Source organism: Vreelandella glaciei (genome assembly GCF_013415125.1).
Classification (GTDB): Bacteria; Pseudomonadota; Gammaproteobacteria; order Pseudomonadales; family Halomonadaceae; genus Vreelandella; species Vreelandella glaciei.
Genome location: NZ_JACCDE010000006.1, coordinates 1 through 112673, shown reverse-complemented (window position 1 = coordinate 112673; position 112673 = coordinate 1). Strand labels below are relative to the sequence as shown.

Here is a 112673-nt window from a genome sequence, read left to right as displayed (position 1 = left end):
ACGCCATGTCGGCCAGTCGCCTTGCGGCAAACGTCGCCATTGATACGTGGTCTTCTTGATTGGCGGAGGTCGGCAGGCTGTCTACTGAGGCGGGGTGGGCCAGGGTTTTGTTCTCGGACGCCAGTGCCGCCGCACTAACTTGGGCAATCATGAAGCCAGAGTTAAGGCCACTGTCGTTGACCAAGAACGCCGGTAGCCCTGAGAGGGCGGGGTCGACGAGTTGGGCGATGCGTCTTTCCGACAGCGCGCCGATTTCTGAGATCACCAGCGCCAGCACATCGGAGGCCATGGCAACCGGCTCAGCATGGAAGTTGCCGCCGGAAAGGACGTCACCGTTGTCAAAGATCAGCGGATTATCAGAAACGGCGTTAGCTTCACGTAGAAATACGCCCGCTGCAAAGCGTAAGTGGTCGAGGCAGGCGCCCATCACCTGGGGCTGGCAGCGCAGCGAGTAGGGATCCTGAACCCGCGGGCAGTCGCGGTGGGATTCGCGCACCCGGCTGCCCGCTAGCAGCTCGCGGTAGAAACCAGCGACATCACACTGACCGGGGTGGCCGCGAACGGCCTGGATGCGCTCGTCAAACGGGGTGTCTGAGCCTTTTAAAGCATCCACTGTCAGGCTACCGGCGAGCACGGCAGCGGTGAATAGTTTTTCGGTGGCGAACAGGCCGCGCAACGCAAGTGCAGTGGAAACTTGTGTTCCGTTGATGAGTGCCAGCCCCTCCTTGGGCGCTAGTGTCAGCGGTGCCAGACCCGCTAGGGCAAGTCCTTCAACGGCTGGTATCTCGCGTCCCTTATGGCGCATGCGGCCTTCGCCGAGCAGGGTGGCGGCTAAATGCGCTAGCGGCGCAAGATCCCCTGAGGCGCCTACTGAGCCTTTAGCGGGAATACAGGGGTAGACCTGGGCGTTGTAAAGCGCCAGCAATGCGTCAATGATCAGCCAGCGTACGCCGGAGTGGCCACGGGCCAGCGAGGCGGCCTTAAGCGCCAGTATCAAACCAACGGTGGCTTCGTCTAAGTTGTCACCAACCCCTGTGCTGTGTGACAGCACTAAGTTTCGCTGGAGCTCTGTGAGTGACGCGCGTGGTATTGAGGTCTGGGCGAGCACGCCAAAGCCGGTGTTAATACCGTAAACGGTGCGGCCACTATCCAAAATGTCGCTAACCGTTGCTTCGGCCCGAGCGACTCTAGCCCTGCTCTCCTCATCGAGCTCGATAGTGGGGCTGTCCTCAAAAAGCGCGCGCAGTGTGGCAAGCGTAAGTTGGCCGGGGGAGAGTCGTTGTACTGATGTCATGGTGACCTCTGAAGTGCTTTACGGGCATCATTTGGGAGCATCTAAACAGTCTTTTTCTCACTCAGCGGGTGTTGAAAATGGTTTTTAGATCTTCCCAGCTGTTGTTGTGAACCTATAGTTGTGAATCTGTGGCTATGAAATCGAGCGTTGCTATTATGTATATACAGGTAGGTGGTATTTATGCAAGTTCTATTGGTTAAGTTTCCTGGCGCTGTTAGATATTATTTTAAAATGATAATTTTTAGTGCATAAATGGTGATTTTTGTGTGATTTTGGTGCGTTTTAGGCGAAATTTTATAGGATTTGTTTTAATAACATGGATAGATAAAAGCATTTTTATATGTATATACTTATTGCTTGTGGCTGTTCTTGTTTATAGCCGCTACCGATAGCCTAAGTGGACTAACACGGGTAAGGATTGGGCTGGCTTTTCGTTGACAGTGGAGACTCAAGTAATGACAACTTCAGCAATGACCATACCGCTGGTTGATATGCAGGGCGTGCGTGAGGGCGACCCTGATAGCCTCGCGCGGGCGGGGGAGGCGATACACAACGCCTGTACCCAGGTGGGGTTCTTTTACATCATCAACCATGGTTTATCACAGGCAGTAATAGACGATGCTATGCAGGCCGCCCAGCGCTTCTTTGCTGAGCCACTGGAGCGCAAGGCGCAGGTGGCGGTTAATAAGCACCACCGTGGTTTTCATCGGCGCGGTGGTGCCACTATGTATCAGGCAACCCGACCTGATGAGAAGGAGTTCTATGGTTTTGGGCTGGACTTGGCCGAGGATGACCCAAGTGTACTGGCAGGCGAGGCACTGCGTGGGCCGAACCAGTGGCCAGACTTTATGCCGGAGTTTCAGCCAGCCATGGATCGCTACTTTGTTGAGGTAGGCCGCTGCGGAGCGGATCTGCTGCGTGCCATTGCCATGAGCCTGGATATTGATCCTGAGTTCTTCGCTGACAAGTACACCAAGCCGTTACAGCGCACTCAGGCGGTCTATTATCCCGTCCAGTCTGATGATCGGCCAGCCGATCAATTTGGCGTTGCCCCGCATACCGATTATGGTTGCGTGACGTTGCTTTACCAAGATGCCGTCGGTGGTTTGCAGGTGCGTGAGCTGGGCAGCGAGCGTTGGATTGACGCGCCTTTCATTGAGGGGTCGCTGGTCGTCAATGTCGGTGATCTGCTGGCGCGGTGGTCTAATGACCGCTTTCGCTCTACCCTGCATCGGGTTATCAACACCAGTGGCCGCGAACGTTATTCCATCGCCACCTTTTATGATCCTACCTATGCTGCGCTGGTTGATCCTGTCGATTTGGGTGTTGCTGCTGACGAGGCGATTTACCCGCCAGTCGCCGCGGGCGACTATATCCTGGGTCGTATTGATGCTTCTATGAGCTATCGCAAATCTGCGGCGCCTTGACGGGCATCTTTATGGGCTCATGGATGACATATCGCTTTGCCGAGCTGGTGCCCGTTGCTTGGCGCAATGGTGGCGGCGTTACCCGTGAAGTGGCCCGCCAAGCCAGCGTTGACTCACCGGGGTGGCGGGTGTCGATGGCGGAGCTGGAAAGGCCGGGGCCATTCTCGGTTATGGCTGGGCTGAAACGTCATTTCACCGTGGTTGGCACGCATCCGGTCACGCTGATACTGCCCGATCAACGCACTAAGTTAGTGCCTCGACAAAGCGTTGTTTTTGATGGTGATACGGCGGTGGAGTGCTTGCTACCTGAAGGGGCGAGTCGGGCGCTGAATTTGATGTACAATCCACTTCAATGGCAGGCCCGTGTGGCTTGGCTAACCCAGGGAGAGCCGCTACAGCGACACCCAGGTGCTGAGACACTGGTAGTGGCTGTGGGTGGGACTGCGTGGATGTCCAGCCGACCAGCGCAGTCGCTCAATGATTGCGACCTGTGGTATTGGCCTGGGCAAGAGCCTCTCTTGGCGCCGGTTAACGCTGCCTGCGAGACGATCAAATTTGAGACGATGCCTGGAACGCACCTGCTTAGCATCGACCTGAGGGCGATGGGTTGATAAGCCGGGCGATAAAAGGGATTTGAGGAGAGCACGTGGGACGCCAACCGCCCCGATATCAACAGATCAAGCACTACCTGCTGGATAACATCCAAACGGGTCACTTTCCCGTCGACCATAAAATCCCGCCTGAAGAGCAGCTGGCGGTCACCTTTGGGGTCAGCAGGATGACAGCTAATAAAGCTATTCGTGATCTGGTGCAGGAGGGTTATCTGGTGCGTCAATCGGGGATCGGCACCTTTGTGACTGATCGCCGCTCTGAATCGCCGTTGGCGGAAGTCAATAATATCGCTGATGAAGTACGCAGCCGTGGCCATGACTACACAAACCGTGTGTTGCGCTGTGAGCCGCTTAATGCCGACGACGAGATCGCCCTGCGTATGGGCGTGCGTATTGGCACTAAGCTATTCCACTCCATTCTGATTCACCTCGAAAATGGCCTGCCCATTCAGCTTGAAGACCGTTACGTTAATCCGCGCTGGGTGCCCGGTTATCTGGATGCAGACTTCTCCAAGCATACTCCGAATGAAGTACTGGTCGCTGCTTGCCCCATTACGGATATGGAGCATATCGTCGAGGCCGTGCTGGTCGATGCTCAAACCGCAGAGTGGCTAGAAGTTGACTCGCCTCTGCCGTGTCTCAGCGTGCACCGCCGTACCTGGTCGGGTGATCGCCTGATTAGCTATGCCCATTTGCTTCACCCAGGCGACCGCTACAAGCTGCGCTCAATGGCGCACTCCCCCCATTAGTCGCTCTCGCTCAACAGCTTAGTCAATCTCTCGAAACAGGCCTGCCAGTGCGGTGCGGTTAACGTCGTCGAGGGCATGGCGTCGCGCCTGAATGACCCAGCGGCCTGCGACCATGACATCGCGTATCTGCTGTTTGGAACCGCCAAATAGCCAGCGCCCCAGACGGGTGTCGTCTGCGCTAGTGGCAAGGTAGGGGTCACTGCCATCCAGTACCACCATGTCGGCGCGCTTGCCGACTTCCAGGGCGCCGATGGGCTGGCCGGAGGCTTGGGCACCGCCAGCCAAGGCGCTGCGGTAAAGCCAGTCAGCCACCGGGCGTATGTCGCTATTGTGCAGGCAGTTGCGCTGTTGGGTGGCAAGGCGCTGGCCGTACTCAAGCAGGCGTAGCTCTTCAACCACATCGAGTGAGACATGGCTATCAGAGCCAATGCCTAAACGCCCGCCCTGGGCGGCATACTCCACTGCGCGGAAGAGTCCGTCACCCAGATTGGCCTCCGTGGTCGGGCAGAGCCCCGCCACCGCGCCGCTAGCAGCAAGGTCACGTACTTCTGAGTCGTCCAGGTGTGTGGCATGGATCAAACACCAGCGCTCATCCACCTCAACGTTATCCAGTAGCCAGCGCACAGGGCGTTTGCCTGAATAGGCGAGGCTGTCTTCCACTTCGCGTTGCTGCTCGGCGACATGAATGTGGCGTGGCCCGACAGGGTTCGTCGCCAGCACCGCCTGGATCTCTTCCAATGTCACCGCGCGCAGGGAATGAAACGCCATGCCTAGTGCCTGTGTGGAGTGGTCGGTAAAGCTTGGCTTCAACGTCTCAAGCAATTTCAAAAAATCTGGTACGGCGTGGATAAAACGTCTTTGCCCATGATTGGGTGGCTGGCCGCCAAAGCCGCTGTGGGCGTAAAGCACCGGTAGCAAGGTAAGCGCAATGCCACTGCGCTCGGCCGCTTGGCTAATCGCCCAGGCCATTTCAGCCGGATCGCTATGGGCCTTGCCCGATAGATCGTGGTGCAAATAATGAAACTCGCTGACCTGGGTATAGCCGCCCTTAAGCATTTCGACATACAGCGATTGGGCAATAGTGCCCACTTGATTCGGTGTCAGGCGGTCCACCAAGCCGTACATGCGGTCTCGCCAGCTCCAGAAGCTGTCTGGCTGGGGGCTACCGATTTCTGCCAGGCCCGCCATGGCGCGCTGAAAAGCGTGTGAATGTAGGTTAGGCATACCGGGTAGCGCTGGCCCGGCTAAGCGCTGGGCGTTGCCGGGCGAGCTGTTGGGCAGTACCGATATCAGCATGCCGGTGGCATCGACTTCGAACAGCACCTGAGAGGCCCATCCAGTCGGCAGTAGGGCATGATCAGCAAAATAGCAATGGGTCATCGGGGCTCCTTTTTGTTAACGAATAACGGCTAATGTATATACATATAGCGAAGTCCGCTTCTTAGGTAAAGAAGAGAGTTGGAATTTCCTCGTAAAGTCCATTTTGGTGCGTAATTTCGCCCTATTGTTGGCGTTTGCACTATGTTGGTGAATATTTAGGACTGAGTTTTTTTTTGCTAAAAAGGGCGATTTAGGTGATTGCGCAGAAGCGTTTGTTGCCATAATGTATATACAAACTTTGACAACAAACAGGAGTTACCATGTCTCTTTCACGCTTTCGCGATACCGAAATTCGGGCACCTCATGGAGTCGAGCTCTCCTGCAAGAGCTGGCTGACTGAAGCACCGCTGCGCATGCTGATGAACAACCTAGATCCAGATGTCGCCGAGAATCCCAAAGAGCTGGTGGTCTATGGCGGGATTGGCCGCGCCGCCCGCAATTGGGAGTGTTTCGATACCATCGTTGAAACGCTCAAACGTTTAGAAGATAACCAGTCACTGCTGATTCAGTCTGGTAAGCCGGTGGGGATATTTGAAACCCATAAAGACGCCCCGAGGGTGCTGATTGCCAATTCCAACCTAGTGCCAGCCTGGGCTAACTGGGAGCATTTCAATGAACTGGATAAGAAAGGCCTGATGATGTACGGCCAGATGACGGCTGGCTCATGGATCTACATCGGCTCTCAGGGCATTGTTCAGGGTACTTACGAAACCTTTGTTGAGGCTGGTCGCCAGCACTACGACGGCAAACTGGCCGGGCGCTGGATTCTGACGGCCGGTCTTGGCGGTATGGGCGGGGCGCAGCCATTGGCGGCAACGCTGGCGGGTGCCTGCAGTCTGAATATTGAGTGTCAGCAGAGCCGCATTGATATGCGTCTGCGTACCCGCTATGTGGATGAGCAGGCGAGCGACCTCGACGATGCTCTGGTGCGCCTGGAGCGCTACACCTCAGAAGGTAAAGCCGTTTCGATTGCGTTGCATGGCAATGCCGCTGAAATACTGCCGGAACTGATTAAGCGTGGCGTCAAACCGGATATGGTGACTGACCAGACTAGCGCTCACGACCCGCTGCACGGTTATCTGCCCGCAGGCTGGTCATGGGATGAGTATTTGGCACGCGGGAAAACCGAACCCGAGGTGGTGGTCAAGGCGGCTAAGCGCTCCATGGCGGTGCATGTGCAGGCCATGCTCGACTTCCAGGCAATGGGTATACCTACCTTCGATTATGGCAATAACATTCGCCAGATGGCTCAGGAGGAGGGCGTTTCTAATGCTTTCGACTTCCCCGGCTTTGTGCCTGCCTACATTCGCCCACTGTTCTGCCAGGGAATTGGCCCATTCCGCTGGGTCGCGCTCTCCGGTGATCCAGAAGATATCTATAAAACCGATCAGAAAGTCAAAGAACTCATCCCAGATGATCCGCATCTGCATAACTGGCTGGATATGGCCAAGGAGCGTATCAGCTTCCAGGGCTTACCGGCGCGCATCTGCTGGGTTGGCTTAAAGGATCGTGCTCGCTTGGGGCAGGCGTTTAACGCCATGGTCGCCAGTGGCGAGCTCAAAGCACCTATTGTGATTGGTCGCGACCACCTGGACTCCGGCTCGGTGGCCAGCCCCAATCGCGAGACTGAATCAATGCAGGATGGCTCGGATGCCGTCTCCGACTGGCCGCTGCTCAATGCGCTGCTCAACACCGCCGGAGGCGCCACCTGGGTCTCCCTTCACCACGGCGGCGGGGTGGGCATGGGTTACTCCCAGCATTCGGGCGTGGTGATCGTCGCCGACGGTACCGATGATGCCCACGCACGACTTGGCCGCGTGCTGCGGAATGATCCGGCTACTGGCGTTATGCGCCACGCTGATGCCAGCTATGAGATCGCCAAGAACTGTGCCCGTGAAAACGACCTTGATCTGCCGATGGTCAAGTGAACGGCCTGACTCCAACAAACAAGAGGACATGACATGAAATATATGCCGAACAGCGAGAAGTGCCCGCTGCCTTACTCACCCTTCAAGAGCTGTACTGTTCCACGCCCGATCGGCTGGCTCTCTTCCATCAGTCCTGATGGGGTAGAGAACCTGGCACCATACAGTCAATGGCAGAACCTGACGTTTGACCCGCCGATGGTAATGTTTGCTGCCAACCAGTACCCCGATGGCAGGCGAAAAGATACTGTCATCAACGCCGAGAAGACCGGCTGGTTCGTCTGGAATATGGTGACCTGGGACCTCAAGGACGCCATGAACACGTCCGCCATGGCAGTGCCGTATGGTGAAAGTGAAATCAGTCTTGCCGGACTGAAAACGGTCAAGGCAGACCTTTCAGATGTGCCGATGGTGGCGGATAGCCCCTGTCATTTCGAGTGCAAGTACATTTCGACGCATCGCCTAAAAGGCAACTCGAACGTGGGCACCATCGATATTGTCTTTGCCGAGGTTGTGAAGATTCACGTCAGGGATGAGTTCATCACCGAAGAGGGCAAGATCGATATCATGAAAGCGCGCCCCATCGCACGAATGGGCTATCACGATTATACGGTGGTAGATAATCGCTTCGAGATGAAGATTCCGAAGGCCTCTGCCAATGAAGCAGACGGTCTTGAAGGTCGCCCTTGATAACTTACTGACGGGGGAGGTCTGCTCCCCGTCATCATCTTAGACTCAGAGGATGTGAGAAATGAAAGATAGCGCCGTTGAAAACAATGCTAAAAGAAAACATACGCTTGCAGAGGTTCTGAGAGTGGCGATCCCGAGCTTCCTTGGGATCATGGTTTTCTTCGTACCAATAACAATAGCTGATAAGAATACTATCCTTCTCGATCATCTGGTTATCTGGTGCGAGAACCTTCTGGGTGAAAACAGCCAGTGGTATGCCTTGCTGCTTATCATAGGTGGCTCGGTGTTACCCATCATGCAAAAGTTTTGGCGACAGGGCTTCGGCATTATCGTGTTCACCCTCTTCAAGTTCATCGGCTTGATACTTGCAGGAATGGTGATCATCAAGGCCGGCCCAGCGGCACTCTATGAACCCTTCATGCTTGAGTTTCTCTGGAAGGCTCTGGTCATTCCAGTCGGTATCCTGGTGCCTATTGGTGCTATCTTCATGCCGCTTTTGGTCAACTATGGCCTGGTGGAGCTGGTCGGTACATTGACCCAGCCCTTCATGCGCCTGGCGTTCAAGGTCCCCGGTCGTTCTGCTGTCGATGCGGTGGCGTCATTCATTACCAGCTTTGCCGTTGGGCTCCTGATTACTAACAAGGCCTATCTTAGAGGGGAGTACTCAGCGAAAGAAGCTGCCATCATTGCTACTGGGTTCTCCACGGTGTCTGTCGCCTTCATGGTGATCGTGGCCAGGACACTTGGACTGATGGATATCTGGGTAGTGTTCTTCCTGGCAACACTGTTCACTACCGTTGTAGTGACAGCTATCAGTGCACGCATCCCTCCCATCTCCAACATGGATGATCACGCTGAGAATCGGGAGGCGACACCGGATAAGGGCAGCCGCGTGGCAACGGCAGTGGCTGAGGCCATTGGGGTTGCCAACAGCCCGAAGAGCTTTCTTAATCTGGTCAAGGATAACCTCAAGGATGGTATTGTAATGACGATGACCATTCTTCCCACTATCCTGTCGGTCGGCACCATCAGTCTGCTGATCGAGAAGTACACGCCAGCTTTTGACTATATCGGTTATATTTTTTACCCCATCACCCTGCTCTTTGGCATGGAAAATGGGCTGGAACTCTCCTCAGCGGTATCGACCAGCTATTCAGAGATGTTCCTTCCAGCATTGATCATGGCAGAGGCTGATGTTGTCTCGAAGCTGGTGGCGGGGATTACGGCCATCTCTTCTATTCTCTTCGTATCTGCCTCAATTCCTTGCATCATGGCGACCAATATCCCGATTTCATTCTATGGACTGACGGTCGTCTGGGTGGTCAGAACAGCCCTGACGATGGTGATAGCCATTCCGCTGTCTATGGGTATTGCTTCATTCATAATGTAGTGTTTATTTCAGATGGAAGAGAAGAAACTCCGCTCTGCTACTGATAACCCGTTAGTGGTTCCAGTTGAAGATGACAACCAGACTGTGACCCAGGCTAATCCTCACGGCGCCTCGGTGGCGATGGCCTGCGATCTGTTGGCCATCGCGGCCTGTGAGTGGAGTTCGATCTCCGAGCGGCGCGCCTACCGTTTAGTGACCCCCCAGGCGAATCAGCTGCCACCTTTCTTGACCACTGAAAGCGGCGTCAAGTCCGGCATGATGATCGCCCACTACTCGGCGGCTTCCCTGGTGGCGGATAACAAACGTCTGGCGCAGCCCGCAGTGACCGACAATTTTATCACCTCAGGCCTCCAGGAAGACCATCTAAGCTTTGGCGAAAGTGCTGCCCTGAAACTGGACAAGACCCTCGACAATGCTTTCTACGTTCTTGCGATCGAATATCTACTGGCCTCTCAGGCCCTTGATTTAATTGGCAGCGATGAGTTTGCCAAGGGCACGTCGCTGGCTTGGAAATCACTGCGAGAAGTGTTGCCTACATACCAGGAAGAGCATGCGCTGCACCTGGATATTGAGGCGGCTTACCAGCGCCTAAAGGAGACTCAAGTGATCGATAAGCTCCTGTCTATTGCCCCGAACTTACTGCCGAATCGGCAGCCTAGCGATTAGGAGGAAGCATGAAACAGCTATGGCACCACTGCCATGCGGTGACCCTGGCGGGTGGCCGCTACGGAATTGTGCGCGATGCGGCGCTGATTATAGACGCGGGACGCATCGCCTGGATTGGCACTGAGGCGCAACTTGACCGCGATGCTGACTTCGATGAAGTGCGTGACTTGGGTGGGCGCTGGCTAACGCCGGGGTTGATCGACTGCCACACGCACCTGGTGTTTGGCGGTGACCGCAGTAATGAGTTTGAGCAGCGCCTGGAGGGCGTGAGCTATAGCGAGATAGCTAAACAGGGCGGTGGGATTGTCAGCAGCGTGCGGGCAACTCGCGAGGCCAGCTTTGACGAATTATTGGCCAGCGCCGAGAAGCGCGCCAAAGTACTGCTGCGCGAAGGCGTCACCACGCTAGAGGTCAAGTCGGGGTATGGGCTTGATCTCGAGAGCGAGCGCAAAATGCTGCAAGTCGCCCGGGCGCTGGGGGAACGGCTACCTGTCGAGGTGCTCACGACGTGCCTTGCGGCCCACGCGCTGCCGCCCGAATACCGCGAACGTAGCGATGAGTATATTGATCTAGTCTGCGAGGAAATTCTGCCGAAGCTGGCGAAGGAAGGCCTTGTCGACGCCGTCGATGGCTTCTGTGAGGGTATCGCCTTCTCTGTGGAACAGATGCGGCGCGTATTTGAAACTGCAAAGCAATTGGGCCTGCCGCTCAAGCTACATGCTGAGCAACTGTCGCACCTTGGTGGTTGCCAACTGGCTGCGGAATTCGGCGCGCTTTCCGCTGACCACGTCGAATACGCCGATAAAACGGATGCGCGTGCGATGGCTCAAAGCAGCACGGCAGCAGTGTTACTTCCGGGGGCTTTTCTTACCCTGCGTGAAACCCAGCTACCGCCGATTGCAGCCTTTCGTGAGCAGGGCGTCACCATGGCGCTGGCCAGCGACCTTAATCCTGGTACGTCGCCGGTGCTGTCGTTACGCTTGATGATGAATCTTGGCTGCACGCTGTTCCGCCTTACCCCTGAAGAAACGCTGGCAGGCGTGACCATCAATGCCGCTAAAGCGCTGGGCATTGATGCCACTCACGGTTCGCTAGAAGTAGGTAAATGGGCAGACGCGGTCGTATGGGATATTACCGGGCCAGCGGAGCTTAGCTACTGGCTGGGCGGGCAATTGCCGGTCAAGGTATTCAAAGCAGGTAAGGAGCTAGAGGCATGATCGAAAGTTACCAACTCACCCAGGGCGATACGCCGCTATTGATTTCAATGCCTCACGCAGGCACCGCGCTAACGCCGGAGGTAGAGGCGGGGCTCAATAAAGCTGCGCTCAGCCTTGCCGACACCGACTGGCATATTCCCAAGCTTTACAACTTCGCCGCCGAGCTTGGGGCGAGCCGACTTGAGGCGCGCTATTCGCGCTACGTGATTGATCTTAATCGGCCGGAGAATGATACGCCCCTCTATGCTGGCGCGACGACCGGGCTGTTCCCGAGTACCGACTTCGACGGTGAGCCGCTATTTGAAGCGGGCCAGGAACCCACTAAGGCACAGCGCGACTGGGCCAAAGCGTATATTTGGCGCCCCTACCACAACGCCCTGGCAGGAGAGTTGGCGCGGATAAAAGAACGCTTTGGCTATGCGCTGCTCTTTGATGCCCACTCTATCCGTTCAAAGATACCGCGGCTTTTCGACGACCAACTGCCTGATATCAACCTGGGTACCTTTGACGAGCAAAGCTGCGATCCTGACCTTAGTCAGACCTTACAGGCGGTGTGTGCTGCTCAATCGCGTTTCACTCACGTGATCAATGGCCGTTTCAAAGGGGGGCATATCACCCGGGGGTATGGGGATCCTGCTAATCATATTCACGCCGTACAGCTCGAACTCTCCCAGCGCACCTATATGAACGAACCAAGCGACGAACAACCGATCTTTGCCTATCGCGAAGACCGTGCCACTGAGGTGCGCCCACTGCTAAGTGGGCTACTTGAGGCCATGCAGCGGTGGGGAGAAGTTAGCTACAATAAGGGTAAATAAATCGATTTTGCTCTACGCTACTCAATATCCAGTCAATACCCCGTCATTTCCAGATATCCCTCGCCAAGCGGCTCGCCGCTGGCGCGGTCGCTGATCTGCACTTCGCCCTCCCAGTACGGCACGCTGGTGGTCATCCAGCGGTTGGCGTAGGGCGCTTCGATGTTGATATCGATACCTGCTGATGGCACTTCCAGCCGCCAGCGGGTGGGGATTTCGCGCCCGGCGACAGCCGACGTTGCCAGCGGGGTCATAATGATGTCGGTATTTGCTAAAGGAGTGGGTTTTCCTTGCGGGGTGATCCAGGTGCCCGAGCGATAATCAGCGCCTTGCTCTTGATCAGTGTCGTCACCACCGCCGCGTAGCTGAAACGCCATCAGCTTGTGACCATCATCGAAATGCAGCGATAGCCAGTCCCAGCCTGACTGACGGGCATCGAGTAGCTGGCTGCTCCATTCGCGATCGAGCCAGCCCCGCCCGCCGACGGCTTGGGTCTCGCCGTTAAGGGTAACGTTGCCGTCTATCTGCCAGAAGGGCTGGCTGTAGTACATAGAGCCCTGGCCATTGGCGGCTTTCTGGCTGAACCCTTTTTTTCCATGCAAAACCAGCGGCCCTTGGGCGGTAAGCGTTAACGAATAGCCAAAGCGCGACTTGCCTTCGCCGCTATAGGCGGTGAGCGTTAGAGGGCTAAAAGCGCCGCTGGCGGCTTCTTCGCTCGCTTTAAGCTGCCAATCATCTAACCAGGCATGGAAGGGGCTGGAGATGACGCCCGCTTGGCTATCCTGGGGGACGCTCAGGTCGGCCTGAGAGTGGCTGCGCCCGAAACGCTCGGCAACTTCGTGCTGTTCGCCTTGGGAGATCGCCATATGGGCCATCCAGAGTTGGTCAGCCGCCCAGGGGGTAGGCGCCGGGCGTTCGCTTGGCGACATTAACGCTTGGCGAAATAGGGTCCACTGCAGGCCAAGTGGCTCGCCAGAGGCGTCTTCAAGATTGGCGGTTAAGTACCACCACTCAATACGGTAATCCGGATGGGCGGCGTGATCCGTTGGGAACGTAAGCAACTGGTTTTGCTCGGCATGTTGAAAGCCATCAGCCTCCTGGCCCAGCCCGGCAAAGCCTGTGTTAGCAGACGACGTGGACTCTTCTGAACTGCAGCCGTAAAGCATCAGCGTCGCGGTGAACGCCAGTAGAAGACGGAAGTTTTGCAGTCGGCTTAAGCTCATTGATTTAGGCTCACTGATTGGCTTCTTCTGCTAGTAACGTGCGCGGTGAGGCTCGCCAAAAGCGCAGCGCAGGCAGTGCTGCAGATAACAGCGCCACGGCAATCGCGGTCGCCAGGGTGACAGCCATTTCCCAAGGGAATAGATAGAGCGGTAGGCGCCAACCAAAGGCGGCCACATTAATGATCGCCACCAAGCCCCAGGTGATCGCGATACCCAGTGGCAGTGCCAGCAGGCCGGTGACCAATGCCGCGCCCCCCAGCTGTACCAAGCTGAGTTGGGCCAGCTGTGCTCTGGGAACTCCTATTGCCCAGAGCGGTGCTAGCTGTTGGCGTCGGCTGCGGGCCTGGGCAAGCAGGCTGGCTAGCAGCGCCAGGGCTGCTACCACTAAGGTCAGTACATTTAGGGCACGGGTAATGGTAAAGGTGCGCTCGAAAATGTCAGTAGCAACACGCTTGATCTCGCGTTGATCGCTTAGTGCATCACTGCCCAGGCCAAAGCGTTCGTTAAGTGCTTCACGCAGGGCATCCACATCGGCGTTGGGATGCAGCACGACGCCCATCGAGCTAGGCGGAGCATCAAAGCGCGCGGCAAGCTGGGGCGATGCCATAAGAATCTGCCCGCTGGGATTGCCGTAATCAGGGTAAGTCGCGGCGATTGTCAGCGTTTCATAGACACCCGGCGCGCGAAGGTTTAGCTGGTCGCCGGGGGAAAGATTCTCTGCGGTGGCGAGTTGTTCGTTAACAAAAGCTGCGCCATGGTCAAAGGCTGCCCAGGCAGCTTCGCGATCTTGTTGGTTAGCCAAGAGCGGCCAATGAGGTATCAAAGATTCGCCGGGCGTAATGCCATAAAGTTCGATAGGGGTGCCTAAAGCGCGACTGACATCGGGCGTGATGATGGACTCAAGAAGGGCCTCGCTTCGCCGAGTGAGCAGGCGTTCTGATACGTCAGGGCGGTCAGCCAGCCAAGCATCAATGTCCGCATATTGCTCGGCAGGAGCATTCAAATAGAGGGGGGCGACCAAGCGCTGATCCAGCCACTCTAAAAAGGTGAGGCGAAAACCACCGACCATACTGCCGACCCCTAGATTGGTCGCCAGGGCGATGAGTAGGGCCATCATGGCAAGCGAGATCTTGGGTAGCTGTAGCTGCATATCCGCCAGTGCCCAGTGAACCAGCGGGCGTCGTCGGGCGAGATGTGTCAGCACTTTCAACGCGAGGGCTAGCAAAGGGGGGAGCCACAGGGCGCTGGCCAGCAGTAATGCGGCAACCAGCGCAAAGCCTGCCACTAAGCCATCACCTGGGGGCTGAAAGCGAAGCCAAACATACAGTGCTACCGCAACGCCCACCGCTAAAGCGCCGCCGGTACTCATCAACATTAACTGCCGACGGTAACCACTGCGCCAGGCCTGCATCTGGCCTAATTCCAGCATGTTTAAGCGCGCAGCGCGCCACAGCACGCCGCCGCCCGCCAGCAGTAGCCCACCAAGGCTAACCGCTAGCCCGCCGACCCAGTAATGCCACGGTAAGTTGAGCTCTCTACCAACGCCTGCGTCATACAGTGAGCCTAGGGTGGCCGCGACATCGGGCAGTAATAGGCGTGCCAGCCATACACCGCTGGCGATGCCAGCAGCGGCACCTATCAGGCCAAGCAGGAGTAGTTCTAGGCTGAGCGCTAGAACCAAACTACGCCCTGAGACCCCGAGTACGCGTAGGGTGCGCAGCATACCCAGGCGTTGCTCTAAGGCCAGGCCTAGCGCTGCCTGCACGATAAATAGCCCTACGACCCAAGCGAGTAGCCCCAACGCCGTAAGATTTAAGTGAAAACTTTCGGTCAGTTGACCGGGGGTAGCGATGCGTGTGGCACGGGTGAGCGTTAATCCGGTGGGAGCTTCGTTTAGCGTTCCCCGTGCAGCCACGAGGCGTGTTATTTCTTCACCGCTTTCAAGCAGTTGCGCTGCGGCGGCGATATCCATGACTAGCGTGTCCGGGGGTAGCGCTGGCGCTAATGCAAGGGGCGGGAGTGATTTGCCGTTCGCCAGGGTCGTGGTGGTCGTTAAGACATCGGGGGCTGCACGTGTTTGCCACGGCGGGGTCAGGAAGTCCGTTAACGATCTTGAGGTGTCTGCTTGGGCCAGCGGGTTATCATTGGCAAGGGTCAGCGGATCAATGCCGATCAATGTTAGCCGGGTGCCATCTTGAGTGACAATTTCACCCTCCAGCATGGGCGAAACGGGCAAGCCAGCTTGGCGTAGGGCATGATACTCCGCGCGGGTGATGGGAGCGCCATCGCGTCGCTCAAGCTGATCTAACTGGGTATCAAACATGGCATCCGCGCGGGCGTAGCTATCGCGAGCTGTGGCGTTGATGGCTTGAATGCCACTCCACAGAGCGCTAGCTACCCACAGGCCGAGCAACAGCATGGCTAATTGACCAGGATGACGTCGATAGTGGGCAAGCAGCGTTGCCACCACCGTGGGCAGCGATTTGATCATATCGCGGTGTTAATCAGTTTGCCGTGGCGCAAGCGCAGGCAGCGATCTAGCGGCGCGGCAACCTTGGGGCTATGGGTGACAACGAGTAGGGCGCACTGGGTTTCATGCACTAGGCTCAGCAGCAGTTCCAGCACTTCACCCGCGGTGGTTTCATCCAAATTGCCCGTGGGCTCATCGGCGAGTAACAGCGAAGGGCGCGGGGCTAGCGCGCGGCCAATGGCTAAACGTTGCTGCTGCCCGCCAGAAAGCTGCTCCGGGTAACGCTTTTCAAGTCCCTCAAGCCCTAGTCGCGCGATTAAGTAGGCTGTCCATTCGGTATCGTCACGGCTAGCCAAGCGCGCCTGTAGGCGGAGGTTATCGATGACCCTTAGACTGGGGACTAAGTGAAATTGTTGAAATACTAAACCCAATTGCTCGCGGCGTAGCTTGGCACGGGCGGGTTCAGCTAACGTCGCTACGTTTTGTCCTGAGAGATTGATACTGCCCTGATCGGGCAGGTCGAGCCCAGCGGCGAGATGAAGTAACGTTGATTTACCGCTTCCCGATTCGCCCATTAATGCAAGACTTTGTCCCGGTGCTAAGCGAAGAGAGACATCATCGAGTACTTTTAGCGCGCCTTGAGGCGTCGTATAGGTTTTATGGACCTGATGAAGTTCCAGCATGGGCTGCTCTTTTTGCTGAGGTAGGTCACTAATCGCAAACGGGCACTAATCGCAAACGCAGCAGACTAGTCATCAATAGGCGTAATCGGTGCGCCGCGCTCACCATACATTGCTATGTCGCCGCGCCTTGCTCGCTTGATGAAAGACATGCATGGCAGTCTGTTGACTATAAAAGGTGCCACACAAAGCTTGTTACCTAGGCAGTCGCGAGCTAAAGCTACCTCCTCCCGTTGCAGTTAGCAGGTCTAAGCGACACGGGTTTGCTCTGCTGCTTTCGATTCCGCCTTGGGGAAGCGTCGCCAGTGGCGGGGGTGAGCGAATAAGCGTTGCCCGCGGCGTAGCGCCAAGTGCTCAAAGTCAGTGTGGCGCACGGTAGCAAGCCAAGGCTGGGCGAGCCAATCAGCCTCTAGCTCCACGCGCACTTCGGCGCCCACCGGCGAGATCGCCGTGATGGTGACCGGTAGATGGCTCTCTGAGGTAGGTTGCTCGGTTAACCGCACTTCATGGGGGCGGAGCAGCAGCTCTGCATGGCCATCGGGTAGATCAACGTGCCAATAGGCGTCGCCGCAGGTGAGTACGCCGTTGGTCACTTTGCCTTCCAAATGGTTCACATCACCTAAAAACTCAAACACAAAGCGATTTTTCGGCGTGCGGTAGAGCTCATCGGGCGTATCAACCTGTTCGATGCGACCGTTGCTCATCACCACTACGCGGTCAGATAACTCCAGCGCTTCTTCCTGGTCGTGGGTGACAAAAACGCTGGTGAAATTGAGTTCATCGTGAAGATGACGCAGCCAGCGACGTAGCTCCTGGCGCACTTTGGCATCCAGTGCGCCAAACGGCTCATCCAGCAGCAATACTTCAGGCTCCACGGCCAGGGCACGGGCTAGCGATACCCGCTGCTGCTGGCCGCCCGAAAGTTGGGCAGGGTAGCGATTGGCAAGGTGCTCCAGCTTGACCATTTCAAGCAGTCTAAACACCCGGGCACGAATTTCTCCACTGCTCGGGCGGCGTTTACGCGACAGTACGGTCAGGCCAAAGGCCACATTGTCGTAGACGCTCATATGGCGAAACAGCGCGTAGTGCTGGAAAACAAAACCAATCCGCCTGTCGCGTACATGCACGTTGGTTACGTCGCGGTCGCCAAACAGGATTTTACCCGGCTGAGCGGTGCGGTCGGCATTTTCCAAGCCGGCGATAATCCGCAGCAGCGTGGTCTTGCCCGAGCCCGAAGGGCCGAGTAAGCCTACCAATTCCCCTTCGTGAATATCCAGGTTGATCGGCTCTAACGCTTGGGTATTGCCGAAGTGCTTAGCGATGTTGTGTAAGTGAATGCTCATGCAAATGCCTCCCGGCGCGCTGCGCGCCATTCCAGCCCAGCCTTGGCGGAGAGCGTCAGTAGGGCAATAAAGGCGAGTAGGGCCGCGCAGGCAAACGCCCCCACGGCGTTATAATCCTGATACAGCTGCTCAAGGTGCAGGGGTAGCGTATTGGTTTTACCGCGAATAGCGCCGGAAACCACCGAGACAGCGCCAAACTCCCCCACTGCGCGGGCGTTAGTCAGGATAACGCCATACAGCAGCGCCCAGCGGATGTTGGGCAGCGTAACGCGACGGAAGGTCGTCCAGCCGGAAGCACCCAGCGTCACGGCCGCCTCCTCTTCACGGGAGCCTTGGGCCTGCATCAACGGGATCAGTTCCCGGGCCACAAAGGGGCAGGTAACGAAAATAGTCACCATGAGGATGCCCGGCCAAGAAAACATCAGCTGAATATCATAGCCGTCCAGCCAAGTACCGATCCAGCCGTTGCGGCCATACAGCAGCAAGTAAATCAGACCCGCCACCACAGGCGATACCGCAAAGGGGATATCGATCAACGTTTGCAAAATACGCCGCCCAGGAAAGCTGAACCGCGTGACCAGCCACGCCAGGGCTACACCAAACACCAAGCACACCGGGATAGTGAGTAGCGCAATCATCAGTGTTAAGCCAATCGCGTGCAGGGTGAAGGTGTTACTAACATTGGCCCAGAAGACCATGACACCCTCAGAAAACGCCTGAGCAAAAATGGCCACCAACGGCAACAGCAAAAACAGCGCTGACAGTACCAGGGCGGCTCCTATCAGCAGGCGCCGGACAACCGGTGCATCACCAATTCGACGCATTACCCCTTACCTCCATGCAGGCGGCGCACAAAGCGGCCCTGCCAAACATTAATCGCCAGTAGCAGCGCCAGTGATACGAACAGTACGACCGAAGCGATCGCCGATGCGCCCGCATAGTCGTACTCTTGCAGCTTGACGAAGATCATCAGCGCGGTGATCTCTGTTTCATAAGGCATATTGCCAGCAATAAAAATGATCGCCCCGAACTCGCCTAACGAGCGCACAAACGCCAGCCCGGTTCCAGTCACCAAGGCAGGCCAGATATGCGGCAAGATCACGCGGCGAAAGGCGACCCCGTCAGTGGCACCCAATGACATAGCGGCTTCATCGACCTCAGCGGGCAAGTCTTCCAGTACCGGCTGCACCGTGCGCACTACAAAAGGAATGCTGGTAAACGCCATGGCCAGGGCTATACCCACCCAGGTGTAAGCGACTTGAAACCCTAGCGGCTCCAATAAACCACCCATCCAGCCACTGCTGGCGTACAGCGTTGCGAGCGTAATGCCCGCCACCGCGGTGGGCAGCGCGAAGGGGAGGTCCATTAAAGCATCGAGTAAGCGCTTGCCAGGGAAGTCATAGCGAACTAGCACCCACGCCAGTAATAAACCAAATATGGCGTTGATAATCGCTGCAACGGCTGCCGCGCCAATGGTGACCATATAGCTGGCGACCACGCGCCCTTCGGTAATGATCGCCCAGTATTCGGCGAGGCTAAGCCCTGCTAACTGGCCAAACAGGCCGGTAATCGGCAGCAGCAGTACCAGCGAGATAAACAGTACGCTGATACCCATAGAAAGGCCAAAACCCGGCAGCACGCGTGTGCTGCCGGTTCGCCAGGTGGCAAGTTGACTCATAGTTCAGGCTGGCTCATGAGTGAATATTAGCGGCGCTGTAGCTGATCAAGAAGGGCGCCACCCTCAAAGTGGGTTTCCATCGCCTCGTCCCAGCTACCAAATACTTCATCTACCTCAAGTAGTTCGGTTTCCGGGAACTGGTCGGCGAACTCTTCAACCACGGTCTCGTTATGCACCCGGTAGTTGAAGCCTGCCAGCAGGCGCTGAGTCTCTTCCGTGTAGAGGTACTCAAGATAGCTTTGGGCCAGATCGCTGTTACCGTTGCGCTCAGCGTTTTCGCCGACTACTGCAACAGGGAACTCAGCCAAGATGCTGACCGGTGGCACAATCACTTCGTAATCGTCGCTGCCGTACTCGCCGCGGATGTTATTAACTTCAGACTCGAAGCTAATCAGCACATCGCCAATTTCACGCTCGATAAAGCTGGTGGTGGCACCACGACCGCCGGTATCAAACACCGCTACATTGGCTAAGAAGGTACGCATGAATTCTTCAATTTGCTCTTCATCGCCATCGAACTCGTTCTCGGCAAAGCCCCAGGCGGCTAAGTAAGTATAGCGCCCGTTACCCGAGGTTTTCGGATTGGGGAAGACCATCTGCACATCTTCTTTGACTAAATCGTCCCAGCTCTCAATACCTTTAGGGTTGCCCTTACGCACTAGGAAAGCAGTGGTGGAGTAGTAGGGCGAGGCATTATTTTCAAAGGCATCTTGCCAATCTTCGGCTACCAGCCCTGCATCGGCGAGTACCTGTACGTCGGTCACCTGATTAAAGGTCACCACATCGGCACGCAGGCCCTGAAGGATGGCACGCGCTTGGGCTGAAGAACCGCCGTGAGACTGGCTAATGGCAATCTCCTCACCATGCTCTTCCTGCCACCAGGCTTGAAACTCTGGGTTGATCGCGGCAAACAGCTCGCGAGCGATATCGTAAGACGAGTTCAGTAGCTCCCGCTCTTGGGCGGCGGCGGTTCCACTCACCGTAACGCCTAATGCAATGGCAATCAGGCTGCGGCGGAAAATTGTTGGCAGTGCCATAGAGAAACTCCTTAAAAACAGTCGGCGCTTAATGTCGCAATATTGGCAAGATTAAATCTATCAATGTGGAATTACAATCATGTTTTATATTCTATTTAAGAATATGTGTGTGATGAGTTGCGCAGACACTGATACGTGGTTCTGCTAAGCGGCTCTGATAAGATAGCGGCCTGACTTTGCTCTCTTGCCTGCATACTCGCGGGTGTGCCGAGTGACTACTCTTCGTCTAATGATTGATAAGCAGGAATGGAATATGACCGCTGTGCAGGATTTCTTGATTGCCCCCTCTATTTTATCGGCTGACTTTGCCCGGCTGGGCGAGGAGGTGGATAACGTGCTGGCTGCAGGCGCGGATGTGGTGCACTTCGACGTCATGGATAATCACTATGTGCCCAACCTAACCATTGGCCCCATGGTGTGCAAAGCACTGCGTAAGCACGGGGTGACCGCGCCCATTGATGTGCATTTGATGGTGAAACCGGTAGACCGCATGATCAGTGAGTTTATTGAAGCGGGCGCCAGCTATATTACCTTTCACCCCGAAGCGTCTGAACACGTTGACCGCTCGCTGCAGTTGATCCGTGATGGTGGCTGTAAAGCCGGCCTGGTATTTAATCCCGCCACACCGCTCTCCTACCTCGACTATGTGATGGATAAAGTCGATATGGTGCTGCTGATGAGCGTTAACCCAGGTTTTGGCGGGCAATCCTTTATTCCCGGCACGCTCAATAAGCTGCGCGAAGCGCGGGCGAGGATTGATGCGTCAGAATTTGATATGCGCCTGGAAATCGACGGTGGGGTGAAAGTGGATAATATCGCCGAGATCGCCGCAGCGGGCGCCGATACCTTCGTGGCGGGTTCCGCCATATTCAGTGCCCACCAGGCCAGCGACCCGCACGGCTATGACACGGTGATCAAGCAGATGCGGGCGGCGCTGGCCAAGTAATAAGCGAGCGTCGTTTAGTGCAGTTTCATGCGCGGCTTTAAATAGCGATTAAGCTTATCGACCAGCCACGCTAGCCCCGTCTTCGGCGCCCCATGGATAGAGAGCTGGTGCATCCGATAGAGCGACGCATAGGCTTGGCGAGCCAGCCAACCCTCTAAAAAAAGGCCGCGGGAGGCGGAGCTGCGCATCAAATTACCTACCGCATCGTAGCGGGCCAGCGATACCAGTGAGCCATGGTCGCGGTAGCGGAAGTCGGCTAGCGGTTTGCCTTCCAGTTGATTGACCAGGTTTTTGGCGAGCAGCTTCGCCTGCTGGTGAGCCGCCTGGGCGCGCGGCGGAACGGTGCTATCTTCCCCCATTGGGCAACTGGCGCAGTCGCCTAGGGCAAAAATTTTCTCATCATCGACGCTTTGTAGGGTGCTTTTTACTTCAATTTGGTTCTTCTTATTCGTTGTCAGGCCTAGCTCCGCCAAAAACGGTGGCGCTTTGATACCCGCTGCCCACACGTTGATGTCGGTCTTAATCACTTCATCGTCACCGGTAATTAACTGATGTGCCTGAGCTTCTTTAATCGCGGTGTCGGTGTGGATGGTGACGCCCATGCTCTCAAGCTCTGTTTTAACCGTTTGGCTAACCCGCTCGGAAAGCCCCGGTAGCAAACGCGGCGCCGCTTCCAGCAGGTGAACGCTGATTTGCTGGTTATCTAATGCCGTCACTCCATAGGCATTGAGCATGCGCGAAGCGTCAAACAATTCGGCCGCAAGCTCTACCCCCGTCGCGCCGCCGCCCACGATGCCAATGGTCAACTGAGTATGCTGGCGTAGATTGGGGTCGGTATAGCGCAGAAAGGTGTTGATCATATCGCGCTGGAACGCTTTGGCCTGCTCGGGCGAATCAATAAAGTGGCAGTGCTCCGCCACGCCGGGCGTGCCGAAATCGTTGGAAACGCTGCCTATGGCCATGACCAGATAGTCGTAGGCAAGCTCGCGGGCGGGTAGCACCTCTTGCCCATCTTCGTCATAGATCGGCGATAATTGCAGCGTCTGCTGCTCACGATCTACGCCGGTGAGCGAGCCACGCTGATAGCGGTAGAAGTGGGCCGATGAGTGTCCGCGAAGATCCACCTCGTCCATGCTGGAATTGAGTACGCCGGTGGCCAGTTCGTGGAGCAGCGGTTTCCATACGTGGGTGGTATTGCGATCCAGCAGCACAATTTCTGCGCGTTTGCGCTTACCCAAGGTACGGCCTAATCGTGTGGCAAGGGCTAAACCGCCAGCACCTGCGCCGACAATCACGATTCTGGGAGTGGGCATATCACTACCTCCTTAACTAAATTAGCCCCAGCATAGAAGGTTCTTACGCTGCTGACTAATGCGAACGTTTGCTCTAAGCAGGTAAGATGGTTTTCTAATCGAGATGAGGCAGAGAGCATTGAAGGTGCATCCAACACACTATTCAGAGTTACACACAATACTACAGGGTAAACGGCTAGTTGCGTTTGACTTGGATGGCACGCTGATTGATTCAGTGCCCGACCTTTCCTCCGCAGTGGGGAAGATGTTAAACGACCTTGACCTGCCAGAGCCGGGCGAAGCAAAAGTCCGAGACTGGGTCGGCAATGGGGCGCCGGTATTAGTGGAAAGGGCGCTGGCCTGGGCGTTGCAGGAAACCCCTGAGCCAACGCCTTGTTCCGAACGACAACAGCGCGCCTATGATGCGTTTATGGCCCACTACGGCGCTGCACCCAATACCCTGACAACGCTCTACCCTGGGGTAAAGCAAGCACTACGGGCGCTGCATCAGCAGGGTATGACGCTGGTGCTGATCACCAATAAGCCAGAGCGCTTTATTGAGCCGCTGCTAAAGCACTTTGAGCTGCGGGACTTTTTTACCCTATGGGTCGGCGGAGATTCGCTAGCCGAAAAGAAGCCCCACCCTTTGCCGCTGCTGCACGCTGCGCAACACTGCCAAATACCGCCAGCGGAGTGTGTGATGGTCGGCGATTCACGTCACGATATTGCTGCCGGTAAGGCGGCGGGCTTTACCACCCTGGCGCTACCTTACGGTTATAATCACGGTGAGCCGATTGAAAACAGTCACCCCGATTTAGTGCTCGGCTCGTTAACCGAATTGTTAATAACCACTCCCAGATAAGCCAGGCGATGGTTGAATCGGCAAGGGCCTGGTTACTCAGCTGTAGCGCCCCCTAGAGCGGTGTGCATGACCTCTGCATTATGGTGCAGCATATCTGCGTAGTTGGCCGCCGGGCCGTCTGCACCGCTCAGCGAGTCGACATATAGCGGGCCTGCCAGGGGAAGCGATGCTTCCCGTGACAGGGCGTCCATATGAATGCTGGGCGTGGTGCTTTCAAAAAACAGCGCTGGAGGGCGAGGGCGATTATTAGCAAGATATTCGCTCATCTTGGCCATGGCCTCGGCGCTGCCTTGGGTTTCGTGATTAACGCCCCACACCCCCTGGGCTTCAAAGGCGTAGGCTCGGGCGAAATAGCCAAAACCTGCTTCGCTGGTCAGTAACGTGCGGTTAGTTTGTGGAATCCCCTCGAGGCGCTCTTTCACCGCTAGATTAAGATTATCCAGCGCCTGGCGTGCCTCTTCAGCCCGGCTATAAAACTCGTCGGCCTGGTCGGGAAGATGCTTGGCCAGGGTCTCGGCAATGACATCAATGTAGGCCGCAGCTCCCTCTGGATCCATCCACATGTGTGGGTCTGGCTCGCCCTGATGCGCGCCAGTCGAGATCATCAGCGGTGTGTAGTCGGCCTTTCTGGCCACTTCCACGAGCGTTAGCTCATCGTCAGACATCGCTTCAATATGGCGTATCCACGGTTCTAGCCCAAGTCCGTTATAAAACACGATATGGGTCTCTTCGAGTGCCAGGACGTTGGGCGGGGTTAGCTCCCAGCGGTGAACATCTTCTCCTCGTGGAACGATGACGTTGACGCTTACCGTATCGCCTGCCAAGCGTTTGACCAATTCCTCCATGACTGAAAAAGAGGCAATAACGCGTAATGTTGTGTTGGCATAGGCTGGCGCAGTGCTTATCAGCGCGACGAATAAGAGCGTACACACCCAGGTAACCCACTTTGACATCCCACGCTCCTAACTGGCTAAAAAAACTATCGAAAAAAGACGGCAGATAATAAAGACTGCGGTGGCCCGTTGCCAGTTCCAATGCAACGACAGGCCGCAGAAGGTATTACCCAAGGGAGGATTACCTACAGGGAAAAGTGCCACTATGCTTAACAGTTTTACACTCCTAAGCATAGCGTGCCTAATGACTGAGCGAACGGTTTCTTCTGTCGCTGTTGGTGAGCCCCTTTTATGGGGCGGTGCGCAAGCTCGCTGGGAGAACTTCTTACCATTCCTACCCGGCGCGGCACTTAACCCCTGCAACGCAGCGCCCGGTTGCGGTATCATCAAGTCATTAGCGGTTTCATCTGTGATCTGAATGACGCAACGGAGTAAGTGGGGCAATGGCGCAAGCTCAGTGGGTGCAGAAGCTGTCAGCGCAGAATCAGCCAGCACGTAAAGTGGTCATGATCGATAATTATGACAGTTTCACGTTCAACATCGTCCAGTACCTGGGTGAGCTGGGCGCGGAAGTGATCACTCACCTCAATGACGACATCACCATTGAGCAAATCGAAGCGCTGGTGCCGACGCATTTGGTGGTATCACCAGGGCCATGCACGCCCAACGAGGCGGGAATCTCCATGGCCGCCATCAAACACTTTGCAGGCAAGCTACCTATTTTAGGTGTCTGCCTGGGCCATCAGGCCATTGGGCAGGTATTTGGTGGCAAAGTCGTGCGCGCCCCACAGGTCATGCACGGCAAAACCTCTGCTGTGCTGCACGCTAACCACGGCGTATTTGAAGGGCTGGATAACCCGGTTGAGGTTACCCGCTATCACTCTCTGGTCGTCGATAAAGCGAGCCTGCCTGACTGTTTGGAAGTCACTGCCTGGACAGGTGATGACGACGTGACTCCCGGTTTAGTCATGGGGTTTCGTCACCGCGAGCTGGATATTGAAGGGGTGCAGTTTCACCCTGAGTCGATTCTTACCCGCCAAGGCCATGAGCTGTTGGCCAACTTTTTAAAACGCGGCTAATGGCCGGTTTCACACGCTTTTAGGGGCCCCTCTGCTCATGCAAATGCGAGATGCGATTAATGCGGTGATGCGCCGCGAAGACCTCTCTTTCGATGCCATGCACGCCTTGATGCGCCAGATCATGACCGGCGATGCTTCTGACGCGCAAATTGGCGGCCTGCTGGTCGGTTTAGCCATGAAGGGCGAAAGTGCCGTTGAAATTAGCGCCGCCGCGCAGGTAATGCGCGAGCTAATGAAGCGCGTTGAACTGAATGCCGAAAACATCGTGGATATCGTCGGCACCGGTGGTGATGGCGCCAACCTGTTTAACGTTTCCACCGCTGCCAGTTTTGTCGCCGCGGCCGCTGGTGCCCATGTCGCTAAACACGGTAATCGTAGCGTTTCGTCGTCGTCGGGCAGCGCGGATCTGTTCGATGTGGCGGGTATCTACCTGGATCTCAAACCTGACCAGGTAGCGCGCTGTATTGAGCAGGTGGGCGTAGGCTTTATGTTTGCACCCAACCACCATCCGGCCATGCGCTATGCCATTGGCCCGCGCCGGGAAATGGGCGTACGCACGCTGTTTAATATTTTGGGCCCGCTGACCAATCCTGCTGGCGCCCCCAATCAAGTACTGGGTGTTTACGCTGCTGAATTAGTGCCGCTGATGGCAGAAGTGCTTAAAACCTTGGGCAGCCGCCACGTGATGGTGGTGCATTCAGATGACGGACTGGATGAAATCTCCCTCGCCAGCCCCACCTTAGTGGCCGAGCTAAAAGACGGTGAAATCACCCAGTACACCATTACGCCTGAGGAGCTGGGTATCGAGCGTCAGAGCCTGGCAACGCTGAAGGCCAATAGTGCGGAAGATAGCCTGCGCTTGGTCAAAGCCGCGCTTTCCGGTGAAGGCGCCGCTGCGGATATGGTTGCGCTTAACGCCGGGGCCGCGCTCTACTGTTCAGGCGTCGCGGATACCTTAAAAGAGGGGGTGATGGTGGCTCAGGATGCGCAAGCCTCCAAACTGCCGCTTGAGAAGCTTAAAGAGCTTTCGCACTTCACCAGCGTTTTTAAGCAGTAGGTTCTTAAACAAGATAAGTTTTAAAAAAAGAGATCACCATGACTCAACAGGCAACGCCAACTATTTTAACGCGCATTCTGGCTCGCAAAGATCAAGAGGTGGCTGAGCGTCGTCAAGCGGTCTCGGAATCCGATCTGCTCGCCCTCGGGGAGCAGCAGAGTGCCCCGCGCGGCTTTATTGAGGCGCTTAATACACGCATCGCGGCGGGTGATCCGGCGATTATCGCCGAGGTCAAAAAAGCCTCGCCCTCAAAAGGGGTGATTCGTGAAGAGTTTCACCCCTCGGATATTGCTAAAAGCTATGCGCAAGGGGGCGCTGCCTGTCTCTCCGTGCTTACCGACGCCGACTTTTTCCAAGGCCACGAAGACTATCTCATTGCCGCTCGGGATGTCTGCACGCTGCCGGTGATTCGCAAAGACTTTATCACCCATGGCTATCAGGTCTCGGAAGCCCGCTCGATAGGGGCGGATTGTATTTTATTGATAGTGGCCGCCCTGGACGACGCACAGCTGCGTGACCTGAATCAGCAAGCCATTGCACTTGGCATGGACGTGCTGGTCGAAGTCCACGATGCCGATGAGCTTGAGCGTGCCCTGGCGCTGGATCTAAAGCTGGTGGGCATCAACAACCGCAACCTGCATACCTTTGAAACCAGCCTGAATACGACCCTGGATCTACTGCCGCGCATTCCTGAAGGCGTCACGGTGATTACCGAATCGGGTATTCATACCCGCGATGACGTTGAGCTGATGCGTGACCACAACGTTAACGGGTTCCTGGTTGGCGAAGCCTTTATGCGCGAAAGTGATCCGGGTTTGGCACTTAAGCGTTTGTTTTTCTAAATCACCCGCCTTTAGCTCGCCGCCCGTTTGGTTTTCCAACTGAGCACGGCAACGGTAAGGGCTGGCAAGAAGGTAACGGTGACCATTGCCGTACCGAGCAGCCCAAATAGCACAATGGCACCGACGCCGCGGTAAAGCTCGGTGCCTTCCCCGGGTAGAAACACCAGCGGCGAAAGCCCGCACAGGGTGGTGAGCGTCGTCATGGCAATCGGCCGTAAGCGACTCTCTACCGCCTGCTGAACGGCTTCCCTCACCCCCATGCTTGCCGTGCGCAGATTCTCCCTCGCCTGATGAACCACCAGTATCGGGTTGTTGACCACCGTCCCCATCAGAATCAAAAAGCCCAGCATGGTGATCATATCAAACGGCTGACTAATGGCATTCAAGCCAATTTTCGGCAGTTGAGCGCCCACCGTATTCATCAGCCATAGCCCCACGATCCCTCCTGCTGCGCCTAACGGAATAGTGGCGAGGATCAGCAGCGGGTAACCCCAGTGGGCAAAAATCGCCACCAGCAGCAGATACACAATCGCCAACGCGATTAACGCATTGCCGGTAAGTGCCCGGCGGGTGGCGTCCAACTGATCGCCCGCGCCGGTCACGCTGACATTAATGTTGGTGGGTATGACGCCCTCATCGCGCAGTGGGTCAATCACCTCATCCTGCATTTGCTCGATACCGGCTTCCAGTGCCACGCTGCGGGATGGAATAACGTCCAGCGTGACGCTGCGGCGACCATCCACCCGCCGCAGCGTAGCCGTTCCCACGGTTTCGCGAATTTCGGCAAGGGTGTTGAGCGGAACGCTCACCCCAGAAGGGGTATAAATAGGCAGGGTGGCAAGGGCATCCAGGTCGATATCGCCGGCCTCGGGGCCATAGCCGTAAAGGTCAATTTTCTCGTCGTCGAGATAAAAGTCATCCAGGTAGGCGCCGTTGGTGAGCACCGCGACGGTAGTGCCCAGGGCGTTGGTATCAAGGCCGACTTCTGCGGCGCGCTCCCAATTGGGGTACACCTCAATCAGCGGCTGGCCAAGATCCAGAGCGGAGGGGCGCGACTGAATGCGCGGGTTGTCGAACACTGTCTGGGCGCGCTGATAAATCGCATTGGCGGTGGTGTAGAGTTCGTTTAGATCGTTGCCGGCAATATCCAACGTGATGCTGCGCGTACCGCCGTCATTGCTGGAGATAATCGAGCCGCGGGCGGCAAAGGAGCGCATGTCCGGGTATTTCTCAAAGCGCCGGGTGAGGGCGTCCATCAAGGCTTCAATATGGGTGGGGTCGATGGTTTCAGCAATGATCCGCAGGCTTTGGGCTTCGGCTTGAATGCCCATGGTGCGAATCGGCGGGATGTCGGTATCGCCGCGTACGAAACGCTCAGGCTCAGCGCCCACATGGGGTTCCAGCTCCTGCTGCAGTGTTTGAGCAATCGCATCCATAGTCGCCAGGTTGTAACTCGCCGGGGCGTTCATGCTGGCGAAAGTCTTGGCCTCTTCGCCTTCGGGCAGGTACTCCGCCGGGGGCGTCAGCCAGACAAAAATACCGATACCACCCACGATGCCCAGGACGATAGCGAGAAAGCGCCTGAAAGTCGTGCGGATCATGCCATCAACCACCCATAGGCAGCCGCGTACCCAGCGCGGCGATGAGGTTGAGGCGCTCTCCTTGCCGCGAAAATCGATATGCGCGCCCAAGGTGGGAATAACGGTAATGGCGACCACCATGGAGACAATAATCGAGGTCGAGATGGCCACCGCAATATCGGAGTAGAGCTGCCCGGCTTCCTGCTGAATAAAGAAGATCGGCACAAAGACTAAAATAGTGGTGAGCGTTGAGGCCAGCACCGCGGGCCATACCTGCTTGACGCCCTCGAGAGCCGCTTCAAAGCGCGCCAGGCCACGGCGGCGCTGGGTCTCAATGCTCTCTAACACGACGATGGTGTTGTCTATCGTCATGCCAATGGCGAAAGCGACACCCGCCAGCGAAATAACGTTGAGCGTGCGGCCTGCCAGCAGCAGGCCTAAAAAGGCGGCGATGGTGCAGATAGGGATGCCGATAACTCCGGCCATGGTGGCGCGGGCAGAGCGCAGGAAGGCGTACATCACCAAGGTGGCAAACAGCGCACCAAGGCCCAGGTTGACCCAAACATTGGCAATCGATGACTCCACGTAGCGCACGTCGTCGCTGGAGAGCGTCATGCGCATGCCCTGCTCGGCTAGTAGACCTTCATTAAGCGCCGCGACTTCGTCGAGCATGGCGCGCTTGATATCAATCACATTGGCGCCCGGTTCCCGTCGCACCTGCACGCTCAGTACCGGCTGACCATCCGAGCTGTAAGCGCGAGAGGTGAGTTCGGCATAGGATTGGCGCACTTCGGCCACATCGCTCAACCGGGTAACCGCGTCACCGTCGCGGATGAGGATCAGCGCTTCAAGGCTCTCCACATCCTCAAAACGGCCCACGGTACGCAGCAGGTAGCGGCGTTTACCGCTCTCGAGGTTACCGCCGGAGACATCCTGGTTGCGGGCCTGAAGGGCGGCCTGAATATCAGCGATACTCAGTTCACGGGCGACCAGCGCTTCGGGGTCGATCAGTAGCTGCATTTGCCGCTCTGCACCACCGGAAACCGTGACTTCCGATACGCCGGCAACGCTCTCCAGGCGCGGGCGGACATTATCTTCCAGGTAGTCGCGCATGGCAGGCATGTCGAGCTGGCGGGGGTTACCCTCACGGGGGCCAACGTTAAAGTACATAAAGGCGTTGGCGGAGAAGGAGTTGGCGACGATGCGCGGCTGGTCGACGTTGTTGGGGTAGGAGGGCACCTGACTTAGCGCGTTGTTAACCCGAATCAAGGTTTCGGTGAGATCGACGCCAAACGGGAACTCCAGCTCGATTTCGGCGCTGCCGCTGCTGGCGGTGGACTCCATGCGCTGCAGGTTGGGCACATTACGCAGGAACTCCTCCTGCTCAATCAAGATATCCTTTTCGATATCCTGCGGCGTCGCTCCAGGCCACTGAGTCTCGATGCCCACCACGCGGGTTTCCAGGTCGGGAATCATCTGTACCGGAATACGCCAGATGGCGGCGATACCCAGAATCAACAGGATCAGCGTAATAACGCTAACCAAGATGCCGTGACGAATAATGGCGGCAAACATACGCGGGTATCGCTCCTTTAGTCGTCGCTCAGGGACACTTCTTGCCCCTCTTCAAGCCGCTCATTACCGACGACGATCACGCGGTCTCCCGCTGATAGGCCCTCATTGACGGCGACCTCTCCCTGGTAGCTACTGCCGATCTCAACCCGCTGCTCGAACGCCTGCCAAGTATCATCACTCTGGCGGGCTAGCCAAACGCTGACGCTGCCATCCGGGCGGCGAATGAGGGCATCCCGCGGCACGCTGGGTCCGCTTTCGCCGTTAAGCTGCAAACGGCCTTCCACCGCCATACCCGGCAGCATTTCAAGGGGTGTTTCAGGTGCCGCTCGCAGCAGAAACTGCCTTGAGCTGGCATCGAGGGGAATACGCGCGAGGGTACGCGCCGGGTGCCATTGATCGCTGCCTTCTAAGCTTACCTCTAATTGAGAGCCCTCAAAGCGCTGGTAGGCAGAGAGCGGCACCGAGAAATCCAAGCGTAGAGACGCTAAATCGACCAAGGTAAGCAGGTTGTCACCGGGGTTGACCCACTCACCGATATTGCTCTCCCGGTGAGTGACCATGCCGTCAAAAGGGGCGCGTATTTGATGACGCTCCAACTGCAACTGGGCCAGCTCGTAGTCGGCTCGGCGCGCTTCAAGGATGGCCTGGGCCGCCGCCAAAGCGCCTTCACGCTGACGGCGCTGGCTGGCGGCAAAATTTTGCGCCGAAAGCTGGTTGGCTTCGCTCACTAGGCGTTGCGCTTCGTCGCGTTCGGCTTCGGCCTGGGCCAGATCCGCGCGGGCACGCTGGCTTTCCAGGCTAATATCGCGGGTATCCAGTGAGAGCAGCGGCTGGCCTTGAGTGACTGTGTCGCCCATCTCAACCGTTAGCTCACTGACCTGACCCGTTTCAGCGCTTGATAGCTGTGAGGTGCGTGGGGCACTGACGCTACCTGTAAGCGGCAGTATCTCAATCCTTGGAGAGTCCGCCACCACCTGCGTCTCAACACGGTTTTCCTGAGCGATAGCGAGGGATGCTAGGCTCAGGGTTAAAACAGCGCCTGCGCCTAGGCGAGTCAGGGAGGGAAGTAGAGACAACAAGGCAGCTCCTGAAAAATAGGAAACCTCTGATTAACTATTGCGCTTGCCCATACGGCGTTAAAAATCACCTCAAAATGCTCATTTACAATTCGTAAACTCCGCTTTTTCGTTGATTTTTGCCTTGTCTGGCCTGCGCTCATTACGTTAATTAGAGGCTCCCTGCAGTCAATGAACAGCGTGACAGCTTTCACACTGCACGCCGTTAGCTCCCTCAACATTATACAAGGTTTAGTATTTGTACAAATTTTAGCTGCGCTTTAAGGCAACGAGTAGTGCCTGTAAAGGGTGTTGCAGCACTTGATTCGAGTAGCGCTTCACCTGGCTGCGGCAGGAGTATCCGGTAGCCAGTAGCTTGCCTGCGTTTTCTTCGGTTTCCACCTGGGGTTGCCACGACTGGGCGTAGATGGTTTCTGACGTAGCGGCATTGCGGGTTTCATGGCCGTAGGTGCCGGACATACCGCAGCAGCCGGTGGTCATCAGCTCAAGCTCTAACCCAAAGGCCGCAAACACCTGCTGCCACGCTTTAGGGCTACCCGGTGCGTTGGTTTTCTCGGTGCAGTGGGAGAGCAGCTTAAAGCCTGGGTCGGTTAGCTTAAGCGGGGTGGGCGCCAGCGTATTGATGCGGGTTGCCAGCCACTCTTGCAGCATCAGCACCTCGGGGACGGCCTCATTGCCTAGCGCTTTGACGTACTCCTGGCGATAGGTGAGGGTCATCGCCGGGTCGATGCCTACCAGGGGGATATCAAAACGGGCCAGGGTGCGTAGCCGTTCGGCCTGCTTGGCGGCGGTGCGCTCGAAGGCGCCCAGAAAGCCCTGCACCTGGAGCGGTTTGCCGTTCGCCGAATAGGGCATCACGAACACGCGTAGATTGAGGCGCGAGAGTAGCTCTACCACGTCCATGACCAGCTTGGCTTCAAAGTGGGTGGTGAAGGCGTCTTGCACAATAATCACGCTGTTGGCGCGCTGCTGCTCGGTTAACAGGGCCAGCGAGAGCGGCGTTGCCTCGGCAACGCCCCAGGCCTTCAACTGCTTTTTTACACTGGCCCGTGAAAGCGCCGGAGAATCGCTCATGCCCAGCGTGCGGCGCATCAGTTGCTCTACCCAACGTTGGCCAATCACGGCGTTATACAGCGGCGCGGCTTTGGCCAGGGTGGGCAGCATAAACTCGGTGCCGCCAATCACGTAGTCACGAATCGGGCGCAGGTAGCGGCCGTGGTAGACCTCTAAAAACTGTGAACGAAACTGGGGGACGTTGACCTTAACCGGGCACTGCCCCGCGCAAGACTTACACGCCAGACACCCCGCCATGGCGTCATACACTTCATGGGAGTAGTCGTGGTGCTGCTTGCGGCTTAGCGTGTTCGCCACCCGCAGCGGAAAGCTTTTAATAAAGCCCCAGCCGCCTTCGGCTTTCTTCTTGCGCGACTCCTCGACGACATCGATCCCCGCCTGGGTCTGCAGGCGCAGCCATTCGCGGATCAGGCTGGCGCGGCCTTTGGGCGAGTGGCGGCGATCCCGCGTTGCCTTCCAGGAAGGGCACATGGGGTCATCAAGGTCGTAGTTGTAGCAGGCGCCGTTACCGTTGCAGTACACCGCAGCGTCGTAGGCCTGCCATGCACGCTCATCGATGGTGCGGTCAAACTGGCCGCGCATGGGCACGCCATCCACCGTCAACAGATCAGGGTCGCTATCCTTGGCGATTAGCTCGGCGCTTTCGGCGGGCGAGGCGATCTTGCCAGGGTTAAGCTGGTTATAGGGGTCAAAAGCCGCTTTTACCCGCTGTAGGCTGGGGTAGAGTTCGCCAAAGAACTTAGGTGAATATTCGGAGCGCACGCCCTTTCCGTGCTCGCCCCACAGCAGGCCGCCATAATGCTGGGTCAGCGCCGCCACTTCATCGGATACCGCGCGAATCAGCTTTTCCTGCTCGGGATCCTTCATATCGATGGCGGGGCGAACGTGCAGTACACCAGCATCTACATGGCCAAACATCCCGTAAGAGAGCCCTCGGGCATCCAGCGCGGCGCGGAACTCGGCGATAAAATTGGCCAGATGCTCCGGCGGCACGGCGGTGTCTTCCACAAACGGAATCGGCCGCTTCTCGCCCTGCACATTGCCGAGCAAACCCACCGAGCGCTTACGCATGGCGTAGACTTTCTGGATCTGCCCGCGCCCTTCGGCCAGAGTGTAGCCCAGGCGTTCGACGGAGGTGTCTTGGCTTAGGTGATCGGTGAAGGCGCGCACCCGCTCGGCGAGGGCGCTCTCATCGTCGTCATTAAATTCGATCAGGTTAATGCCGCGAATCGCCGTGTTAGCGGTTGACGGGAAGAACTCCGCCACGCTGTCCCAGACGAAGTCCTCCATGGCCAATTGCAGCACGGTGTCGTCGATGGTCTCAATCGAGGTAGGTCGCGCGCTGGCAGTCATTAATGCTTTGGCATCCCGCAACGCATCCATGAAGCTGGTGTAGCGCAAATTGACCAGGGTGGAGTGCTTGGGAATCGGCAGCACGTTCAACACCGCTTCGTTCAAAAAGCCCAGCGAGCCTTCCGAGCCGCACAGCAGGCTGTTGAGGTTCAGCTGCCCCTGGCTATCGCGCAGGTGGGCCAAGTCGTAGCCGGTCAAGCAGCGGTTGAGCGGCGGGAACTTGGCTGCAATCAAGTCGCGCTGCTGGTCGATAATATCAGCGGCGGTGGTATGCACGCGGCCCAGAATGCCTTCCTGCTGGCGCTCAGCCTGCTCTTCGTCCGATGTTAAAGCGCGGCTGTGCAGGTGCTTTCCACCGATCAGAATAGTATCGAGTTCCAACACATGGTCGCGGGTTTTACCGTATTCGCAGCTGCCCTGGCCGCTGGCGTCGGTGGAGATCATGCCGCCGATGGTGGCGCGGTTGGAGGTCGAAAGCTCCGGGGCGAAAAACAGTCCATGCGGTTTGAGCGCCGCGTTTAATTGATCCTTCACCACGCCCGCCTGAACGCGCACCCGCCGTGCTTCCACATCGATCTCTAGGATCTGATTCATATGCCGGGAGACATCCACCACGATGCCGTCGGTGAGCGACTGACCGTTGGTGCCGGTGCCGCCGCCTCTGGGTGTTAATACAATGCTGCGGTGAGTGGTTTGGGCGGCCAACCGGGTGAGGCGCTCTAGGTCTTCGGCATGCTTGGGGTAGACCGCCGCCTGGGGCAGGCGCTGGTAAATCGAGTTATCCGTCGCCAGCACCGTGCGGTTGGCATAGTCGGGGGCAATTTCGCCTTCAAAGCCACGTGTTTTAAGGGCTTGAAGAAAACGTACATACGAATTTCCCAAGCGTTCGAACGGGGCGGTACGGGTATCCAAGGATGCAATCATAGTTGAGCAAGCCGTCAGTGCCGGGGGCGCAAAAAAAGAAGACGGCTACTTTACCGCAGCGGCTGCCCGGCTGCATCTTACGGTAGCGCATTGCTCTGTCGCTTGCCCCACACCTGACTCCTCTCCTTAATCCACTCCCAGAGCCTCTTTTACCAATGCAGCAGAGGCGTCCGACATGGGCAGTGTTAGGGCAAGATCGTGGGCGCGGGGCGACATTTTGCGCCAGGTCATTTGCACAATACGCACCATATGGTCGTGCTCGATCTTGCGCGAAAAGTCGGCAAAGTAGTTCTCTAGAAATACCAGGCAGGCGCAATCTTCCAGCGCTTGCACATCGGGGTCTCGGCCCAGGCCTTTCTTGCCAATAATCGCTGCGGCGCGCTCGGCTTCTTTGTCACTGTAGCCTGCGTCGCGCATTAGCTGGGCGGTGGTATCGCCTGCGCGCTTGCCCTGGTCGCGCCGCCAGGTTAAGTAGCCTACGCGCCCTTCGGGGTACTCCTCACGCGGCACTAACCAGCGCTGTAAGTGCTGTGCGCGTACGGCTAAGCGCAGCACGTCATCGGGCGCGTCATGCACGCGGTCTAGCCAGTCGCTCATGCGCTGGGCATAGGCCAGTTCCTGAGGCATGGATGTGCCATCGGCAAGCGTCGTGGAGCGCGGGTCCTCGGCATGCAGGGCATTGATGGCGATGAGCGTTTGATCAAAAGCGGTAGGCATAGCAGCGTTGCTCGGCTAGAAATGATGCTAATAGGTTGCCGAGAAACCGTGCGAATCACAACACTCTACGTACGCATCTGACACCGCCCATGGCCCACCGCCACGCTTTTGCCTACAATAGCTCTTTTTATGCACGCGCATCAGCGCGTTGCTCTTATTGTTTTCAGGCCAAGGGACAGGATTCATGCTCGATCCGAAACTGCTGCGCGGTGATCTTGACACGGTTGCTCAACAACTGGCCCGCCGGGGCTTTGTGCTTGATAAAGCGGGACTACAGGCGCTGGAGTCGCGTCGTCGCGAGCTGCAAACGCAAACCGAGCAGCTGCAAAACGAGCGCAATATGCGCTCCAAGGCGATTGGTAAAGCCAAGGCCAACGGTGAAGATATTCAACCGCTGCTGGATGAAGTCAGCGATTTAGGCGATCGCCTGGATAAAGCCAAGCGCGAGCTGGCCGAGGTGCAGGAAGAGTGGGACGACGCCATTAGCGGTATTCCCAACTTACCCCACGAAAGCGTGCCGGAAGGCAAAAGCGAAGCTGATAACGTTGAGCTGCACCGCTGGGGCACGCCGCGGGCGTTTGATTTCGAGGTGCTGGATCACGTTGATCTAGGTAAAAAGTCGGGTTATCTCGATTTTGAGCTGGCGGCTAAAATCACCGGTGCCCGCTTTGCGGTCATGCGTGGACCGATTGCGCGCCTGCACCGTGCGCTGGCGCAGTTTATGCTGGATACCCAAACCGAGCAGCACGGCTACGAAGAGTGCTACGTGCCGTATATGGTCAACCGTGATTCGCTGATGGGCACCGGCCAGCTGCCGAAGTTTGGCGAAGATCTGTTCAAGCTGGACGATGAGCGCGAATACCACCTGATACCCACTTCGGAAGTGCCGCTGACCAACTTTGTGCGCGATGAAATCGTTGAGTTGTCGGCATTGCCAATGAAGCTTACCGCGCATACGCCGTGTTTCCGCTCTGAAGCGGGCTCACACGGGCGCGATACTCGCGGTATGATCCGTCAGCATCAGTTCGATAAAGTCGAGATGGTGCAGATTGTAGAGCCGGAGAAAAGCTACGCAGCATTGGAAGAGATGCGCGGTCACGCCGAGGCGATTCTGCAGGCGTTGGAGTTGCCTTATCGCGTGGTAACGCTGTGTACCGGGGATATGGGCTTTGGGGCGACTAAAACCTACGATTTAGAAGTGTGGTTACCCAGCCAGGAGACGTACCGGGAGATCTCGTCGGTTTCTAACTGCGAGGATTTCCAGGCCCGGCGTATGCAGGCGCGGTATCGCCATCCAGATGCCAAAAAGCCGCAGTTGCTGCATACGCTGAATGGTTCAGGGCTGGCGGTAGGTCGTTGCCTGCTGGCGGTACTTGAAAACCACCAGCAGGCGGATGGCTCGGTAACTATTCCTGAGCCGCTACGTCGCTATCTGGGCGGCGTGGAGCGTCTGGCCCTTTAAGCGCCCACTCAACGCTAACCCCGGCATCAATACGAATGGTGCCGGGGCTGTAATCACTGGCGGCACCCGATTGGTTGGCAGCAGAATCGCTTTCTGCCCGCATTGTCATCATGCGCGGTTGGAAAATAGGCGATTGGGTCTCTTCAATGCGCTGCACATGGCCCAGCTCGGCATCTAAGCTGTCGGCCATTAGGTTCGCTTTGTGCTGCGCTTTCTCTAGCGCTTTAACCAACGCTTCGTCGGTGGCGGCGTCGCGATCTTGTAGGTCAAACTGCACGCCGTCCAGCGAGTTAACACCTGCGGCAATTAGTGCGTCTAACACTTCGCTTAACTGATTAAGGTCGGTAAGTTCGACGGTGACCGGGCGCTCGAGACGCGTGCGTTGCAGTGTTTCATGTTCGCCGTCCTCGTTGCGCGGTCCTTGAATGTGCTCTGGGTAGACGTTAAGCGATCCAGCGTTGATGGCGTTGCGTTCAAGGCCAGTGGCTTCCATCTCTTCGATTAATTCGCTGGCGCGGGTCTCTAAACGCTCGCGCGCATCGCTAAGTGCGCTACTATCGCTCTCTTCCAAGGTGGAAAGGGCGGGCGTGTTTTCCCATAGCCGCGCATTTAGGGTGGCTTTGTCGGGTTCTACCTCAACCCACGACTGGGCTTGAACATGAAGGCTTGGCTGAGGCGTGTTTGACTCTGAAGCGTGAGCAAAAGGAACGCTAAGGAGTGCCAATAGAGCACCGCCTAGTAGGCCATTGCGTAAACGTTTAGAGCCTGGTGTTTGAAGGTTTTCCGGTATTGCTTTCATAAATGATTTCCTTGGAGAACAGGCAGTCATGCTGCCAAGTTAAATCCTGTTTTTAAAAGCCGTTTCAGGAAGTTAGGGCAGACCCAGCTTTGAAGCAAAGTGAGAGAGAAAGTTCAGTGCGGAAGAGTGGACGCAAAACAGTTACTTATTAATTGCATGGTTTGTGCAATATGCCGAATGCAGCCATTATATATGGATAACAAGCTAGGGATGGACTATGTCGAACTTGTCGGACGAGGATTACCGCAGTATTCCACTCAATGCCACCTTGGCGCTCGCTGCGTTGGTAGTGATTATCGCTGGAATGAAAGCAGGCGCTGATTTATTAGTACCGCTGCTGCTGGCGATATTTGTCGCTGTCGTGTGCACCTCACCAGTGCAGTGGCTGCATCGCTGTGGTTTAAGCATGCGGATGTCGGCATTTCTGACCTTAATGGTGTTGCTGGCGTTTATATCGCTGATTGGCCTGCTGGTCGTTAATAGCTTTAGTACCTTTGTAACAGCGTTGCCGGAGATAGAGTCGCGGCTTTATGAGCAGTATTGGAACTTGCTTAATGCGCTCTCGTCACGGGGACTAGCCATCAACCCCGACCAGATCAACTCGCTGTTCGAAGGGGAGGATGAAGGCTCCTGGATGCCGGCGTTATTGGGTCAGCTCGGCAACCTCTTCATGCAAAGCATTATTGTTGGGCTGCTGGTCATCTTTATGCTGTTTGAAACGCTCAATGTACGCGACAAAGTCTCGCGTGCATTGGAGAATCCGGCACCCAGCCTGAAACGCTTTAGTGAGTTCAGCTTAACGCTGAAGCGCTATCTAGCTGTAAAAACCATGATTAGCCTAGCTACCGGGGCGCTGGTATGGCTCTCTTGCATGATCGTAGGCGTGGATTTTCCGCTATTGTGGGGCGTATTGGCCTTCGCACTCAACTTCATTCCTAATATTGGCTCCGCGTTGGCCGCGATACCTCCCGTGCTGTTACTGCTGGTCGCTCAAGATGGCGGTGCTTTTCAGGCGCTGCTACTTGCCTCCGCTTATTTAGTCATCAACTTTGTGCTCGGCAACCTGATTGAGCCGCGGGTAATGGGGCAGGCGCTGGGACTTTCCACTTTCGTAGCGTTTTTATCGCTGGTGGTTTGGGGGTGGATATTTGGTGCGGCGGGGATGCTGCTTTCGGTGGTGCTGACGATGACGCTGAAGATTGCCCTCGATAGTCATCCACAAACACGTTGGATCGCACGACTGTTAGGGCCTGGAAAGCGTCGCGTTAAAGATGGCCGGGCGAGTGATGCAAGTTTGCCGCCGTGGAAGCGCTGAAGTTAAGGTAAAGAGTAGTGAAAATACTACCGCCGACAGAGTCGGCGGTTATTGCACATACTAAACGGCTGTCATCAGGCGTTTTGTTCGATGAACTGCGTCAGTTGTGATTTTGATTGAGCGCCGACCAGTGAGGCGACTTTGGTGCCAGCTTTAAACAGCATCACGGTAGGTACACCGCGTACGCCTTGCTCGGCAGCAATTTCAGGTGCATCGTCAACATTGACACTAACGACTTTCAGGCTGTCCTGGCGCTCTGCAGCTACTTCATCAACGACCGGGGCCATGACTTTGCATGGGCCACACCAGGGCGCCCAGAATTTCATTAGCACAGGCTGTTCAGCGTTGAGGACTTCTTGCTCAAAATTGGCGTTGGTGACATCAACATTATTAGCCATTTGCTTCTCCCGTTTGCGTTGCTCTTACTGTTTCGTTGCCTCAAATGGAGCAACGGTCATTACGCGATCAATTGGCGCTCGTTCACCGCGCCTCATCTCTATCACGATAAGCGTGGGCAGATGTTAGCGGGCGCGGAGGTTGCTGGCAAATTTCCCGTGTGGTGATTTATCTGAATAGCAGAAATTAATGGATGCTGGAAGGAAGATTTTTTTATAATATAAAAGTATTATTCATTTGTTTTTTATTCTATCTGGTGCTGTAAAGTGCGGCACCAGCGCCGCTTTCCATCAAACGCATCGTAGTAGCTGCGCAAGGATGTGTTTCAGGCGCGTCCTACATAGATCTGTTTAGAGAATAAATAAGGTGAGGATATGAAGCTACAACAGCTACGCTATATCTGGGAAGTCAATCGACATAACCTGAACGTCTCAGCCACAGCGCAAAGTCTATTTACCTCACAGCCGGGGATCTCCAAACAAATTCGGTTATTGGAAGATGAGCTTGGTGTCGAGATTTTTGCCCGCAGCGGCAAGCACCTAACGCGAGTAACGCCGGCTGGCCAATCGATTATTGACCTGGCCGGGCAGGTATTGCGCCTCACCGAAAACATCAAGCAGGTGGCTCAAGAGCATAGCGATGAGCGCCGCGGCAGCTTGGCCATTGCCACGACCCATACCCAGGCTCGTTACGCGCTGCCACCCATTATCAGCGAATTCACCCTGAAATACCCCGATGTTGCTCTGCATATGCAGCAGGGTACGCCCAAGCAGATTGCGCAGATGGTCAGTGAAGGGCAGGCCGATTTCGCCATCGCGACCGAGTCGTTAGAGCTATTTACCGATTTAGTGCTACTGCCGTGCTATCGCTGGAACCGTTGCGTACTGGTGCCTAAGGGTCACCCACTAGCCACTCATGAGGGTCCGTTGACGCTTGAAGCGCTCGGCGAACACCCGCTGGTCACCTACGTGTTTGGGTTTACCGGCCGCTCGCAGTTAGACGATGCCTTCAAAGCGAAAGGTTTGACGCCCAATGTGGTGCTAACCGCCGCCGATGCCGACGTGATCAAGACCTACGTGCGGCTGGGCATGGGGGTAGGCATTGTGGCGCATATGGCCGTGGATGAGGCGCTTGACGATGACTTGGTAGCACTGGATGCAAGCCATCTGTTTGCCAGCTCCACGACCAAGATTGGTATTCGTCGTGGCACTTTTATGCGCGGCTATATGTATGACTTTTTAGAGCGCTTTGCGCCTCACTTAACCCGTGACCGTGTAGATGAAGCGCTAACAGCAGGCCCACGCCATGAACAGTCGCTGTTTGAGGACTTAGACCTGCCCGAGTATTGATTATTGGCGAGTATCAGTGCTGTAAATGCAGTCCGCATTCGCGCTTCTCTTCCACTTTGGTGGGGTCAAAGTAGTCGAAGTTATTGGGTAGGTTATGCGCCTGTAGGTACTGATACATATCTTTAGCGCTCCACTGTAGCAGCGGGGCCACTTTTAACAGGCCGTTGCTGTTGCGGCTAACCGCCTGCATTTTGGCGCGTTCGGGGGTGTCTTCAGCGCGTAGTGCGGTGAACCATACGTCGGGCTGCATTTCACGCAACGCACGCTCGAAGGGTTCGAGTTTAACTTCCTGAGTAAAGGCTGCATGGCGCGGGTCGTCAATGCCCGGCATGGGGCCGTCCAGCGCTTCGCGGTGGGCGCGGGTACGACGGGGCACGAAGCTGACGATATTGAGGTTGAGCTGTTTTATCACCTCGTCGGCGAATTGATAGGTCGCCTCGGTGTTGTAACCGCTGTCCATCCATACGATGGGTATATCCGGGCGTACCTGGCTGACCATGTGCAGAATCACCGCCTCAAAAGGGCGAAAGTTGGTGGTGCAAATAGGCCGTGCGCCTTGCGCCAGCGCCCACTCAATCAAGCCTTGAGGGTTTTTGTTACCGTTGTTTGCAAATTCTTTATTGATCGCTTCAAGCTCTGAGGACATGCTGCCACCTGTTCGAGTGTAGATATGGTGACTAGGTTATCAAACCCGACCCGTGACTCCCCAATACCGTTTAGTTAGGTTTTTATATTCCTTTTTGATATAGAAATTTAATTTCTTATTCCAACGCGCCAATCAGATGGCGAATCTTATCCAGTGTTTCGGTGTGCTCTTCGTCCGCTTGAGAGTCTGCCACTAAGCCTCCGCCTCCCCATACGTGCAATCTTCCCGCCTCGGCGACCACCGTCCGAATAGCGATGGAGGTATCCATACTGCCGCGTACATCGACATAGCCTAAACTGCCGCAATAGACGCTGCGCTGGCAGGGCTCTAATTCATCAATGATCTGCATGGCGCGAATCTTGGGTGCGCCGGTAATTGAGCCGCCGGGAAAAGCTGCCTTAAGCAGTGCCAGTGGTGTGTCGTTATCGGCCAGTTCCCCCTGTACGACGCTAACTAAATGGTGAACGTTGGGATAGCTCTCTAAGTGGCACAACTGCGGCACGCGAATGGAGCCAGGCTGACACACACGACCCAGGTCGTTGCGCATCAGGTCAACAATCATCACATTTTCAGCGCGATCTTTAGTGCTGCTCATTAGCTCTTCAGCCAGCGACTGATCCTCTTCTGGCGTCGCGCCTCGCGGGCGGGTACCTTTAATCGGCCGTGTTTCGACCTCGCCATTGCGGCACTGAATAAACCGCTCGGGCGAAAGTGACAGTACGGCCTTATCGCCCCAGGCCATAAAACCTGAATAGGGCGTGGGGGTCGCTTTGCGTAACTGCAGGTAGGCCTGCCACTCATCCCCCTGGTAATCGGCATAAAAACGCTGAGCCAGATTGATTTGATAGCAGTCACCCGCTCGAATATAGCGCTGCACGGCGTTAAAGCGTGCGACGTATTGGGCGTGGCTAAGTTCTGCTTTAAAGCTATTGGTTAATGTAAACGCACTAGTTGGCCCTGGCGACTGGGTAAGCCAGCTCTCCACCTGCTCCCGGCGCTGCGGGGTGGCGATTAACCACGCCTGTTGGGCCATGTGATCCAGTGTGATACACCAATCGTAAAGCCCTAAGCGGGCTTGCGGTAACGTTACTGGGCTTGCCTGAGCGCTCGGTATCGATAAGGTTTTTCGCCCTAAATCGTAGCCCCAGTAGCCTATTAACCCACCTAAAAAAGGGAGTTCACTGGTTTCATTAGGAATATCCAGTTGATCCAGTAGCCACTGCTGCAGGGCAAACGCATCACTAGCTATGTGCGCCGGTAGGCTAAGCTGATCTGACGCAATACTCGCTTCGCCATGGTGAGCAACTTCCAGCGTAGCAAGCGGGTCGCTGCTGATAATATCAAAGCGACCGGTGGCGATAGGGCGGCCACTATCGAGCAGCACCGCGCCGGGCCTGGCACGTAGGCAGGCGAATATTCCCAATGGATCGGGTGAATAGGGCAGGGCAGTTATCGTCAACGCCTGGTTCATTAAGCAAACGCCTGGCCGGTAAAAGGGCTGCATATGTTAGAGGTCGTTGAAGATCGGCACCAGTGGCACGATTGACGCATTTCTCACGCTCGAAGCGGGATTGTTGACACTTTTTTTGCAGCTAGACTTTTTGTCTACAACGAAAGATGCATAGAGTCGCTTTATAAGCAAGTTGACGGCTGTGGCTCGCGAGGCTAAAGTTTCGCTATGTTCCTAATTGTCGACAATTCGCTATGAGCTTACCCGTTTCTTCTTCTTATTCCGACACCTCGCTGCATGAAATGGCTGTACCCGAAGTACGCACGCTCGCCGAGCGGGTATTTCATCAGTTGCAGGATGCCATCGTACGCGGAGAGCTTGCTCCCGGCAGTAAGATCACCGAGCCGGGACTGTCTAAAACCTACGGTATTTCACGCGGGCCGCTGCGCGAGGCGATGCGCCGCCTGGAAGCACACCGCTTAATCGAGCGGGTTCCCCATGTGGGCGCTCGGGTGGTTAAGCTCTCGATGAAAGAGCTTTTAGAGCTGTTTGACCTGCGTGAAGCCCTGGAAAGTATGGCGGCGCGCTTAGCGGCGGAGCATATGTCGCCGGAAGAGGTCCAGGGCTTGCGGGATGTGCTGGCGCTACATGAAGGCCAGGCCGACCTGAAACGCGGCGAAGCTTACTACCAGCGCGAAGGTGATCTCGATTTTCACTACTGCATCGTTCAGGGCAGTCATAACAAAATGCTAATGAACCTGCTCTGCGACGATCTCTATTACCTTGTGCGTCTTTATCGCACCCAGTTCAGTGCCAGTGGCACGCGACCACAGCGCGCCTTTGTGGAGCACCATCGCATTGTCGATGCCATTGAGGCCGGCGATGCCGAGCTGGCCGAGCTGCTCATGCGCCGCCACGTCAGCGCCTCCCGCGCCAATGTGGCGGATCGCTATGCAGCTACTCTCGAACAGTCAGCATCTAAATCGTAACGCTCTCAATCACACAGCTAAAACATAACTAAAAATTAACAACAGGAGAAGCTCCTCATGTCCCAGATGACTCCCGGCGCCCGCTTTCGGGCCGCGCTAGAAGCGAATCGTCCGCTGCCGATACTCGGCACCATCAATGCCTATACAGCGCTGATGGCAGAAAAAGTCGGTCACCAGGCTATTTACCTTTCCGGTGGCGGTGTCGCCAATGCATCGTTCGGCTTGCCGGATCTGGGCATGACGACCATGAATGATGTGGTGGGAGATGCCCACCGCATTTGCGGCGCCACCGAGCTGCCGCTGCTGGTGGATATCGATACCGGTTGGGGTGGTGCCTTTAATATCGCCCGCACCGTGAAAGAGATGCAGCGGGCTGGCGTCGCCGCGGTGCATATGGAAGACCAAGTCGCGCAAAAACGCTGCGGCCATCGCCCCAATAAGGCAATTGTCTCCCAGCAGGAGATGGTCGACCGTATCAAAGCCGCCGCCGATGCCAAGATTGACCCCGACTTCTATTTGATTGCCCGCACCGATGCATTTCAAAAAGAGGGCCTTGATGCGGCCATTGAGCGGGCCAACGCCTGCGTGGAAGCCGGGGCAGATGCCATCTTCGCCGAAGCCGTTCACACGCTGGATGATTACAAAGCCTTTTGCGAAAGGGTCAACGCGCCCATTTTGGCCAATATTACCGAGTTCGGCGCTACACCGCTATTTACTCAAACGGAGCTTGGCGACGTTGGCTGCCGCATGGTGCTTTACCCGCTCTCGGCCTTCCGCGCTATGAACGCCGCGGCACTGCAGGTCTATCAAAGCATCCTCGACAACGGCCACCAAAAAGACGTTGTACCGCTGATGCAAACCCGCGACGAGCTCTACGACTTCCTGAACTACCACGACTTTGAGCAGAAGCTGGACGCGCTGTTTGCCGAGAAAGGCGATGACCAGTAAACCAAGCGCCAGCTTAATGAACGACCATATTTGAAAAACACAATTTAAAATAAAGCAGAGTTAGGAGACACACCATGGCTGATAAACCCGTAACAGGTGCAGGACTACGTGGCCAGAGCGCCGGATCCACCGCGCTGTGTACGGTAGGCAAAACAGGTTCAGGCCTGACCTACCGTGGCTTCGATATCAAAGAGCTCGCCGAAAAAGCCAAATTCGAAGAGGTCGCTTACCTGCTGTTAAAAGGCAAGCTGCCCAACCAGGGCGAATTAGATCACTACATCAGCAAGCTCAAAAGCCTGCGCGGTTTGCCCGATGCGCTGAAAACGGTGCTTGAGCAGATTCCCAAAGATGCCCATCCGATGGATGTCATGCGCACCGGCACCTCAATGTTGGGCAATCTGGAAACCGAGGAAAATTTTGATCAACAACAAGACGTTGCGGATCGGCTGCTGGCGGTGCTGCCGTCGATTATTTGCTACTGGTACCGCTTTTCCCACGACGGCGTACGCATCGACACCGAAACGGATGATGACTCAGTAGGCGGGCATTTCCTTAATATGCTGCGCGGCGAGCCCGCCTCTGAACTGCATGCGCGGGTTATGAACGTATCGCTGATTCTTTACGCCGAGCATGAGTTCAACGCCTCTACCTTTACCGCAAGGGTGTGTGCCTCCACGCTTTCCGATATGCACTCCTGCGTGACCGGTGCGATTGGGTCGCTGCGCGGCCCACTGCATGGCGGTGCCAACGAAGCGGCCATGGCGATGATCGAGGATTGGCAGTCGCCGGAAGAAGCAGAAAGCAAAATCCTGGGCATGCTGGAGCGTAAGGATAAAATCATGGGCTTTGGGCATGCGATTTATCGCGAGTCCGACCCGCGCAACGCGATTATCAAGCATTGGTCTAAGAAGCTCTCTGACGATGTGGGCGATAAGGTGCTTTACCCGGTTTCTGAACGGGTCGAAGCGGTTATGTGGCGTGAGAAGAAGCTGTTCTGTAACGCAGACTTTTTCCACGCCAGCGCTTATCACTTTATGGATATACCTACCAAGCTGTTTACGCCGATTTTTGTTATGTCACGGCTGACCGGCTGGGCGGCGCACGTATTTGAGCAGCGCGCCAATAACCGCATTATTCGCCCTAGCGCCGATTACACTGGCCCTGAGAAGAGCGAGTGGGTGCCGATAGAAGCGCGAGACTGAACCGCTTGCTGCCCGGTGACTTGGACACCGGGCTTTTTTCAGCCCCTTCTTGTGAGTCTGTCTGCTATGAATACCCAATACCGTAAACCCCTGCCTGGCACAGCGCTTGAGTTTTTTGATGCTCGCGAGGCGGTGGAAGATATCCAGCCCGGTGCCTATGCGAAGCTGCCCTATACCTCGCGTGTGCTGGCTGAGCAGTTGGTGCGCCGCTGCGATCCTGACCTGCTCACTGATGCGCTGAAACAGCTGATCGAGCGCAGGAGCGACCTGGATTTTCCTTGGTACCCGGCACGTGTCGTCTGTCACGATATCCTCGGCCAGACCGCACTGGTTGATTTGGCCGGACTGCGCGACGCTATTGCCGAGAAGGGCGGCGACCCCGCCAAGGTTAATCCTGTCGTGCCCACCCAGCTAATCGTCGATCACTCATTGGCGGTAGAGCACGCAGGATCGGAAGAGGGTGCCTTCGAAAAAAACCGTGCCATTGAAGATCGTCGTAACGATGACCGCTTCCATTTTATCAACTGGACTAAAACGGCCTTTGAGAACGTCGATGTAATCCCCCCCGGCAACGGCATCATGCACCAGATCAATCTGGAGAAGATGTCGCCGGTGGTACAGAACCGCGACGGCATTGCCTACCCGGATACCTGTGTAGGCACCGATAGCCATACGCCCATGGTGGATGCACTCGGCGTGATTTCAGTAGGCGTGGGGGGCCTGGAGGCCGAAAGCGTCATGCTAGGCCGCGCTTCCATGATGCGCCTGCCGGATATCGTCGGCGTGGAGCTGACCGGCAAGCTACAGCCAGGGATTACCGGTACCGATATGGTGCTGGCGATTACCGAGTTCCTGCGTAAAGAGCGGGTAGTGGGCGCTTACCTGGAGTTTTATGGCGAAGGTGCCGACGCGCTCACCGTGGGTGATCGCGCCACTATCTCCAATATGACGCCCGAGTACGGCGCGACTGCGGCGATGTTCTACATCGATGGCCAAACCATCGATTACCTGAAAATTACCGGCCGTGAAGATGAGCAGGTGGCGCTGGTGGAAACCTACGCCAAGCACACCGGCCTGTGGGCAGATAGCTTGACCGAGGTTGAGTATGAGCGAGTACTGACCTTTGACCTCTCATCGGTGACGCGCACCTTGGCCGGGCCTTCCAATCCCCATGCCCATTTGCCTACTTCAGAGCTCGCCCAGCGCGGTATTGCGGTAGGGCTTGAGGCAGCACAGGCGGAAGAGAAAGCAGGTAAAATGCCCGATGGCGCGGTTATCATCGCCGCCATTACCAGCTGCACCAATACCTCTAACCCACGCAATATGGTCGCCGCCGGGCTAATTGCCCGTAACGCTAACCGGCTGGGTTTGCTGCGCAAGCCCTGGGTGAAGTCGTCGCTGGCGCCGGGCTCAAAAACCGTCAAAATGTATCTTGAAGAAGCCGGGTTGATGGGCGAGCTGGAAAACCTCGGCTTCGGTGTCGTCGCCTACGCCTGCACTACCTGTAACGGTATGTCCGGGGCGCTGGATCCAAAAATCCAGCAGGAGATTATTGAGCGCGATCTCTATGCGACCGCCGTGCTTTCCGGCAACCGTAACTTCGACGGTCGTATCCATCCCCACGCCCAGCAGGCCTTTTTGGCGTCACCGCCGTTGGTGGTCGCCTACGCGATTGCGGGCACGATCCGTTTCGATATCGAAAAAGACGTCCTGGGCGTGGATCAGGCGGGGAACCCCGTCACGTTGAAGGATATCTGGCCAGCGGATGAAGAGATCGATGCGATTGTTAAATCGTCGGTGAAGCCGGAGCAGTTCCGCCAGACCTATATTCCCATGTTCGATCTGGACAAGAGTGCCCGCGCTCAGGTCAGCCCGCTATATGACTGGCGGCCGCAAAGTACCTATATCCGTCGCCCGCCTTACTGGGAGGGCAATATGGCCAAGGTGCGCACCCTAAAAGGTATGCGGCCACTGGCGATACTGCCCGACAATATCACCACCGATCACTTGTCGCCCTCCAACGCGATTCAGTTGAACAGTGCGGCGGGTGAGTACCTGGCAAAAATGGGCCTGCCGGAAGAAGACTTCAACTCTTACGCCACCCACCGCGGCGACCACCTTACCGCCCAGCGCGCCACCTTCGCCAACCCGAAGTTGTTCAACGAAATGGTGCGCGACGCTGACGGCAAGGTAAAACAGGGGTCGTTGGCGCGGGTAGAGCCGGAAGGCGAAGTGACCCGCATGTGGGAAGCGATTGAAACCTATATGGCGCGTAAGCAGCCGCTGATCATTATTGCCGGGGCGGATTACGGCCAGGGCTCTTCACGGGACTGGGCGGCCAAAGGGGTGGCACTGGCAGGCGTTGAAGCAATCGCCGCCGAAGGCTTTGAGCGTATTCACCGCACCAACCTGATCGGTATGGGGGTGATGCCGTTGGAGTTTGAACCGGGCACTACGCGCATGACACTCGGTCTGGATGGCACCGAAACCTTTGATGTCGAAGGCGCCGTTTCGCCAGGAGCCATGCTCACGCTGGTAATCCATCGCCAAAGCGGAGACAGCGAGCGCGTCGCGATGAAGTGCCGTTTGGATACCGCCGAGGAAGTATCAATTTACACCGCTGGTGGCGTACTGCAGCGTTTCGCCCAGGACTTCCTCGAATCGTCGGCAGCTTAAACCGTATCTGGCCAAAAGAACCCGGTGTCTTTAGCTTTTCGAACCTAGCTTTTCGAACCTAGCTTTTCGAATCAGGCTTAGAACACCGGGTTATTGTTAGGAGTGGTAACAATGAGCGAGTCAGTTCAAAACAAACATGTGCCGCAGATAAAGATCCCTGCCACCTATATGCGCGGCGGCACCAGTAAGGGCGTATTTTTTAAGCTCAACGATCTACCCGAAGCGGCCCAGCAGCCGGGCGTAGCGCGGGATCAGTTGCTACTGCGTGTCATCGGTAGCCCTGACCCTTACGAAAAGCAGATTGATGGTATGGGGGGCGCCACTTCAAGTACCAGCAAGACGGTGATTCTGTCTGAAAGTGAGTCGGCAGAACACGATGTGGATTACCTGTTCGGTCAGGTCTCCATCGACAAGCCCTATGTGGATTGGAGCGGTAATTGCGGCAACCTCTCCGCGGCGGTCGGCCCTTTCGCAATTACCAATGGTCTGATCCATCCTGAGCGTATCCCTGAAAACGGCGTGGTCGAGGTACGCATTTGGCAGGTAAATATCCATAAAACCATCGTGTCTCGGGTGCCTATCGTCAATGGCGAAGTGCAGGAGACCGGCGACTTTGAGCTGGATGGGGTGACCTTTCCTGCCGCCGAGATTCCGGTGGCCTTTATGGATCCGGCCGATGGTGAGGGGGCCATTTTTCCTACCGGTAATCTTATTGACCAGCTGGATGTGCCCGGCGTGGGGATATTGAAAGCCACTCTGATTAATGCCGGTATTCCCACCGTGTTTATTAACGCTACCGACATTGGCTATACCGGCGCCGAGCTGCAGGACGCCATCAATGGCGACAGCCGGGCGCTTGAGATGTTTGAAACCATTCGTGCCCATGGCGCTGTGCTTATGGGGCTGATCAGTGATGTCAGCGAGGCGGGTAAACGACAGCACACTCCCAAAGTCGCTTTCGTAGCGCCGCCAGCGGATTACGTATCATCGAGCGGTAAAAACGTACAGGCGTCTGATATCGATCTGCTGGTGCGAGCGCTCTCTATGGGCAAATTGCACCACGCCATGATGGGCACCGCCGCCGTCGCCATTGCTGCCGCAGCAGCCATTGAGGGCACAGTAGTGAATCTGGCCGCCGGTGGTAGTAAGCGAAACGAGGTCACCTTCGGGCACCCCTCCGGCAGCCTGCGGGTGGGCGCTGAAGCAAGCTTGGTAGACGGGCGGTGGCATATCGAGCAGGCGGTGATGAGTCGCAGCGCCCGGGTGTTGATGGAAGGATTGGTGAGAATTCCTGGTGACAGCTTTTAGGAAGCCTTCCTTGGGCCATACTAAGTGGGTGATCCAACAGTAGGAGAGAGGGCTATGTCTACCAGACCATCTGACACATCCGAGGCCAACGAGCGGCCCGATTACGATCCCGAGCTGCAGGCTATTGCCGATTATGTCCTGAACTATCAGGTGGAATCTCAAGAGGCACTGGAAACTGCGCGTTATTGCCTGATGGATACACTTGGCTGTGGGCTGCTAGCACTACGCTTTCCGGAGTGTACCAAGCACCTTGGGCCGATAGTAGAAGGCACGGTGGTGCCGTTTGGAGCGCGGGTGCCGGGTACCTCGCTGCGTCTTGATCCAGTCAAAGCGGCGTGGGATATAGGCTGTGTCATCCGCTGGCTGGATTATAACGACACCTGGCTTGCCGCCGAGTGGGGCCACCCCTCCGATAATCTTGGTGGGATACTCGCCGTTGCCGACCATCTTTCCCAGCAACGGGTCGCTCAAGGCGAAGCGCCCCTGGTGATGCGGGATGTGCTCAACGCCATGATTATGGCCCATGAGATTCAGGGCGTGCTGGCGCTGGAGAATAGCTTCAATCGCGTTGGCCTCGATCACGTGGTGCTGGTGAAAGTTGCCTCTACCGCCGTGGCCGCTAAGCTGTTGGGCGCCAATCGCGAGCAGTTGCTTTCGGCGCTCTCCCACGCCTGGGTGGATGGCCAGAGCCTGCGCACCTATCGTCATGCGCCCAATGCGGGTTCCCGGAAAAGCTGGGCCGCGGGGGACGCCACCTCTCGGGGCGTGCGCTTAGCGAATATCGCCCTGCGCGGTGAAATGGGTATTCCCAGCGCGCTGTCGGCGCCCCAATGGGGCTTCTACGATGTGCTGTTTAGCCACGCCAATAAAGATTTGAGCCTGAAGCCAGAAGCAGAGCGCCGCTTGCGCTTTCAGCGTGAGTTTGGCAGCTACGTGATGGAGAACATACTGTTTAAGATCTCCTTCCCGGCTGAATTTCACGCCCAGACCGCCTGCGAAGCCGCCGTGACCCTCCACCCACAGGTGAAGGATCGCTTAGCCGAGATCGATAAGATCGTACTCACCACCCACGATTCGGCTATTCGGATTATTTCCAAAACCGGCGCACTCGCTAATCCTGCCGATCGCGACCACTGCCTGCAATACATGACCGCGGTGCCGCTTATCTTTGGTGCGCTTACCGCTGAGCACTATGAAGATAGCTTTCACGTGGAGCATCCGCTGATAGATGAACTGCGTAATAAGATGGTGGTAGAAGAAAACGCCGAGTATTCGGCGGCGTACCATGATCCTGAGCAGCGCTCCATTGCAAATGCAGTGCAGGTGTTTTTTAGCGATGGAAGTGCGACCGATAAAGTCGTCGTGGAGTATCCGGTAGGCCATCGACGTCGTCGGGAAGAGGGGATGCCACTATTGGTTGAAAAGTTTGAGCGCAATCTGGCAACCCGCTTTCCGACAACTCGTTGCCAAACAATTGCCGAACTATGCAGCCAGCAGTCAACGCTTGAAGCGTTGCCAGTACACAAATTTATGGATATGTGGATGATTTAAAGCCCACTTTCCACAATGCCTGGTGCTTATACACACCGGGCATTGTGGCGGTTACCGAAAGAACTGTTTTCCAATGAGGCTATTCAAAGATCACTTGATCGCGCATGCGGTCAACGGTGGCAGGCCCAATGCCATTGACGCGCTCAAGTTCTTCAGCGCTTTCAAAGGCGCCATTGGTTTCGCGCTCTTCAATGATCGCGTCGGCTCGGCTGGGGCCAATCCCCGGTAGTTCGGCTAGCAGTTCAGCGTCGGCAGTATTGACGTTAATCGGGGCTACTTCTTGGGCCAGTACGCCACCGGAAAATCCTAAGCTAATGCTGAACAGTAGTGCGGCCAATATCCCTTTAAATCTCATGTTCATCTGCAATGATCCTTTTAATAACGTTAGGTTGCTTGGATTGCACAGGCGGTGTTGCGTAGCGGTTTTTACATGTGCCCAAGTTAATAATGAGCAAGATAAACGCCAATGCCTTACTAACTTAGCTTTATTGAAAACGTGTTTCTGTAAGAGATCTATGACAGCAGTTGTAAGTTTTTAACGACGGAGATATGGCAAATGGCTTACATGCAGCTTGCATGCGGGGGGGCGCGAGGAGTAGGGAGAGGCTGATATAATGACCAAAACGTATTTGGAGCAACGTTGTGGCCACCGATTCCCCGATTATTATTGCCCTTGATTACCCGTCGTTAGACGCCGCGCTGTGCATGGCTGATCAGTTGGATCCCGCCCGATGCCGTGTGAAAGTAGGTAAAGAGCTGTTTACCCGCAGCGGCCCGGCGGTACTTGAGGCACTGCATGGGCGTGGGTTTGAAGTATTTCTGGATCTTAAATTTCACGATATTCCCAATACCGTAGCCAGCGCAGTGCAGGCGGCGGCGGAGCAGGGTGTGTGGATGGTCAACGTACATGCCAGCGGCGGGCGCCGGATGATGGAGGCAGCTGTGCAACGTTTGGATCAACACGCGCTAACGACTCACTTAATCGCCGTTACCGTATTGACCAGTATGCAGGCCGAGGACTTGGCAGAGTTAGGTATCAGGGCCCCACTGGCCGAGCACGTAGAGCACTTAGCGCTGCTGGCGAAGCAGAGTGGTTTGCAAGGGGTGGTCTGCTCGGCCCAGGAGTCTGCGCGGATCAAAATGCTTTGCGGTGAGTCGTTCTTAAAAGTGACCCCCGGTATTCGGCCAAGCTTTGCAGTCGCTAATGACCAGCAGCGTACGATGAGCCCCAGCGAGGCGATTGCGGCGGGAAGTAGCCACCTGGTCATCGGTCGCCCTGTTACTCAGGCTGTCGACCCCATGGTAGCGCTTGAGGCGATTGAGGCGGAATTAGAGGCTCGCTGATACCTGTGCTTGGCGAGCACTATTCGCCCTCAACGCCAATGACCGGCTTAATTGTGCCCCAGAAGCGACAACTGGGGCACTGCCACTGTAACGCGTCGCTGGCAAAGCCGCAGCGCTGGCAGCGATGACGCGTGCGGTTAAGCAGCAGCGCATCGGTATGATGTTTTAGTAGCAGTAGGCGCGTATCCGGGGAAGGTTTTCCACTCAGGCGCTGGCTTTCAATATACAGATCAATCAAATAATCCAGCCCGCCTAAACTCGGCACGGCGCGCAATCGCTCGCCAATCAACTCAATTGCTTTGTCGACCCCTTCACGCTGATGCACGAGCTGCCCTAGCGCAATAATCGTACTGGTGTAAGGCGCTTGCTCAAGTAGCCGGTAAAGATGAGCCTCAAAGCCAGCTTCGTCATTATTGCGCAGATAGGCGTGCTTGAGGGCGGGCAGCATGGTGGGGATATGCGCTATCTCTTGCCCTGGGATGTTATCTAATCGCTCAATCGCGCGGTCATAGTGCCCGTTGTCCATCTCTAATTCGGCCAGTAGCAGGGTGGCGCGAACGCAGTTTTCATCCAGTTGCAGGGCTTTTTTGAGGTGCTTTTTCGCCAGTGGTCGACTGGCTTGGCTAATTTCCTCTAACGCCAGCTCGCATAGCCAGTGGGCCGCAGGACGACGCATCTTAGGATACTGTTTAAGCAGCGGCTGAATGACGTCGAGGGCTTGCTGCCACGCTTTTTCGCGCTCTAATAAATCAATGAGCAGCTGTTTCGCCGCATAGCGGTGATCATCATCACCGCTGTGCTCCAGCAGCGTATTGAGTAGCCGCTGTGCGCGGTCATGAACACCAAGCGCCATAAAATCCCGGGCAAGCTCAAGCTGGATTTGTTCGTTGGTGTGCTGGGAAAGGGCGGGGCGTGCTAGCAGGTTTTGGTGAATGCTCACCGCTTTATCAGCCTCGCCGCGGGCGCGAAACAGTTTGCCGAGGGCGATATGGGTGTGAACCGTCTCGCTGTTGACCGCAAGCACGTTAATAAAGGTATTGATCGCTTCGTCGGGCTGCTCGTTAAGCAGGTAGTTAAGCCCGACAAAGTAATCCCGGGAGAGCGCCTGCGACGAGGTCGCGGGCGGTTGGGAACGATGTCGGCGGCGTCCAGCTTGGTGATAACCTAACCCGTAACCAATGGCAATGGCTACCAATAGTACGCTTAGCAGCGCGACATCCAGCATTTATGCCAGTTCCTTAAACTCCCGGGTGCGCAGGTTATCGAGCTCTTTACGCTGTTGCTTATTGTGTCGCTCACTGCGGGCCAGGATTGCCTTTAATCGTACGTAGACGCCTAGCATGGCGAGCATGCCCAGCAAGACACCAAACACCAGTGTTGCCAATAACCAAACAGAGAGTGATACGGCTGGCAGCTCCAGCCAAATAAGGTTCAAGGCAATCGTTTGCTGATTGTTAACGGCAAACAAAATACCTACCAGCACTACAATCAGCAAAATAACGGCCAGAATAAGCCCTTTGATCCAACGCATGTGAGTTTCCTAGTCTGTGACGTTCACGGTAGCGCTATTGTGTACGACTCGAGCGGCGACGTCATCCTGCAGAAGGTCGGATAACGCAATAGCCGCCCTTAATAGCCGAGTGCGCGACTAGCGTCTACCTGCTCGCGTAGCTCCTTGCCAGGCTTGAAGTGCGGCACATACTTGCCTTCCAGATCAACTGCATCGCCTGTTTTTGGATTGCGCCCTACCCGCGGCTCCCGGTAGTGCAGTGAAAAACTGCCGAATCCACGGATCTCAACGCGACCACCGCTAGAAAGAGAATCCGTCATATCGTCCAGGATAATACGCACCGCCGTTTCAACATCTTTGGCGGACAACTCCGGCTGACGCATCGCAATTTGTTCGATTAATTCAGATTTAGTCATCGGTTAGCTCCCTGCGAACATTGAAGGCCGTAACGCGCTTTCGACCTCACTAATATCGAATTCAGCATACTGCTCAATTCAACATAAAACAATTCAGATAAAACAAGGTTCTAGACTCATTAACAGCATAGGCGAAGGTGCGCGCTGGCGCGACCCTGTAGCTTAGGTATACTGGCCTTTCATTTTTGTAATTGGAGCGGCTGACGTTGAACGATGACAATTCCCCTGCAGCCATTTTGCGTAAGCGGCTTTACTGGCACTCCCGGCGCGGTATGTGGGAGCTTGATCTACTGCTAATTCCGTTTCTTGAGCAGCGTTTTGATCAAATTAGTGAAGCAGATCAACTGGCTTACCAGCAGTTAATCGAAGGTGAAGACCAGGATCTGTTTGTCTGGCTGATGCATCGTGAGTGGCCTGAAGAGCCCAGCCAACGGCGTATCGTACAAATGATTGTTGAGCATGCTGAAACCACCGATAATTCTGCCTATCGTACCCTCTAGATTTTGGCTGCTAGCCCAATGTGGGTTGTTTGTCGGGGTAGTGGCGCTAAGCTATTGGGTCGTGGGGACACCCGCAACTGTTGCGATAGTTGTGTTAGGCGGTGGCGTTGTTTGGCGCGGCTATCTTCATCAACCCAAAGGCGTGCTCTCGCTGACCTCGACGGCGTCACAAGTTCAAGGCCGTTGGTTGCGCGAACCACAGTCAACAGAGGCCGCACTCATGCAAGGCGAAGTGCTTGGCGAAGCACATCAGGTGCGCTGTGATTATTTAGGGCCCTGGTTAGTAGGGCTTTATGTGGGTAAGCAGCGGGTTTGGCTCTGTCCTGATAGTGCGCCCCAAGAAAGTCTGCGTGAAGTAAGGCAGTTGTTCCATCGTCCGGGCCACTAACGGTTTTTTTCTAACGCGTCTGTTAAATCGTTTATCGATAGCGCAGAGGCAATGGCTTGAGGTCGTTGGTGGGGCCAGTCGGTGGAGTAATGTAGCCCGCGTGACTCATGGCGCTGCTGAGCGGCGATAACGGTCAATAGTGCTAACTGTAAGGTCTGGTGTAAGCGCTTCCCTTCCGGGGCTTTTAGAGCGCCCTGAATCTCTTCCACGCTATTTAGCAGTGTCTTCAAGTGCTCCAGAGCAGTGCTTAGCCCGGTGGTGCTGCGCACAATGGAGACATGCTGACTCATAGTGGTGCGCATCTGTTGGCGTATATCGCTAAGTACTGCTTTAGGGAAGGTGGCGGCTGCAGCTGGGGTCGGAGGCTGAAATTCGCTACTGCTGGTCGTTAGGCCGTTTTGTTCCGCATCGGCTAACAGCGCCTGTGCACAGCTGCGGGCAAATACCAAACACTCTAATAGCGAGTTGCTGGCCATACGGTTGGCGCCATGCAGGCCCGTGCAGGCCGTTTCGCCAATGGCATATAGGTTGGCAACGTTGGTGGCGCCTTGCAGGTTGGTGGCGACACCGCCGCAGCTATAGTGGGCGGCAGGCACTACGGGAATAGCCTGCTGAGTGATATCAATACCCCGGGAGGCGCAGTGCGCCTGAATAGTGGGGAAGTGATGGTGAATTGCCTTTTCACCTAAATGACGAATATCCAACCATACGTGGCCCAGAGAGCTGCGCTGTATTTCAGCATCAATGGCGCGGGCGACGACATCTCTCGGGGCTAGCTCGGCGCGCTTATCTAGCGCCAGCATAAAACGCTCTCCCGCCTCATTGAGCAAATGTCCGCCTTCACCACGAACCGCCTCACTGATCAAAAACGCCGGGCCTTCAGGGTCAAATAGGCAGGTGGGGTGAAACTGTTGAAACTCTAGATTCATTAACCGAGCACCCAGCTCTGCGGCCATCATCATGCCTTCGCCGCTGCTAGGGGCAGGCGTGGTGGTGTGACGGTAAAGGCCGCTTGCGCCGCCAGTGGCCAATACGGTATGGCGCGCAGTAAGGGAGTGCCACTGTTGGTTAGTATCGTTGCCATAGGCGCCGTGGCAGGTACCGTGGACATCCTGTAGCAAGCCAACCACGGTTAGATCGTTGCGCTGGGTGATGTTGGGGTGCTGGGCAACGCTGTCTAATAGTGTGTCCACTACAGCACGACCGGTGGCGTCATCCGCGTGGATAATTCGCCGTGCGTTATGGCCGCCTTCACGGGTGAGGTGATACGGATAGCGTGCGGCAGGGTCGGTTTCTGGCGTAAAGGGGACGCCCTGATCAATTAACCACTGAATAGCCGCTGGACCGTGGGTGACAGTAAAGCGTACTGCCTCGACATCACAGAGACCGTCGCCAGCTATCAGGGTATCGTTAATATGGGCTTCTAGGTCGTCGTCGGGCGAAAGAACGGCGGCAATGCCCCCTTGCGCCCATCGGCTGGCGCCTTGGTCGTCTTGCGCAGGACGAACCAGCGTCACTGACCGCTGATCAGCCACTTCCAAGGCAAGGGTTAGCCCAGCGACGCCGCCGCCAATGATAAGTACATCGGATGTTGGCGTGCTCATAGCGCCCGCTCCCCCTTGATACTGACCGAAATATTACCAACCCTAAACGTCGCTAGCTTCGCCGAGCGCAAAAAAGTTAGAAGGCAGGCATCATAGCGTGCCACTTGGCGTTTAGCGATGTTTTGAGGTAAGAAATGAGTGGTGTGCGGGCTGTCAATGCGCAATGTTCGGGCACGCAAAAGAGCACAGCAAAGGGCAGCGTAAAGATAACTAATCTAGGAAGTTAAGCGTTTAAAGGGGATGAGGCTGGAGAGGTAGAGAAGCAATAGGTAATGGTGCCCGGAGCCGGACTTGAACCGGCACGGGGTTGCCCCCGAGAGATTTTAAGTCCTTATTGACGTCTTTGAATAACTTTTATGTATCAAGATTAGTTGCTAAATTACAGTGCCTTGCATATCATTAGTCCCTAGGTTGTATGCGTAGCTTTGAGTAAGACTGCTACATATTAGATACATATTTTGCTAGGGGCTTGTCTGAAATGAGTAAGCTAAAGCTAACCAAAACCGTCGTTGAGAAATTGCAGCCCGTTGAAGATAAGCAAGTCGTTTATTGGGATAGCGATATTGTTGGTTTTGGCGTCCGCGTCTCTCCTGGTGGCTCTCGTGCCTTTTTCTACCAAGGGCGTCTGAACGGCAAAATTAAGAAAATCACCATCGGGAAGCTTGGGCGTATTACCGCCGAGGCAGCACGCAAAGATGCCAAGCGCATTCAATCTATGATGGAGCTAGGCCAAGACCCTAGCCCATCAAAAGAAAAGACTCAGGAGTCAGCCACGTTTGGCGACTTAATGAGTGCTTATGTGGAATTGCTAGAGCAGCAAGGGAAAATGTCAGCGCGCAATGTCAAAAACCAGATTGCACGCGATATTGAAAAAGCTTTCCCGAAGCTATGGGGAAAGCCTGCCACCAATATGACGCTAGATGATTGCATGAGCATCGTTGGCCGTCTCAAAGATGAAGATAAACCCCGCCAAGCCGACAAAATACGCTCTTACATACGCACAGCATTTAGTGAAGCAATCAACGCTCGTGGCGATGTCAACATGCCCGCATCTATGCGGAGGCTAAACATTACCTTCAATCCAGCACGCGATATGCGAAAGGTTAAAGGTTCTAGCAACGCCAAAGATAGAGCGCTAACACTCGCAGAGTTCAGAGCTTATTGGCGTCGTGTAAAAGCTTTGCCCGAGCCGCATCGCTCGCTTGCCATGCTGCACGTTTTGACCGGAGGGCAGCGCCAGCAACAGCTAACCCGCGTGACGCTACACGATATAGATCGTGATGCACCTAGTATGCAGATACTGGACTACAAAGGGCGTCGTACTGAACCCCGTATACACGTAATCCCGCTTTTACCCGAGTCATTGAGCGCTATAGATCGCATCACCGGAGGCGGGGAGTACGTCTTCTCCTGCACTGGTGGTGAAAAGCCTATTCATAACGTCTTTTTGAATGACATTGTGAAGCGCATACGCACCGATATGGGAAAGGCGGGGGAGTTAGAAAAGGGGCATTTTACTGCCGGTTCTATACGTGCGACTGTAGAAACGAGGCTGATAGCCAAACCCTATCGAGTAGGTTCGGACGTATTAGGACAGCTATTAAGTCACGGGACTGGCGGGGTTCAGCAACGCCACTATCAACACCACAACTTTTTTGATGAAAAGCTTGATGCCCTCGAGAAACTTCAACGCATGGTAGAGGGGCAGCCGGAGCCTAGCGGTCAGGTGATTGAGTTTAAGAGGGCTAGCGCATGATGACTGATGATCAGGTGCAGGTCATTGATAGAGTTAGGGAATATTTACGCGTACAGCTTTCTGACTTTAGCAAAGAAAAGTCAGAAAAAATGGCTGTTCACTATTTCATTAGGAATGCCGGAACTCGAACTGTATACCCTGATGGTAAAGGTTACTCTGTTAACGAAGTTACAGGGGAGCACGCTGCTCATTTGGTTAAATTAGCAAAGGAAGATCGGTGTGCTTGGGAGGCAGCTAAAAAGCTCGCAGGTATTTTGTTAAAAGAAAACCGTCTCGAATGCCCCGAGTTGCGTTTATTCGCTGCTGATGTGTTGCTTGATAAGTTTCCCAAGCCTACCACAAAGAGCGCATGGGCGAATATTTCGAAAGATTTTCCAATAGCACTTGCTGTTTACATGCTTGAGCGTGATGCGGGCATTCCACCATATAGAAACGATGAGACAGAGCACAGAAATAATGGGCTAGAAATTGTTGCAAGAATGGTTACAGGTTTGGGTTTTTCACTAAATCCTAGAAACTGCAAAGGTATTTGGGAGCGTTGGGGAGATCACATTAAGTATGTGAAAAAGGAAGGCCCCTTTTACTTTTTAAGTGATGATAATGATCTTCATTTTAGAAAAAGCAATGTTCCCAAATAAAGGTAAGAGGTATTTTTGTCCATGCTGATAAGATAAACATGCAATTAAATAGGTATACCTTTTAGCAAATAACAGGTATACCCTAATGAAAGATACTTACTTAGAATCAACTAACTTCAACGGCGGACAACTACCCCCAGAGTCCGCTGTAATACTTCCCCGCTTAATGAACCAGCGCGACCTTGCCGCCTATCTTGGCAAGTCTACAGCGTGGTGTGAGCGCGCTCGCTGGGCTGGTGAAGGCCCCAGATTCATCAAACTAGGCCGTCATGTACGGTATCGCGCTGATGATGTACTTGCTTGGATAGATGAGAGCACTCGCACTTCTACCAGTGGAGGCGCGCGCTCATGATTGATCCAAAGAAAAACCCCGCATCGGCTGCAACCGGCTGCGAGGCTCAAGATAAGTATTCCGAAAACCATAATAGCCGCTGTCCCCTGTTTCCTGCAAATGGAAATTACGCTAATCATTGCCGTGCCGTTTTAGGCTGCCTTCTCCCTGGTAGGAAAGTCGATCAATTCAGTTATCACGCTGAAACCGGCCTACCACTTGTTGACTACCGCACACGCATTTCTAACTTGCGCCTTGAGTATCACTGGCCGATTGATGATGAGTTTCACGATACATTTGATTTCAATGGTGAGCCGCGCCGGGTTAAGCGGTATTGGTTAAATCAAGATGCCATGTCCCTGCTGTTTAAGCGTTACCCAGGCTTTAAAGATCGTTGCGCGATGTTTATGGAGCAGGATAAGCAGGGAGGGCGTAAAGATGGCTGATACGCTTTTGGATGTTGCTATCAACAGGGAGCCTTATGCTCCCTATATTCCAAGTCTTGAAGAATTGCCCCAAGGCGATATTGATGGTGTACCGCTAACATCCCTGCCTATCTGGTGTGCATGGAAGATTAAGCCGCCAAGAAAAGAGGGAGATAAGCCCGGAAAAGTTCCGGTATCACCAAGGGATGGCAGGACTAAAGGTTGGTCTTTGAAAGATGGGGATGGAGTGTCCCGCTGCAACCTAGATTTTTTTGATACTGCCGAACAAGCTATTCAATATGCCAATCAACATCGGTTACAGGGTATAGGCATTGCCACCAATCGGGAGTATGGGATTGCCGGTGGAGATCCAGACCATAGCCGTAACCCCGAAACCGGCGAAATGTCAGAGCGCGCCCGTGAAATTATCTTATCAGCGAATACTTATGCGGAGGTATCACCTGGACAGGCTGGCTATCGGTTTATCTTCATTGGTTCGTTTGGTGGCTTTACAGGCAACCGTGACGATTTAGAATTTTACGAAGATGGGCGCTTTCTCACTATTACAGGCGATCATGTGGAGGGAACGCCGCGCAGAATTATGGAGCGTGATTTAACTGAATTGGGTAAGAAGCACTTTCCATTGGATTCAGCTAAGCCGACAAAGCCTAAAACAGCTCGAACCGATCAGCCTGATTTAACTGAAAAGCCACCATCGAGGGAGAAGGTAGACCTTGATAGCCTAATGCTACCGAAGCATGTGGAAGAGTGGATTAAGTACGGGATAGCAGACCCAAGCTTAGACCGTTCAAATTGTTTGTTTGGTGCGGCAATCGAATTATTGAAAGCTGGTGTTAGTGAAAGCCAAACCGCTGACATTTTGACTGCTCCCGAACATGGGATTCATGTTGTTGCTCTTGAGCATTCCGCTGGCTCACACACAGCCGCGCGACGATGGGTTGAGCGCTACACACTGCCCGAGGCTAGAAAGCGCGCAGAAGAGGCTAATGGTGGCTCACTGCCAGCACCAAAGCGCGCTTATATGGAATTGCTAACTGATGCCCAAAATATGGATGAGTTTACCCCGCCGGATGAGGTGAAAGACTTGGCGAGGGAAGCTGGTTCTATGGAGCGTTTAACGCGCGAGATGGTACTCAGGGCAATCAAAAAATCAACAGGGCTAAATATCAGTGACCTTCGCGCAATAACAAAAGAAGCGAAGCGAACAAGCATGAAGCCCGAAGGTGTAAGCAAAGCAAAGCGCCATATTCGCCCAATGATGATCGACTTTTTCCCCGACATTGTGACGGATGAAGAAGGCGAACCAGTTAGGGCGCTGCAAACCATCCCCAATATTGCGGCGATGCTAGATCATTATGGGATTCAGGTCAGTTATGACGTTATCGCCAAGAAAGTGAAGGTCATCGTGCCAGGTGCCAGCGGTTCACCCGACAATGCTGACAATAGCGCTTTGAGTAGCGTCATTAGCCTAGCCAAGCTGAATGAAATCCCTACAGATCAAGTCCCCGCGTTTATTGCCACCATCGCGGATGAGCGGCAGCATAACCCCGTAGCGGATTGGATCACTGGCGCGACATGGGATGGTCAAGATCGTTTGCCCCAGCTATATCAAACCCTGGTTCTCGCTGATGGCTACCCTGCCTCAATGCGTGACTTATTAGTTAGGCGTTGGCTGATAAGTGCCGTAGCTGCCGCGCTAATGCCGCGAGGCTTTAGAACCCGAGGCGTGTTGACCCTACAAGGGCCGCAATCTATCGGCAAATCAGATTGGCTCAAGTCACTTGTTAGCGATGTGCAGCTAAGAGAAACGGCTATCAAAGTGGATCACCTTTTAGACCCAGCTAATAAAGATTCTGTGCTTGGCGCTATCACGCATTGGCTGGTGGAGCTGGGCGAATTAGATGGCAGTTTCCGCAAGGCTGATGTTGCTCGTATTAAAGGGTTTATCACCGCCGACATGGATAAGGTTCGTCGCCCGTATGACCGATTAGAGTCTGAATATCAGCGCCGAACCGTCTTCTTTGCCAGTGTTAACGATAGCCAATTTTTAGTCGATGAAACTGGCAACACTCGCTTTTGGACAGTAGCGGTTGAGCGTATCAATTCCCTACACGGTATTGATATGCAACAAGTATGGGCGCAAGTCGTGGAGCTATGGCGCTCTGGCGAGAAATGGTGGCTTACTCGTGATGAAGAAACCGAGCTAGAAAAGCTTAACCGTGGTCATCGAGTCGTTAGCAGTATCCGCGAGCTGGTAGAGACAGGGCTGGCTTGGGAGTCTCCTGCTAATTATTGGGAGAGAAGGACAGCCAGCGAGGTGTTAAAAACTATCGGCTTTGATAAACCCACCAATGCGCAGGCGAGGGAGGCTGGTGCCGTGCTACGTGAGCGCGGTTGTAATTCTCGGATGTCTAATGGCGTCACAAAATTTATGGTGCCTAAACCTATGGTAAGCGGCTTTGCCAGCCTAGGTTAGAGTCGCCCTACACGTTGCCCACCACCTTGACACTCACACCCGGCCAGTCGTGCCGGGTTTTTTATTGCGGTTTGAGTAGGGGAGGGTAGGGCATAGGCTCGAATTTAGGGTTGCCCTACAAGCTGCCCTACGTGCCATAAAGTCCGTGGTTGTGAGGTTTCTGGCGAAGTGAGTAGGTCAAAGTAGGTCTAAATAACAACATTAGGGAGAGAAAATAAAAGAAGTAGTTTTTAGTTAATGGGTATATGTTTTTTCCCAGTTGGTCAGTATGGGATTTTGCCCTACCCCACCTACTTTGCCCTACTTGATGCTGTAATTCTCCTCTCCCTCAATTGGTGGAAATTAATTCCATTTTACGGCGAAACATAAAGCCCAATAAAGCACCCGTACCCCTATTATTCATCACTTTGTCAGTTCATGGGGATATATAGTCTCCTTAAAAGCTATTCAAGTTACTGTTATATAGTAATTATTTAATATGCTAGTAAAATATGTAGCAGATAGGAAGCATTTACCCCTAAGTTAGGCCACCGATATGAGCAAGCAAAGCACCGTTCCGAACAGATACCGCGCCGGTTTTATTGACGCACTGGACGCTCGCACGTCGATTGCGCAGGAGATGCGCGCAAGGTATGCCGAGGTCGTTAGCGACTTGGGTGGCGAGGCGTCTATTGGGTACGTCAAGCGCGGGATCATCGAACGGTATTTGTGGGCTGAGTATTGGCTGCGAACGCAGGAGCGGCAGCTAGCAGAGGGTAATGAGATCGACATAGGGAAATACGTGCAAGCGAGCAATAACATCGTCGCTTTGAGTAACAAACTAGGACTGGAGCGCGTTCAGCGGGAGGTGAGTTTGAGCGACTACCTAGCCAAGCGGGAGGGCAGCTAATGAGCGTCACTATCCGCGATGCCATGACAGATCCGGCCTTGTTTGGTGGTCAATTCAGTGGCGATTCATTTAAGGCATGGCGTGCATTACTGGCAGGCTTTTACGGTCTACCGCTAGTTGGTGACGAACATGCGGCATGGCGTCGTATTACCCGCCGCCAAGCGCCCACAACGCCCGCTGAGGAGTTATGGCTGGTAGTTGGTCGTCGTGGTGGTAAGTCGCAAGCAGCGGCCTTGCTGGCAGTGTTTGAGGCAGCCTTTCAAGACTACACCGACCGGCTAAGCCCTGGTGAGGTGGCGACCATTGCAGTGCTAGCTCAAGACAGAAAAGCTGCCCGGTCTGTTTTCCGGTATATCACCGGCCTACTTCACAGTAACCCGATGCTGCAAGCGCTTATCGTGCGTGAAGATCGGGAGAGTATCGAGCTATCGAACCGAACCGCCATTGAAGTGACGACCGCTAGTTTCAGATCCACACGCGGCTACACGTTCGCTTGTGTGATTGCCGACGAAATAGCGTTCTGGCGTTCAGACGATGCCGCAAACCCTGATAAGGCCATTCTGTCAGCCGTTCGCCCAGGCATGGCAACGCTTAACGGCAAATTGATTGCACTGTCATCGCCATACGCCCGCAAGGGTGAGCTTTTCGAGCACCACAAGCGCTACTTCGGGAAAAACGACAGCGGCATCCTTGTGGCGCAAGCGCCTAGCCTTACCATGAATCCAACGTTACCAAAGCGTGTGGTAGAGCGTGCGTATGAGCGGGATGATGCTTCGGCAAAGGCTGAATACGGTGCCGAGTTCCGGTCTGATGTGGAGAGCTTTGTTAGCCTGGAAGCTGTAGAGGGATGCGTTATCCCAGGCCGCATTGAGTTACCGCCCGTATCTGGAATTCAGTACAACGCCTTCACCGACCCTTCCGGCGGATCGGTTGATTCATGGACGCTCGCTATTACCCACCGCGAAGATGACAACGTGGTACTTGATGCGATGCGCAGCCGCAAGCCACCGTTTAGCCCTGCTGGTGTGGTCGCTGAGTTTGCCGACCTGCTGAAATCCTACGGTATTCGCACCGTGACAGGTGACCGATACGGCGGGCAATTTCCAAAAGAATTATTCGACCAGCACGGCATTACCTACGAAGTAGCAGACCGCCCGCGTAGTGACTTATACCGCGACACACTGCCCCTATTAAACAGCGAGCGCGTAGAGCTGCTGGACAGTAAGCAGCTAGTTAAAGAGTTCGTTTCCCTTGAGCGCCGCACGGCTCGCAGTGGCAAAGATTCAATCGACCATCCCCCAGGCCAGCATGACGACCTTTGCAACAGTGTTGCCGGTGCCATCGTGAGTGCCAGCGGCAAAAAAACCAGCGGGCCAGCGATGCTTTTGCCGTCTCGCTACGCCAATAGGATGCGCCGCCATGGATAACCTGCTGAACCTCCCCGCCGATGCGCCTGCACACCAAGCATGGCTAGAGCTATGGCGTCTTGGTTTTAGTATTCCCCACCCGACAGACACCCAACAAACCGCCGCGCAGTGGCTCACTGCGTTGGCACTGACTGACAGCCTTTTGAAAAAGATTTACCTCACTGCAACCGAGGCCCAGGAGGGCCAAACCGTATGAATAAGCAATTTGTAACCAACGTTGTACCCACCGACGACCAGAAAAACGCCGCACTGGAAAAGATGGCATCCGTTGTTGCCGAGGCGCTGCTACCGGAAATTAAGAAGTACGTTGACCAGCGTTTGAACGATGCAGGCGTTAGCGCTGCTGGTGGCGATATGGCTGCCAACCTTTCCCAGTACATGCCGCCGCCCGCTGATGATGACCGCTGGAATACGTTACCCGATGGCGATGCACCGCGAGCAAGTAATGGTCGCAAGATGCCGTCTTCACTCACTGACTTGTATGAGCTACCGGATTAAGGCCACTGCCATGATGATTCCTATTACCAAGGAACAGCGGGACAACGCCGAGCGGGAACAAATGGAGGCGCTGCTGGCGTCTCTATCCGAACGGCTAACTACCCACTTCACGGGCCAGCTTTCCCAGGCAGGCCACAACATTGCGCTACTGGTGGCCCAACTTGACCGCCCAAACGCGACATTACATTGAGGTATGACAACGTGATTGATTTAACCGATTCACCCCAGATTGAACGCGCCAATGAGTTACTAGCCGACCCCACCGCTAGTGTCGATGCCCTACAAGCCGCGCAGCGCGGTATCAGTGACCAGATGCGGGAAGTGCAGGCACAGCCACGCATTGAACCGGCCATGGCTACCAGCGTTGCCGAGCATAAGCGCATGACTGCCGAGCTTGAGCAGCAAGGCGTTTTCTCCGGCATTCTAAGCCGCTTATACGGTCGTCTAAACGATGCCATTCAACGTGCTGTAGCGCGTGATGCTATCGACGGTGCCGACCAGTCGCGTAAAGACCTGGCTAAAGCGCTCGACACCCTGGAAACGGCCCAACGTAAAGCAGATGCTGCACGCGCTGAGGTAATGGCTCACACCAAAAACATGCAGCGCGATAAATCCGCCGCCGGTCTAAACGGCAAAGGCAAAGTAGGTGCCACGGTTGAGCAGGTGGAGCGCATCATTGCCGCCGGTGCATTCGATGCACGGATGGGCGAGCAAACCAGTATTAACGGGCTACGCCTAAAAATTCAGATCGACGGCGGCCAGCCAGCGGTTGAGACACGTTATGTTGATCACGGCGCGAAGGATGCGGGGCCGGTCAATGTCACCCAGGCTGAGCGCGTCTAAACGTGGAGCCGGTAACGCTGGATTGTGATGCGAGCCTAGAGCCGGGGCCAAGCGCCCCGCTCGATATTATGGAGCACGCAATGCGTTGTGGTGACATATGGGCCGCAGCATTAAAGATTTACTTTAATGATGCCAAGTCAGCATGGAAAGGCCATAAACAAGCCGATTGGGAAAGCCTTGATGATTTGCTTGGCGACCAGCGTTTATTAGCTAACTTATGTCGCCCGATTGACGTAGACCCGCAGCTAGTGGCAAGTGCCATGCGAGATGAGCTGTCATTGCTCGAAATAAACAGTAAGGCTAACTATAAGGGGTGGGAGGTAAATATTTGAGATAAGAGATTTCTACAAGCAGAAATGGTGCGGGTGGACGGACTCGAACCGTCACGGCCAATGGCCTCAAGATTTTAAGTCTTGTGTGTCTACCTATTCCACCACACCCGCAAGGTGCTACATAAGAGCTACATATTTTTTATCGGATGTAGCAACTAGATGTTTTAAAAGACTTTATTCTCATTTTGAGAGGATTTTAAGTCTCTTGCGTCTACCGATTTCGCCATCCGGGCAAAACATCGTAATGCTGTTTTAAGAAGAGATCTTTAAAACATCACTACTACACAAAGATGGAGGCTGGAGTCGGAATCGAACCGGCGTACACGGAGTTGCAGTCCGCTGCATAACCACTCTGCCATCCAGCCTCAAGAGTCGTTGGAGCGGGAAAGGAGATCCGACCGGGCTGACGTTCCAGCTCACGACCTTTTCATGCTTTACCACGCTATCCAAGTTGGAGCGGGAAAGGAGATTTGAACTCCCGACCCTCGCCTTGGCAAGGCGATGCTCTACCACTGAGCTATTCCCGCTCGACTCGAGGGCGAATTATACGGATCACCGTCAGCTTGTCAATCAATGAATTGGCGCGTGTTCCTTATTTACTTATCAGCAGCTTACATTGAGCGGCTAAGATGTGGCCAGGCGGCTTTCAAGTACTGGATCATAGACCATAACGTGAGAATAGCAGCGGCATAGAGCACCATAATCCCTAACAGCGCAAATTCGTGCGCTGGTGGAAGCGCCAGCAAGATTAGCAGTGACACCATTTGTAGTGTTGTTTTCAATTTGCCTACCCAAGACACGGCCACCATGCCACGCTTACCCATTTCGGCCATCCATTCACGCAGCGCCGAAATGACAATTTCACGACCAATAATCACCAGTGCAGGGAGCGTGAGTACCAGAGTGTCATAGCGCTCTATTAATAGCGCCAGGGCCACGACGACCATAAGTTTGTCGGCCACCGGATCTAGAAAAGCGCCAAATGGCGTTGACTGATTCCAGCGCCGCGCTAAATAGCCGTCCAGCCAGTCGGTGACGGAGGCTAACGCAAATAGGCCAGCCGCTATAGGCATGCTCCAACTGAAGGGCAGATAAAACAGCACCACTAGCAGCGGAATAAAGGCGATTCTCGCCAGTGTCAGTATGTTGGGTATATTCATCGCAGGGTGCGATCCTTGCCGGAAAATCAGAGGATTCGAAGTGTCTGGCGCTTATTCTATCCCCCTTGGCCGATAGCATCTATGCCAAGAGGCGGTTTATCCATTGAGCGCGCGGTAAATGCACTCAGCTAGCGAGGCATTAATACCTGGAACGCGGGCGAGTTCATCGCGGCTAGCCTTTTGTACACCCTGCAGACCGCCAAAGAAGCGCAGCAGCTCACGCCTGCGCTTGGGGCCGATGCCAGGAATATCCTGAAGTGTCGAGGTGCGTCTCGCTTTATCGCGTTGGGCGCGGTGGCCAGCAATGGCAAAACGGTGTGACTCATCGCGAATGTGTTGGATTAAATGCAGGGCTGGTGAGGCCGGATCCAAATCAAGCGGATTGTCTGCTGTTTCCAAAAACAGGCTTTCAAGCCCCGCTTTACGCGTGGTGCCTTTGGCGACGCCCAAGAGAATAATATTGGTGATCTCAAGCGCTTTAAACACCTCACGTGCCATGTTGAGCTGCCCTTTGCCACCGTCAACGATCAATATGTCGGGGGCCACCGCTTCGCCACTTTTCACCCGCTTAAGGCGCCGTGTGAGCGCTTGCTGCATGGCGGCGTAGTCATCACCTGCGGCCACCCCTTCAATGCGGAAATGGCGGTAGTCGCTTTTACGTGGGCCTTGATGATCAAACACCACGCAAGAAGCAACCGTCGCTTCCCCATGACTGTGACTAATATCAAAACACTCTAGGCGTTGAGGCGTTTCTTCCAAGCCAAGTGCTTTCTGTAGTGCGGTAAAGCGCTGAGTCAGCTGCGTTTGATTGGCAAGCTGCGACGCCAATTGCTGTTCCGCGTTGGTAATCGCAAGCTGTTGCCACTGGGCGCGGTGGCCGCGGACTTGGCTGGTGACGCGGATGCGCTTACCCGCCTGCTGCGTCAACGCTTCGGCAATCAGCTCACTATCGTCGAGTGGGTGGCTGGTAATGACTTCGCTAGGAACGTTATGCGGTTGACCAAAATAATATTGGCTGACGACTTCAGTGAGCAGCGTTTCTAGTGGCAGATCCAGATCGTTTTTTGGCGTATGATGTCGTGCCCCCAGGAGGCGTCCGTCGCGAACGCTGAGAACAGAAACGCCAAGCGCGCCGGGTCGCTGTGCCAGGGCGAAAATATCGGCATCACCACCGCCTGTATCGACAAACTGACGCTGTTGAAGCTGGCGTAGCTGCTGAACTTGATCGCGAAGACGAGCGGCTTCCTCAAAGTTAAGCGCTTGGCTGGCCCTCTCCATTGCCTCCATCAATTCTTGGGTGACATTTTCACTTTTGCCTTCCAAGCACATCACCGCATGTTCAACATCGCGCTGGTAATCCTCGGCGGAAATATAGTCGACGCAAGGAGCACTACAGCGCTGAATTTGATACTGCAAGCAGGGGCGCGAACGGTGCGCAAACACGCTGTCTTCGCAGTTTCGGATATGAAATATTTTTTGCATCAGCGCTAGGCTTTCTCGTACAGCACCACTGCTGGGGTAAGGGCCTAAATAGCGACCGTCGTCGCTACGTTGACGAGCGCGTTTATACTCAAGTGCCGGGTAAGGGTGGCGGTCGGTGACAAAGACAAAGGGGTAGGACTTATCATCGCGCAACAAAATGTTGTAGGGCGGACGCAATTGCTTGATTAGCGTCTGTTCGAGCAACAGGGCTTCAGTTTCAGTTCGCGTCACGGTGACCTGGACGTCGGCGATACGTCCGACCATGGCCTGGGTTTTAGTATTCAGCTGGCCACGAAAATAGCTGGCAAGGCGCGCTTTTAAGCGCTTGGCTTTGCCCACATAGAGCGTGTTGCTTTGTTCATCAAGCATGCGATAAACACCAGGAGAGGTACTTACCGAGCTTAAGAACTGTTTTGCATCAAAGGTCATATCAGCCTGTCGGTACCCGATAACAGCAGAGGAAATTGAGTTATATCTGGGCGACGTCAAACCCCTCGACTAACCCGTGGCGGAGCGCTAAATGAGTGAGCTCAACGTCAGTAGCAATCTTTAGTTTATCAAACAGTCGATAGCGATAGGTATTTACTGTTTTAGGGCTTAAGTGCAGGCGATCTGAGATGTCTTGCACGCGTTGGCAGTTAACAATCATTAGGGCAATCTGTAGCTCACGGTGGGAGAGGTGGCTAAACGGATTATCCTCATTGGTAAAGTGTGAAAGGGCTAAGCGTTGCGCAATTTCCTGGCTGACATAACGCCTACCATGAAATACTTGGCGTATGGCGTCGGTCATCTCTATTGTGTCCGCGCCTTTGCTTAAAAATCCTGAGGCACCGGCTTCCAGCATGCGACGCAGTACGCTGTCTTCCATGTGCGCGGTCAGGATCAATACCTTGACGTCCTTCATCGAGCGGTGAATGCGGCGCGTGGCTTCCAGCCCGCCGATGCCCGGCATGCGGATATCCATTAGCACAATGTCGGGCTTCAAATGGCGACACTGTGTCACTGCACTTTCACCGTCGTCGACCTCGCCCACAATTTTCATGTCACACTCTTCGTTTAGCAGGTGCGCAATGCTGGTTCTTACTAAATGATGATCATCGGCGATAAGTACACTGATCAATGGACAGGCTCCTGCATGGAAACATCGTGGGCTCAGGCGTTGGTCTTGTACACTATTTTATATTGCTGACTGCATATCTTGCTAACTACATGTAGAGTGCCACAGCTGGCGACAAAGGAGAATTAGACAACGCTGATGGTTCAAAACTTGACCGAGGTAAATGTTCATCGTAGTATCCGCCTCGCTGTCGAAAAGAGCAGCATGTGGGGCCTTAGCTCAGCTGGGAGAGCGCAACACTGGCAGTGTTGAGGTCAGCGGTTCGATCCCGCTAGGCTCCACCAAGATTATAGAAAAAGCCTCGTTGATTAAACGAGGCTTTTTTCGTCTTCCGTAAAGATTACTCAGCAACCTTGCCCAGTAGCAAAAATTCGATCAGCGCTTTTTGTGCATGTAGACGGTTACCGGCTTCCTGCCAAACAACGGCGCGGCGGTCATCAAGCAGCGTCTGGCTGATTTCTTCGCCGCGATGTGCTGGTAGGCAGTGCAGGAACAGTACCTCTTGATTCGCCTGATCAAGCATCGCTTCGGTTACCTGGAAACCAGCGAAATCCGCCTCTCGTTTGGCCTGTTCTTCTTCCTGGCCCATGGAGGCCCAGACATCGGTGGTGATCAGGTCGGCATCTTTGACCGCTGCCTGCGGGTCATGCAGCAATGTTATCTGGTCACCAGCGGCCGCCATGATGTCGGCGCGTGGCTCGTAGCCTTTCGGGCAGCATATGCGCAAATGAAAACCGAACTGACGGGCCGCATTGATCCAGGAGTGGCACATGTTATTGCCATCACCAATCCATACTGCCGTGTGGCCCTTTACGCTGCCGCGTAGCTCGGTCCAGGTCATTATGTCGGCGAGCAACTGGCAGGGGTGATAGTCATCACTCAGGGCGTTAATAACCGGCACGCTGCTGGCGTTGGCGTAGGTCTCCAGGCCTGCGTGGGAAAAGGTGCGGATCATTACCGCATCGACCATTTCCGACAGTACGCGAGCGGTATCTTCAATCGGCTCGCCGCGGCCTAGTTGGGTGTCGCGAGGGGAGAGAAATAGCGCGTGACCACCAAACTGTGCCATACCCGTTTCGAATGAAACTCGCGTACGTGTTGACGATTTTTCAAAGATCATCGCCAGGGTGCGGTTGGGTAAGGGTGTATAAACAGGGCCTTGGGCTTTAAGGTTGGTCTTGATGGTAATGGCGCGCTGGATCAAATAATCCAGCTCATCCGGGGTCAAATCCAACAACGTCAGGAAATGGCGTGTCGCCATAAGAGCTTCTCTCCGCGCAAAAACACTATCCTAGCTATGCAGCAGGGGATGCGCAACGCGAACGGCATGCGTAGAATGCCAATGACATGTTAAAGCTGAGCGCTCTACTCAGGTACTATTCTTAAGCACTAGTCTCAAGTACTAATTACCAGGGCTGGTACAAGGGCTAGGTTCAAGAACTAGGTTCTAGGGTCTGGTTCGAGGGTTAAGCCAAGTAGATGAGTGAGAGGGCATCGGTCATCAATAAGCGAGGAAATAGTATGAGCACCACTGCCGAAAACATTCAGCGTCAAATTAGCGAAAACCCGATTCTGATTTACATGAAAGGATCGCCCCAGTTGCCCCAGTGCGGCTTTTCCGCCCAGACCGTTCAAGCGTTGATGAGCTGCGGTGAGCGCTTTGCGTTCGTTAATATCCTGGATAATCCGGATATTCGCGCTGAACTGCCCAAAATTGCTAACTGGCCGACATTCCCTCAAGTATGGGTGGAAGGCGAACTAGTGGGTGGCTGTGACATCGTGATTGAGATGCATCAGAACGGCGAACTGGAAAAACTAGTAAAAGCAGCTGCCGAGCGCGCTGGCGCTGCTGAGGGTGGTGACAACGCTTAAGTGTTGTTGAGCACTCCGCCCTAAGCGGTTGGCGGGCTATGGTGCAACCGCTAGAATGACACATTGTTATGCACCGTGGCACTTACCTTGCGCTGTCTTCAGCGCGAGGTAAGTTAGCCCGCTGAAGGAAGTACAGCTTCATGAGCTATCAGGTTCTGGCCCGCAAGTGGCGACCCCGCACATTCCACGAACTCGTTGGTCAGACCCATGTTCAACGCGCCTTGGTAAATGCCCTTGACCAGGGGCGTTTGCATCATGCGTATCTCTTTACAGGTACCCGTGGGGTGGGTAAAACCACCTTGGCGCGCATACTCGCTAAATGTTTGAATTGCACGGCCAACGGGCGCGGCGATGAGGGCATTACCTCTACCCCCTGTGGGCAGTGCGATAGCTGCCAAGCCATTGATGAAGGACGCTTTGTTGATCTGATTGAGGTCGATGCAGCTTCTAGAACCAAGGTGGAAGATACCCGCGAGCTACTCGATAACGTTCAGTACGCGCCGACCCAAGGGCGCTACAAGGTGTACCTGATTGATGAGGTGCACATGCTCTCCACCAGCAGCTTTAATGCGCTGCTGAAAACGCTGGAAGAGCCGCCTCCTCACGTTAAATTCCTACTAGCGACCACCGATCCGCAAAAGTTGCCGCCGACGGTGCTTTCGCGCTGCCTGCAATTTACCCTCAAGCATATGCCGCCTGAGCGCGTCGTAGAGCATCTCACTTACGTACTAGGGGAAGAGGGTGTTGCATTTGATGAGAGCGCGTTGTGGCTGCTGGGTAAAGCGGCCGAAGGTTCAATGCGCGATGCCATGAGCCTGACCGACCAAGCTATCGCGTTTGGTCAGGGGGCGGTTCGCCATGCGGATGTGGCTGCCATGCTGGGCACCTTGGATCATCGTCATATTCTTGGCCTGGCAGAAGCCCTGGCCGATGTGGATGTGCAGCGCTTACTGGCCGAAGTGGCTGAGTTGGCAGAACAAGGCCCCGACTTTGCTGCGGTGCTGGATGAACTTTCCAGCCTTCTGCACCGCTTAGCGGTGGCGCAAATGGTGCCGGACGCTGTCGATAACAGCCACGGTGACCGCGATGTTATCCTGCAGCTAGCGAGCCGCTTTACCGCTGAGGACATTCAGCTCTATTACCAAATCGGTATTCAGGGCCGTGGGGATATGGTGCACGCGCCGGATCTGCGCAGCGCCTTGGAGATGACGCTGCTGCGCATGCTGGCGTTTCGTCCTCAAGGCGTGCCTAAACCGCCACGTACGCCGCTGCCCCTGCGCCGCGAGCCTACAGGTAAGGCAGCGTCAGAAATGAATGCTCACGTTCCCGCGCCGGCCACGGTTTCATCAGCGCCGGCGCCCACCCCAGAAACGACAACAACGCCTGACGTTCAGTCCATTTCAGAAGAGCAGCCCACGCCAGAAGCGCAGTCAGAACCCCAAGCCGAGCCCCAGACCCCACCTGCCGCTAAAGAGGGGGCGCCGTTGCAAGAGCTCCCTCCTTGGGTTGTCGAGAATGAAACACCATCGTTAGAGGTTAGCGCGCCTCAGCAAGGCCCAGAGCCAGCGGCTATGGTTGAGCCAGTGCCTGTCGCGGAATCAACAGCAGCGCCGGAACCGGTTTCGTCGCCAGCGCCTGAGTTGGCAACTGATCCTGCTCCTGCGCAGGAGGAACCTGCTTCGGTAGCCCCGACTGGTAGGCTGGACAACGCAAAATGGTTGCAATGCTTTGATGCACTCGGGCTGGGTGGTTTGACGCGTAACCTGGCAGGCAACTGTCTAGTGGAGAGTGATGATGGCACGCTGCTGACCCTTCGCCTGGACCCCAGCCAGGAGGCCATGCAGGCGGAGGTGCACCAAACACGTATTGAGCGGGCGCTGAAAGAGCAGGGCATGTCGCGGCGAATAGCGTTTTACGTGGCTGAGTTGTCTAATAGCCTGGAAACACCCCGGCAGCGCGAAGAGCGGCTTAATCAAGAGCGCCATGCCCAGGCGGTTGATCTACTCAATCACGACCCCCATGTACAGAAATTACAGCAGGCGTTTGGGGCAAAGCTGATAGAATCCAGCGTTAAGCCAGCCGATGAAATGCGCTAAGCTGTCTCACATATCATCGCAATACCGACCTATCTTTTAACCACGTTGGAGACTAGACCATGCTTAAAGGTGGAATGGGCAACTTGATGAAACAAGCCCAAGAGATGCAAGAAAAAATGCAGCAAGCCCAGGAAGAAGTCGCCAAAGCCGAAGTGCAGGGCGAGGCGGGTGCCGGTATGGTCAAGGTCACGATGAATGGTCGGCACGACGTATCAAACGTGACCATTGACCCCAGCGTTATGGAAGAAGACAAAGAGCTTTTGGAAGATTTGTTAGCCGCGGCAGTCAACGATGCGGTGCGTAAATTGGAAGTTAGCTCTAAACAGAAAATGGAAGAAGCGACCGCTGGCTTGAGCCTTCCGCCCGGCTTTAAGATGCCGTTCTAAGCAATGCGTTTTTCTCCTCTCGTTGAGCAGTTGATGGATGCTTTTCGCGTACTGCCAGGCGTTGGGCCTAAAACGGCTCAACGCATGGCGATGCACCTGCTTGAGCGTGAACGCCCAGGGGGGCAGCGGCTCGCTGCAGTTATTCAACAAGCCATTGAAGAAGTGGGCTATTGTCAACGTTGCCGCACGCTCACTGAAGCCGACATCTGCATGCTGTGCGAAAGCCTACGCCGCGATGATGCGTTGCTGTGTGTGGTGGAGTCACCTGCCGATCAATTAGCGATTGAAGAGGCCGGAGGCTTTAAAGGCCGCTACTTTGTACTGCACGGTCACCTTTCGCCGTTAGATGGCATTGGCCCAGAATCGATTGGTTTGGATTTGTTAGAAGCACGTGTCGCCGAAGGGCTCGTCGAAGAAGTGGTGTTGGCGACGAACCCTACTATCGAGGGGGAGGCGACAGCTCACTATATTGCCTCACAGTTAGCAGAATATGGCGTCAAACTCTCGCGGCTTGCCTATGGCGTCCCGATGGGCGGTGAGCTGGAGTATGTTGATGGCGGCACCTTGAGTCGCGCGTTTAATGGTCGCCTGCCTTTTGCCAGCGAATAAGCCTATCTAAACGCAAGCGCTTCAGCGCTTGCGCCAACTTGGAAGAATGCTTTTGTCCTCTCTTACTCCCTCTTTTCAATGGCTTGATACTCCAGAGGCGCTTGATGCTGCGTGCGATCAAGTAGCCGATGCTTCTGTGATTGCTCTGGATACCGAGTTTTTCCGAGAGAATACGTTCTTTCCAGTGCCTGCGTTGATTCAGTTCACCGCGGGTGAAGAGGCTTATCTGATTGATCCGGTGGCTGTCCCGTGTACTGATAAATTCCGTGCTCTACTGCAAAACAAGGCGATTAAGTTACTCCACTCCTGTAGCGAGGACCTGGAAGTTTTTCAGCACTGGGCAGGGGTGTTACCGGTACCTTTAATTGATACTCAGGTAGTACAAGGTTTTTTGGGTGAAAATCCAGGAATGGGGTATCAAAAACTGGTCGAATTTTGGGTCGGTGAAACGCTGCCTAAAGAGGAAACACGCTCAAACTGGTTAGTGCGCCCGCTTTCGCCTGCGCAGTGCCATTACGCCGCGCTGGATGTTATCTATTTATTAAAAGTCTGGACGCTACAGGCTGAAAAGCTCACTACGCTAGGTCGTCGCGACTGGGTGGATGCTGAGTGCGCTAGCTTGATTGAGCAGGCCGGCCGTAGCGTTGATAACGATCAACAGTGGTATACCCGTCAACGCCAATTATGGCGCTTACTGCCCCGTCAAATGGAAGCGTATCGGCTGATGACTACGTGGCGCGAAGGCGAAACACGCCGCCGCGATTTGCCGCGCAATTGGCTCATTAGCGATAAGTTACTGTTCGCCATCGCTGAAAAGATGCCCAGCAACCGCTTCGAGCTGGCTGAAGTGGAAGGTGTTAAGCCGGTGCTAATTAAAAAAGTGGGCGACGCACTGCTGGCAATGGTCAAACAGGCCCAGCACTGTGATGAAGAGGCGCTGCCCAAGCGTTGGCCAGACCCCATGCACCCGACGTTCAAATCACGCTTTAAAGCACTCAAGAGAGCGGTAACCGCTAAAGCTAATGACTTGGGTGTGGCACCGGAAATGCTCATGCGCCGCCGCGATATTGAAACACTGGTGATGCAGGACTTGGCAGGAGAACCTCTCACTTGGCCGACCGGTTGGCGTGGCGAGTGTTTGAATGGCGCGTTGGCCCAGGCCCTTGAGGAGCGAGCATAATGAGCGACAAGCTGATTTGCGAGGTTTTTAAAAGCTCGCGTAAAGATGAAATGTATTTGTATGTTGATAAACGTCAAGGGTTTGCAGACATCCCTACGCAATTACTTGAAACCTTCGGCAAGCCTGTACCGGTATTTACCATGCTGTTGACCGCTGATAAAAAATTGTCACGGGTTAATGCGGCAGACGTGGTGGAAGGGATTAAAGACAAAGGGTTCTACCTGCAAATGCCGCCGCCGAAAGAGGCCTATTTGCTCGACGTGCATCGTGCCCATGTGGCCTCGCATTCTAATGCGCGTTCTGAAGATGAGTAGCGTCAGTTTTACATGAACTTTCTTGCCCATGCTTGGCTCGTCAGGGCGGGTAGCGATGATTTTCTCTACGGCAATTTAATTGCCGATGGGGTTAAGGGGCGCAACTTAAGTGATTGGCCCGCGGCCACGGCGCTAGGCATTCGTCATCACCGCCGTGTGGATGCCTGGGTGGATAGTCATCCGAACGTGGTGAATGCGCGGCGACGCGCCCCGCCTGCTCACCGCCGCTATGCGGGCATTGCACTCGACATGGTATGGGACCATTTTCTAGCCCGGGATACGGCGGGACAGGCTGACCAGGAAATAATTGTAAAACGCTGCTATCGACTGCTCTTAGCGCGCTCTGCGCCGAACCGGCTGGCGGATATGGTGCCATCACTTGTCGCGCACGACTGGTTAAGAGGCTACGCTGATTTCGCGTTTACCTGCCGCGCTGTTGCGGGAATCGGCCAGCGATTGTCTGGCCCGAATCAGCTTGCCGCTCTGGTGCCCTGGCTGCACGACGATTACCAAGCGCTAGAGGACGACTTTCAAGCTTTATGGCCAGCGCTGTTGGCAGAATTAAGCCACACTGATACACCACCATAGGACGTGTTTCTGTGTGGTAGTGAAGGAGGAAACGATGGAAACCGCGATGCGCGAGCGTTTTTGGGAGCGCTACACCCTAGAAGAGTTGACGCCCCAGGAGTGGGAAGCGCTATGCGACGGCTGTGGGCAGTGCTGCCTGCTAAAGTTGCACGACGAGGATACCCAGGAACTCGCAGTGCTGAACGTGGCTTGCCGCCTGCTGGATATCCATAGCTGCCAGTGCAGCGATTATGCGAACCGTTTTAAAACGGTTCCCGACTGCACCCAGCTTACTCCTGCCTTAGTAAAAGAATTCACCTGGTTACCACAAAGCTGTGGTTACCGGCGAGTGGCAGAGGGGCGTAAGCTGGCGGGCTGGCATCCGCTGTTAAGCAATGACGCCGAACGGGTACACCGTAAAGGGATCAGTGTGCGTAGTTTTGCTGTTTCTCAAGATGAGGTACCTGAGCAGCAGCTGGAGTCACACATCATTGCCGTGTTACCGATGTAATTCCTGACGCTTTAAGCGCTGGGCTGGCGTTTTGGAGTATCCCAAATAGATAAAAACGCTTCTTTAACCGGTGAAAGTACTTTTTTAGCTGGTGCTTGGTTAGCGGGTTTAACGCTAGTTTTATGAGGAGCGTCCCAAATTGTCGGGAAGTGATCTTGGTATTTCATGGCTTCTATTGCCTCTTAAAGAGCTGTCATAAGCATTGGGCTTATAAAACGAGCTTATAGATCGAGATTAGACGTTAGTGTATGCGACTAAGGTGTAGTATGACGCAGAAGCGTGGACGAGTGAATAGTTTGTGGAAAATATTTTCATAAATAGTCGACCTACGTTCGATACGCTTGGGTACCGCATTGAGGTGTATCAATCGCTGCGCCGGTATTATTGATTCATATACCTTCAGTCAATTTTAGCTCAGGCGAGGTTGCACTAAGGCTGGTGGCGTTCAAAGCAGAATCATGCTCAACGGCCTGTGCATGATTTTTAACCGAATGGCTCTCTGTGCGTACTATATTCAAGTTATTAATAACGACAGAAGGCAGAGTGGGAAGGTTAGGACACTTGAGAAGATCAGCAACCAAAAAACAGCCAACGTTTACGCCCACCACGAATGGCCGGATAGCGTACTCTGCTCCAGTGGGGCAGCTCATCGTCCAGGAGCCGGGTCAGGCGTAACCTCTGGTTGTCCAGAAAGTGTAAGGTTTTACCTAGCGCGCCTGTGGACTGCACTTTCTGGGCCTCGACGCACTTACCGCTAGGTATGGACCCCGCAGATCAACGGGCCCCGTCCGGCGCGGCTGGCTGCATAGCCGAACAAATATGACTTGTTAACCGGCGCTGCTGTAACTACGTGTACGAGGTCGCACTGGCATAGTGGTCGGCTTCTTGGTTGACTTGGATCGTCGTCTCATTAGGTTTTAGAAACTATTGTTTTTTATAATTTTGGAAACCTGGGAGTCGACTGAAGGGGCTAAGGGCTGTTGACATTTTATAGCAGGGATATTGGTATGATAAAAGAGCAAGCCCACAGAGTAGAAGTTCCGAAGCCATCATCCTGCTAGTCTGTAATGCCCCGAGAGATACTCATACTGGTAAATTAGGGGCAACCAGCTGGACGGAAAGAATTTCACCGTTATGCGGATGCCAGTATTGTTTCTCTTCTTCGGGGAGTTGCTCAAAGAGTTTTTCAGAGATGATGTATTCAATACCGTTTAGCTTCGCATCATCAGTATTGCCGTCGTAAAGAGCGCACTGCAAGAAGTCTTCGTTGACCTGATCACAGAAGTGATGGGCCTCAAACTGATGCAGTGGCTCTTTTTTGAGCGGATGAAAACCGACGAGGTAAACATTAAGACGCGATGGGGGAGCGTCTGTTTGCATCATGCTTGCTCCTGCTTCTAATAGCTGAGATTTTGCACTCTCCGCTCTACCAGAAACCTCGGTGGTCGAGTGCGTTTCACCCATGCCGGTGCAACCAGCCAGAGTAAAGATCGATGCGACAAACGTACCGTAATGAAAACCATTAATGTTGAGCATAAAAATACCTACTATTTGGCTATAAGCATATTTCTTTTTTATGTTAGCCCGTTATCGGTGGTTTTCAATTTAGTGTTCCATGTTTGACCTTTGATAAATGGCGCCAACCGCCGCGTGTCTGCTGCATTGCAGGGGAGGGGCCACGGGATATCATTATTTTTTATGAATTGGAAGAGCAGGGGGCGACTAAAGGCTAATAATTTTAGTCTTTTTTTATTTTAATTTAACTACCATACTAGTCATATCAGCTTTGGCCGCTATGCTTCATAGGCTTTCATATTCGGATTTAGGTGTTATGCACACGACCCTACAAACGCTATGGCAGGAAACGCACGAGGGAGAATCGGTTCGCCAACGGCTATTTCACGTACTGAGGCAATCAATTATCCAGATGGTATTGGCGCCGGGGCAGGCGTTATCAGAAAAAGAGATTGCTGACACTTTTTCGGTTAGTCGCCAGCCGGTGCGAGAAGCTTTCATCAGGCTCTCCGAGGCGGGGTTGGTAGAAGTGAAGCCTCAACGCGGCACTTATGTGGTCAAAATATCCCAACAGGCGGTGCTCGAGGCGCGTTTTGTACGTGAAGCGGTTGAGGTCGCCATTGTAAGGCTGGCAGCCGAACAAGGCCTTGAGCCTACAGTGTTAACAGATTTACACGATCTGTTGGCGCGGCAGCATCGCTGTATTGAACCTAATGATAACGATCGGTTTTATCGTCTTGATGAAGCGTTCCATCGCACGCTTTCACTGGGGGTAAAACAGCACGCTGCCTGGAAAGTCATCGAAGAAGTCCGTGCTCAGCTTGACCGGGTACGCTACCTCAGTGTGCCCCATAGCACTCCGCTGGAACGGCTTGTGCAACAGCATGCCAGCATCGTTGCTGCCATTGAGGCACGAGATATTCAGCAAGCTGAAGAAGCGATGTCACTGCATTTGCGTGAAATTTTAGTCTCAATGCCCGATCTGGTTCGTCGTTTCCCCGCCATGTTTGAAGGGCAACTAGCATTTGAAGAACAAGAAAATTCAGCGCTGAAGCAGGAGGCGACTCAATGAAAATCGAGCAGGCATATACCATCGTGACCTCGCCGGGCCGAAATTTTGTGACGTTAAAGATTGTCACCGATCAGGGCGAGTACGGTATTGGTGATGCAACGCTCAATGGCCGAGAAATGGCCGTTGTGGCTTACCTGGAGGAGCACGTTATCCCGATGTTAATCGGCCGTGACCCACAGCGCATCGAAGATATTTGGCACTACCTTTACCGTGGCGCCTACTGGCGGCGCGGTCCCGTTACGATGAGTGCGATTGCTGCTGTCGATATGGCCCTTTGGGACATTAAAGCGAAGCTTGCGGGCATGCCACTTTATCAACTGTTAGGTGGTAAGAGCCGTGACCGAGTGATGGTGTATGGCCATGCAACGGGGCGTGATATTGATGCGTGCTTAGAAGAGGTCGCACGACATGTAGATGAGGGCTATAAAGCGGTGCGCGTTCAGGCGGGTGTGCCAGGCATTGCCACTATTTATGGCGTTGCCAAAAAAGATGGCGAACCTTATGAGCCTGCCGATGCTGATTTGCCTGCCGAGCACGTATGGAGTACCAGTAAATACTTAAACCATGTGCCTAAACTATTTGCTGCCGTGCGTGAGCGCTTTGGTGATGATTTGCACGTGCTACACGATGTGCATCATCGCCTGACGCCCATTGAGGCTGCTCGCTTAGGTAAAGAAGTGGAGCCCTACCATCTCTTTTGGCTTGAAGACTGCGTCCCGGCAGAAAACCAGGAAGCGTTTGGTCTTATCCGCCAGCACACCACAACGCCCCTTGCCGTAGGTGAAGTTTTTAACAGTCTGTATGACGCCAAAGCGCTGATTGAAAATCAGTGGATCGACTATATTCGCGCCACTCTGACGCATGCTGGCGGCATTACCCATATGCGCCGCATTGCTGATTTAGCGGGCCTTTATCATGTGCGCACTGGCTTCCATGGTCCGACAGACCTTTCGCCGGTTTGCCTGGGCGCGGCAATTCACTTTGATACCTGGGTGCCCAACTTCGGTATCCAGGAGTATATGCCGCATACCAGCGCCACTGATGAGGTCTTCCCCCACGACTATCGCTTTGAGGATGGGCATTTCATCGTTGGTGAAAAGCCCGGGCATGGTGTGGATATCGATGAGCAGTTAGCCAAGCAGTACCCCTATAAGCGCGCCAGCCTGCCGGTGAACCGGTTAGAAGACGGCACCTTGTGGCACTGGTAAGGAGTTCATCTAAATGAAAGCATTTCAGGTAAAGGCGCCCCATGACTACCAGGTCGTGGAAGTTGAGCCGCCCAAAGCGGCCGCAGGTGAAGCGCTGGTACGCGTAGCATTTGCCGGTATCTGCGGCTCGGATATGCACATTATCCATGGCGACAACGCCTTTGTGCGTTTTCCGCGCATCACCGGCCATGAGTTCGCCGGGGTAGTGGAAGCGGTAGGAGAGGGCGTGACGGACGTAGCCGTCGGAGCTCGTGTGTGTATTGATCCGGTTATTAGCTGCGGCAACTGCTATCCCTGCCGCATTGGCCGCCCCAATGTGTGTAGTTCACTTGAAGTGATCGGCGTGCATCGCAATGGCGGTTTTGAAGAGTTTGTGGTCGTTCCCGCGGATAACGTACACCACCTTCCCGAGCATATCGGACTAGATGCTGCTGCCTTAGTTGAGCCTTACACCATTGCTGCCAATGTACTTGATCGCATGCAGCCTCACCCGGGTGATCGACTAATGATTCTGGGCGCCGGTGTTATTGGTCTTACGATCCTGCAGATGGCCCTGGCCAAGGGTATCGAAGAGGTTATCGTCACTGACGTTATTAATGAGCGATTAGCGGCTGCAAAACAGCTTGGGGCAACGCAGGTATTGAATAGTCGCGAGCAGGATGTGGAAAAAGAGGTGCTTACCTTCACCCAGGGCGAAGGTGTGCCACTGATTGCCGATGCGGCCTGCGTACCCGCGCTGCTACCGCAAATGCTGCGTTTAGCGTCGCCAGCAGGGCGCATTGGTCTACTGGGTTTTAGCGCCCAGCCCAGCGAGCTAGTGCAGTTAGAGGTGATTAAGAAAGAACTGACCTTGGTAGGTTCACGACTTAACAACCGTCAGTTTCCGGAGGTGCTAAAGCTAATGGCAAGTGGGCAGTTGGATCCGTTGGCCTTAGTCAGCCATCGGTTGCCGCTAAACGACATGCCCAGCGCCATCGACATGCTTGATCACCGACCAGAAGAGGCCCGCAAGGTGCTGATTAAAATCAGTACTTGAGGGAGGCTACTCCAACCCACGCCAACCCCCACGCAATTAACAGCTATTAATTAGCAACTGCAGTCCACAATTAACAACACTCTTATGCAGGAGAAATACAATGATTAAGCAACTTATCACCAGCGCTGTTCTTGGCGCTGCCTTAGTCGGCAGCCACTCCCTGATGGCGGCCGACTTTACCCTGCGTTTTGGCCATTTAGCCAATGAGCAAAATATTTGGCACCAGGCCGCCGAAAAATTTAAAGAAGAGGTCGAAGCAAACTCCGACGGGCAGATTGAGGTACGCCTCTACCCCAGTGAGCAGCTGGGTAACGAGATGGATGTGATCAACAGTATCCAGCTAGGCACGGCGGATATGACCATTACCGGTGAAAGCCTACAGAATTGGGCGCCTAAAGCCGCGATGATGGCCGTACCTTACGCTTTTCGTGATTCCGAACATCTCCACGCGGCGGTAAATGGTGACATTGGCGATGAGATCGAGGCGCAAATCACCGAGCGAACTAACTTGGTTCCCTTGGCGTGGTTTGAGCGCGGCCCTCGCGAACTTACTTCCAATCGTCCCATCCGTACGCCTGATGAGCTGGATGGTCTACGACTTCGCGTCCCGAACGTGCCGTTATTCGTCGATACATGGCAGGCAATGGGGGCGCGTCCAACCCCAATGGCATTTAGTGAAGTGTTCACTGCGCTCCAGCAAAACACCCTGGAAGGGCAAGAAAACCCGCTTAGTCTGATCGAAAGCGCCAGCTTTAATGAGGTACAGGACTACGTCAACATGACTGGACATGTGCGCAGCTGGATCTATGTCGTGATTGGGCGTAACCAGCTGGAAAATATGCCTGCAGAGCTTCAGCAGGTGGTTCGTGATGCTGCGCAAACGATGCAAGCGTATCAGGCCGAGCTTTTCGTTGATGACCAGGAGCGTCTTGAGCAGGCATTACAGGAGCGTGGCATGGAATTTGTGGAAGTTGATGTCGATGCGTTCGCAGACAAAGCTCGCCCCGCCGTGCTTGAGGCTTTAACAGATGAGCAGCGTGAGCTCTTTGATGCTATCCAAGACTTGTAAGTTCTTGGAAGCGAATTTTGAGTGAATGGCGGATGAGATTGGGCTGGCGAAATGCTAGCCCAATCTCAGCTGCAATAGCGGCTTGCTCATGAGGATACGGTTATGAACTCGGATCATAAAGCGCTCGAGCAGGAAGCGCTAGAGAGTCTGGATCCAATGGCAGCGGTACCTAAGCTAGCAGGCCCGATAGGCCGCGTGATTGGCTGGGTAGATACGTGCTTTCTGACCTTGGCCGTCGTGGCGCTGGTTGCGATTGCTGTCACGGTGCTGCTGCAAATTTGTTCGCGGTTATTTTTGCCGTTTTCGATAGCCTGGACTGAAGAGCTCTCGCGCTATCTGTTTATTTATATGGTGGCGCTATCTGTTGGTGTTGTTCTACGCCAGCACCGAAACATCAGCGTTGAGCTTTTTCATCACCTGTTGGGCGCGCGCATGCAGGCGGCTTTTCAAGTGCTCATTTGCGCACTGATTGGCCTGTTTGCCTTTCTGGTGCTGCCTTACGCTTGGCAGTATGCGCAAAACGGCGCTTGGCAAACCTCGCCAACGCTGCATGTTCCCATGCTGTATATCTTTTTCTCTACAGTAGTCACCTTTGCGCTCCTTCTGGTCTACAGCTTACTAGGGTGTCTTGAGGGAATTATCGCAATGTGTCGCTCCTCTGCCTCCCTCCAGGAGTTGTAAGCATGGAAGTCATTATCCTGTTTAGCGTTTTTTTAATACTGCTCACGGTGGGTATGCCCATTGCGTTTGCATTGGGGTTAGCCTCGCTCTCTTATCTTCTGCTTGAAGGCATTTCATTAACCATCGTGCCGCAACGGATGTACGCCGGTATCGACACTTTTGTACTGCTGTGTATTCCCGGCTTTGTGCTGGCCGGCAATTTAATGAACGTCGGCAATATCACTGAGCATATTGTACGTTTCGCCAATGCTTTGTTAGGCCACATCCGAGGCGGACTTGGCTTGGCTAACGTGGCGGGTTCGATGATCTTTGGTGGTATCTCCGGCACGGCCGTTGCTGATTCAGCCAGCATCGGTTCGGTGATGATTCCCGGTATGGCGCGCTCGGGTTATGACAAACCGTTTGCCGCGGCCGTTACCGCTGCCTCGTCAACCGTTGGGCCGATTATACCGCCTAGTGTGCCGATGATTATTGCCGGCTCACTTAGCGGTATTTCGGTCGGGCGTATGTTTCTGGCAGGTGCGATTCCTGGCCTGTTGATGGGGCTCGCCATGATGGTCACGGTGTATATCCTGGCCGTTCGGCGTGGTTATCCCAAAGAGAAGCGGGTCCCTTTTTTGCAGTTGCTGCGTGAAGCGAAAACGGCCTTCTGGGCACTGCTGATGACCGTGATTATCCTTTACGGCATTATTGGCGGCTTCTTTACCCCCACCGAAGCCTCTATTGTGGCTTGCCTCTATGCCTTGGTGGTTGGCATGTATGTCTATAAAGGGCTGTCTTGGAAAAAGCTCCCAGCGATTTTGTCAGACACCGTTTTAACCTCCTCGGCTCTGCTGCTGATGGTGGGGTTAGCCAACCTGTTCGGCTGGATCCTTACCAGCGAACAGATCCCCCAGATGATCGCCGCGCTTATTCTCTCGATTAGCGATAACCCGCTCATTGTTCTGCTTATACTTAATCTAATCCTGCTATTTGTCGGCGCGTTTATGGAGACCATTGCCGCGCTGATTATTCTTTTCCCAGCCTTGGTGGGCGTAGCCACTGGCGTGGGTGTCGATCCGGTTCACTTTGCGGTGATCGCCGTGTTGAACCTGATGATTGGGCTGACAACGCCGCCGGTAGGTGTATGTCTATTTGTGGTAGCAGGGATTGGCAAGCTGCCGATGTTGACAGTAGCGAGAGCCATCGTGCCATTTTTATTGTGCAACTTGGCGGTGCTGCTGTTGGTGACTTATGTCCCCGCGATTTCGCTTTGGTTACCTAACTTGCTGATGGGAGAGTAACTAATGAGGGCTCCTCAGCGTATTGAAACAACGCCAACAAGCGGCCATATCGGGATTGTTCATCTTGGTTTAGGCGCTTTCCATCGTGCCCACCAGGCGGTCTATTTAGAGCGTTATCGCCAACGCAGTGGCGATGGTGAGTGGGGCGTCTGCAGCGCGAATTTACGCTCTAGTGTTGGTTTAGTCGACGGCTTACGGGCGGCAGGGCAGCGCTATCATGTAGCGGAGTACGCTGATAGTGACAGCATCACGCTGCGTGAAATAGGTGTGATTGAAGAGACGCTATTCTCTGGTTGTGACAGTGCCGGAAGCTGGGCTCGCGATCGGGAGACGCTGCTGGCCCGGATGGCTTCTGCAGACACCCGTATCGTTACCTTAACGGTGACCGAGAAGGGCTATTTTCTGAATCCCGCCAGCGGTGAGTTGAGAGTCGACGACCCGATGATCATCGGTGATATTGCCTCGCCCCAACAGCCGCGCACTGCGCCTGGCTTACTGGTGGAAGCGTTAGCTAGGCGGCATGAGGCTGGCATCGCCCCCTTTACCGTGCTCTCTTGCGACAACATGCCGGATAACGGAAAGCGAACACGCCAAGCGGTGGTGCAATTGGCCGAGCATCGAGACCCAGTATTGGCCAATTGGATTGCCAATGAAGTGTCGTTTCCCTGCAGCATGGTGGATCGCATCGTCCCTGCGATGACCGACGACGACTTTGAGCGTTTAGCGGCACTGGACATTACCGATCCAAACGCCGTGGTATGTGAAGCGTTCACGCAGTGGGTGGTCGAAGATAATTTCCCCCAGGGGCGGCCCGACTGGGAAGCCGAGGGTGTTGAGATGGTGGCGGATGTGGCGCCGTTTGAAACCATGAAACTGCGCATGCTCAACGGTAGTCACTCCTTGCTTGCCTATCTTGGCGCGCTTGCAGGTATCGAAACGGTTTTTGAAGGCGTCAATCATACAAAGCTTCGCGCTTTATTACGCCGCTATATGCTTGAAGAGGCGGCTCCGACATTAGATATGCCCGAAGGAATCGATTTAGACGCATATGCTGATTCGCTGCTGGCACGCTTCGCCAATGACAGCTTGCGCCATCGCCTGCAGCAAATCGCAATGGATGGCAGCCAAAAACTCCCTCAGCGCTGGCTCTCTGGCGCGCTGAAGCGCAGCGCTACGAGGCAAGCATCGCCTTGTGTGGCGCTGGGGATGGCGGCCTGGATTCGCTACACCGCAGGCGATGATTTATTGGGGAATCGCTACACCGTCGATGACCCGCTAGCCAAGCGCTTTGCAGAACTACACCAGGCGCATGGTAGCGATACCAGCGCTCTGGTAGCGGCCTATTTAGCCATGGACGATGTGGTGCCTAACGCATTGGCAGCGTATAAGGCGTTTGCACAGGCCGTACTAACGGCGTATCAAACGCTTACCCAAGATGGATTGAATGGGGCGCTCGCGGCGCTTGAGCGCAACTAATAAAAGGAGATGACCATGGAGCATACTTGGCGCTGGTTTGGCCCTAATGATGCTATTCGGCTGGAAGAGATTCGCCAGACAGGCGCCACCGGTATCGTCACGGCACTGCACGAGGTGCCTAATGATCAGGTTTGGTCGGTTGAGGCGATCCGTGAGCGTCGGCAGATGATCGAAGCGGCAGGCCTCACATGGTCGGTGGTGGAGAGCGTACCGGTACATGAGTCGATCAAAAAAGGCTTTCCCGAACGGGATGCGTTGATTGGCACCTACTGTCAGACGCTGCGCAATCTGGCGGCCTGCGGTATCGACACCGTTTGCTATAACTTTATGCCAGTGCTTGATTGGACGCGTACGGACCTGATATACGCGCTGCCCGACGGCGCCTTGGCGCTGCGCTTTGATCAGGTGGCGTTTGCCGCCTTTGATCTTTATCTGCTTCAGCGACCAGAGGCTGAGCAAGAGTACAGCGATGAAGAGAAGGCTCAAGCGCGCCGCCACCTAGAGGGGTTAGATAGCGCTGGCCGTGACAAACTAGTCAATACGCTGATTGCGGGGCTGCCGGGGGCCGAAGAGCACTACACCCTTGAGCAGTTTCGCACGGTGTTGGAAGAGTACGCGGACATTGACGCCGCTAAATTGCAGGAAAATCTAGGCTACTTTCTGCAGGCCGTTATTCCGGTAGCAGAAGAGGTAGGTATTCGTATGGCGATCCACCCGGATGATCCGCCTCGGCCGCTACTGGGCCTGCCTCGAGTGGTGTCGACTCGCGAGGATGCCCAGTGGATTATTGATCGCGTGCCCAGCCCCGCCAATGGTTTGACGCTTTGCACTGGCTCTTACGGCGTTCGACAAGACAATGATTTGGTGGCCATGGCCCGCCATTTTGCCCCGCATATTCACTTTATCCATCTTCGCGCTACCCAGCGCGAAGCGGATACGCTCTCTTTCCATGAGGCGCCGCACCTAGTCGGTGATGTGGATATGGTAGGGGTGATACATGCCTTGGTGGAGGAAGAGCGCCGCCGAGAAAGAGAGGGTGGGGCGCGGTTGCCGCTACGGCCTGATCACGGCCACCAGCTTCTTGATGATCAACAGCGCAATACGGCACCGGGTTATCCCCTTTACGGGCGCATGCGCGGTCTAGCTGAGCTACGGGGTGTAGAGCTGGCGGTGCGGCAGTTAACACTCAGATAAGCGGCTACGTTCTAAAGGAGACGTATGCGTTCACATGAATTAGCGATAGATAAAGGCAGAGTGGAACTCGGCCCTAATTTATTGTCCGGTGTCAGCCTGCCCGCAGCGGTGGTGCATGAGGCTCCTCTCGCGCACAACCTGATGTGGATGCAGCGATTTGCAGAAGCCCACGGGGCCCAATTGGCGCCCCACGGCAAGACCACCATGACGCCTGCGCTTTTCCATCGACAGCTCCAGGCAGGTGCGTGGGGTATCACACTTGCCACTGCACCCCAGTGTCGTGCTGCCTTCGCCAATGGCATCACCCGAATATTGATGGCGAACCAATTGGTGGGCCAGGCCAATATGGCCATCATCGCGAGTCTGATTGAGCAGGGGCTACGTTTTACTGTGTGGTCGATAGCTATGAGAACGTACGCCAGCTTGAAAATTCTTCACTGAACGGGGCTTGACGTTATCGGTTCTTATTGAGGTAGGCGTAGCAGGTGGTCGCTGTGGCTGCCGCAATCAGCAGCAAATTCTCTCGCTTGCCGAAGCCATCGATAATGAGCCCGCGCTCTACTTGGCAGGTTTAGAAGGCTATGAAGGCGTTGTCCATGGGGATGATCCCTCGCAGCCATTATCGGTGACTGGTTGGGAAGTGACGAAAATTATGGATGAGCACACGTTCGTGCAGCTACCTGACGATGCCCAGGATGTTCAGATCGGTGACTCGTTGCGTGTTTGGTGCCTCCCATCCATGCCTGACGTTTGATAAATGGCGCCAACTGCTGCTTGTTGATGACGCCTTGAACGTGAAAGAACACCTGGCGACCTGCTTTTAAAAGCCTCCTCGCTCCTGCCGCTAAGCGATAGCGGCGGTCGATAAGCGTGAAATTGCCGCTGGCAGTTCGCTTGCGTGATGAATCCCCAGGGCGCCTTCGGGAGTGCTTTCCTCGTTCGGGAAATGGTTGAGATGAATAACGTGCATATCTGCCGCTAGACCGGCTTCCACTCCCACGGCCGCATCGTCAATTACAATACAGCGTTGGGGGGCAAAGCCCATGGCGGCCGCCGCTTTAAGGTAAAGCTCAGGGTCGGGTTTCCAGACATTGAGGGTATAAGCGCTAAATAAATTACCTGCAAAGTGATGACCCAGCTGGGTGCTTTCCAGGGCGCAGCGAATTTTGCGTTCTGGGCCATTAGAGACCACGGCTTTAGGGTGGCTGCTTAACTGTTCTAACGCGGCGGGCATACCAGATATCGCGATAAGTTCAGCGCGCATGCGCGCTTCCATACGTGTTCGCATACCCGCCTCAAGCTGGGAAAATGTGTCTTCTTCTAACACCTGAAAACGGTTTTCCAGCGTTTGGACAATCGTCTGGAAACGTACCCCTCTAAATTCGTCCATATATTGCTGTGCTGAGAAGGGTAAACCGAATTCGGGAAGGAGCGCGCCCATCACCTCGGCAAGCAGTATTTCGCTATCCACCAGGGTACCGTCGCAGTCGAAGAGTAAGCAGAAAGGCGAGGAGGGGGACTTATCAGTACTCATCGGCAGGCTTCCTCATTAACTAGGCTAATTGGGCGTTCGCCCTGCAGCGCTAGGCGAATATTGTCCACCGCGCGCTGGGCCATGGCGTCGCGGGTTTCATGGGTGGCTGAGCCTATATGAGGCAGAGCGACCACATTCGACATCTTCAGCAGTGGCGAAGAGGCGGAGAGCGGCTCCTTTTCAAATACATCCAATCCAGCGGCTTGGATAACGCCGTTTTCAAGGGCGTGAATCAAAGCGCTCTCATCGACCACTTTACCGCGGGCAATATTGATGAATATGCCTGAAGGCTTCATCTGTGCGAACTCCTGGGCACCGACCAATCGTTCGGTTTCAGCCGTGAGAGGCACTGTCACACAGACAAAATCGGCCTCGGCTAGCAGCTCGTTGAGTTCGCGACGCTGCGCGCCTAATTCGCTTTCTAATTCAGGCTTGGGAGAGGCGTTGGAGTAAATCACTTTCATACCAAACCCTAGGGCACCACGCCGGGCGACCGCCTGACCAATGCGCCCAAACCCGACCATGCCCAAGGTTTTACCATGTACATCACTGCCAAACAGTGCCGGGCCAATACTCGCTTGCCACTTGTCGGCTTTGACCCACTCGGCTAATTCAACTACCCGGCGAGCCGTGGCCATGATCAGGGTAAAGCCGGTATCGGCGGTGGTTTCAGTGAGCACATCCGGTGTGTTGCATAGCATGATGCCGCGCTTGGTCAGTTCATCAACAGGGATGTTGTCGTAGCCAACAGAGATAGTCGCGATGACTTCCAATTTAGGCGCTGTGTCTAACAGCTGAGGGGTAATCGCTAAGCCGGAACCGATAATGCCATGAACGTTAGCCAGTAGAGCGTGATTAGCAGGATCATTCAGTGCGGTCGTTTTCGGCAGCACCTCCACCTCAAACAAGTCGCTAAGCTCGGCTAACTGAGCATCACTGAGTCGTCCTTGAACCACTAGTTGTTTTTTCATTGTTGTCTCCTGATTATAAAGCGCTTAATAAAGCATAACGGGGCGAATTAAGCAGTGGGTTGATCGGTTTCAAGCGCTTGAAGTTGCTGGCGGTTAGGTAGGCCTTCCATATCGCCAACCACCTGAATGGCTTGAGCACCAATGAGGTTGCCCCGTTGGGCTGCTTGACGTGCCGAGCAGCCGTCAAGCAGGCCGCTGATCACGCCGACAGCGAAACCATCGCCAGCACCTACGGTATCCACAACGTCTGCTACGTGGCAACCGTCTACCGTAAAGCTCTCTTCCTGCCCACCTAGGTTGCCGCGATAATAACTACCTTCCGGCCCCAGCTTGATGATCACCGCCGAGGCGCCTTGATCCAGATAGTAGCCTGCTACGTCGTAAGGCGTCTTCTGCCCAGTGAGAAGTTGGCCCTCTGAAAGCCCAGGTAATACCCAGTCGGAGAACATGGCAAGGGCATTGAGCGTCTTGCGCATGTCGGCTTCACTGGCCCATAGGCTGGGACGTAAATTGGGGTCAAAAGAAATACTCGCACCATTAGCTCGGGCTTCTTTAAGCGTATGGTAAGCGAGTTCACGTGCAGAGGCGGAGAGGGCGGGGGGAATGCCCGTTGCATGTACATGGCGCAGAGCGCCGAAGTCAATATCGCTAGCGTCTTGTGGGGATAGGTGGCTGGCCGCGCTGCCGCGACGAAAATACTCTACTTTTGGGTCTGCGCCGCCAAGTGCGCGCTCTTTAAACAGTAACCCAGTAGGGTGCTGGGTATCTGTATGAAGGTGACGGCAATCCAGCCCTTCGTTTTCTAACGTATTGCGAATAAAGTCGCCAAAGCTGTCACTGCCCACACGGCTTAACCAGCCGACATGAAACCCTAAACGCGACAGACCAATCGCCACATTGGTATCTGCGCCTGCAATGCGGCGCTGAAAATGCTCAACGTCGGAAAGCTTGCCGGGGGAGTCTGCCACGAACATGGTCATGGCTTCGCCAAAAGTGAGGACTTCTGGAGGGTTAGTAAAGGAGTGGGACATGGTTAGTCATCTCTTGATGTTGTTGGTCGTCGGTTAATGGGAACGATACCATTTATGTTGCTTTTATAAAGCTTGGGCGATCATAAAATGCTAACGCCGGGTGGAGCCTCTTGCGATTAGGGTAGGTGCAAAACTCAATGTTGTCGGCGGCGGCGTTGTTTGAGGTGTAATTCTATGCCTCAAGCAGTGAAGCGCCGTTTTCCCGATAGCATCGGTTGGCTGGGCAAGCGTGGTAATACCAGGAGGCACGAGATCGCACCAGTCGAGTTCATCAATGCCCATTAAGCCGAATTGACCAAGCGGTAGGCCTAGCTGCTGGAAAAGGCGCGTTATCGTCAAGGTCACATTGCCGTTGCCACACAGTACGGCGCAGGCGTGTTGAGGATGGGCGGCTAAAAAATGGCTTAGCGCCTGGCGCGTGTTGGTGTCACTTGATAACAGTAGCGTTGCATGGCTTAACGCACGCTGTTGGGCGCCCTCGTTAAAGCAGGCCAGCCGTCGTTGCCGTGTGCTTGACTGCTCAGGGGCTTCGCTGACATACAACACGGCTTGGTAACCCTGGGCAGAAAGGTGATCAAGTGCGCTATCAATCGCTAGCTGGTTATCAAGCCCTACTACTTCTGCATCCACATTGCTGATTTCGCGGTCTAGCAGCACGACTGGCGTTCCATGGCTGATGAAAGTCTGTAGTTGGGCTTCGGGGCTGCCGGTGGCATTAACCACCAAGCCTGCCACCTGATACGCACCCAGAAGGTCTAAATGCTGGCGCTCCTGCTCAGAATCGTTGTCGGTATTGCATACCAATAATGAGTAGCCGTACTGGCGGCATGCTTGTTCGACACCGTGGGTAATTGCCACGGAAAAAGGGTTGCGGATATCCGCTACCAGCATCCCGATGAGCTTGGAGCGCCCACCCTTGAGTCCACGCGCCATTTGGTTGGGCTGGTAATCTAGAGTGCTTGCTGCCTGGGCAATGCGGTCCTGAAGAGTGGGCGATAGACGTTCCCGTTCATCGCCAAAATAACGCGAAACGCTAGTTTTTGAAATACCGGCTAAACGGGCGACTTCAAGAATGGTAGAACGTCGTACTGCAGATGACATAATGGTCTTCGCGGAATGGGAACGGTTCCATTTTGTATATGCTTGACATCAAAAGCAACGGTACACAGTTAATTAGATGTGGTTAACCATATAAATATTGTAATCGGAGGGGGTTACCGCCCGGCTATTTGTAAATCTATTCATGTTTTTTTGTTATACGGGGTGGTTTTTTGATAGCTTTTTGCTATGAGTGGCGTTGAGGAGTATGCCATTCGGCTGAGCAGGATGAATCAGGTAAACTGCGCGTTTCCTCGCAAAAGCGATGCCCGCGGTATGCACCCAAACGATTTACCAAAAAGCTATGACTTAACAGAGGCTGGAGATCGCTATTTCGATGGCTTGGCCGATAAGTTCTCCCGTTCACTCTATCAGGCACCCCGTGGCGAGTTGCGCTTAGTGATGCTCGACTATTTATTACCGCAAATGTTGCTTTTAAACGAGCAGAACGTCCTTGACGTGGGCGGCGGTCTGGGCCAACAAACGGCGTGGTTTGCCAAGCGTGGGCATAAGGTGACCATGGTGGAGCCTTCGAAAGACATGCTCAGTTATGCCCAACAGTGGCATCACGATGATCCGACGCTACCTCACTCCTCCATTACTTACCGGCAAGCGTCCTTGCAGGACCTGCCCCCGCAGGCACCGGGGCCATGGTCGCTGATTACTTGCCACGCAGTGTTGGAGTGGCTGGGTGACCCGCAAGCAGCCCTGACTAACCTAAGTGATCTGCTGGCGCCTGGTGGCCAGCTTAGCTTGATGGTGTTTAATCGCGATGCGCTGCGTTTCTCTAATGTGGTTAAAGGCAATCTTGAGAAGGCGTTGAGTGGCCGATTGGAGGGGAAGGGAAAACGGCAACGTTTAACGCCCATTTCGCCGATAACGCACGCCGACATTGCCCAGTGGAGCGCAGCAAACGGACTGAAAATAGATGCCGTAGCTGGCATCCGAGTATTTCAAGATTACTTACGCCATCCCCCCGCAACGCCTGCAGAAAAAGAAACGCTACTGGCGCTGGAAAAACAGTACTGTCGCCAAGACCCGCACTGGCGATTGGGTCGTTACCTACTGTACACATTAACGAAACCGGAGAGCTCTGAATGAGTGCCCAAGCCCCTGCGTGTCAGTTATTAGAGCGCCAAAGAGATAAGTACGCAGCGCTATGGGTCGTAGGCCCGCCTGTGGATAGCTGGCTTATTGACCAGTCAGCGGGAGTGTTGAGCGGTGATTTTGCGGTGCTAAACGAATGGAAGGCAAAGGGCAAGCAAGCCCGGACACCTTTTGACTTGGCCGCGGGTGAGCCATTAGGAAAAGAAGTGGTGCTGTTTTGGCCAAAAGCCCATCAGTTAGGTATTTGGTGGCTGAAGTGGTTATGTGAACAGCTACCTAGCGGCACGCCGTTAGAGATTGTTGGCGAGCATCAAGGGGGGATCAAGCGTGTTCCCAAGATGCTGGATGAGCTGGGAATGAGGTGGGACAAGCGCGATAACGCGCGTCGCTGTTCACTCTTTGCCACCTATACCATTGCGTTAGATTCAGCTAGTGATAGCGCTTGGCAAAACATTGAAGCGCTGGGTTTAACGCTAGCCAGCCATCCTGGTGTCTTTGGCCATGGCAAAGTCGATGAAGGCACGCTATTAATGCTGGAAAGCATTGAGGATAGCTTGCCGAAAAAACCGCTCAAAGTACTGGATATGGGCTGTGGCGACGGTATTGTCAGCGCTTGGTTGGCCCAGCGTGGTCACCTTGTGACCGCCGTGGATATTAGTGCCTTTGCGATAGAAGCCTGTAAACGCACGTTAGCCGAGAATGGGCTCGAAGGGCGAGTACTCTGTAGCGATGTCTTTAGCGCGCTTGAGGAGGAGCAGTTTGACTGGATTATCAGCAATCCACCCTTCCATAAAGAGCGCGATATCAGCTATGGCCCAAGCCAGCGCTTGATTAGCCAAGCACCTGAACACTTAACCACTGGTGGACGCTTGGTGATTGTTGCTAACGGCTTTCTGCCTTATCCCGATCACTTGCAGCGTGCGTTCCAAGATTTTTATACGCTGGCCGACAATCGTCGTTTTAAGGTGTACGGTGCGATTAAACCAAGTCGTTAAACGCTAGAGGTGAGAGGCGGTTTATTCAGCAAAGAAAACATTTAAAACATGGTCTAAATGGACTTCCATGGCATGTCGAGCAGCGATAGGGTCACGCGATTCGATTGCGTTCACAATGCGTTCGTGGTCGTCTTGGGAGCGCTGGGGCATGTCTGTTTCCGTGAATAGCTCTTGGAGTCGGCGGAACATGGCACCGTATTGATGACCAAGCAGATGCTTGATGACAAGCGCATAGGCGGCATTGCCGGAGGCCTCGGCAATGCGGATATGCAGCAACCGGTCTCCGGCGCAGTTGCGTCCGCCATTAGCGTTGTCAGATACATTGCGTTCGAAGGCCAGGCGAATTGCTTTCAGGTCGTCATCGGTGGCATTCATGGCAGCCAAGGCGGTAATTTCTGGCTCCATATAACGCCGCGTTTGGAGCAGTGAGAAGGGTGGGATTTCTTCATCCAGGTTGAGCTCGATCTCGCTTTCGAACTCTGGGTCAAGTGCCCAAGCCTCGGTGCGTGCTGCGGCACGCATCACAGGCTCAAGGGGCGTCGCTCTAGACTCAAGTACCACCACGCCGTGCCCAACACGCACGGCTACTTGCCCAACCACTTCAAGTGCAATTAAGGCTTCTCTAACAGAGGCGCGGCTTACACCAAGCGATTGGGCCAGTTCCCGCTCAGGTGGCAGCAGCGCCCCTGGGGGGAACTCGCCATCGTTGATCAGTTGCTGCAATTGATCTGCAATCTGGCGATAAAGGCGCTGCGAGCGGATGGTTTGAATCGGCATTCGTGGTGTTTCCTATCCGTTTCATCGAAGGCATTCGACTAAGGTTTGCAAGACTAAGGTTTATAGCGACTAAAGTTGATCCTCTAAAGCTAATATTTAGCTTTTTGAGGCTTGCCAGGGCCAAAGTTGTTCTAGCATACTCGACTCATTGGTCAGGCCATTAGATATCTGGATGTTTTGGCCTGATGTATGTTCCCACTCTTTGCTAGGACGTGCCACCGCTTTTAGGGACGTCCTATAGCCGTTAGGGATAGCCATACCATGAGACTCAAAAACAAGACTGCTCTCATCACTGCCGCCGCGAATGGTATTGGTCGCGCCAGCGCCGAACGCTTTGTTGCCGAGGGCGCGCGGGTATTTGCCACAGATATTGATATTGCCACGCTAGAAGGGGTAAAAGGCGTTGAAGCGTATCGCTTGGATGTCACGGATAGCAAAGCGATTCACGAGCTAGCCAGTTCTCTACCCAATATCGACATACTCTTCAACTGTGCGGGAATGGTGGCGGGGGGATCTGTACTGGAGTGTGATGAAGCCACTTGGCAGCGTTCCCTGGATATTAATGTCACCTCTATGTTTCATACCTTGCAGGCTTTTTTACCGGGCATGCTAGTAAATGGGGGCGGCAGTATTATCAATATGGCTTCCCTGGCATCCAGCGTTAAAGGGGTGGCGAATCGCTGTGCTTATGGCGCTTCCAAAGCGGCGGTGATCGGTCTCACCAAATCAGTGGCTGCCGACTTTATGACACAAGGCATTCGTTGCAATGCTATCTGCCCAGGCACTGTTGAGTCGCCTTCATTAAAGCAGCGCATCGCTGAGCAGGCCCAGAAAGAGGGACGCAGTGAAGCGGATGTACTGGCGTCTTTTATTGCCCGCCAGCCAATGGGCCGGCTGGGAAGAGTTGAAGAGGTCGCGGCGTTGGCAACATTTCTAGCCAGTGATGAGTCTGAGTTTATTACGGGTACTACACAGTTGATTGATGGCGGCTGGGCAAACTGATTACTTTAGAAGGGATAACAATATGAAGCTTGTACGTTTTGGCTCTCCGGGCCAGGAAAAACCGGGCATCTTAGACAGTCAGGGGAAGGTGCGTGATCTTTCTTCTATCGTGGGTGATATTGCTGGCGATGTTTTAAGCGATGAAGCATTAACAAAATTGCGCGATATCGAGGTAACAGCACTGCCTGAAGTCTCGGCTGATACTCGTTTGGGGCCATGTGTAGGGCGTGTGGGTAAATTTATCTGTATTGGCCTCAACTATTCAGACCATGCGGCTGAAACCGGCGCCGAGGTTCCCGCTGAACCTGTCATTTTCAATAAGTGGACCAGCGCCATTTGCGGCCCTAATGACGATGTTGAAATCCCCCGCGGTTCCAAGAAGACCGACTGGGAAGTGGAGCTTGGGGTCATTATCGGCAAAGGTGGCCGTTATATTGATGAAACTGATGCGATGTCCCATGTGGCTGGCTTCTGTGTCGTCAACGACGTATCCGAACGCGAGTTTCAGCTAGAGCGCAGTGGTACCTGGGATAAAGGCAAAGGCTGCGATACGTTCGGCCCATTAGGCCCCTGGCTGGTAACTCGAGATGAAGTCGCGGACCCCCACCAGCTGAGTATGTGGTTAGAGGTGGACGGCCACCGCTATCAGGATGGCAATGCCCGCACCATGGTCTATCAAGTGCCTTTTTTGATTAGCTACTTGAGTCGCTTTATGAGTCTGCAGCCCGGTGATGTGATTTCAACCGGAACGCCGCCAGGAGTTGGCATGGGGCAGAAGCCTCCTGTTTACCTTCGCAATGGACAGCAAATGCGCTTAGGGATTGAAGGCCTTGGTGAGCAGCTACAGCGCGTCATACAGGCGTAGTAAATAAAGTCTCTGGAATTATAACTATCAGCGGGTGATGCCCGTTGATAGTAGCAACACGATAAGTGTCAGGCCCAAGGCTAAAATATGGGTAATTTTTTTACCCAGAAAGGCCTGACCACTGGATCAATGTACCCATCGCTCTGCTTGGTTAGCCTTAGTGGCTTGGTGAGTTATTGGCGTGGTGAAAAGGAGCGCACTCATGCAAGTGCTTGTTTGTACAAAACCGCACCATCTGGAGCTAGCTAACGCCGATCGACCCGAGTGTTCGCCTGGGCAAGCGTTATTGCGTATTCGCCGTATCGGTATCTGTGGAACGGATATTCATGCTTATGGCGGCAACCAGCCCTATTTTGCATACCCTCGCGTGCTGGGCCACGAGCTAGCTGGTGAGGTAGTCGAGGTCGCTGACAACCAAGCCCAGCATTTACTAGGGAAGCAGGTTTACGTTATCCCTTACCTGCATTGTGGTGAGTGCCGCGCCTGTCTGCAGCATAAAACCAACTGCTGCCAGAACATGCAGGTGATTGGCGTCCATCAAGATGGCGGTATGGCGGAGTATTTGTCCGTTCCTACTACCCATTTGGTGGTATCGGAAACACTGAGTATCGATCAGCTCGCCCTGGTGGAGTGCATGGCGATTGGCGCTCACGCGGTTAGGCGCAGCGCGCTACAAGCGGATGAGCTTGCCATCATCGTTGGCGCTGGCCCGATTGGTATGGGCGTGCTGCAGGTGGCTAAAAGCCAAGGTGCACGCACACTGATGGTCGATACCAACGCTTCCCGGTTGGCTTTTTGCCGCGATGTATTGGGCGCTGATGCGGTGGCGAATCCTCAGGACGCCGATGTGGCTGAGCTAATAAGTCAATTGAATGGCGGCGCATTAGCGGATGTGGTGTTCGATGCCACCGGCAGCCCGCGTGCCATGCAGGCGGGGTTCGATCTGGCAGGCCACGGTGGGCGCTATGTGCTGGTCAGCGTGGTCAAAGCCGATATTACCTTTAACGACCCTGATTTCCACAAGAAAGAGCTGACCCTCATGGGGAGCCGAAACGCCACCCGAGAAGACTTCGATAACGTGGTGGCCCTGATGGAGAGCGGTGACATTAACGCCGAAGCCATGATTACTCATCGGGCACCGCTCGCCGACGTACCCACCCAAATGTCCCAGTGGTGTGACCCTGCCAATCAGGTTATCAAAGCCATGATTTCCATTGACGCTGAGGAAGTACGCCCGTGAGTGACCTGATCGCGAGCCAAACGCCCCATCTCACGCTGCGTGTCCATGCGGTGGATAATGTTCGCGTCGCGTTGACCGATCTACCCGCCGGCACGGTGATCGAGGATCAAGGCGTCAGTATTACGCTGCCTGGGCCTGTTCGTCATAAGCACAAGTTCGCCCTCAGCGATATGGCCGTGGGCGATATGGTCATTATGTACGGCGTTCGGGTTGGTAAAGTGACTCAGTCAATTGCTGCTGGTGGGGCGATTACCACTGAGAACTTGGTGCACTCAACGGAGGATTTAACCGGCAATATGCACCAGCAGGCGTGGCAGCCCCCGTCTGTGACCGCGTTTGAACAGACAACGTTTGATGGTTATCACCGCCCGGATGGGCGAGTTGGAACGGCGAATGTGTGGTTGGTAGTGCCTTTGGTGTTTTGTGAGAACCGCAATATTGAGGTGCTGCGCCAGTGCGTTGCCGATGCATTGGGGGACGACCCCTTTTATGACTACAAGCGTATGGCGAGGCAGTTGTTACATGGCGAAAATGCCGCTGAGTCGGTACTGCCTGCGGGTGAGCGGCTATTCCCCAATGTGGATGGCGTGCGTTTTCTGGTACACCAACAAGGGTGCGGCGGCACGGATGGCGATGCTGGAGCACTCTGCGAGTTACTCGCAGGCTACATTTGCCACCCTAACGTGGCTGGGGCCACGGTGCTTAGCCTGGGTTGTCAGAAAGCGCAGATCAGTATGCTACAGCAGGCGATCACGGCGCGTGATCCGAAAGGTCATAAGTCCGTAAGTTACTTCGAGCAGCAGGCATCCAACAGTGAAGAAGAGCTTATCCGCGATGCGCTGACAGCCATTTTTGATGGGCTGAAGAAAGCTAATCAATTGACACGACAACCGGCAGCGCTCTCTGAGCTCACCCTGGGCGTCGAGTGCGGTGGCTCGGATGGCTTTTCTGGGCTTTCTGCCAATCCTGTTGTCGGGGCTGTGGTAGATAGGATTGTGGCGCTGGGAGGGAGTGGTATTTTAAGTGAGTTCCCTGAGTTGTGCGGCGTTGAGCATGAGTTGCTCGCCCGCTGTGGTGATCCCCAAGTGGCCGAGCGGTTTACGTCGTTAATGACAGCTTATCAACGTCACGCCCACGCAGTGGGAGCTGATTTTTCCATGAATCCTTCACCGGGCAACGTTCGTGACGGCTTGATCACCGATGCGATGAAATCGGCGGGGGCTGCTAAAAAAGGCGGGGATAGTCCAGTGGTGGATGTGCTCGACTATACCGAGCCCATGACCCGCAAGGGCCTTAATCTGCTATGTACGCCTGGCAATGACGTTGAGTCTACAACAGGACTAGTGGGATCTGGTGCCAACTTGGTGCTGTTTACTACTGGTTTGGGTACCCCCACTGGTAATCCTGTGGCACCAGTGATCAAAATTTCCAGTAACAGCGAGATGGCAAGACGGATGAGCGATGTCATCGATTTCGACGCTGGTCCGGTTATTCGTGGTGAAGCAGGCATTGCAGAGCTCGCGGATGAGTTGCTGCAACTGTGTATCGATACCGCGTCGGGTCGTTATACCACCAAGGCAGAGCGCCTTTCACAGTTGGATTTTATTCCTTGGAAACGAGGAGTGTCATTGTGAAACTGCCGCTCTCTCAGGCGAGTATTGTTCAGTTTGGTACCAGCCGTTTTTTGCTGGGTCATGTGGCTGCTTTTGCTGCACAGGCGATTGAAAACGGTAACAGCCAGGAAGCCATTCTTGTCGTACAAACTTCTTCACGGCCCGAGGGGAAAGCCAAGGCAGTCGCGCTGGCACAGCAAGCAAGCTACCCGCTACATATTAGGGGATTGCGCAATGGCCAGCCCGTCGATGAGCAGCTCTCAATTGGTAGCGTTGCAGGCTGCCTGGTGGCTCAAGAGCAGTGGCAGGCGTTAGAGCACCACTTTATCTACATGGCACGCTGGGTGATCTCCAACACAGGGGACAGTGGCTACCAAGTGGCAGATGACACTAGTCTCGCTGATGTGCCCTCAAGCTTTCCCGGTAAGCTCACCAAGCTACTCTATGCACGTTTTAGTGCAGGGCAGCCAGGCTTGACACTGCTGCCTTGTGAATTGATCGGCAGCAATGGTCACGTATTGAAGGAAATAGTGCTTCAACTGGCGCGTCGGGATTATCACGATACACCCTTTGAAGAGTGGTTAGCGGCCCATTGTTGCTGGGTCAATACGCTTGTGGATCGCATCGTTTCGGCCCCTTTGGAGCCCGTCGGCGCAGTTGCCGAGCCTTATGCGCTTTGGGCAATACAACAAACACCAGGTCTGGTAATGCCCTTTGAGCACCCTGCCGTTGAGATGGCAAGTTCACTTCAGCCGTTTGAATTACGCAAACTGCACATTCTCAATTTAGCGCATACCTATCTTGTCGATCAGTGGCGCCAGAATGGGTTAACAGAGTCCGTTACCTACGTAAGAGAGGCTATGCAGGAGCCATGGCTACGTAATGGCCTCAGCGAAGTCATGATGCAAGAGGTATTGCCCGTGTTGGCCCGTGAACTGCCGGATATGGATTTAAACGCCTATTGGCATAACACCTTGGAGCGGTTCGACAACCCCTACCTGGATCATCGGCTTGAGGATATTGCAAATTATCATGGCGATAAGCTGACACGGCGATTGGAACCTGTGGTGGAACTAGGAATTAAATATGAGATCGCCACTCCACGGCTTTGTGCAGCGCTTGGCAGGAAGTAGAAGGCAGTAAGCCCCTTATAAGGAGGTGCTATGTAAATCACATGGCAGAGATAATAGCGCTCTATTACTGCAGTATTATCTTATGTAGATAAATTGTATATAAAACAACACTGCCTTCAGGGTAGGAACAATAACCGTCGTTACACACAAAAAAAATGGAGTACATCATGCGTCTAAATAAACTCTCTATCGCGATTACGCTTGCTACGGTCACCAGCATTGGCTTTGTCAGTGCTGCCCAAGCAAACACTGTGATTCGTGTGGCTTATGGCAACCAGCCCGGTGAACCGGTAGATGTCGCTGTAAATCAATGGGCCGAATGGGTCAATGAAGCAAGTAATGGTGAAATAGAGCTTAAAGCTTTTCCAGCAAGCCAATTAGGCTCTGAAACCGAGGTGATGGAACAGGCTCGTTTCGGTTCCGCCATCATTTCGATTACGGCTTACAGCAACTTTCTAGACTCGGTTCCCGACCTCGCCGTACTGGATGCCCCCTATTTGAGCGAAGACTTTGAGACCAAACTCAAGGTATTTGACTCTGAATGGTTTGCTGACCAAATGACGCAGGTAGCATCCTCCGGGTATCACATTGTAATTCCTAACGCCGTATACGGTGTTCGCCATTTGTTAACACGTGAGCCGGTGAATAGCCCTGATGACCTCGACGGTGTGGGCGTACGTGTCCAGAACTCGCAGATGTATGTCGAAGCCATTCGTGCCATGGGCGCGACACCAACACCTATGTCACTGGGGGATGTCTATCCCGCTTTGGCTCAGGGAATGGTAGATGGTGTCGAGAACCCTGCTGCCGTGCTCTTTGGCGGAAAGTTTCACGAGGTGGTCAAGCATCTTAGCCTGACGGCGCATATGCATACCGTGGCACCTTTCGTTACGGGACAGGCATTTTGGGATCAGCTGGATGAAGAGCAGCAGCAGATTCTGACTGATACCGGCCAGCAAATGGCTGAATATCTTGCTGAGCTTGTCGCAGAAGATAGTGAACAGGCGCTGGAGAAACTGCGCAGCGAAGGCGTAGAGATTCACGAGGTTGATACCACCCCCTTCCGTGAGCGAGCTGCAGAACAGATTCCCACCGCGTTCCCTCAGTGGAGTGATGGTCTCTATGACGATGTCTACGAGATCATCAACGGCTGATTAGCGTGTGATTTTATGGTACCCCAGCGCCTGCTGGGGTATCTGGTCAAGGAGTCTGGTATGAAGCGTATTTTTACGTGGCTAGATCGAGTGATGCGGCTGGATGAGGTTATCGCGACGGCAGCTGTTTTCGCGCTCTTTTTAGTAGCTATCAGTAATGTTTTTATGCGTTATCTGTTTAATTTCCCTTTGGCTTGGACAGAAGAGGTACTTCAGTTACTGCTGGTCTGGGCCACTTTTCTGGGGGGCTAGTGCGTTGGTGCGCCGCCGCGAGCATGTATTCATCAGCTTCGTTACCGATAAGCTTCCACCCCGCTTAGCGCATTGGAATGAGCAGCTATTCAGCGTGGGCATCATTTTAATGAGTGCTCTGGCCATGCTGTATTGGGGCACCCAATTACTCAGTATTTCAGCATTTCGCAGTACGCCGATGCTGCAAATTCCCTATTACTGGATTCATGTGGCGATTCCCGTTAGCGCAGTGGTAATGATATATCACTGCGTGGTGCGGTTGTTTCAGCGACATAAACCATAGGAGACAACCACATGGCTGTCACGACTGCTCTTGGCGCACTGTTTGTGTTGTTTTTATTAGGTACGCCTGTCGCCTTTGCACTGTTTTTCTCGACGTTTCTATACTTCATCGTGGGTGCCGATCAACCGATGATGCTGCTGATCCAACGCCTGGCCGGAGGACTGGAGTCGGTTTCGCTGTTGGCGATCCCGTTTTTCATTATGGCTGGCGTCTTCATGAACTATTCGGGTATCACTGACCGTTTACTCAGGCTGGCTGAGCTGCTGACGCGACGCATGCATGGCGGATTGGCGCAGGCCAACGTGCTGTTGAGTACTTTTATGGGCGGGCTTTCCGGTTCCAACATTGCCGATGCCGCCATGAACGCAAAACTGCTAGTGCCCAGCATGACTGAGAAGGGCTATCCCAAGTCTTTTTCCAGTGCGGTTACGGCGGCGTCGTCATTGATTACCTCGACAATTCCACCTGGTATTGCTTTGATCGTGTATGGCTACGTCAATAACGTTTCAATTGGGCGGCTATTTCTAGCGGGAGTAGTACCGGGTGTGTTGATGGCCATCAGTTTGATGGTGCTGGTTTCATATTTATGTCGTCGGCATCATTATCAGCCACCTGAGCGCAAGAAGGTGACACGTCATGAGTGGGTGAGTGTTACCCGTGCAGGTGTTATCGCCTTGATGCTGCCATTGGTGGTGATTGGCGGTATTCGGATTGGTGTCTTCACGCCGACAGAAGCCGGTGCTATTGCGGTGCTTTATGCGCTAATTGTTGGCGTTTTTGTCTATAAGCAGATGACGCCAAAAAGCATCGCCATGGCAACCAATGAGTCACTTCTTGCCTCTGTCAATGTGCTCTTTATTATTGCCGTGGCATCAGGGTTTGCTCGCTTCCTTACTTGGGAACAGATACCGCAAGAGATCGCTATGCTGCTCTCATCCCAAGTAGGTAGCGCGATTGTCTTCCTGCTATTAGCTAATTTGCTACTGTTGGTGTTAGGGATGTTTCTGGAAGGCAATGCCATCCTGATTGTGCTTTCACCCCTCCTGGCTCCAGTCGCGGCTCAGTTCGGTATTGATCCGGTTCATTTCGGCATTATTTTCATCATTAATGCCACCATTGGCACGATTACCCCGCCGCTGGGAACGGTGATGTTCACGACCTGCAGTATTACGGGGGTTAGCGTTGCTTCTTTTATTCGCGCCGTCATGCCGTTCTGGCTAGTTATGGTATGCATCCTGCTACTGACCACCTTCGTTCCCGCAATCTCTCTCGCGTTGCCCGCGCTCGTTTTCTAAATAAATCGTTTTAATGCCGGCCCTCTGCTTAAATGCAGGGGGGCATTTCCTCACACTTGCCACAATCAGCCGCCCACGAATTGACCTTTAAGGTCTATGATGCAAATAAGTAGTCGTTAATTTAACGGCAGTTTGTGGGAGTGGTTGAAATGGCGGGCAGTATTCGAAATACGGCGGTACTGGCAAGTGCCGTTTTGCTTGGCGGGTTGCTGGCAATAGGGCTGGTTGTCGGCGGCAGCTATATCAAGAGAGCTGCTGAAGTGTGGCAGCAGTCGTCCCGCAGCGTGACAGTGCGCGGCTTATCAGAGCGGGAAGTGCCAGCAGATTTAGTGCTTTGGCCGTTCAACTACAGTGTCAGCGCCAATAGCTTGGGCGACCTTGAGCAGCAGTTGTCCAGGGATGAGCAGGCGATTCGCGATTTTCTTAAGGCCCAGGGCTTTGCCCCAGAGCATGTTAGTTCGACAGCGCCACGAATTACCGATCAATTTAGCAACCAATACGGCGGTCAGCGCCCGGATGAACGCTACCGTGCCGAAGCGACGCTGCTACTGCGCTCCCCCAATGTTGAGGGCGTGATTGAGGCGATCCCTAGCGCTACTTCGCTGGTGCGTGAAGGCGTGCTGCTTTCACCCAGCTATGAATACCGCACGGAATTTTTATTCACCGGGCTTGATGACATCAAGCCCGAAATGATTGCAGCGGCAACGGCGGATGCGCGCAACGCCGCACAGCAGTTTGCTGAAGATTCCGGTAGCCAAGTGGGGCAGATTCGTCAGGCCACGCAAGGCTACTTTTCCATTGAAGATCTGGATAGCTACACGCCACAAACCAAACGCGTCCGCGTCGTCACCACGGTGGACTATTCTTTACAGGACTAGGCTTAATAGGAACGCGCCAAGGGAAGGGCGCTCAGCCCGTGTAGTCTAGGGCGGTGATGGTATAAAACATCTCACCATTGGGGGTGAGCACCTTCGCCTCATCGCCTATCTGCTTGCTCAGCAGGGCCTTGGCCATGGGGGCATCGATACTGATCCAGCGTTTTTTAGTGTCGATTTCATCGTGGCCAACAATCCTGAGATGTACCTGCTCGCCGTTTTCATCTTCCAGGCTCACATAGGCGCCGAAAAACACCTTGCTAGTATCGGCAGGCAGCCGATCGACAATTTGCAGTTCGTCTAAACGTTTTGTCAGGTAGGTAATCCGGGCAATAACCCGATTTAGCTCTTTCTTATTATAAGTGTAATCTGCGTTTTCACTGCGATCGCCCTGAGCGGCGGCTTCGCCGACTTTCTCTGAAAGGGCCGGGCGTTTAACCCGTGAAAGATGATCCAGTATAGCGCGCAGACGTGACGCCCCTTCCGGGGTGATCAGATTGCTCTTAGGGGCTTGACGCGGATCTTTGGCTGGATCGCGCCAGCGGGTCATGTTGCGGCCTTTCATTACCTGTTCCCCTTCGTGTTTCGAGCTACCTACTTTACGTTAATTGCGCGAAGCATACCAAGCAACATGCCACTGGCGAATCATTCAAACGTTCGTTACATTATGTGAGAGGCCCGCCATTGGTGAGTCTACGCTGGACAATAATAATTCAGGAGCATGTATGCGAACTCTCTATTTTTTACCCATGTCTTTACCACGTTCCCTGATCGCCGCCGCGATGAGTACCGCGCTGGTGCTGTCACCGTTGACCGCGACCGCCTTCGAAGGCGAGCTGTTTTCGTTGAAAAACCGCTGGGAGCACACCGTGACGGAGATGCCTGCCAATGAGCGAGAAAGTACGTTGAAAGCGTTGGCCGGCGAAGTGGAACAATTGGCTGAACAGCACGAAGATGAAGCTGACATACTTGTCTGGCAGGGCATTATTTTGGCCTCCTATGCCCGGGAAAGGGGTGGCTTGGGCGCCTTGGGAACCGCAGGTGATGCGCGCGATGCGCTGGAGCAAGCGATTGAAATCGATCCGCAAGGGCTGAATGGTTCGGCCTACGTCACGCTAGGCGCGCTTTACGACCGCGCGCCGGGTCGACCACTCGGCTTCGGCAATAGCGAGACGGCTGAACGCATGTTCCAGCGTGCTCTGGAGATCCGCCCGGACGGTATCGATGTTAACTACTACTATGCCGCTTTCTTGAAAGAAGAGGGCAATGAGCAGGCAGCGCGTGAGCATGCCGAGCGGGCGGTTAACGGCACCGCTCGCGAGAACCGGCAAGTCTCAGATGAAGCGCTGCGTCGCGATGCCGAGACGCTGCTCAATCAGCTTTAATCCGCTAACTGGATTGGCATTCCCGGTGGCAAGCATTGATAATAGATCGATTATCACCACCGGGAGTGCTCCATGGCGTCTAGCCCTAAAAACGCTGAGTTTGGAAATTCTCCATCTCAAGAGGCCCCTTTTCGAAGCTCAGCGCTTAGCGTTCCGCAGTTAAAGCGCGGTGACGTTGAGCTGCTCAAGCGTGAGGCGTTGCATCAAGGGTTTTTCCGCCTGGAAGGCCTGGAACTTCGTCACCGCCTATTCGAAGGTGGCTGGAGCGAACCTATAAGCCGAGAAGTACACAGCCGTTTTGACGCGGTAGGTGTGCTGCTTTACGACCCTGCCCGCGATTTAGTGGTATTGATTGAGCAGTTTCGCGCAGGCGCCATTGATGATGCCGTGTCTCCCTGGAAGCTCGAGCTGGTGGCGGGTCTGGTGGAAGATGGCGAGTCACTGGAAGACGTGGCCCGCCGTGAAGCGTGGGAAGAAGCGGGTTGTAAAGTGGCCGCACTGACCAAATTACACACTTATTATCCAAGCCCCGGCGCCTGCAACGAGGAAGTGACCCTATTTTGTGGTTTGGTGGATTGCCAAGGGCTAGGTGGGATTCATGGCTTAGACGAAGAGCATGAGGACATTCGGGTACATGTCATGCCGTTTGCCAATGCCTGGGAGCTCTTGACGCAGGGACGACTCGACAACGCCATGTGTCTGATTGGACTACATTGGCTTAATAGCCAACGAGCCTCACTTCGCGCCGCTTCACAGCAGGCGCTGACACAAAGCGAAACCGACGAGGAGTGAACATGGCGAGAACGGCCTATGTCACCGATTTAAAATCGCTCCAAGGGGAGTGCAGCGCCAACTATTTACGTTTGGTGCGACTGGTGGGCGATATGGAGGCCGGACAGCGTCGTGATATTGCCCTGCGCGGCGATAAACAGCATTTCGGCGATCTGCATCTGTATATTCAAGAGCAGGCGCCTTACACCACCATGGTGAATGTTTCTCAAACTGGCCCGTTAGATACCGTCATGGAAGGGCCGCGTATGCGCGTACACCTCTATCACGATGTGCGCATGGCGGAAGTGACCGACTTTCAGCGCGAGCGTCACTTTAGTGGCCGCTACCGTTATCCTAACGCCCGTATGCATCAGCCGGATGAGAAGCTTCAACTCAACCGCTTCCTGGGCGAGTGGCTGGCTCACGGCCTTGCCCACGGCCACAGTGTTGACGTGCCGGAGACTCCCTAATGCGTGTGGTTCAGATTACCGACGCCCATCTCTATGCGGATACCGCAGCGCGTTCCCGCGCGGGAATACCCTGGCGACAGTTTCAGCAGGTGTTGAGTGCCGTTGTCACTGAAAAGCCCGATATCGTGCTGTTTACCGGTGACGTGAGCCAGGACGAGTCAGCTGCTTCCTACGCTTTGGCGGTGGAGGCGCTGGAGCAGTTGCCTTGCCCCTGGTACTGGCTGCCGGGTAATCACGATCAGCCCGAGTTCATGGCTGCCGAGCGTCCGATGGTCGATCAAGTGGACTTGGATTCGTGGCGCATACTGATGCTCAATACCCAGGTGGAGGGCAAGCCCCACGGCGAACTGGGAAGCGAGCGCCAAGATCAGCTCGCTGAACAGTTAAAGAGCGACGATCGCCCCACGCTGATTGCCATGCACCATCCGCCGGTTAACGTGGGTGCGATGTGGATGGATGCCATTGGCCTACAAGATCGCGACGCGTTTTGGGAACTGCTAAGCCAACACCCGCACGTCAAGATCATCCTGTTTGGACACGTGCACCAAGCTTACGCCGAGCATCGCCGAATAGGCGAAGCGACGATTGATGTTTATGGCTGTCCTGCGATGGCCGATCAGTTTATGCCTGGTGCAGAGGAGTTCGCCATCGATGAAGCTTCCCGCCCTGGCTATCGCATTATCGATTTGGCGAGGAGCGATACCCAGGAAAGCGAGTGGCAGAGCTGGATTGAGCGCATTGATTAGACGGTTTATTGCTCCCTTATTTTTAGATAGGTTTTTTAGGAATAAAAAGATAGTTATTAATTCTTTTGGGTTATTACTGGCTCGGCGTTACCCTACCCACATTCGAACGTACATTTATTTATAACGTACGCTGATTTTAGCTTGTGTGACGAGCTTGTTCTTGTGAGGTAAGGGGCCATGACCCAATTGTCTACTATTTCTTCGAAGGAGCGGTCGTCAAAAGATCGGTCTTCAGAGACGCGTTCTTCATCTTCAGCTACGCAGGAGGAGGCTTTTAATGCCCCTGATGCCGCGCGCTTGACCCACCTCAAGCAATTAGAAGCCGAGTCTATCCATATTATCCGTGAAGTCGCCGCCGAATTTGCCAACCCGGTAATGATGTACTCCATTGGCAAAGACTCGTCGGTCATGCTGCATCTGGCGCGTAAAGCATTTTACCCCGGTACACCGCCATTCCCGCTGATGCACGTGGATACCACGTGGAAGTTCCGCGAAATGATCGAGTTCCGCAACCGCATGGCAGAAGAAGCGGGTATGGAGCTGATCGTGCATACCAACGAAGAGGGGCGGGCGGCCAATATCAACCCGTTCGATCATGGCAGTGCCAAATACACCGATATCATGAAAACCCAGGCGCTCAAGCAGGCGTTGGATAAATACGGTTTTGATGCAGCCTTCGGTGGTGCCCGCCGCGATGAAGAAGCCTCGCGTGCTAAAGAGCGCGTCTACTCGTTCCGCGATAAGTATCACCGCTGGGATCCTAAAAACCAGCGCCCTGAGCTTTGGAACGTATATAACGCCAAGGTTAATAAAGGCGAATCGATCCGCGTCTTTCCGCTCTCTAACTGGACTGAGCTGGATATCTGGCAGTACATCTACCTAGAGTCGATACCCATCGTGCCGCTCTACTACTCGGCCAAACGGCCCATAGTCGAGCGCGACGGTATGCAAGTGATGGTGGATGACGACCGCATGCCATTAGCGCCCGACGAAGTGCCGGAAATGAAGTCGGTACGGTTTAGAACGCTTGGCTGCTACCCGCTAACCGGCGCGGTAGAGTCCGAAGCCGCGACGCTGCCGGAAATTATTCAAGAGATGCTGCTGACCCGAACCAGTGAACGCAGTGGCCGCGCCATCGACCGCGACCAGGTGGGTTCCATGGAGAAGAAAAAGCGCGAGGGGTACTTCTGATGTCTCACCAGTCTAATTTAATCGCCGATAATATCGAGCAGTACCTGCACGAGCACGAAAACAAAGACCTGCTGCGTTTTATTACCTGCGGTAGCGTCGACGACGGTAAATCGACGCTGATTGGCCGTCTGCTTCACGACTCGAAAATGATCTTTGAAGATCAACTGGCAGCGATCACCCAGGCTTCTAAAACCAGTGGTACGACCGGTGATACCGTTGATCTGGCGTTGTTGGTGGATGGCCTGCAGTCAGAGCGTGAGCAGGGCATTACCATTGATGTCGCGTACCGCTTTTTCTCTACCGATAAGCGCAAGTTTATTATCGCCGATACGCCTGGGCATGAGCAGTACACCCGCAACATGGCCACAGGTGCTTCAACCGCCAGCCTGGCGATTATCCTGATCGATGCCCGCTACGGCGTGCAGACCCAGACTCGCCGCCATAGCTTTATTGCCGACCTGCTGGGTATCCAACACCTGGTGATTGCAGTCAATAAGATGGATCTGGTGGACTTCTCCGAGCAGCGCTTTAACGAGATAGTCGATGAGTACCGCGCCTTTGCCACTAATCTGCAGGCGCCGGACATTCGCTTTGTGCCGATGTCGGCGCTGAATGGCGACAACGTGGTCAATCGCAGCGAACACACGCCCTGGTATTTTAACGACAGTTACCAGGGGCAAACGCTGATTGAACTGTTGGAAAGTGTCGAGATTACACGCGATCAGAACCTCAGCGATCTGCGCTTGCCGGTGCAGTACGTCAACCGCCCGAACCTTGATTTTCGCGGTTATTGCGGCACCTTAGCCGCGGGTGTGTTGCGCCCAGGGCAAGCCGTTAAGGCACTCCCCTCGGGTAAAACGTCGCGGGTTGCACGGGTTGTTACTTATGATGGTGACCTTGACGCGGCCTATCCAGGCCAGGCGATCACGGTGACCCTGGAAGATGAGATTGATATCTCCCGTGGCGACTGGCTGGTGGCAGCAGATAGCGAACTACCGCTCGCCAACACCTTTAAAGCCGATATTGTCTGGATGCAGGAAGAGGCGTTAACGCCGGGTAAGCTCTACGATTTCAAACTGGCAACCCGCGATCTTTCCGGTCAGGTCAGTGCGATTGATTACCAGATAGACGTCAATACCCTCGAGAAACATGCCACTCACTCGCTGGGTTTAAATGCGATTGCCCGCTGCGACGTAGAGCTGACCGCCGCTATTCCGGTGGATGATTATCGCACCAGCCCGGGCACCGGCAGCTTTATCATCATTGATCGGTTGACCAACGTGACCGTAGGCGCCGGTATGATTCGCGGCACGGCAAGCGCTCCAGGCAGTGTTTCAAGTACCACCGATTGGGCGGCCTTTGAGCGCGATCTGAATGCACTGGTGCGGAAGCATTTCCCCCACTGGGAAGCTAAAGATATCAGCGGATTATTTAACCGCTAACCGGCATAAGCTCCGGTCATGAGCCTCCTCACATCAGAGTGAGGAGTTCTCCTTATGTCATTGCGTATAGGGACTCCTCCCCGGTTGCAAGCGACGATGATGAACAACATAAGCCGATGCGTGCGTATAGTCGGTCTCTCAATGGGGACGCTATCCCCTGACCCTGATGAACGTCGCGCACCTTCTCTCCTCAACGAGGCGTAGGCTTTTTCAGCCATCGCAATGAGCAGGTTTTGAGAAGGTCGGTCTGACCTGTTTTTC

General features: G+C 54.6%; 110 protein-coding genes and 4 tRNA genes (1 of these 114 running past the window's edge). 75 read left to right on the top strand and 39 right to left on the bottom strand.

The genetic code is table 11. From position 1 onward, the window contains the following. A protein-coding gene (gene hutH / locus HZS80_RS06145) for a histidine ammonia-lyase (protein WP_179915468.1) crosses the window boundary here: on the bottom strand, positions 1-1294 show its 5' portion. 239 nt of this gene lie to the left of the window's left edge; 1294 of the gene's 1533 nt are visible here — the first part of the coding sequence; the start codon lies at positions 1292-1294; its stop codon lies off the left edge, out of view. A gap of 455 nt (positions 1295-1749) precedes the next feature. On the opposite strand from hutH, the gene HZS80_RS06140 reads away from it, so the two are divergent. The 3 genes from HZS80_RS06140 to hutC are packed head-to-tail and all read left to right on the top strand — an operon-like array spanning position 1750 to position 4081. Continuing rightward, entirely contained in the window at positions 1750-2721 is a 972-nt protein-coding gene (locus HZS80_RS06140; RefSeq protein ID WP_179915467.1) for an isopenicillin N synthase family dioxygenase, read from the top strand. Positions 2722-2744: 23 nt separating this feature from the next. Continuing rightward, positions 2745-3332: a HutD/Ves family protein gene (locus HZS80_RS06135; protein ID WP_179915466.1), complete on the top strand. Its 588-nt coding sequence runs from the start codon at positions 2745-2747 to the stop codon at positions 3330-3332. Positions 3333-3367: 35 nt separating this feature from the next. After that, the gene (gene hutC, locus HZS80_RS06130; RefSeq protein WP_179915465.1) at positions 3368-4081 is read left to right on the top strand and encodes a histidine utilization repressor; all 714 of its coding nucleotides are present in this window, start codon (positions 3368-3370) and stop codon (positions 4079-4081) included. An 18-nt stretch (positions 4082-4099) separates the two neighbouring features. Here hutC and HZS80_RS06125 read toward each other — a convergent pair whose 3' ends face one another. Next, positions 4100-5461: a formimidoylglutamate deiminase gene (locus tag HZS80_RS06125; protein WP_179915464.1), complete on the bottom strand. Its 1362-nt coding sequence runs from the start codon at positions 5459-5461 to the stop codon at positions 4100-4102. 260 nt (positions 5462-5721) lie between these two features. Between HZS80_RS06125 and hutU the strand changes: the two genes are divergently transcribed. The 6 genes from hutU to hutG all read left to right on the top strand — a co-directional run bounded on the left by hutU (position 5722) and on the right by hutG (position 12167). Beyond that, complete coding sequence (gene hutU, locus HZS80_RS06120) at positions 5722-7389, top strand: urocanate hydratase (protein WP_179915463.1); 1668 nt, start codon at positions 5722-5724, stop codon at positions 7387-7389. A 33-nt stretch (positions 7390-7422) separates the two neighbouring features. Then, positions 7423-8076: a flavin reductase family protein gene (locus tag HZS80_RS06115; protein WP_179915462.1), complete on the top strand. Its 654-nt coding sequence runs from the start codon at positions 7423-7425 to the stop codon at positions 8074-8076. 61 nt (positions 8077-8137) lie between these two features. After that, the gene (locus tag HZS80_RS06110; RefSeq protein WP_179915461.1) at positions 8138-9466 is read left to right on the top strand and encodes a YjiH family protein; all 1329 of its coding nucleotides are present in this window, start codon (positions 8138-8140) and stop codon (positions 9464-9466) included. A 12-nt stretch (positions 9467-9478) separates the two neighbouring features. After that, on the top strand, positions 9479-10132 hold the full coding sequence (locus HZS80_RS06105) for an aromatic amino acid lyase (protein WP_179915460.1): 654 nt from the start codon (positions 9479-9481) through the stop codon (positions 10130-10132). 8 nt (positions 10133-10140) lie between these two features. Beyond that, on the top strand, positions 10141-11349 hold the full coding sequence (gene hutI, locus HZS80_RS06100; protein ID WP_179915459.1) for an imidazolonepropionase: 1209 nt from the start codon (positions 10141-10143) through the stop codon (positions 11347-11349). Beyond that, positions 11346-12167: an N-formylglutamate deformylase gene (hutG, locus tag HZS80_RS06095; protein WP_179915458.1), complete on the top strand. Its 822-nt coding sequence runs from the start codon at positions 11346-11348 to the stop codon at positions 12165-12167. Before hutI ends, hutG begins: the two co-directional genes overlap by 4 nt. A 32-nt stretch (positions 12168-12199) precedes the next feature. Here the strand turns inward: hutG and HZS80_RS06090 are convergent, their stop codons facing one another. The 7 genes from HZS80_RS06090 to cysP all read right to left on the bottom strand — a co-directional run bounded on the left by HZS80_RS06090 (position 12200) and on the right by cysP (position 20595). Beyond that, positions 12200-13387 carry a lipocalin-like domain-containing protein gene (locus HZS80_RS06090; RefSeq protein ID WP_179915457.1) on the bottom strand — a complete coding sequence of 396 codons (1188 nt, stop codon included), beginning with the start codon at positions 13385-13387 and terminating at the stop codon, positions 12200-12202. Between the two features lie 10 nt (positions 13388-13397). Beyond that, positions 13398-15878 (bottom strand): ABC transporter permease, encoded by a 2481-nt coding sequence (locus HZS80_RS06085; RefSeq protein ID WP_179915456.1) that lies wholly within the window; start codon positions 15876-15878, stop codon positions 13398-13400. Then, positions 15875-16540: an ABC transporter ATP-binding protein gene (locus HZS80_RS06080; protein ID WP_179915455.1), complete on the bottom strand. Its 666-nt coding sequence runs from the start codon at positions 16538-16540 to the stop codon at positions 15875-15877. Before HZS80_RS06080 ends, HZS80_RS06085 begins: the two co-directional genes overlap by 4 nt. Positions 16541-16785: 245 nt before the next feature. Further along, positions 16786-17880 (bottom strand): sulfate/molybdate ABC transporter ATP-binding protein, encoded by a 1095-nt coding sequence (locus HZS80_RS06075; RefSeq protein WP_179915454.1) that lies wholly within the window; start codon positions 17878-17880, stop codon positions 16786-16788. Further along, positions 17877-18704 (bottom strand): sulfate ABC transporter permease subunit CysW, encoded by an 828-nt coding sequence (cysW, locus tag HZS80_RS06070; RefSeq protein WP_179915453.1) that lies wholly within the window; start codon positions 18702-18704, stop codon positions 17877-17879. The genes HZS80_RS06075 and cysW overlap by 4 nt, the downstream gene beginning before the upstream one ends. After that, a complete protein-coding gene (cysT, locus tag HZS80_RS06065) occupies positions 18704-19558 on the bottom strand; it encodes a sulfate ABC transporter permease subunit CysT (RefSeq protein WP_179915452.1) in 855 nt (284 codons plus the stop codon). The genes cysW and cysT overlap by 1 nt, the downstream gene beginning before the upstream one ends. A 26-nt stretch (positions 19559-19584) precedes the next feature. Further along, positions 19585-20595, bottom strand: coding sequence for a thiosulfate ABC transporter substrate-binding protein CysP (gene cysP / locus HZS80_RS06060; protein ID WP_179915451.1), 1011 nt, complete (start codon positions 20593-20595; stop codon positions 19585-19587). A gap of 253 nt (positions 20596-20848) precedes the next feature. On the opposite strand from cysP, the gene rpe reads away from it, so the two are divergent. Then, complete coding sequence (gene rpe / locus HZS80_RS06055) at positions 20849-21541, top strand: ribulose-phosphate 3-epimerase (protein ID WP_179915450.1); 693 nt, start codon at positions 20849-20851, stop codon at positions 21539-21541. Between the two features lie 14 nt (positions 21542-21555). Here the strand turns inward: rpe and HZS80_RS06050 are convergent, their stop codons facing one another. Beyond that, positions 21556-22854 carry an NAD(P)/FAD-dependent oxidoreductase gene (locus tag HZS80_RS06050; RefSeq protein ID WP_179915449.1) on the bottom strand — a complete coding sequence of 433 codons (1299 nt, stop codon included), beginning with the start codon at positions 22852-22854 and terminating at the stop codon, positions 21556-21558. A gap of 103 nt (positions 22855-22957) precedes the next feature. Between HZS80_RS06050 and HZS80_RS06045 the strand changes: the two genes are divergently transcribed. Then, on the top strand, positions 22958-23695 hold the full coding sequence (locus HZS80_RS06045; RefSeq protein ID WP_179915448.1) for a phosphoglycolate phosphatase: 738 nt from the start codon (positions 22958-22960) through the stop codon (positions 23693-23695). Between the two features lie 32 nt (positions 23696-23727). Here HZS80_RS06045 and HZS80_RS06040 read toward each other — a convergent pair whose 3' ends face one another. Further along, on the bottom strand, positions 23728-24648 hold the full coding sequence (locus HZS80_RS06040; protein WP_179915447.1) for a metal ABC transporter substrate-binding protein: 921 nt from the start codon (positions 24646-24648) through the stop codon (positions 23728-23730). A 383-nt stretch (positions 24649-25031) separates the two neighbouring features. Here HZS80_RS06040 and HZS80_RS06035 point away from each other — a divergent pair, with 383 nt between their 5' ends. From HZS80_RS06035 to trpC, 3 genes are read left to right on the top strand one after another with little or no spacing between them, the layout of a single operon-like run. Further along, positions 25032-25667 carry an anthranilate synthase component II gene (locus HZS80_RS06035; RefSeq protein WP_045812138.1) on the top strand — a complete coding sequence of 212 codons (636 nt, stop codon included), beginning with the start codon at positions 25032-25034 and terminating at the stop codon, positions 25665-25667. A gap of 37 nt (positions 25668-25704) precedes the next feature. Beyond that, positions 25705-26724: an anthranilate phosphoribosyltransferase gene (trpD, locus tag HZS80_RS06030; protein ID WP_035566667.1), complete on the top strand. Its 1020-nt coding sequence runs from the start codon at positions 25705-25707 to the stop codon at positions 26722-26724. Positions 26725-26762: 38 nt separating this feature from the next. Then, on the top strand, positions 26763-27566 hold the full coding sequence (gene trpC / locus HZS80_RS06025; RefSeq protein ID WP_035566664.1) for an indole-3-glycerol phosphate synthase TrpC: 804 nt from the start codon (positions 26763-26765) through the stop codon (positions 27564-27566). Between the two features lie 11 nt (positions 27567-27577). Here trpC and HZS80_RS06020 read toward each other — a convergent pair whose 3' ends face one another. From HZS80_RS06020 to HZS80_RS06005, 4 genes are all read right to left on the bottom strand, one after another. Further along, positions 27578-30721 (bottom strand): efflux RND transporter permease subunit, encoded by a 3144-nt coding sequence (locus HZS80_RS06020; protein WP_179915446.1) that lies wholly within the window; start codon positions 30719-30721, stop codon positions 27578-27580. A 17-nt stretch (positions 30722-30738) separates the two neighbouring features. After that, positions 30739-31800 (bottom strand): efflux RND transporter periplasmic adaptor subunit, encoded by a 1062-nt coding sequence (locus HZS80_RS06015; protein WP_246361747.1) that lies wholly within the window; start codon positions 31798-31800, stop codon positions 30739-30741. Between the two features lie 246 nt (positions 31801-32046). Beyond that, positions 32047-35148: a D-2-hydroxyglutarate dehydrogenase YdiJ gene (ydiJ, locus tag HZS80_RS06010; RefSeq protein ID WP_179915444.1), complete on the bottom strand. Its 3102-nt coding sequence runs from the start codon at positions 35146-35148 to the stop codon at positions 32047-32049. Positions 35149-35274: 126 nt separating this feature from the next. Further along, positions 35275-35865 (bottom strand): DUF4202 domain-containing protein, encoded by a 591-nt coding sequence (locus tag HZS80_RS06005; RefSeq protein WP_179915443.1) that lies wholly within the window; start codon positions 35863-35865, stop codon positions 35275-35277. Positions 35866-36049: 184 nt separating this feature from the next. Between HZS80_RS06005 and serS the strand changes: the two genes are divergently transcribed. Next, positions 36050-37327, top strand: a complete 1278-nt coding sequence (serS, locus tag HZS80_RS06000; RefSeq protein ID WP_179915442.1) for a serine--tRNA ligase — start codon at positions 36050-36052, stop codon at positions 37325-37327. Here serS and HZS80_RS05995 read toward each other — a convergent pair. Continuing rightward, positions 37272-38126 carry an SIMPL domain-containing protein gene (locus HZS80_RS05995; RefSeq protein WP_179915441.1) on the bottom strand — a complete coding sequence of 285 codons (855 nt, stop codon included), beginning with the start codon at positions 38124-38126 and terminating at the stop codon, positions 37272-37274. The two genes, serS and HZS80_RS05995, sit on opposite strands and share 56 nt — an antisense overlap. A gap of 217 nt (positions 38127-38343) precedes the next feature. Between HZS80_RS05995 and HZS80_RS05990 the strand changes: the two genes are divergently transcribed. Continuing rightward, positions 38344-39441, top strand: coding sequence for an AI-2E family transporter (locus HZS80_RS05990; RefSeq protein WP_179915440.1), 1098 nt, complete (start codon positions 38344-38346; stop codon positions 39439-39441). Positions 39442-39515: 74 nt separating this feature from the next. On the opposite strand, the gene trxA is transcribed toward HZS80_RS05990, so the two are convergent. Then, positions 39516-39839 (bottom strand): thioredoxin, encoded by a 324-nt coding sequence (gene trxA, locus HZS80_RS05985; RefSeq protein ID WP_008959554.1) that lies wholly within the window; start codon positions 39837-39839, stop codon positions 39516-39518. Positions 39840-40211: 372 nt separating this feature from the next. Between trxA and cysB the strand changes: the two genes are divergently transcribed. Next, the gene (gene cysB / locus HZS80_RS05980; RefSeq protein WP_179915439.1) at positions 40212-41186 is read left to right on the top strand and encodes an HTH-type transcriptional regulator CysB; all 975 of its coding nucleotides are present in this window, start codon (positions 40212-40214) and stop codon (positions 41184-41186) included. Positions 41187-41199: 13 nt separating this feature from the next. On the opposite strand, the gene HZS80_RS05975 is transcribed toward cysB, so the two are convergent. Continuing rightward, positions 41200-41832 (bottom strand): phosphoadenosine phosphosulfate reductase domain-containing protein, encoded by a 633-nt coding sequence (locus tag HZS80_RS05975; protein WP_179915438.1) that lies wholly within the window; start codon positions 41830-41832, stop codon positions 41200-41202. Between the two features lie 115 nt (positions 41833-41947). Next, on the bottom strand, positions 41948-43303 hold the full coding sequence (gene pabB / locus HZS80_RS05970; protein ID WP_179915437.1) for an aminodeoxychorismate synthase component I: 1356 nt from the start codon (positions 43301-43303) through the stop codon (positions 41948-41950). 233 nt (positions 43304-43536) lie between these two features. Here pabB and HZS80_RS05965 point away from each other — a divergent pair, with 233 nt between their 5' ends. The 6 genes from HZS80_RS05965 to prpD all read left to right on the top strand — a co-directional run bounded on the left by HZS80_RS05965 (position 43537) and on the right by prpD (position 51956). Then, positions 43537-44271 carry a GntR family transcriptional regulator gene (locus HZS80_RS05965; RefSeq protein ID WP_035566646.1) on the top strand — a complete coding sequence of 245 codons (735 nt, stop codon included), beginning with the start codon at positions 43537-43539 and terminating at the stop codon, positions 44269-44271. A 57-nt stretch (positions 44272-44328) separates the two neighbouring features. Continuing rightward, positions 44329-45219 (top strand): methylisocitrate lyase, encoded by an 891-nt coding sequence (prpB, locus tag HZS80_RS05960; protein WP_179915436.1) that lies wholly within the window; start codon positions 44329-44331, stop codon positions 45217-45219. A 74-nt stretch (positions 45220-45293) separates the two neighbouring features. Further along, on the top strand, positions 45294-46421 hold the full coding sequence (prpC, locus tag HZS80_RS05955; RefSeq protein WP_035566642.1) for a bifunctional 2-methylcitrate synthase/citrate synthase: 1128 nt from the start codon (positions 45294-45296) through the stop codon (positions 46419-46421). Positions 46422-46487: 66 nt separating this feature from the next. Beyond that, entirely contained in the window at positions 46488-49097 is a 2610-nt protein-coding gene (acnD, locus tag HZS80_RS05950) for a Fe/S-dependent 2-methylisocitrate dehydratase AcnD (protein ID WP_179915435.1), read from the top strand. 111 nt (positions 49098-49208) lie between these two features. Next, a complete protein-coding gene (gene prpF / locus HZS80_RS05945; RefSeq protein ID WP_179915434.1) occupies positions 49209-50405 on the top strand; it encodes a 2-methylaconitate cis-trans isomerase PrpF in 1197 nt (398 codons plus the stop codon). Positions 50406-50459: 54 nt separating this feature from the next. Beyond that, a complete protein-coding gene (prpD, locus tag HZS80_RS05940) occupies positions 50460-51956 on the top strand; it encodes a 2-methylcitrate dehydratase (RefSeq protein ID WP_179915433.1) in 1497 nt (498 codons plus the stop codon). Positions 51957-52035: 79 nt separating this feature from the next. On the opposite strand, the gene HZS80_RS05935 is transcribed toward prpD, so the two are convergent. Next, positions 52036-52317 (bottom strand): ComEA family DNA-binding protein, encoded by a 282-nt coding sequence (locus HZS80_RS05935; RefSeq protein WP_179915432.1) that lies wholly within the window; start codon positions 52315-52317, stop codon positions 52036-52038. Between the two features lie 281 nt (positions 52318-52598). Here HZS80_RS05935 and pyrF point away from each other — a divergent pair, with 281 nt between their 5' ends. Beyond that, a complete protein-coding gene (gene pyrF / locus HZS80_RS05930) occupies positions 52599-53300 on the top strand; it encodes an orotidine-5'-phosphate decarboxylase (RefSeq protein WP_035566634.1) in 702 nt (233 codons plus the stop codon). A gap of 19 nt (positions 53301-53319) precedes the next feature. On the opposite strand, the gene lapB is transcribed toward pyrF, so the two are convergent. The 3 genes from lapB to HZS80_RS05915 form a co-directional block, all read right to left on the bottom strand. Then, on the bottom strand, positions 53320-54525 hold the full coding sequence (gene lapB, locus HZS80_RS05925; RefSeq protein WP_035566633.1) for a lipopolysaccharide assembly protein LapB: 1206 nt from the start codon (positions 54523-54525) through the stop codon (positions 53320-53322). Further along, on the bottom strand, positions 54526-54831 hold the full coding sequence (locus HZS80_RS05920; RefSeq protein ID WP_035566630.1) for a lipopolysaccharide assembly protein LapA domain-containing protein: 306 nt from the start codon (positions 54829-54831) through the stop codon (positions 54526-54528). Positions 54832-54929: 98 nt separating this feature from the next. Beyond that, positions 54930-55226: an integration host factor subunit beta gene (locus HZS80_RS05915; protein ID WP_007113226.1), complete on the bottom strand. Its 297-nt coding sequence runs from the start codon at positions 55224-55226 to the stop codon at positions 54930-54932. Positions 55227-55432: 206 nt separating this feature from the next. On the opposite strand from HZS80_RS05915, the gene HZS80_RS05910 reads away from it, so the two are divergent. Both HZS80_RS05910 and HZS80_RS23395 read left to right on the top strand, forming a co-directional pair. After that, on the top strand, positions 55433-55726 hold the full coding sequence (locus HZS80_RS05910) for an FAD assembly factor SdhE (RefSeq protein WP_035566626.1): 294 nt from the start codon (positions 55433-55435) through the stop codon (positions 55724-55726). Then, a complete protein-coding gene (locus tag HZS80_RS23395) occupies positions 55686-56114 on the top strand; it encodes a hypothetical protein (protein ID WP_235272394.1) in 429 nt (142 codons plus the stop codon). The genes HZS80_RS05910 and HZS80_RS23395 overlap by 41 nt, the downstream gene beginning before the upstream one ends. Here HZS80_RS23395 and nadB read toward each other — a convergent pair. After that, a complete protein-coding gene (gene nadB, locus HZS80_RS05900) occupies positions 56111-57718 on the bottom strand; it encodes an L-aspartate oxidase (protein WP_035566623.1) in 1608 nt (535 codons plus the stop codon). The genes HZS80_RS23395 and nadB overlap by 4 nt on opposite strands. Positions 57719-58196: 478 nt before the next feature. Here nadB and HZS80_RS05895 point away from each other — a divergent pair, with 478 nt between their 5' ends. The 12 genes from HZS80_RS05895 to HZS80_RS05845 all read left to right on the top strand — a co-directional run bounded on the left by HZS80_RS05895 (position 58197) and on the right by HZS80_RS05845 (position 67354). After that, on the top strand, positions 58197-59474 hold the full coding sequence (locus tag HZS80_RS05895) for a tyrosine-type recombinase/integrase (RefSeq protein WP_179915431.1): 1278 nt from the start codon (positions 58197-58199) through the stop codon (positions 59472-59474). After that, positions 59471-60112 carry a hypothetical protein gene (locus HZS80_RS05890; protein WP_179915430.1) on the top strand — a complete coding sequence of 214 codons (642 nt, stop codon included), beginning with the start codon at positions 59471-59473 and terminating at the stop codon, positions 60110-60112. The genes HZS80_RS05895 and HZS80_RS05890 overlap by 4 nt, the downstream gene beginning before the upstream one ends. Positions 60113-60197: 85 nt before the next feature. Then, positions 60198-60464: a helix-turn-helix transcriptional regulator gene (locus HZS80_RS24070; protein ID WP_422822356.1), complete on the top strand. Its 267-nt coding sequence runs from the start codon at positions 60198-60200 to the stop codon at positions 60462-60464. Continuing rightward, positions 60461-60889 carry a hypothetical protein gene (locus tag HZS80_RS05885; protein ID WP_179915429.1) on the top strand — a complete coding sequence of 143 codons (429 nt, stop codon included), beginning with the start codon at positions 60461-60463 and terminating at the stop codon, positions 60887-60889. The genes HZS80_RS24070 and HZS80_RS05885 overlap by 4 nt, the downstream gene beginning before the upstream one ends. Next, positions 60882-63365, top strand: a complete 2484-nt coding sequence (locus HZS80_RS05880; protein WP_179915428.1) for a VapE domain-containing protein — start codon at positions 60882-60884, stop codon at positions 63363-63365. The genes HZS80_RS05885 and HZS80_RS05880 overlap by 8 nt, the downstream gene beginning before the upstream one ends. Before the next feature lie 535 nt (positions 63366-63900). Next, positions 63901-64254, top strand: coding sequence for a hypothetical protein (locus HZS80_RS05875; RefSeq protein WP_179915427.1), 354 nt, complete (start codon positions 63901-63903; stop codon positions 64252-64254). Then, positions 64254-65681: a hypothetical protein gene (locus HZS80_RS05870; RefSeq protein ID WP_179915426.1), complete on the top strand. Its 1428-nt coding sequence runs from the start codon at positions 64254-64256 to the stop codon at positions 65679-65681. The genes HZS80_RS05875 and HZS80_RS05870 overlap by 1 nt, the downstream gene beginning before the upstream one ends. Beyond that, complete coding sequence (locus HZS80_RS05865; RefSeq protein ID WP_179915425.1) at positions 65674-65877, top strand: hypothetical protein; 204 nt, start codon at positions 65674-65676, stop codon at positions 65875-65877. The genes HZS80_RS05870 and HZS80_RS05865 overlap by 8 nt, the downstream gene beginning before the upstream one ends. Continuing rightward, a complete protein-coding gene (locus HZS80_RS05860; protein ID WP_179915424.1) occupies positions 65874-66179 on the top strand; it encodes a hypothetical protein in 306 nt (101 codons plus the stop codon). Before HZS80_RS05865 ends, HZS80_RS05860 begins: the two co-directional genes overlap by 4 nt. Positions 66180-66189: 10 nt before the next feature. Continuing rightward, positions 66190-66369, top strand: coding sequence for a hypothetical protein (locus HZS80_RS05855; protein WP_179915423.1), 180 nt, complete (start codon positions 66190-66192; stop codon positions 66367-66369). A gap of 11 nt (positions 66370-66380) precedes the next feature. Continuing rightward, a complete protein-coding gene (locus tag HZS80_RS05850; RefSeq protein ID WP_179915422.1) occupies positions 66381-67022 on the top strand; it encodes a hypothetical protein in 642 nt (213 codons plus the stop codon). Between the two features lie 80 nt (positions 67023-67102). Beyond that, positions 67103-67354: a hypothetical protein gene (locus HZS80_RS05845; RefSeq protein ID WP_179915421.1), complete on the top strand. Its 252-nt coding sequence runs from the start codon at positions 67103-67105 to the stop codon at positions 67352-67354. 25 nt (positions 67355-67379) lie between these two features. Here the strand turns inward: HZS80_RS05845 and HZS80_RS05840 are convergent. From HZS80_RS05840 to uvrY, 6 genes are all read right to left on the bottom strand, one after another. Beyond that, positions 67380-67465: transfer RNA gene (locus HZS80_RS05840), tRNA-Leu, on the bottom strand. A gap of 180 nt (positions 67466-67645) precedes the next feature. Next, positions 67646-67719, bottom strand: a tRNA-Cys gene (locus HZS80_RS05835). 87 nt (positions 67720-67806) lie between these two features. Next, positions 67807-67881, bottom strand: a tRNA-Gly gene (locus tag HZS80_RS05830). Between the two features lie 84 nt (positions 67882-67965). Further along, entirely contained in the window at positions 67966-68514 is a 549-nt protein-coding gene (gene pgsA / locus HZS80_RS05825) for a CDP-diacylglycerol--glycerol-3-phosphate 3-phosphatidyltransferase (RefSeq protein ID WP_035566621.1), read from the bottom strand. A 96-nt stretch (positions 68515-68610) separates the two neighbouring features. Further along, positions 68611-70425 (bottom strand): excinuclease ABC subunit UvrC, encoded by a 1815-nt coding sequence (gene uvrC / locus HZS80_RS05820; protein WP_035566619.1) that lies wholly within the window; start codon positions 70423-70425, stop codon positions 68611-68613. Positions 70426-70465: 40 nt separating this feature from the next. Next, the gene (gene uvrY, locus HZS80_RS05815) at positions 70466-71116 is read right to left on the bottom strand and encodes a UvrY/SirA/GacA family response regulator transcription factor (protein ID WP_035566617.1); all 651 of its coding nucleotides are present in this window, start codon (positions 71114-71116) and stop codon (positions 70466-70468) included. Between the two features lie 205 nt (positions 71117-71321). Between uvrY and HZS80_RS05810 the strand changes: the two genes are divergently transcribed. Then, positions 71322-71397, top strand: a tRNA-Ala gene (locus tag HZS80_RS05810). A gap of 56 nt (positions 71398-71453) precedes the next feature. Here HZS80_RS05810 and argF read toward each other — a convergent pair. Next, positions 71454-72374, bottom strand: a complete 921-nt coding sequence (gene argF / locus HZS80_RS05805; protein ID WP_035566615.1) for an ornithine carbamoyltransferase — start codon at positions 72372-72374, stop codon at positions 71454-71456. 260 nt (positions 72375-72634) lie between these two features. On the opposite strand from argF, the gene grxD reads away from it, so the two are divergent. The 8 genes from grxD to HZS80_RS05765 all read left to right on the top strand — a co-directional run bounded on the left by grxD (position 72635) and on the right by HZS80_RS05765 (position 78648). Then, positions 72635-72985 (top strand): Grx4 family monothiol glutaredoxin, encoded by a 351-nt coding sequence (grxD, locus tag HZS80_RS05800; RefSeq protein WP_035566613.1) that lies wholly within the window; start codon positions 72635-72637, stop codon positions 72983-72985. 140 nt (positions 72986-73125) lie between these two features. Next, on the top strand, positions 73126-75081 hold the full coding sequence (gene dnaX, locus HZS80_RS05795; RefSeq protein ID WP_035566610.1) for a DNA polymerase III subunit gamma/tau: 1956 nt from the start codon (positions 73126-73128) through the stop codon (positions 75079-75081). 59 nt (positions 75082-75140) lie between these two features. Beyond that, positions 75141-75467, top strand: coding sequence for a YbaB/EbfC family nucleoid-associated protein (locus HZS80_RS05790; RefSeq protein ID WP_035566609.1), 327 nt, complete (start codon positions 75141-75143; stop codon positions 75465-75467). Positions 75468-75470: 3 nt separating this feature from the next. Beyond that, positions 75471-76076, top strand: a complete 606-nt coding sequence (recR, locus tag HZS80_RS05785) for a recombination mediator RecR (protein ID WP_008959529.1) — start codon at positions 75471-75473, stop codon at positions 76074-76076. 46 nt (positions 76077-76122) lie between these two features. Then, on the top strand, positions 76123-77256 hold the full coding sequence (rnd, locus tag HZS80_RS05780) for a ribonuclease D (RefSeq protein WP_035566607.1): 1134 nt from the start codon (positions 76123-76125) through the stop codon (positions 77254-77256). Further along, on the top strand, positions 77256-77570 hold the full coding sequence (locus HZS80_RS05775) for a YcgL domain-containing protein (RefSeq protein ID WP_035566605.1): 315 nt from the start codon (positions 77256-77258) through the stop codon (positions 77568-77570). The genes rnd and HZS80_RS05775 overlap by 1 nt, the downstream gene beginning before the upstream one ends. 12 nt (positions 77571-77582) lie before the next feature. Further along, entirely contained in the window at positions 77583-78158 is a 576-nt protein-coding gene (locus HZS80_RS05770) for an acyl carrier protein phosphodiesterase (protein WP_035566602.1), read from the top strand. A 34-nt stretch (positions 78159-78192) separates the two neighbouring features. Then, on the top strand, positions 78193-78648 hold the full coding sequence (locus HZS80_RS05765; RefSeq protein WP_035566600.1) for a YcgN family cysteine cluster protein: 456 nt from the start codon (positions 78193-78195) through the stop codon (positions 78646-78648). 11 nt (positions 78649-78659) lie between these two features. On the opposite strand, the gene HZS80_RS05760 is transcribed toward HZS80_RS05765, so the two are convergent. Then, the gene (locus tag HZS80_RS05760) at positions 78660-78815 is read right to left on the bottom strand and encodes a hypothetical protein (protein WP_179915420.1); all 156 of its coding nucleotides are present in this window, start codon (positions 78813-78815) and stop codon (positions 78660-78662) included. 916 nt (positions 78816-79731) lie between these two features. Further along, a complete protein-coding gene (locus HZS80_RS23390) occupies positions 79732-80184 on the bottom strand; it encodes a DUF1264 domain-containing protein (RefSeq protein ID WP_235272392.1) in 453 nt (150 codons plus the stop codon). A 295-nt stretch (positions 80185-80479) separates the two neighbouring features. Here HZS80_RS23390 and HZS80_RS05750 point away from each other — a divergent pair, with 295 nt between their 5' ends. From HZS80_RS05750 to HZS80_RS24235, 10 genes are all read left to right on the top strand, one after another. Beyond that, positions 80480-81235 carry a GntR family transcriptional regulator gene (locus HZS80_RS05750; RefSeq protein WP_179915419.1) on the top strand — a complete coding sequence of 252 codons (756 nt, stop codon included), beginning with the start codon at positions 80480-80482 and terminating at the stop codon, positions 81233-81235. Further along, the gene (manD, locus tag HZS80_RS05745) at positions 81232-82443 is read left to right on the top strand and encodes a D-mannonate dehydratase ManD (RefSeq protein WP_035566596.1); all 1212 of its coding nucleotides are present in this window, start codon (positions 81232-81234) and stop codon (positions 82441-82443) included. The genes HZS80_RS05750 and manD overlap by 4 nt, the downstream gene beginning before the upstream one ends. A gap of 13 nt (positions 82444-82456) precedes the next feature. Then, positions 82457-83479 carry a Zn-dependent oxidoreductase gene (locus tag HZS80_RS05740; protein WP_035566594.1) on the top strand — a complete coding sequence of 341 codons (1023 nt, stop codon included), beginning with the start codon at positions 82457-82459 and terminating at the stop codon, positions 83477-83479. A 100-nt stretch (positions 83480-83579) separates the two neighbouring features. Further along, positions 83580-84548 (top strand): TRAP transporter substrate-binding protein, encoded by a 969-nt coding sequence (locus HZS80_RS05735; protein ID WP_035566592.1) that lies wholly within the window; start codon positions 83580-83582, stop codon positions 84546-84548. Positions 84549-84650: 102 nt separating this feature from the next. Then, on the top strand, positions 84651-85229 hold the full coding sequence (locus tag HZS80_RS05730; protein WP_035566590.1) for a TRAP transporter small permease: 579 nt from the start codon (positions 84651-84653) through the stop codon (positions 85227-85229). A gap of 2 nt (positions 85230-85231) precedes the next feature. Beyond that, complete coding sequence (locus tag HZS80_RS05725; protein ID WP_035566589.1) at positions 85232-86512, top strand: TRAP transporter large permease; 1281 nt, start codon at positions 85232-85234, stop codon at positions 86510-86512. A gap of 3 nt (positions 86513-86515) precedes the next feature. Next, positions 86516-87988 (top strand): mannitol dehydrogenase family protein, encoded by a 1473-nt coding sequence (locus tag HZS80_RS05720; RefSeq protein ID WP_035566587.1) that lies wholly within the window; start codon positions 86516-86518, stop codon positions 87986-87988. Positions 87989-88003: 15 nt separating this feature from the next. Beyond that, positions 88004-89182, top strand: a complete 1179-nt coding sequence (uxuA, locus tag HZS80_RS05715; RefSeq protein WP_035566585.1) for a mannonate dehydratase — start codon at positions 88004-88006, stop codon at positions 89180-89182. A 24-nt stretch (positions 89183-89206) separates the two neighbouring features. Then, positions 89207-89623, top strand: coding sequence for a type III PLP-dependent enzyme domain-containing protein (locus HZS80_RS24240; RefSeq protein WP_442905759.1), 417 nt, complete (start codon positions 89207-89209; stop codon positions 89621-89623). A gap of 7 nt (positions 89624-89630) precedes the next feature. Then, positions 89631-89936: a hypothetical protein gene (locus HZS80_RS24235; RefSeq protein WP_442905758.1), complete on the top strand. Its 306-nt coding sequence runs from the start codon at positions 89631-89633 to the stop codon at positions 89934-89936. A gap of 90 nt (positions 89937-90026) precedes the next feature. On the opposite strand, the gene HZS80_RS05705 is transcribed toward HZS80_RS24235, so the two are convergent. From HZS80_RS05705 to HZS80_RS05690, 4 genes are all read right to left on the bottom strand, one after another. After that, entirely contained in the window at positions 90027-90716 is a 690-nt protein-coding gene (locus tag HZS80_RS05705) for an HAD family hydrolase (RefSeq protein WP_035566583.1), read from the bottom strand. Further along, positions 90713-91687 carry a 2-hydroxyacid dehydrogenase gene (locus HZS80_RS05700; protein ID WP_035566580.1) on the bottom strand — a complete coding sequence of 325 codons (975 nt, stop codon included), beginning with the start codon at positions 91685-91687 and terminating at the stop codon, positions 90713-90715. The genes HZS80_RS05705 and HZS80_RS05700 overlap by 4 nt, the downstream gene beginning before the upstream one ends. A gap of 47 nt (positions 91688-91734) precedes the next feature. Then, positions 91735-92718: a sugar kinase gene (locus HZS80_RS05695; RefSeq protein ID WP_035566577.1), complete on the bottom strand. Its 984-nt coding sequence runs from the start codon at positions 92716-92718 to the stop codon at positions 91735-91737. A 90-nt stretch (positions 92719-92808) separates the two neighbouring features. Next, the gene (locus HZS80_RS05690; protein WP_035566575.1) at positions 92809-93819 is read right to left on the bottom strand and encodes a LacI family DNA-binding transcriptional regulator; all 1011 of its coding nucleotides are present in this window, start codon (positions 93817-93819) and stop codon (positions 92809-92811) included. Between the two features lie 273 nt (positions 93820-94092). Here HZS80_RS05690 and HZS80_RS05685 point away from each other — a divergent pair, with 273 nt between their 5' ends. Both HZS80_RS05685 and HZS80_RS05680 read left to right on the top strand, forming a co-directional pair. Further along, a complete protein-coding gene (locus tag HZS80_RS05685) occupies positions 94093-94917 on the top strand; it encodes a methyltransferase domain-containing protein (protein ID WP_035566880.1) in 825 nt (274 codons plus the stop codon). Continuing rightward, positions 94914-95918 carry a methyltransferase gene (locus HZS80_RS05680; protein WP_035566572.1) on the top strand — a complete coding sequence of 335 codons (1005 nt, stop codon included), beginning with the start codon at positions 94914-94916 and terminating at the stop codon, positions 95916-95918. Before HZS80_RS05685 ends, HZS80_RS05680 begins: the two co-directional genes overlap by 4 nt. A 21-nt stretch (positions 95919-95939) precedes the next feature. Here the strand turns inward: HZS80_RS05680 and HZS80_RS05675 are convergent, their stop codons facing one another. Further along, positions 95940-96695, bottom strand: a complete 756-nt coding sequence (locus HZS80_RS05675) for a FadR/GntR family transcriptional regulator (RefSeq protein ID WP_179915418.1) — start codon at positions 96693-96695, stop codon at positions 95940-95942. Between the two features lie 261 nt (positions 96696-96956). Here HZS80_RS05675 and HZS80_RS05670 point away from each other — a divergent pair, with 261 nt between their 5' ends. The 10 genes from HZS80_RS05670 (at position 96957) to HZS80_RS05630 (ending at position 106410) form a co-directional block, all read left to right on the top strand. Beyond that, positions 96957-97697, top strand: coding sequence for an SDR family oxidoreductase (locus tag HZS80_RS05670; protein ID WP_179915417.1), 741 nt, complete (start codon positions 96957-96959; stop codon positions 97695-97697). A 22-nt stretch (positions 97698-97719) separates the two neighbouring features. Further along, on the top strand, positions 97720-98562 hold the full coding sequence (locus tag HZS80_RS05665; protein ID WP_179915416.1) for a fumarylacetoacetate hydrolase family protein: 843 nt from the start codon (positions 97720-97722) through the stop codon (positions 98560-98562). Positions 98563-98764: 202 nt separating this feature from the next. After that, complete coding sequence (locus HZS80_RS05660; protein WP_035566562.1) at positions 98765-99802, top strand: zinc-binding alcohol dehydrogenase family protein; 1038 nt, start codon at positions 98765-98767, stop codon at positions 99800-99802. Further along, complete coding sequence (locus tag HZS80_RS05655) at positions 99799-101436, top strand: UxaA family hydrolase (protein ID WP_179915415.1); 1638 nt, start codon at positions 99799-99801, stop codon at positions 101434-101436. Before HZS80_RS05660 ends, HZS80_RS05655 begins: the two co-directional genes overlap by 4 nt. After that, positions 101433-102548 carry a mannitol dehydrogenase family protein gene (locus HZS80_RS05650; RefSeq protein WP_035566557.1) on the top strand — a complete coding sequence of 372 codons (1116 nt, stop codon included), beginning with the start codon at positions 101433-101435 and terminating at the stop codon, positions 102546-102548. Before HZS80_RS05655 ends, HZS80_RS05650 begins: the two co-directional genes overlap by 4 nt. Before the next feature lie 167 nt (positions 102549-102715). Then, entirely contained in the window at positions 102716-103702 is a 987-nt protein-coding gene (locus HZS80_RS05645; RefSeq protein ID WP_179915414.1) for a C4-dicarboxylate TRAP transporter substrate-binding protein, read from the top strand. 60 nt (positions 103703-103762) lie between these two features. After that, on the top strand, positions 103763-103954 hold the full coding sequence (locus tag HZS80_RS23385; protein WP_246361744.1) for a TRAP transporter small permease: 192 nt from the start codon (positions 103763-103765) through the stop codon (positions 103952-103954). Positions 103955-103961: 7 nt separating this feature from the next. Then, positions 103962-104237, top strand: a complete 276-nt coding sequence (locus tag HZS80_RS23380; protein ID WP_281662198.1) for a TRAP transporter small permease — start codon at positions 103962-103964, stop codon at positions 104235-104237. An 11-nt stretch (positions 104238-104248) separates the two neighbouring features. Beyond that, the gene (locus HZS80_RS05635; RefSeq protein WP_035566551.1) at positions 104249-105532 is read left to right on the top strand and encodes a TRAP transporter large permease; all 1284 of its coding nucleotides are present in this window, start codon (positions 104249-104251) and stop codon (positions 105530-105532) included. A gap of 149 nt (positions 105533-105681) precedes the next feature. Next, on the top strand, positions 105682-106410 hold the full coding sequence (locus tag HZS80_RS05630; RefSeq protein WP_179915413.1) for an SIMPL domain-containing protein: 729 nt from the start codon (positions 105682-105684) through the stop codon (positions 106408-106410). A gap of 31 nt (positions 106411-106441) precedes the next feature. On the opposite strand, the gene greB is transcribed toward HZS80_RS05630, so the two are convergent. Then, positions 106442-106972, bottom strand: coding sequence for a transcription elongation factor GreB (greB, locus tag HZS80_RS05625; protein WP_008957606.1), 531 nt, complete (start codon positions 106970-106972; stop codon positions 106442-106444). A gap of 160 nt (positions 106973-107132) precedes the next feature. Between greB and HZS80_RS05620 the strand changes: the two genes are divergently transcribed. From HZS80_RS05620 to cysN, 6 genes are all read left to right on the top strand, one after another. After that, complete coding sequence (locus tag HZS80_RS05620) at positions 107133-107792, top strand: tetratricopeptide-like helical (RefSeq protein WP_035566547.1); 660 nt, start codon at positions 107133-107135, stop codon at positions 107790-107792. A gap of 72 nt (positions 107793-107864) precedes the next feature. Continuing rightward, positions 107865-108584 (top strand): NUDIX domain-containing protein, encoded by a 720-nt coding sequence (locus HZS80_RS05615; protein WP_035566545.1) that lies wholly within the window; start codon positions 107865-107867, stop codon positions 108582-108584. Positions 108585-108586: 2 nt separating this feature from the next. After that, positions 108587-109033, top strand: a complete 447-nt coding sequence (locus HZS80_RS05610) for a DUF1249 domain-containing protein (protein ID WP_035566543.1) — start codon at positions 108587-108589, stop codon at positions 109031-109033. Further along, positions 109033-109779 carry a phosphodiesterase gene (locus HZS80_RS05605; RefSeq protein WP_179915412.1) on the top strand — a complete coding sequence of 249 codons (747 nt, stop codon included), beginning with the start codon at positions 109033-109035 and terminating at the stop codon, positions 109777-109779. The genes HZS80_RS05610 and HZS80_RS05605 overlap by 1 nt, the downstream gene beginning before the upstream one ends. A 177-nt stretch (positions 109780-109956) precedes the next feature. Continuing rightward, positions 109957-110970 (top strand): sulfate adenylyltransferase subunit CysD, encoded by a 1014-nt coding sequence (gene cysD / locus HZS80_RS05600; RefSeq protein WP_144408591.1) that lies wholly within the window; start codon positions 109957-109959, stop codon positions 110968-110970. Beyond that, positions 110970-112412: a sulfate adenylyltransferase subunit CysN gene (gene cysN / locus HZS80_RS05595; RefSeq protein WP_035566536.1), complete on the top strand. Its 1443-nt coding sequence runs from the start codon at positions 110970-110972 to the stop codon at positions 112410-112412. Before cysD ends, cysN begins: the two co-directional genes overlap by 1 nt. Positions 112413-112673 lie beyond the last annotated feature (261 nt).

What these genes read in the sequence shown, in the direction of transcription:
- HZS80_RS06105 (WP_179915460.1), top strand. Translation starts at nt 9,479, where the DNA reads ATGGAAGAGAAGAAACTCCGCTCTGCTACTGATAACCCGTTAGTGGTT.
- HZS80_RS24070 (WP_422822356.1), top strand. Translation starts at nt 60,198, where the DNA reads ATGAAAGATACTTACTTAGAATCAACTAACTTCAACGGCGGACAACTA.
- HZS80_RS06125 (WP_179915464.1), bottom strand. Translation starts at nt 5,461, where the DNA reads ATGACCCATTGCTATTTTGCTGATCATGCCCTACTGCCGACTGGATGG.
- acnD (WP_179915435.1), top strand. Translation starts at nt 46,488, where the DNA reads ATGAATACCCAATACCGTAAACCCCTGCCTGGCACAGCGCTTGAGTTT.
- HZS80_RS05855 (WP_179915423.1), top strand. Translation starts at nt 66,190, where the DNA reads ATGATGATTCCTATTACCAAGGAACAGCGGGACAACGCCGAGCGGGAA.
- HZS80_RS06085 (WP_179915456.1), bottom strand. Translation starts at nt 15,878, where the DNA reads ATGATCAAATCGCTGCCCACGGTGGTGGCAACGCTGCTTGCCCACTAT.
- HZS80_RS05870 (WP_179915426.1), top strand. Translation starts at nt 64,254, where the DNA reads ATGAGCGTCACTATCCGCGATGCCATGACAGATCCGGCCTTGTTTGGT.
- HZS80_RS05895 (WP_179915431.1), top strand. Translation starts at nt 58,197, where the DNA reads ATGAGTAAGCTAAAGCTAACCAAAACCGTCGTTGAGAAATTGCAGCCC.
- HZS80_RS06040 (WP_179915447.1), bottom strand. Translation starts at nt 24,648, where the DNA reads ATGTCAAAGTGGGTTACCTGGGTGTGTACGCTCTTATTCGTCGCGCTG.
- cysT (WP_179915452.1), bottom strand. Translation starts at nt 19,558, where the DNA reads ATGAGTCAACTTGCCACCTGGCGAACCGGCAGCACACGCGTGCTGCCG.
- HZS80_RS05665 (WP_179915416.1), top strand. Translation starts at nt 97,720, where the DNA reads ATGAAGCTTGTACGTTTTGGCTCTCCGGGCCAGGAAAAACCGGGCATC.
- argF (WP_035566615.1), bottom strand. Translation starts at nt 72,374, where the DNA reads ATGGCGACACGCCATTTCCTGACGTTGTTGGATTTGACCCCGGATGAG.
- HZS80_RS05975 (WP_179915438.1), bottom strand. Translation starts at nt 41,832, where the DNA reads ATGTCCTCAGAGCTTGAAGCGATCAATAAAGAATTTGCAAACAACGGT.
- trpD (WP_035566667.1), top strand. Translation starts at nt 25,705, where the DNA reads ATGCAAATGCGAGATGCGATTAATGCGGTGATGCGCCGCGAAGACCTC.
- HZS80_RS06050 (WP_179915449.1), bottom strand. Translation starts at nt 22,854, where the DNA reads ATGCCCACTCCCAGAATCGTGATTGTCGGCGCAGGTGCTGGCGGTTTA.
- lapB (WP_035566633.1), bottom strand. Translation starts at nt 54,525, where the DNA reads ATGCTGGATGTCGCGCTGCTAAGCGTACTATTGGTAGCCATTGCCATT.
- rpe (WP_179915450.1), top strand. Translation starts at nt 20,849, where the DNA reads ATGACCGCTGTGCAGGATTTCTTGATTGCCCCCTCTATTTTATCGGCT.
- HZS80_RS05680 (WP_035566572.1), top strand. Translation starts at nt 94,914, where the DNA reads ATGAGTGCCCAAGCCCCTGCGTGTCAGTTATTAGAGCGCCAAAGAGAT.
- HZS80_RS06090 (WP_179915457.1), bottom strand. Translation starts at nt 13,387, where the DNA reads ATGAGCTTAAGCCGACTGCAAAACTTCCGTCTTCTACTGGCGTTCACC.
- HZS80_RS05875 (WP_179915427.1), top strand. Translation starts at nt 63,901, where the DNA reads ATGAGCAAGCAAAGCACCGTTCCGAACAGATACCGCGCCGGTTTTATT.
- HZS80_RS05695 (WP_035566577.1), bottom strand. Translation starts at nt 92,718, where the DNA reads ATGTCCCACTCCTTTACTAACCCTCCAGAAGTCCTCACTTTTGGCGAA.
- cysP (WP_179915451.1), bottom strand. Translation starts at nt 20,595, where the DNA reads ATGGCACTGCCAACAATTTTCCGCCGCAGCCTGATTGCCATTGCATTA.
- serS (WP_179915442.1), top strand. Translation starts at nt 36,050, where the DNA reads ATGCTCGATCCGAAACTGCTGCGCGGTGATCTTGACACGGTTGCTCAA.
- rnd (WP_035566607.1), top strand. Translation starts at nt 76,123, where the DNA reads ATGCTTTTGTCCTCTCTTACTCCCTCTTTTCAATGGCTTGATACTCCA.
- HZS80_RS05915 (WP_007113226.1), bottom strand. Translation starts at nt 55,226, where the DNA reads ATGACTAAATCTGAATTAATCGAACAAATTGCGATGCGTCAGCCGGAG.
- HZS80_RS23395 (WP_235272394.1), top strand. Translation starts at nt 55,686, where the DNA reads ATGCTGAAACCACCGATAATTCTGCCTATCGTACCCTCTAGATTTTGG.
- HZS80_RS05995 (WP_179915441.1), bottom strand. Translation starts at nt 38,126, where the DNA reads ATGAAAGCAATACCGGAAAACCTTCAAACACCAGGCTCTAAACGTTTA.
- cysD (WP_144408591.1), top strand. Translation starts at nt 109,957, where the DNA reads ATGACCCAATTGTCTACTATTTCTTCGAAGGAGCGGTCGTCAAAAGAT.
- HZS80_RS06135 (WP_179915466.1), top strand. Translation starts at nt 2,745, where the DNA reads ATGACATATCGCTTTGCCGAGCTGGTGCCCGTTGCTTGGCGCAATGGT.
- HZS80_RS06005 (WP_179915443.1), bottom strand. Translation starts at nt 35,865, where the DNA reads ATGCCTACCGCTTTTGATCAAACGCTCATCGCCATCAATGCCCTGCAT.
- HZS80_RS05690 (WP_035566575.1), bottom strand. Translation starts at nt 93,819, where the DNA reads ATGTCATCTGCAGTACGACGTTCTACCATTCTTGAAGTCGCCCGTTTA.
- HZS80_RS05965 (WP_035566646.1), top strand. Translation starts at nt 43,537, where the DNA reads ATGAGCTTACCCGTTTCTTCTTCTTATTCCGACACCTCGCTGCATGAA.
- cysN (WP_035566536.1), top strand. Translation starts at nt 110,970, where the DNA reads ATGTCTCACCAGTCTAATTTAATCGCCGATAATATCGAGCAGTACCTG.
- greB (WP_008957606.1), bottom strand. Translation starts at nt 106,972, where the DNA reads ATGAAAGGCCGCAACATGACCCGCTGGCGCGATCCAGCCAAAGATCCG.
- trxA (WP_008959554.1), bottom strand. Translation starts at nt 39,839, where the DNA reads ATGGCTAATAATGTTGATGTCACCAACGCCAATTTTGAGCAAGAAGTC.
- HZS80_RS05675 (WP_179915418.1), bottom strand. Translation starts at nt 96,695, where the DNA reads ATGCCGATTCAAACCATCCGCTCGCAGCGCCTTTATCGCCAGATTGCA.
- HZS80_RS05610 (WP_035566543.1), top strand. Translation starts at nt 108,587, where the DNA reads ATGGCGAGAACGGCCTATGTCACCGATTTAAAATCGCTCCAAGGGGAG.
- HZS80_RS05740 (WP_035566594.1), top strand. Translation starts at nt 82,457, where the DNA reads ATGAAAGCATTTCAGGTAAAGGCGCCCCATGACTACCAGGTCGTGGAA.
- recR (WP_008959529.1), top strand. Translation starts at nt 75,471, where the DNA reads ATGCGTTTTTCTCCTCTCGTTGAGCAGTTGATGGATGCTTTTCGCGTA.
- HZS80_RS05770 (WP_035566602.1), top strand. Translation starts at nt 77,583, where the DNA reads ATGAACTTTCTTGCCCATGCTTGGCTCGTCAGGGCGGGTAGCGATGAT.
- HZS80_RS05660 (WP_035566562.1), top strand. Translation starts at nt 98,765, where the DNA reads ATGCAAGTGCTTGTTTGTACAAAACCGCACCATCTGGAGCTAGCTAAC.
- pgsA (WP_035566621.1), bottom strand. Translation starts at nt 68,514, where the DNA reads ATGAATATACCCAACATACTGACACTGGCGAGAATCGCCTTTATTCCG.
- HZS80_RS05890 (WP_179915430.1), top strand. Translation starts at nt 59,471, where the DNA reads ATGATGACTGATGATCAGGTGCAGGTCATTGATAGAGTTAGGGAATAT.
- HZS80_RS05705 (WP_035566583.1), bottom strand. Translation starts at nt 90,716, where the DNA reads ATGAGTACTGATAAGTCCCCCTCCTCGCCTTTCTGCTTACTCTTCGAC.
- HZS80_RS05865 (WP_179915425.1), top strand. Translation starts at nt 65,674, where the DNA reads ATGGATAACCTGCTGAACCTCCCCGCCGATGCGCCTGCACACCAAGCA.
- manD (WP_035566596.1), top strand. Translation starts at nt 81,232, where the DNA reads ATGAAAATCGAGCAGGCATATACCATCGTGACCTCGCCGGGCCGAAAT.
- HZS80_RS05935 (WP_179915432.1), bottom strand. Translation starts at nt 52,317, where the DNA reads ATGAACATGAGATTTAAAGGGATATTGGCCGCACTACTGTTCAGCATT.
- HZS80_RS05750 (WP_179915419.1), top strand. Translation starts at nt 80,480, where the DNA reads ATGCACACGACCCTACAAACGCTATGGCAGGAAACGCACGAGGGAGAA.
- HZS80_RS05605 (WP_179915412.1), top strand. Translation starts at nt 109,033, where the DNA reads ATGCGTGTGGTTCAGATTACCGACGCCCATCTCTATGCGGATACCGCA.
- HZS80_RS05845 (WP_179915421.1), top strand. Translation starts at nt 67,103, where the DNA reads ATGCGTTGTGGTGACATATGGGCCGCAGCATTAAAGATTTACTTTAAT.
- hutI (WP_179915459.1), top strand. Translation starts at nt 10,141, where the DNA reads ATGAAACAGCTATGGCACCACTGCCATGCGGTGACCCTGGCGGGTGGC.
- HZS80_RS06110 (WP_179915461.1), top strand. Translation starts at nt 8,138, where the DNA reads ATGAAAGATAGCGCCGTTGAAAACAATGCTAAAAGAAAACATACGCTT.
- prpD (WP_179915433.1), top strand. Translation starts at nt 50,460, where the DNA reads ATGTCTACCAGACCATCTGACACATCCGAGGCCAACGAGCGGCCCGAT.
- HZS80_RS24240 (WP_442905759.1), top strand. Translation starts at nt 89,207, where the DNA reads ATGCGTTCACATGAATTAGCGATAGATAAAGGCAGAGTGGAACTCGGC.
- hutU (WP_179915463.1), top strand. Translation starts at nt 5,722, where the DNA reads ATGTCTCTTTCACGCTTTCGCGATACCGAAATTCGGGCACCTCATGGA.
- HZS80_RS05730 (WP_035566590.1), top strand. Translation starts at nt 84,651, where the DNA reads ATGAACTCGGATCATAAAGCGCTCGAGCAGGAAGCGCTAGAGAGTCTG.
- cysB (WP_179915439.1), top strand. Translation starts at nt 40,212, where the DNA reads ATGAAGCTACAACAGCTACGCTATATCTGGGAAGTCAATCGACATAAC.
- HZS80_RS05645 (WP_179915414.1), top strand. Translation starts at nt 102,716, where the DNA reads ATGCGTCTAAATAAACTCTCTATCGCGATTACGCTTGCTACGGTCACC.
- HZS80_RS23390 (WP_235272392.1), bottom strand. Translation starts at nt 80,184, where the DNA reads ATGCTCAACATTAATGGTTTTCATTACGGTACGTTTGTCGCATCGATC.
- HZS80_RS05630 (WP_179915413.1), top strand. Translation starts at nt 105,682, where the DNA reads ATGGCGGGCAGTATTCGAAATACGGCGGTACTGGCAAGTGCCGTTTTG.
- nadB (WP_035566623.1), bottom strand. Translation starts at nt 57,718, where the DNA reads ATGAGCACGCCAACATCCGATGTACTTATCATTGGCGGCGGCGTCGCT.
- HZS80_RS05765 (WP_035566600.1), top strand. Translation starts at nt 78,193, where the DNA reads ATGGAAACCGCGATGCGCGAGCGTTTTTGGGAGCGCTACACCCTAGAA.
- HZS80_RS05635 (WP_035566551.1), top strand. Translation starts at nt 104,249, where the DNA reads ATGGCTGTCACGACTGCTCTTGGCGCACTGTTTGTGTTGTTTTTATTA.
- HZS80_RS05790 (WP_035566609.1), top strand. Translation starts at nt 75,141, where the DNA reads ATGCTTAAAGGTGGAATGGGCAACTTGATGAAACAAGCCCAAGAGATG.
- HZS80_RS06115 (WP_179915462.1), top strand. Translation starts at nt 7,423, where the DNA reads ATGAAATATATGCCGAACAGCGAGAAGTGCCCGCTGCCTTACTCACCC.
- HZS80_RS06140 (WP_179915467.1), top strand. Translation starts at nt 1,750, where the DNA reads ATGACAACTTCAGCAATGACCATACCGCTGGTTGATATGCAGGGCGTG.
- HZS80_RS05860 (WP_179915424.1), top strand. Translation starts at nt 65,874, where the DNA reads ATGAATAAGCAATTTGTAACCAACGTTGTACCCACCGACGACCAGAAA.
- HZS80_RS05735 (WP_035566592.1), top strand. Translation starts at nt 83,580, where the DNA reads ATGATTAAGCAACTTATCACCAGCGCTGTTCTTGGCGCTGCCTTAGTC.
- uvrC (WP_035566619.1), bottom strand. Translation starts at nt 70,425, where the DNA reads ATGACCTTTGATGCAAAACAGTTCTTAAGCTCGGTAAGTACCTCTCCT.
- pabB (WP_179915437.1), bottom strand. Translation starts at nt 43,303, where the DNA reads ATGAACCAGGCGTTGACGATAACTGCCCTGCCCTATTCACCCGATCCA.
- hutG (WP_179915458.1), top strand. Translation starts at nt 11,346, where the DNA reads ATGATCGAAAGTTACCAACTCACCCAGGGCGATACGCCGCTATTGATT.
- grxD (WP_035566613.1), top strand. Translation starts at nt 72,635, where the DNA reads ATGAGCACCACTGCCGAAAACATTCAGCGTCAAATTAGCGAAAACCCG.
- cysW (WP_179915453.1), bottom strand. Translation starts at nt 18,704, where the DNA reads ATGCGTCGAATTGGTGATGCACCGGTTGTCCGGCGCCTGCTGATAGGA.
- HZS80_RS06020 (WP_179915446.1), bottom strand. Translation starts at nt 30,721, where the DNA reads ATGTTTGCCGCCATTATTCGTCACGGCATCTTGGTTAGCGTTATTACG.
- HZS80_RS23385 (WP_246361744.1), top strand. Translation starts at nt 103,763, where the DNA reads ATGAAGCGTATTTTTACGTGGCTAGATCGAGTGATGCGGCTGGATGAG.
- HZS80_RS06045 (WP_179915448.1), top strand. Translation starts at nt 22,958, where the DNA reads ATGAGGCAGAGAGCATTGAAGGTGCATCCAACACACTATTCAGAGTTA.
- prpC (WP_035566642.1), top strand. Translation starts at nt 45,294, where the DNA reads ATGGCTGATAAACCCGTAACAGGTGCAGGACTACGTGGCCAGAGCGCC.
- HZS80_RS05885 (WP_179915429.1), top strand. Translation starts at nt 60,461, where the DNA reads ATGATTGATCCAAAGAAAAACCCCGCATCGGCTGCAACCGGCTGCGAG.
- trpC (WP_035566664.1), top strand. Translation starts at nt 26,763, where the DNA reads ATGACTCAACAGGCAACGCCAACTATTTTAACGCGCATTCTGGCTCGC.
- HZS80_RS05775 (WP_035566605.1), top strand. Translation starts at nt 77,256, where the DNA reads ATGAGCGACAAGCTGATTTGCGAGGTTTTTAAAAGCTCGCGTAAAGAT.
- HZS80_RS05615 (WP_035566545.1), top strand. Translation starts at nt 107,865, where the DNA reads ATGGCGTCTAGCCCTAAAAACGCTGAGTTTGGAAATTCTCCATCTCAA.
- HZS80_RS06035 (WP_045812138.1), top strand. Translation starts at nt 25,032, where the DNA reads ATGGCGCAAGCTCAGTGGGTGCAGAAGCTGTCAGCGCAGAATCAGCCA.
- HZS80_RS05620 (WP_035566547.1), top strand. Translation starts at nt 107,133, where the DNA reads ATGCGAACTCTCTATTTTTTACCCATGTCTTTACCACGTTCCCTGATC.
- HZS80_RS05685 (WP_035566880.1), top strand. Translation starts at nt 94,093, where the DNA reads ATGCACCCAAACGATTTACCAAAAAGCTATGACTTAACAGAGGCTGGA.
- dnaX (WP_035566610.1), top strand. Translation starts at nt 73,126, where the DNA reads ATGAGCTATCAGGTTCTGGCCCGCAAGTGGCGACCCCGCACATTCCAC.
- HZS80_RS05920 (WP_035566630.1), bottom strand. Translation starts at nt 54,831, where the DNA reads ATGCGTTGGATCAAAGGGCTTATTCTGGCCGTTATTTTGCTGATTGTA.
- ydiJ (WP_179915444.1), bottom strand. Translation starts at nt 35,148, where the DNA reads ATGATTGCATCCTTGGATACCCGTACCGCCCCGTTCGAACGCTTGGGA.
- HZS80_RS06080 (WP_179915455.1), bottom strand. Translation starts at nt 16,540, where the DNA reads ATGCTGGAACTTCATCAGGTCCATAAAACCTATACGACGCCTCAAGGC.
- HZS80_RS05760 (WP_179915420.1), bottom strand. Translation starts at nt 78,815, where the DNA reads ATGAAATACCAAGATCACTTCCCGACAATTTGGGACGCTCCTCATAAA.
- HZS80_RS05725 (WP_035566589.1), top strand. Translation starts at nt 85,232, where the DNA reads ATGGAAGTCATTATCCTGTTTAGCGTTTTTTTAATACTGCTCACGGTG.
- prpF (WP_179915434.1), top strand. Translation starts at nt 49,209, where the DNA reads ATGAGCGAGTCAGTTCAAAACAAACATGTGCCGCAGATAAAGATCCCT.
- uxuA (WP_035566585.1), top strand. Translation starts at nt 88,004, where the DNA reads ATGGAGCATACTTGGCGCTGGTTTGGCCCTAATGATGCTATTCGGCTG.
- HZS80_RS05670 (WP_179915417.1), top strand. Translation starts at nt 96,957, where the DNA reads ATGAGACTCAAAAACAAGACTGCTCTCATCACTGCCGCCGCGAATGGT.
- HZS80_RS06075 (WP_179915454.1), bottom strand. Translation starts at nt 17,880, where the DNA reads ATGAGCATTCACTTACACAACATCGCTAAGCACTTCGGCAATACCCAA.
- HZS80_RS05880 (WP_179915428.1), top strand. Translation starts at nt 60,882, where the DNA reads ATGGCTGATACGCTTTTGGATGTTGCTATCAACAGGGAGCCTTATGCT.
- HZS80_RS05700 (WP_035566580.1), bottom strand. Translation starts at nt 91,687, where the DNA reads ATGAAAAAACAACTAGTGGTTCAAGGACGACTCAGTGATGCTCAGTTA.
- HZS80_RS05720 (WP_035566587.1), top strand. Translation starts at nt 86,516, where the DNA reads ATGAGGGCTCCTCAGCGTATTGAAACAACGCCAACAAGCGGCCATATC.
- prpB (WP_179915436.1), top strand. Translation starts at nt 44,329, where the DNA reads ATGTCCCAGATGACTCCCGGCGCCCGCTTTCGGGCCGCGCTAGAAGCG.
- HZS80_RS05990 (WP_179915440.1), top strand. Translation starts at nt 38,344, where the DNA reads ATGTCGAACTTGTCGGACGAGGATTACCGCAGTATTCCACTCAATGCC.